General features: G+C 64.2%; 104 protein-coding genes, 1 tRNA gene and 4 pseudogenes (2 of these 109 running past the window's edge). 52 read left to right on the plus strand and 57 right to left on the minus strand.

What is annotated here, in order from left to right; all coding sequences use genetic code 11:
- Nucleotides 1–42, minus strand: the beginning of a protein-coding gene (locus I4484_RS05070; RefSeq protein WP_254799125.1) for a sigma-54 dependent transcriptional regulator. The gene continues 1,347 nt to the left of window position 1, outside the view; only the first 42 of its 1,389 coding nucleotides appear in the window; its start codon is at nucleotides 40–42; the stop codon falls past the left edge of the window.
- Nucleotides 1–1,495: the 5' portion of an ATP-binding protein gene (locus tag I4484_RS05075; RefSeq protein WP_197449912.1), read on the minus strand. The gene continues 11 nt to the left of window position 1, outside the view; 1,495 of the gene's 1,506 nt are visible here — the first part of the coding sequence; it begins with the start codon at nucleotides 1,493–1,495; the stop codon falls past the left edge of the window. The genes I4484_RS05070 and I4484_RS05075 overlap by 53 nt, the downstream gene beginning before the upstream one ends.
- A 68-nt stretch (nucleotides 1,496–1,563) precedes the next feature.
- Nucleotides 1,564–2,706 carry a PQQ-dependent sugar dehydrogenase gene (locus I4484_RS05080; RefSeq protein ID WP_197449913.1) on the minus strand — a complete coding sequence of 381 codons (1,143 nt, stop codon included), beginning with the start codon at nucleotides 2,704–2,706 and terminating at the stop codon, nucleotides 1,564–1,566.
- Between the two features lie 94 nt (nucleotides 2,707–2,800).
- Nucleotides 2,801–3,676, minus strand: coding sequence for an AEC family transporter (locus I4484_RS05085; RefSeq protein WP_197449914.1), 876 nt, complete (start codon nucleotides 3,674–3,676; stop codon nucleotides 2,801–2,803).
- Nucleotides 3,677–3,852: 176 nt separating this feature from the next.
- On the opposite strand from I4484_RS05085, the gene I4484_RS05090 reads away from it, so the two are divergent.
- Nucleotides 3,853–5,658: an ABC transporter ATP-binding protein gene (locus I4484_RS05090; protein WP_197449915.1), complete on the plus strand. Its 1,806-nt coding sequence runs from the start codon at nucleotides 3,853–3,855 to the stop codon at nucleotides 5,656–5,658.
- 51 nt (nucleotides 5,659–5,709) lie between these two features.
- Here the strand turns inward: I4484_RS05090 and I4484_RS05095 are convergent, their stop codons facing one another.
- The 3 genes from I4484_RS05095 to I4484_RS05105 form a co-directional block, all read right to left on the minus strand.
- Entirely contained in the window at nucleotides 5,710–7,293 is a 1,584-nt protein-coding gene (locus tag I4484_RS05095) for a sodium/solute symporter (protein ID WP_197449916.1), read from the minus strand.
- Nucleotides 7,294–7,449: 156 nt separating this feature from the next.
- Nucleotides 7,450–8,265, minus strand: a complete 816-nt coding sequence (locus I4484_RS05100) for a Crp/Fnr family transcriptional regulator (RefSeq protein ID WP_197449917.1) — start codon at nucleotides 8,263–8,265, stop codon at nucleotides 7,450–7,452.
- Nucleotides 8,266–8,534: 269 nt separating this feature from the next.
- Nucleotides 8,535–9,140, minus strand: a complete 606-nt coding sequence (locus I4484_RS05105) for a hypothetical protein (RefSeq protein ID WP_197449918.1) — start codon at nucleotides 9,138–9,140, stop codon at nucleotides 8,535–8,537.
- A gap of 145 nt (nucleotides 9,141–9,285) precedes the next feature.
- On the opposite strand from I4484_RS05105, the gene I4484_RS05110 reads away from it, so the two are divergent.
- The 6 genes and pseudogenes from I4484_RS05110 (at nucleotide 9,286) to I4484_RS21030 (ending at nucleotide 15,381) form a co-directional block, all read left to right on the plus strand.
- Nucleotides 9,286–9,362 (plus strand) — tRNA-Ile (locus I4484_RS05110).
- Between the two features lie 95 nt (nucleotides 9,363–9,457).
- Nucleotides 9,458–9,820: pseudogene (locus I4484_RS05115) on the plus strand (BREX system ATP-binding domain-containing protein); the annotation flags it as partial.
- Nucleotides 9,817–11,334 (plus strand): DEAD/DEAH box helicase, encoded by a 1,518-nt coding sequence (locus I4484_RS05120; RefSeq protein ID WP_197449920.1) that lies wholly within the window; start codon nucleotides 9,817–9,819, stop codon nucleotides 11,332–11,334. The pseudogene I4484_RS05115 and the gene I4484_RS05120, both read left to right, overlap by 4 nt.
- Nucleotides 11,335–11,527: 193 nt before the next feature.
- Complete coding sequence (locus I4484_RS05125; protein WP_197449921.1) at nucleotides 11,528–11,947, plus strand: hypothetical protein; 420 nt, start codon at nucleotides 11,528–11,530, stop codon at nucleotides 11,945–11,947.
- A gap of 54 nt (nucleotides 11,948–12,001) precedes the next feature.
- On the plus strand, nucleotides 12,002–14,833 hold the full coding sequence (locus tag I4484_RS05130; protein ID WP_197449922.1) for an SEC-C metal-binding domain-containing protein: 2,832 nt from the start codon (nucleotides 12,002–12,004) through the stop codon (nucleotides 14,831–14,833).
- A 458-nt stretch (nucleotides 14,834–15,291) separates the two neighbouring features.
- The gene (locus tag I4484_RS21030; RefSeq protein ID WP_368408048.1) at nucleotides 15,292–15,381 is read left to right on the plus strand and encodes a hypothetical protein; all 90 of its coding nucleotides are present in this window, start codon (nucleotides 15,292–15,294) and stop codon (nucleotides 15,379–15,381) included.
- A 404-nt stretch (nucleotides 15,382–15,785) separates the two neighbouring features.
- Here the strand turns inward: I4484_RS21030 and I4484_RS05140 are convergent, their stop codons facing one another.
- On the minus strand, nucleotides 15,786–16,538 hold the full coding sequence (locus I4484_RS05140; RefSeq protein WP_197449923.1) for an SDR family NAD(P)-dependent oxidoreductase: 753 nt from the start codon (nucleotides 16,536–16,538) through the stop codon (nucleotides 15,786–15,788).
- The gene (gene hisD, locus I4484_RS05145) at nucleotides 16,535–17,845 is read right to left on the minus strand and encodes a histidinol dehydrogenase (RefSeq protein ID WP_197449924.1); all 1,311 of its coding nucleotides are present in this window, start codon (nucleotides 17,843–17,845) and stop codon (nucleotides 16,535–16,537) included. Before hisD ends, I4484_RS05140 begins: the two co-directional genes overlap by 4 nt.
- A gap of 129 nt (nucleotides 17,846–17,974) precedes the next feature.
- Between hisD and I4484_RS05150 the strand changes: the two genes are divergently transcribed.
- The 7 genes from I4484_RS05150 to I4484_RS05180 all read left to right on the plus strand — a co-directional run bounded on the left by I4484_RS05150 (nucleotide 17,975) and on the right by I4484_RS05180 (nucleotide 25,382).
- A complete protein-coding gene (locus I4484_RS05150) occupies nucleotides 17,975–18,916 on the plus strand; it encodes a 3-hydroxyacyl-CoA dehydrogenase (protein WP_197449925.1) in 942 nt (313 codons plus the stop codon).
- Entirely contained in the window at nucleotides 18,913–19,920 is a 1,008-nt protein-coding gene (locus I4484_RS05155; protein ID WP_197449926.1) for a LacI family DNA-binding transcriptional regulator, read from the plus strand. The genes I4484_RS05150 and I4484_RS05155 overlap by 4 nt, the downstream gene beginning before the upstream one ends.
- 482 nt (nucleotides 19,921–20,402) lie before the next feature.
- Nucleotides 20,403–21,404, plus strand: a complete 1,002-nt coding sequence (locus tag I4484_RS05160; protein ID WP_197449927.1) for a tripartite tricarboxylate transporter substrate binding protein — start codon at nucleotides 20,403–20,405, stop codon at nucleotides 21,402–21,404.
- Nucleotides 21,405–21,473: 69 nt separating this feature from the next.
- The gene (locus I4484_RS05165; protein ID WP_197449928.1) at nucleotides 21,474–21,959 is read left to right on the plus strand and encodes a tripartite tricarboxylate transporter TctB family protein; all 486 of its coding nucleotides are present in this window, start codon (nucleotides 21,474–21,476) and stop codon (nucleotides 21,957–21,959) included.
- Between the two features lie 22 nt (nucleotides 21,960–21,981).
- Nucleotides 21,982–23,505 (plus strand): tripartite tricarboxylate transporter permease, encoded by a 1,524-nt coding sequence (locus I4484_RS05170; RefSeq protein ID WP_197449929.1) that lies wholly within the window; start codon nucleotides 21,982–21,984, stop codon nucleotides 23,503–23,505.
- Nucleotides 23,506–23,547: 42 nt separating this feature from the next.
- Nucleotides 23,548–24,222 (plus strand): GntR family transcriptional regulator, encoded by a 675-nt coding sequence (locus I4484_RS05175; protein ID WP_197449930.1) that lies wholly within the window; start codon nucleotides 23,548–23,550, stop codon nucleotides 24,220–24,222.
- A complete protein-coding gene (locus tag I4484_RS05180; protein WP_197449931.1) occupies nucleotides 24,222–25,382 on the plus strand; it encodes an iron-containing alcohol dehydrogenase in 1,161 nt (386 codons plus the stop codon). Before I4484_RS05175 ends, I4484_RS05180 begins: the two co-directional genes overlap by 1 nt.
- Before the next feature lie 40 nt (nucleotides 25,383–25,422).
- On the opposite strand, the gene I4484_RS05185 is transcribed toward I4484_RS05180, so the two are convergent.
- The 4 genes from I4484_RS05185 to leuC all read right to left on the minus strand — a co-directional run bounded on the left by I4484_RS05185 (nucleotide 25,423) and on the right by leuC (nucleotide 29,469).
- A complete protein-coding gene (locus I4484_RS05185; protein ID WP_197449932.1) occupies nucleotides 25,423–26,442 on the minus strand; it encodes an AbrB family transcriptional regulator in 1,020 nt (339 codons plus the stop codon).
- 110 nt (nucleotides 26,443–26,552) lie between these two features.
- Nucleotides 26,553–27,410: an oxaloacetate decarboxylase gene (locus I4484_RS05190; RefSeq protein WP_234283576.1), complete on the minus strand. Its 858-nt coding sequence runs from the start codon at nucleotides 27,408–27,410 to the stop codon at nucleotides 26,553–26,555.
- Between the two features lie 62 nt (nucleotides 27,411–27,472).
- Entirely contained in the window at nucleotides 27,473–28,081 is a 609-nt protein-coding gene (leuD, locus tag I4484_RS05195; RefSeq protein ID WP_197449933.1) for a 3-isopropylmalate dehydratase small subunit, read from the minus strand.
- A complete protein-coding gene (leuC, locus tag I4484_RS05200) occupies nucleotides 28,075–29,469 on the minus strand; it encodes a 3-isopropylmalate dehydratase large subunit (RefSeq protein WP_197449934.1) in 1,395 nt (464 codons plus the stop codon). The genes leuD and leuC overlap by 7 nt, the downstream gene beginning before the upstream one ends.
- Nucleotides 29,470–29,842: 373 nt before the next feature.
- Here leuC and I4484_RS05205 point away from each other — a divergent pair, with 373 nt between their 5' ends.
- The 10 genes and pseudogenes from I4484_RS05205 (at nucleotide 29,843) to I4484_RS05240 (ending at nucleotide 35,912) form a co-directional block, all read left to right on the plus strand.
- Nucleotides 29,843–31,018, plus strand: coding sequence for a TauD/TfdA family dioxygenase (locus I4484_RS05205; RefSeq protein ID WP_197449935.1), 1,176 nt, complete (start codon nucleotides 29,843–29,845; stop codon nucleotides 31,016–31,018).
- A gap of 34 nt (nucleotides 31,019–31,052) precedes the next feature.
- Complete coding sequence (locus I4484_RS05210) at nucleotides 31,053–31,553, plus strand: hypothetical protein (protein WP_197449936.1); 501 nt, start codon at nucleotides 31,053–31,055, stop codon at nucleotides 31,551–31,553.
- A gap of 9 nt (nucleotides 31,554–31,562) precedes the next feature.
- Nucleotides 31,563–32,030 carry a TRAP transporter substrate-binding protein gene (locus I4484_RS05215; RefSeq protein WP_302925577.1) on the plus strand — a complete coding sequence of 156 codons (468 nt, stop codon included), beginning with the start codon at nucleotides 31,563–31,565 and terminating at the stop codon, nucleotides 32,028–32,030.
- 282 nt (nucleotides 32,031–32,312) lie between these two features.
- Nucleotides 32,313–32,642: pseudogene (locus I4484_RS21035) on the plus strand (TRAP transporter small permease); the annotation flags it as partial.
- Nucleotides 32,639–32,881, plus strand: a complete 243-nt coding sequence (locus I4484_RS20855; protein ID WP_234283575.1) for a hypothetical protein — start codon at nucleotides 32,639–32,641, stop codon at nucleotides 32,879–32,881. The pseudogene I4484_RS21035 and the gene I4484_RS20855, both read left to right, overlap by 4 nt.
- A gap of 11 nt (nucleotides 32,882–32,892) precedes the next feature.
- Entirely contained in the window at nucleotides 32,893–33,195 is a 303-nt protein-coding gene (locus I4484_RS20860) for a hypothetical protein (protein ID WP_234283574.1), read from the plus strand.
- A gap of 12 nt (nucleotides 33,196–33,207) precedes the next feature.
- Nucleotides 33,208–33,666: a TRAP transporter large permease subunit gene (locus tag I4484_RS20865; protein ID WP_234283573.1), complete on the plus strand. Its 459-nt coding sequence runs from the start codon at nucleotides 33,208–33,210 to the stop codon at nucleotides 33,664–33,666.
- Nucleotides 33,667–33,696: 30 nt separating this feature from the next.
- Nucleotides 33,697–34,341, plus strand: coding sequence for an isochorismatase family protein (locus I4484_RS05230; RefSeq protein ID WP_197449939.1), 645 nt, complete (start codon nucleotides 33,697–33,699; stop codon nucleotides 34,339–34,341).
- A gap of 252 nt (nucleotides 34,342–34,593) precedes the next feature.
- Nucleotides 34,594–34,995, plus strand: a pseudogene (locus I4484_RS21040) (amidase family protein); the annotation flags it as partial.
- Entirely contained in the window at nucleotides 34,953–35,912 is a 960-nt protein-coding gene (locus I4484_RS05240; RefSeq protein ID WP_267956462.1) for an amidase, read from the plus strand. The pseudogene I4484_RS21040 and the gene I4484_RS05240, both read left to right, overlap by 43 nt.
- A 185-nt stretch (nucleotides 35,913–36,097) precedes the next feature.
- Here the strand turns inward: I4484_RS05240 and I4484_RS05245 are convergent, their stop codons facing one another.
- The 8 genes from I4484_RS05245 to I4484_RS05280 form a co-directional block, all read right to left on the minus strand.
- Nucleotides 36,098–37,363: an amidase gene (locus I4484_RS05245; protein ID WP_197449940.1), complete on the minus strand. Its 1,266-nt coding sequence runs from the start codon at nucleotides 37,361–37,363 to the stop codon at nucleotides 36,098–36,100.
- A 56-nt stretch (nucleotides 37,364–37,419) separates the two neighbouring features.
- Nucleotides 37,420–38,820: an amidase gene (locus I4484_RS05250; protein ID WP_197449941.1), complete on the minus strand. Its 1,401-nt coding sequence runs from the start codon at nucleotides 38,818–38,820 to the stop codon at nucleotides 37,420–37,422.
- Nucleotides 38,821–38,837: 17 nt separating this feature from the next.
- Nucleotides 38,838–39,308, minus strand: coding sequence for a RidA family protein (locus tag I4484_RS05255; protein ID WP_197449942.1), 471 nt, complete (start codon nucleotides 39,306–39,308; stop codon nucleotides 38,838–38,840).
- A gap of 1 nt (nucleotide 39,309) precedes the next feature.
- Complete coding sequence (locus I4484_RS05260; protein ID WP_197449943.1) at nucleotides 39,310–40,572, minus strand: M20 family metallo-hydrolase; 1,263 nt, start codon at nucleotides 40,570–40,572, stop codon at nucleotides 39,310–39,312.
- 12 nt (nucleotides 40,573–40,584) lie between these two features.
- A complete protein-coding gene (locus tag I4484_RS05265; protein ID WP_197449944.1) occupies nucleotides 40,585–41,859 on the minus strand; it encodes a TRAP transporter large permease in 1,275 nt (424 codons plus the stop codon).
- A gap of 29 nt (nucleotides 41,860–41,888) precedes the next feature.
- Entirely contained in the window at nucleotides 41,889–42,410 is a 522-nt protein-coding gene (locus tag I4484_RS05270; RefSeq protein WP_197449945.1) for a TRAP transporter small permease, read from the minus strand.
- Nucleotides 42,411–42,423: 13 nt separating this feature from the next.
- The gene (locus I4484_RS05275; RefSeq protein ID WP_197449946.1) at nucleotides 42,424–43,425 is read right to left on the minus strand and encodes a TRAP transporter substrate-binding protein; all 1,002 of its coding nucleotides are present in this window, start codon (nucleotides 43,423–43,425) and stop codon (nucleotides 42,424–42,426) included.
- A gap of 132 nt (nucleotides 43,426–43,557) precedes the next feature.
- Nucleotides 43,558–44,574, minus strand: coding sequence for an asparaginase (locus tag I4484_RS05280; protein WP_368408049.1), 1,017 nt, complete (start codon nucleotides 44,572–44,574; stop codon nucleotides 43,558–43,560).
- A gap of 210 nt (nucleotides 44,575–44,784) precedes the next feature.
- On the opposite strand from I4484_RS05280, the gene I4484_RS05285 reads away from it, so the two are divergent.
- The 3 genes and pseudogenes from I4484_RS05285 to I4484_RS05295 form a co-directional block, all read left to right on the plus strand.
- Nucleotides 44,785–45,522: a FadR/GntR family transcriptional regulator gene (locus I4484_RS05285; RefSeq protein WP_197449947.1), complete on the plus strand. Its 738-nt coding sequence runs from the start codon at nucleotides 44,785–44,787 to the stop codon at nucleotides 45,520–45,522.
- A gap of 143 nt (nucleotides 45,523–45,665) precedes the next feature.
- On the plus strand, nucleotides 45,666–45,917 hold the full coding sequence (locus I4484_RS21045) for an SOS response-associated peptidase family protein (protein ID WP_197449948.1): 252 nt from the start codon (nucleotides 45,666–45,668) through the stop codon (nucleotides 45,915–45,917).
- A gap of 607 nt (nucleotides 45,918–46,524) precedes the next feature.
- Nucleotides 46,525–46,679: pseudogene (locus tag I4484_RS05295) on the plus strand (transposase domain-containing protein); the annotation flags it as partial.
- Between the two features lie 43 nt (nucleotides 46,680–46,722).
- On the opposite strand, the gene gloA reads toward I4484_RS05295, so the two are convergent.
- The 3 genes from gloA to I4484_RS05310 form a co-directional block, all read right to left on the minus strand.
- The gene (gene gloA / locus I4484_RS05300) at nucleotides 46,723–47,262 is read right to left on the minus strand and encodes a lactoylglutathione lyase (protein ID WP_197449949.1); all 540 of its coding nucleotides are present in this window, start codon (nucleotides 47,260–47,262) and stop codon (nucleotides 46,723–46,725) included.
- A 73-nt stretch (nucleotides 47,263–47,335) separates the two neighbouring features.
- On the minus strand, nucleotides 47,336–48,919 hold the full coding sequence (locus I4484_RS05305) for a GMC family oxidoreductase (RefSeq protein WP_234283571.1): 1,584 nt from the start codon (nucleotides 48,917–48,919) through the stop codon (nucleotides 47,336–47,338).
- A gap of 47 nt (nucleotides 48,920–48,966) precedes the next feature.
- On the minus strand, nucleotides 48,967–49,533 hold the full coding sequence (locus I4484_RS05310; RefSeq protein WP_197449950.1) for a twin-arginine translocation signal domain-containing protein: 567 nt from the start codon (nucleotides 49,531–49,533) through the stop codon (nucleotides 48,967–48,969).
- A gap of 347 nt (nucleotides 49,534–49,880) precedes the next feature.
- Here I4484_RS05310 and I4484_RS05315 point away from each other — a divergent pair, with 347 nt between their 5' ends.
- Entirely contained in the window at nucleotides 49,881–50,165 is a 285-nt protein-coding gene (locus I4484_RS05315) for a ribbon-helix-helix domain-containing protein (protein ID WP_197449951.1), read from the plus strand.
- A 412-nt stretch (nucleotides 50,166–50,577) separates the two neighbouring features.
- On the opposite strand, the gene I4484_RS05320 is transcribed toward I4484_RS05315, so the two are convergent.
- On the minus strand, nucleotides 50,578–50,805 hold the full coding sequence (locus I4484_RS05320; protein ID WP_197449952.1) for an S-adenosylmethionine synthetase N-terminal domain-containing protein: 228 nt from the start codon (nucleotides 50,803–50,805) through the stop codon (nucleotides 50,578–50,580).
- Between the two features lie 82 nt (nucleotides 50,806–50,887).
- Nucleotides 50,888–51,106, minus strand: a complete 219-nt coding sequence (locus tag I4484_RS05325) for a hypothetical protein (protein WP_197449953.1) — start codon at nucleotides 51,104–51,106, stop codon at nucleotides 50,888–50,890.
- 952 nt (nucleotides 51,107–52,058) lie between these two features.
- Here I4484_RS05325 and I4484_RS05330 point away from each other — a divergent pair.
- The gene (locus I4484_RS05330; protein WP_234283570.1) at nucleotides 52,059–52,301 is read left to right on the plus strand and encodes a hypothetical protein; all 243 of its coding nucleotides are present in this window, start codon (nucleotides 52,059–52,061) and stop codon (nucleotides 52,299–52,301) included.
- Nucleotides 52,302–52,378: 77 nt separating this feature from the next.
- On the opposite strand, the gene I4484_RS05335 is transcribed toward I4484_RS05330, so the two are convergent.
- From I4484_RS05335 to I4484_RS05410, 16 genes are all read right to left on the minus strand, one after another.
- Entirely contained in the window at nucleotides 52,379–54,106 is a 1,728-nt protein-coding gene (locus I4484_RS05335; RefSeq protein ID WP_197449954.1) for an ExeM/NucH family extracellular endonuclease, read from the minus strand.
- Nucleotides 54,107–54,117: 11 nt separating this feature from the next.
- Entirely contained in the window at nucleotides 54,118–54,456 is a 339-nt protein-coding gene (locus I4484_RS05340; protein WP_197449955.1) for an AzlD domain-containing protein, read from the minus strand.
- Complete coding sequence (locus tag I4484_RS05345) at nucleotides 54,449–55,195, minus strand: AzlC family ABC transporter permease (protein ID WP_197449956.1); 747 nt, start codon at nucleotides 55,193–55,195, stop codon at nucleotides 54,449–54,451. Before I4484_RS05345 ends, I4484_RS05340 begins: the two co-directional genes overlap by 8 nt.
- Entirely contained in the window at nucleotides 55,192–55,719 is a 528-nt protein-coding gene (locus tag I4484_RS05350) for a helix-turn-helix domain-containing protein (protein WP_197449957.1), read from the minus strand. Before I4484_RS05350 ends, I4484_RS05345 begins: the two co-directional genes overlap by 4 nt.
- A 125-nt stretch (nucleotides 55,720–55,844) precedes the next feature.
- Nucleotides 55,845–56,090: a hypothetical protein gene (locus tag I4484_RS05355; RefSeq protein WP_197449958.1), complete on the minus strand. Its 246-nt coding sequence runs from the start codon at nucleotides 56,088–56,090 to the stop codon at nucleotides 55,845–55,847.
- A gap of 168 nt (nucleotides 56,091–56,258) precedes the next feature.
- Entirely contained in the window at nucleotides 56,259–58,358 is a 2,100-nt protein-coding gene (locus tag I4484_RS05360; RefSeq protein ID WP_197449959.1) for a TonB-dependent siderophore receptor, read from the minus strand.
- Between the two features lie 98 nt (nucleotides 58,359–58,456).
- Nucleotides 58,457–59,302: an ABC transporter ATP-binding protein gene (locus tag I4484_RS05365; protein ID WP_197449960.1), complete on the minus strand. Its 846-nt coding sequence runs from the start codon at nucleotides 59,300–59,302 to the stop codon at nucleotides 58,457–58,459.
- 3 nt (nucleotides 59,303–59,305) lie between these two features.
- Nucleotides 59,306–60,397: an iron ABC transporter permease gene (locus tag I4484_RS05370; RefSeq protein ID WP_197449961.1), complete on the minus strand. Its 1,092-nt coding sequence runs from the start codon at nucleotides 60,395–60,397 to the stop codon at nucleotides 59,306–59,308.
- Nucleotides 60,394–61,422, minus strand: coding sequence for an iron ABC transporter permease (locus I4484_RS05375; RefSeq protein WP_197449962.1), 1,029 nt, complete (start codon nucleotides 61,420–61,422; stop codon nucleotides 60,394–60,396). The genes I4484_RS05370 and I4484_RS05375 overlap by 4 nt, the downstream gene beginning before the upstream one ends.
- Nucleotides 61,419–62,465 carry an ABC transporter substrate-binding protein gene (locus I4484_RS05380; protein WP_234283569.1) on the minus strand — a complete coding sequence of 349 codons (1,047 nt, stop codon included), beginning with the start codon at nucleotides 62,463–62,465 and terminating at the stop codon, nucleotides 61,419–61,421. Before I4484_RS05380 ends, I4484_RS05375 begins: the two co-directional genes overlap by 4 nt.
- Nucleotides 62,466–62,617: 152 nt before the next feature.
- A complete protein-coding gene (locus I4484_RS05385; protein ID WP_197449963.1) occupies nucleotides 62,618–63,436 on the minus strand; it encodes an HpcH/HpaI aldolase/citrate lyase family protein in 819 nt (272 codons plus the stop codon).
- Nucleotides 63,436–64,653 (minus strand): type III PLP-dependent enzyme, encoded by a 1,218-nt coding sequence (locus I4484_RS05390; protein WP_197449964.1) that lies wholly within the window; start codon nucleotides 64,651–64,653, stop codon nucleotides 63,436–63,438. The genes I4484_RS05385 and I4484_RS05390 overlap by 1 nt, the downstream gene beginning before the upstream one ends.
- A gap of 29 nt (nucleotides 64,654–64,682) precedes the next feature.
- Entirely contained in the window at nucleotides 64,683–66,512 is a 1,830-nt protein-coding gene (locus tag I4484_RS05395; protein ID WP_197449965.1) for an IucA/IucC family siderophore biosynthesis protein, read from the minus strand.
- Entirely contained in the window at nucleotides 66,509–67,732 is a 1,224-nt protein-coding gene (locus I4484_RS05400; protein ID WP_197449966.1) for an MFS transporter, read from the minus strand. Before I4484_RS05400 ends, I4484_RS05395 begins: the two co-directional genes overlap by 4 nt.
- Nucleotides 67,729–69,600: an IucA/IucC family protein gene (locus I4484_RS05405; RefSeq protein WP_197449967.1), complete on the minus strand. Its 1,872-nt coding sequence runs from the start codon at nucleotides 69,598–69,600 to the stop codon at nucleotides 67,729–67,731. The genes I4484_RS05400 and I4484_RS05405 overlap by 4 nt, the downstream gene beginning before the upstream one ends.
- A complete protein-coding gene (locus I4484_RS05410) occupies nucleotides 69,597–70,808 on the minus strand; it encodes a hypothetical protein (protein WP_197449968.1) in 1,212 nt (403 codons plus the stop codon). The genes I4484_RS05405 and I4484_RS05410 overlap by 4 nt, the downstream gene beginning before the upstream one ends.
- Nucleotides 70,809–71,037: 229 nt before the next feature.
- Here I4484_RS05410 and I4484_RS05415 point away from each other — a divergent pair, with 229 nt between their 5' ends.
- Genes I4484_RS05415 through pncB form a run of 3 tightly spaced genes read left to right on the plus strand, consistent with a single transcriptional unit; the run spans nucleotide 71,038 to nucleotide 73,976 of the window.
- Complete coding sequence (locus tag I4484_RS05415) at nucleotides 71,038–71,232, plus strand: hypothetical protein (RefSeq protein WP_197449969.1); 195 nt, start codon at nucleotides 71,038–71,040, stop codon at nucleotides 71,230–71,232.
- A gap of 1 nt (nucleotide 71,233) precedes the next feature.
- Nucleotides 71,234–72,730: a sodium:solute symporter family protein gene (locus tag I4484_RS05420; protein ID WP_197449970.1), complete on the plus strand. Its 1,497-nt coding sequence runs from the start codon at nucleotides 71,234–71,236 to the stop codon at nucleotides 72,728–72,730.
- Between the two features lie 46 nt (nucleotides 72,731–72,776).
- Nucleotides 72,777–73,976, plus strand: a complete 1,200-nt coding sequence (pncB, locus tag I4484_RS05425) for a nicotinate phosphoribosyltransferase (protein ID WP_197449971.1) — start codon at nucleotides 72,777–72,779, stop codon at nucleotides 73,974–73,976.
- 80 nt (nucleotides 73,977–74,056) lie between these two features.
- On the opposite strand, the gene I4484_RS05430 is transcribed toward pncB, so the two are convergent.
- Entirely contained in the window at nucleotides 74,057–74,548 is a 492-nt protein-coding gene (locus I4484_RS05430) for a ferritin-like domain-containing protein (protein WP_197449972.1), read from the minus strand.
- A 261-nt stretch (nucleotides 74,549–74,809) separates the two neighbouring features.
- Between I4484_RS05430 and I4484_RS05435 the strand changes: the two genes are divergently transcribed.
- Nucleotides 74,810–76,300, plus strand: a complete 1,491-nt coding sequence (locus I4484_RS05435) for an FAD-dependent oxidoreductase (RefSeq protein ID WP_197449973.1) — start codon at nucleotides 74,810–74,812, stop codon at nucleotides 76,298–76,300.
- Here I4484_RS05435 and I4484_RS05440 read toward each other — a convergent pair.
- Entirely contained in the window at nucleotides 76,297–77,313 is a 1,017-nt protein-coding gene (locus tag I4484_RS05440) for a GlxA family transcriptional regulator (protein WP_197449974.1), read from the minus strand. The genes I4484_RS05435 and I4484_RS05440 overlap by 4 nt on opposite strands.
- An 84-nt stretch (nucleotides 77,314–77,397) precedes the next feature.
- Here I4484_RS05440 and I4484_RS05445 point away from each other — a divergent pair, with 84 nt between their 5' ends.
- Nucleotides 77,398–78,504: a DJ-1/PfpI family protein gene (locus I4484_RS05445; protein WP_197449975.1), complete on the plus strand. Its 1,107-nt coding sequence runs from the start codon at nucleotides 77,398–77,400 to the stop codon at nucleotides 78,502–78,504.
- On the opposite strand, the gene I4484_RS05450 is transcribed toward I4484_RS05445, so the two are convergent.
- From I4484_RS05450 to I4484_RS05460, 3 genes are all read right to left on the minus strand, one after another.
- Nucleotides 78,406–79,278, minus strand: coding sequence for a cytochrome c oxidase assembly protein (locus tag I4484_RS05450; protein ID WP_197449976.1), 873 nt, complete (start codon nucleotides 79,276–79,278; stop codon nucleotides 78,406–78,408). The genes I4484_RS05445 and I4484_RS05450 overlap by 99 nt on opposite strands.
- A gap of 3 nt (nucleotides 79,279–79,281) precedes the next feature.
- Nucleotides 79,282–79,752: a DUF2243 domain-containing protein gene (locus tag I4484_RS05455; protein WP_197449977.1), complete on the minus strand. Its 471-nt coding sequence runs from the start codon at nucleotides 79,750–79,752 to the stop codon at nucleotides 79,282–79,284.
- Between the two features lie 72 nt (nucleotides 79,753–79,824).
- Nucleotides 79,825–81,747 (minus strand): alkaline phosphatase family protein, encoded by a 1,923-nt coding sequence (locus I4484_RS05460; RefSeq protein WP_197449978.1) that lies wholly within the window; start codon nucleotides 81,745–81,747, stop codon nucleotides 79,825–79,827.
- A gap of 105 nt (nucleotides 81,748–81,852) precedes the next feature.
- Between I4484_RS05460 and I4484_RS05465 the strand changes: the two genes are divergently transcribed.
- The 6 genes from I4484_RS05465 (at nucleotide 81,853) to I4484_RS05490 (ending at nucleotide 87,879) form a co-directional block, all read left to right on the plus strand.
- On the plus strand, nucleotides 81,853–82,419 hold the full coding sequence (locus tag I4484_RS05465) for an NnrU family protein (RefSeq protein WP_197449979.1): 567 nt from the start codon (nucleotides 81,853–81,855) through the stop codon (nucleotides 82,417–82,419).
- A gap of 107 nt (nucleotides 82,420–82,526) precedes the next feature.
- Nucleotides 82,527–83,606, plus strand: coding sequence for an NAD(P)-dependent alcohol dehydrogenase (locus I4484_RS05470; RefSeq protein WP_197449980.1), 1,080 nt, complete (start codon nucleotides 82,527–82,529; stop codon nucleotides 83,604–83,606).
- A gap of 205 nt (nucleotides 83,607–83,811) precedes the next feature.
- Nucleotides 83,812–84,927: a substrate-binding domain-containing protein gene (locus I4484_RS05475; protein WP_197449981.1), complete on the plus strand. Its 1,116-nt coding sequence runs from the start codon at nucleotides 83,812–83,814 to the stop codon at nucleotides 84,925–84,927.
- A gap of 99 nt (nucleotides 84,928–85,026) precedes the next feature.
- The gene (locus I4484_RS05480; protein ID WP_197449982.1) at nucleotides 85,027–86,196 is read left to right on the plus strand and encodes an ABC transporter ATP-binding protein; all 1,170 of its coding nucleotides are present in this window, start codon (nucleotides 85,027–85,029) and stop codon (nucleotides 86,194–86,196) included.
- Nucleotides 86,189–87,076, plus strand: coding sequence for an ABC transporter permease (locus I4484_RS05485; protein ID WP_197449983.1), 888 nt, complete (start codon nucleotides 86,189–86,191; stop codon nucleotides 87,074–87,076). Before I4484_RS05480 ends, I4484_RS05485 begins: the two co-directional genes overlap by 8 nt.
- Entirely contained in the window at nucleotides 87,073–87,879 is an 807-nt protein-coding gene (locus I4484_RS05490; RefSeq protein WP_197449984.1) for an ABC transporter permease, read from the plus strand. Before I4484_RS05485 ends, I4484_RS05490 begins: the two co-directional genes overlap by 4 nt.
- Here the strand turns inward: I4484_RS05490 and I4484_RS05495 are convergent.
- Genes I4484_RS05495 through I4484_RS05505 form a run of 3 tightly spaced genes read right to left on the minus strand, consistent with a single transcriptional unit; the run spans nucleotide 87,876 to nucleotide 90,285 of the window.
- The gene (locus I4484_RS05495; RefSeq protein ID WP_197449985.1) at nucleotides 87,876–89,240 is read right to left on the minus strand and encodes a sensor histidine kinase; all 1,365 of its coding nucleotides are present in this window, start codon (nucleotides 89,238–89,240) and stop codon (nucleotides 87,876–87,878) included. The genes I4484_RS05490 and I4484_RS05495 overlap by 4 nt on opposite strands.
- Nucleotides 89,237–89,908, minus strand: coding sequence for a response regulator transcription factor (locus I4484_RS05500; RefSeq protein WP_197449986.1), 672 nt, complete (start codon nucleotides 89,906–89,908; stop codon nucleotides 89,237–89,239). Before I4484_RS05500 ends, I4484_RS05495 begins: the two co-directional genes overlap by 4 nt.
- The gene (locus I4484_RS05505) at nucleotides 89,905–90,285 is read right to left on the minus strand and encodes a PepSY domain-containing protein (protein WP_197449987.1); all 381 of its coding nucleotides are present in this window, start codon (nucleotides 90,283–90,285) and stop codon (nucleotides 89,905–89,907) included. Before I4484_RS05505 ends, I4484_RS05500 begins: the two co-directional genes overlap by 4 nt.
- Before the next feature lie 132 nt (nucleotides 90,286–90,417).
- On the opposite strand from I4484_RS05505, the gene I4484_RS05510 reads away from it, so the two are divergent.
- Nucleotides 90,418–90,891 carry a PepSY domain-containing protein gene (locus I4484_RS05510; RefSeq protein WP_197449988.1) on the plus strand — a complete coding sequence of 158 codons (474 nt, stop codon included), beginning with the start codon at nucleotides 90,418–90,420 and terminating at the stop codon, nucleotides 90,889–90,891.
- 102 nt (nucleotides 90,892–90,993) lie between these two features.
- Here the strand turns inward: I4484_RS05510 and I4484_RS05515 are convergent, their stop codons facing one another.
- The 6 genes from I4484_RS05515 to I4484_RS05540 form a co-directional block, all read right to left on the minus strand.
- Nucleotides 90,994–92,694 (minus strand): phosphoethanolamine transferase, encoded by a 1,701-nt coding sequence (locus I4484_RS05515; RefSeq protein WP_197449989.1) that lies wholly within the window; start codon nucleotides 92,692–92,694, stop codon nucleotides 90,994–90,996.
- A gap of 70 nt (nucleotides 92,695–92,764) precedes the next feature.
- A complete protein-coding gene (locus tag I4484_RS05520; protein WP_197449990.1) occupies nucleotides 92,765–94,141 on the minus strand; it encodes an ATP-binding protein in 1,377 nt (458 codons plus the stop codon).
- Nucleotides 94,138–94,809, minus strand: coding sequence for a response regulator transcription factor (locus tag I4484_RS05525; protein ID WP_197449991.1), 672 nt, complete (start codon nucleotides 94,807–94,809; stop codon nucleotides 94,138–94,140). Before I4484_RS05525 ends, I4484_RS05520 begins: the two co-directional genes overlap by 4 nt.
- Nucleotides 94,784–95,965: a glycosyltransferase family 9 protein gene (locus I4484_RS05530; RefSeq protein ID WP_197449992.1), complete on the minus strand. Its 1,182-nt coding sequence runs from the start codon at nucleotides 95,963–95,965 to the stop codon at nucleotides 94,784–94,786. The genes I4484_RS05525 and I4484_RS05530 overlap by 26 nt, the downstream gene beginning before the upstream one ends.
- Nucleotides 95,966–96,038: 73 nt before the next feature.
- Nucleotides 96,039–96,560, minus strand: coding sequence for a cytochrome b (locus tag I4484_RS05535; protein ID WP_197449993.1), 522 nt, complete (start codon nucleotides 96,558–96,560; stop codon nucleotides 96,039–96,041).
- 98 nt (nucleotides 96,561–96,658) lie between these two features.
- The gene (locus I4484_RS05540) at nucleotides 96,659–97,564 is read right to left on the minus strand and encodes a LysR family transcriptional regulator (protein ID WP_197449994.1); all 906 of its coding nucleotides are present in this window, start codon (nucleotides 97,562–97,564) and stop codon (nucleotides 96,659–96,661) included.
- Nucleotides 97,565–97,736: 172 nt separating this feature from the next.
- Between I4484_RS05540 and I4484_RS05545 the strand changes: the two genes are divergently transcribed.
- The 11 genes from I4484_RS05545 (at nucleotide 97,737) to I4484_RS05595 (ending at nucleotide 110,842) form a co-directional block, all read left to right on the plus strand.
- On the plus strand, nucleotides 97,737–99,248 hold the full coding sequence (locus I4484_RS05545) for a CoA-acylating methylmalonate-semialdehyde dehydrogenase (RefSeq protein WP_197449995.1): 1,512 nt from the start codon (nucleotides 97,737–97,739) through the stop codon (nucleotides 99,246–99,248).
- Nucleotides 99,249–99,267: 19 nt separating this feature from the next.
- Complete coding sequence (locus I4484_RS05550) at nucleotides 99,268–100,920, plus strand: GMC family oxidoreductase (RefSeq protein ID WP_197449996.1); 1,653 nt, start codon at nucleotides 99,268–99,270, stop codon at nucleotides 100,918–100,920.
- A 219-nt stretch (nucleotides 100,921–101,139) separates the two neighbouring features.
- Nucleotides 101,140–101,346, plus strand: a complete 207-nt coding sequence (locus I4484_RS05555; protein WP_010629501.1) for a cold-shock protein — start codon at nucleotides 101,140–101,142, stop codon at nucleotides 101,344–101,346.
- 187 nt (nucleotides 101,347–101,533) lie between these two features.
- Nucleotides 101,534–103,303, plus strand: a complete 1,770-nt coding sequence (locus I4484_RS05560; RefSeq protein WP_197449997.1) for an SLC13 family permease — start codon at nucleotides 101,534–101,536, stop codon at nucleotides 103,301–103,303.
- 76 nt (nucleotides 103,304–103,379) lie between these two features.
- Nucleotides 103,380–104,045, plus strand: coding sequence for an alpha/beta hydrolase (locus I4484_RS05565; RefSeq protein ID WP_197449998.1), 666 nt, complete (start codon nucleotides 103,380–103,382; stop codon nucleotides 104,043–104,045).
- Between the two features lie 5 nt (nucleotides 104,046–104,050).
- Complete coding sequence (locus I4484_RS05570) at nucleotides 104,051–104,983, plus strand: prenyltransferase (protein WP_197449999.1); 933 nt, start codon at nucleotides 104,051–104,053, stop codon at nucleotides 104,981–104,983.
- Nucleotides 104,984–105,176: 193 nt separating this feature from the next.
- Entirely contained in the window at nucleotides 105,177–105,401 is a 225-nt protein-coding gene (locus I4484_RS05575; protein ID WP_234283567.1) for a hypothetical protein, read from the plus strand.
- A 14-nt stretch (nucleotides 105,402–105,415) separates the two neighbouring features.
- Nucleotides 105,416–106,075, plus strand: coding sequence for a hypothetical protein (locus I4484_RS05580; protein WP_197450001.1), 660 nt, complete (start codon nucleotides 105,416–105,418; stop codon nucleotides 106,073–106,075).
- The gene (locus I4484_RS05585; RefSeq protein WP_197450002.1) at nucleotides 106,072–107,565 is read left to right on the plus strand and encodes a complex I subunit 5 family protein; all 1,494 of its coding nucleotides are present in this window, start codon (nucleotides 106,072–106,074) and stop codon (nucleotides 107,563–107,565) included. The genes I4484_RS05580 and I4484_RS05585 overlap by 4 nt, the downstream gene beginning before the upstream one ends.
- A complete protein-coding gene (locus I4484_RS05590; RefSeq protein ID WP_197450003.1) occupies nucleotides 107,562–109,055 on the plus strand; it encodes a proton-conducting transporter membrane subunit in 1,494 nt (497 codons plus the stop codon). The genes I4484_RS05585 and I4484_RS05590 overlap by 4 nt, the downstream gene beginning before the upstream one ends.
- Complete coding sequence (locus I4484_RS05595; RefSeq protein WP_197450004.1) at nucleotides 109,052–110,842, plus strand: complex I subunit 5 family protein; 1,791 nt, start codon at nucleotides 109,052–109,054, stop codon at nucleotides 110,840–110,842. The genes I4484_RS05590 and I4484_RS05595 overlap by 4 nt, the downstream gene beginning before the upstream one ends.
- A gap of 32 nt (nucleotides 110,843–110,874) precedes the next feature.
- Here the strand turns inward: I4484_RS05595 and I4484_RS05600 are convergent, their stop codons facing one another.
- Nucleotides 110,875–112,287, minus strand: coding sequence for a PhoH family protein (locus I4484_RS05600; protein ID WP_197450005.1), 1,413 nt, complete (start codon nucleotides 112,285–112,287; stop codon nucleotides 110,875–110,877).
- Nucleotides 112,288–112,623: the final 336 nt, after the last annotated feature.

Genomic DNA, 112,623 nt, shown 5'->3' on the forward strand with positions numbered 1-112,623 from the left:
GATCAGTATCGGAAGGTCGGTATGGCTGTGGCTCCCAGTCACGTGCTGTTCCTCCTTCATCGGTATCGTTCAGTGGCAGTCCGATCTCGAAGCCGGCTCCCCCCAGTTCGCTGTCGAACACCCCGACGGTACCGCCGTGGTCGTTGATGATTCGGTGCACCATGGAAAGCCCGAGGCCGCTACCCTGGCCTACGGGCTTAGTGGTGAAAAATGGATCGAAGACCTTCGATTTGTCCTTGTCGGCGATGCCGGCGCCATCGTCTTCCACCCACAGCGTCAGCCAGCCCTCCTTCTCCCGCGAGACGATGCGAACCCGGCTGACTTCCTTGGCCTGGGCGGCGTTGCGCAACAGGTTGGTCAAGACCTGGATCAGTTGCTGGCCGTTGGCCAGCAGCGGAGAAGAAGACGGGACAAGGTCGAGCTCGAGCCGAATGTCATTTCGCTCGAAGTCCTCCTCGACCAGCTCGCGCGCCGTCGCCAGGAGTTCGGTCAGGTCCAGCGGCTCCTTCTCGACGTTGTGACGGCGGCCGAGCTCCATCAGCTGGCGTACGATCTCGACGATGCGCTCCACCTCGCAGCGAATGCGCCCGAGCTTGGCCCGATCCGCCTCGTCGAGCGTGTCGCGTCGGGCCAGGCGCTGGGCCTGGCCATTGATCACCGTGAGCGGCGCGCCGATCTCGTGCGCCACCCCGGCCGCCAGCACGCCCAGCTCGGCGAGCTTCTTCGACTTGCGCAGGCGTTTCTCGAGCTCGATCTCCTTGCGGCGACGCGCCTCGATGTCGGCATCCTTTTCGGCCATGGCGTCCAGCATGCCGTTGAGCGCCACGGCGAGCCGCTCGTACTCCTGCGGGCCCTCGGCTTCGGCACGCTGGCCGCGGTCCCCGGCCTCGACGCGCTGCATCACCGCAAGCAGGCGCTCCAGCGGCCGCTCGATATGGCGGCGAAACCCCCACCAGATGCCCAGCACGATACCGGCCGCACCGATGACGAAGGCCAGCAGCGCCAGCTGGCTGAGGAACCCGGTGTAGTTCTCGATGCCGGTATTGAGCCGGTTGACCTGAAGCACGCCCTGCACCTCGCCGGTGGCGGACACCAGCGGCTTCAGCGCCGAGTAGTAGTGCCAGCCTTCGTGTTCGCGGTAGGCGGCCCGCATCTCACCCTCCTCGGCCACCTCGCGTATGGTCTCGGGGCTGAACAGCGCCTGGCCCAGCCCCAGGCCGTAGATCTCCCGGCCACTGGCGTCGAACACGTAGGCACCATAGATGCGGTGAAACGAAAAGGCGGAGTAGAGCGACTCCTCGAGCGGTTCGGTGGCGTTGCGCGTCAGCGCCTGGCTCAGGGTGGTGCCGATCACGTTGGTGATGACCTGAACCTCCCGTTCCAGGCGGTTGCGCACGTTGTCCTCGAGCGACTTGATGGCCACCAGGCTGAAGATCAGCAGGGCGAGAAAGAGCGGTGCGATGACGGTCAGGAGTATGAGATTGCGTAGGCGCATGGCGGCTCGCGAACGGTGGTCGGCGAATGCGGCAGTGCCGGTGCTCAAGCCCGGCGCCGCGCTTGAGTTCAATCCACCGGCCTCAGCCGGTAGAGACTGCCCTGTGGATCGTCGTCGATCAGGTAGATGGCGCCATCGTGCCCCTGGTGGACATCGCGGATGCGCCCGATCTGCCCGTCGAGTATCAACTCCGTGTGGCTGACCCGTTCGTTCTCCAGCACCAGGCGGTAGAGTTGCTCGCTGTGCAGCCCGCCGGCCAGCAGGTTGCCTCGCCATGCCTCGAACATCTCCGAGGTGACCTCGGCCAGGCCGGAGGGGGCGAAGCGATCGGCGAAGACGTGCACGGGATCGCGCATGCCGGGCAGGGAGTCCTCGCCGACGGGGCGTCGGGAGACGTAAGTCTTGCCCAGGCTCACCTCGGGCCAGCCGTAGTTCTCGCCGCCCTGCAGCAGGTTCAGTTCGTCGCCGCCCAGCGGGCCATGCTCGGTGGCCCAGGCCTCGCCCGACTGGGTGACCACGAGGCCCTGGGGGTTGCGATTGCCGAAAGTGAAGATCTCGTCGAGGGTCTCGTCGTCATCGACGAAGGGGTTGTCGTCGGGAACCCCACCGGTTTCGGTCAGGCGCAGCACGCTGCCGGCATGGTCGCTTCGATCCTGAGCCCGCGATGGGCTGCCGCGCTCGCCGACGGACATCAGCAGGGTGCCGTCGGACAGCCAGGCGAGCCGGGAGCCGTAGTGGCGGCCGGGGTCGGCAGGGCGGCCCTGTTCGAACAGCAGTTCGACGTCGCTCAGCGCGGTATCGTCGAGCCGGGCACGGCTCAGGGCGGTGACGGTGCCGTCGTCGCTGGGCTTGCTCCAGGTGAAGTAGAGCCAGTCGTGCTCGCCGTCGCCGTAGCGGGGGTGCAGCGCCAGGTCGAGCAGCCCGCCCTGGGTGCGGGCGCTGACCTCGGGCAGGCCATCCGGATGAGCAATGCTGCCGTCCTCCTCGACCCGTGCCAGGCGCCCCGGGCGCTCGCTGATCAAAAAGCGGCCATCGGGCAGCATTATCACCGCCCAGGGATGCTCGAACCCGGTGGCGATACGCTCGAGGCGCAGCTCGAGCTGCTCGGTCGCGATGCTGTCGGCGACGACCTCGACGGCCTGGGCCGAACCGCAGCCGGCGACGAGGCCGGCCAGCAGTGGAACCGCCAGCCGTCTGCTTGCTTCATGCATGATTCTCTCCCTTGCATTTCGCTACCGCCCCGATAGATAGAGACCCTGGGGCGGCCTGGGTGTTCCCATCACCCGCGTGGTGCCGTTGGCTGGCCTACATCAGGATCGCCAGCAGGATCGGCAGGTAGAGCAGGGCCAGCAGCGTCGAGCAGAACACCAGGCTGGCCACGTATTCCGGTTCACGCTTGGCACGCTGGGCGAACAGGTAGTTGAACACGGCCACCGGCATGCTCATCTGCAGCACCAGGATGCTGAGTGCCAGCGGCGACAGGCCCAGCAGCGTGCCGATGCCCCAGGCCAGCAGCGCCGCGACCGGGATGCGCAGCAGGCTGAAGCCGATCCCAGAGCGGAGGTTCTTGACCTTGATGCTGGCCAGCGACACGCCCAGCGTGATCAGCATCAGCGGCACGGTGAAGCCCGAGATCAGCCCCACGCTGTTGGCCAGCCAGCGCGGCAGCTCGGTGTCGCTCAGCAACAGGGCCAACGCTATCAGGATAGCGTAAACTGTGGGTGTCCTGACCAGGGTTCTCAGCGGGTTGCCGGTGCTGGCGATCACGGCCCCGATGGTGAACTGGAACAGCGAGACCGTGACCATCACCGTGATGCCGAAGGCAAAGCCGGCGCTGCCGAAAGCGTAGAGCACCACCGGCAGCCCCATGTTGCCCGTGTTGGGGTACATCATCGGTGCCAGCAGCACCCGCCAGTCGCGGCGCAGCAGGCGTGCCATGGCGAATGTGGCCAGGCCCATGCAGACCATTACCAGGGCGGTGGCGAGCATGGTGCGCCCGAAACTGCCGGCGTCGATCTCGGCGCCGGTGAGCGAGGCGATCACCAGCGCCGGGGTGCCGATGTTGAACACCAGGCGCGTGACGAAATCCACGGGGTAGGGCTGGCCCAGGCGAATCCAGGTGAAGCCCAGGCCGGCACCGGCCAGCACGGGAGCCATCACGGCAAAAAGGTCGGCGAGCATCGGGCATCCAGGGTAGTGAGCAAGCGAAACATTGTCGTGAAGAGTGGCGGGTCGTTGCAAGCGCCGCAGGGAGAGCGTGCTGCCCAGGCAAGGCTGGGGCACGCGAGCCGGTTTCACCTTGGTGTCGGTGGCCTTCTCCCGGTAAGCTGCGACTCTTGTTCGCAAGGAATTCTCAAATGCCAGCCAATGCTTCCGCCAACAGCTTCCAGGCCTTGGTGCGCCTGCTGCGCTATGCGCGCGGCTACCGGCGCCGCATCGTCGCCGCCACCATCTGTTCGGTCATCAACAAGATCTTCGACATCGCCCCCGAGATCCTCATCGGCGTAGCCATCGACGTGGTGGTCAACCAGGAGCGCAGCTTCGTCGCGCGGGTCGGCTTCGAGACGGCCCAGCAGCAGATCGTGGTGCTCGCCGTGCTCACCTTCTTCATCTGGGCCGGCGAATCGATCTTCGAGTACCTCTACAAGATCCTGTGGCGCAATCTGGCCCAGCGGCTTCAGGCCGACATGCGCCTGGACACCTACGAGCACGCCCAGCGCCTCGACATGGCCTACTTCGAGTCGAAGAGTTCGGGGCAACTGGTGGCGACCATGAACGACGACGTCAACCAGCTCGAGCGTTTCCTCGACGGCGGCGCCAATTCGCTGATCCAGGTCGGCGTCACCGTGGTGGCGGTAGGGGCGGTGTTCTTCGTCATCTCGCCGCTGATCGCGCTGCTCGCCTTCACGCCGATCCCGCTGATCATCTGGGGCGCCTTCTTCTTCCAGCGCAAGGCCGGCCCGCTCTACGCGGAGGTGCGCGAGAAGGTCGGCGACCTGGCCAGCCGGCTCTCCAACAACCTCTCCGGCATTGCCACCATCAAGAGCTTCACCAGCGAGGCGCGCGAGGCCGAGCGACTGCGCCAGGTCAGCGAGGCCTATGTCGAGGCCAACCGCCGCGCCATCCAGGTCAGCTCCGCCTTCATCCCGGTGATCCGCATGGCGATCCTGGCCGGTTTCCTCGCCACCTTCACCGTGGGCGGCATGATGGCACTGCGCGGCGATCTCAACGTCGGCGCCTACGGCGTGCTGGTGTTCCTCACCCAGCGCCTGCTGTGGCCGCTGACGGGGCTCGCCGAGGTGATCGACCTGTTCGAGCGCGCCATGGCCAGCACCCGGCGCATCCTCGACCTGCTGGCGGTGCCGATCACGGTGAAGGACAACGAAGGCCAGCCGCTGGCCGAGCCGGTGCGCGGCGAGGTGAGCTTCGAGGCGGTGAGCTTCCGCTACGACGCCAGCGGCGTGGGCGTGGACGGCGTCAGCCTGCACGTGCCTGCCGGCAACACCCTGGCGCTGGTGGGCGCCACCGGCTCCGGCAAGTCGACCCTGATGAAGCTGCTGCTGCGTTTCTACGATCCCGCCGCCGGCCGGGTCTGCATCGACGGCCAGCCGATCGGCGAGGTGAGCCTGGCCTCGCTGCGCCAGGCCATCGGCCTGGTCAGCCAGGACGTCTACCTGTTCGAGGGCTCGATTCGCGACAACATCGCCTATGGGCGACCGGAGGCCGACGAGGCAGCGATAGTGGAAGCCGCGAGGACGGCGGAAGCGTGGTCGTTTATCCAGGCCCTGCCCCAGGGGCTCGATACCGCCGTGGGCGAGCGCGGCGTGCGCCTCTCCGGAGGACAGCGCCAGCGGCTCTCGCTGGCGCGCGCCCTGCTCAAGGACCCGCCGATCCTCGTGCTCGACGAGGCCACCAGCGCGGTGGACAACGAGACCGAGGCGGCCATCCAGCGCTCGCTGGCCAAGATCGGACATGGCCGCACGGTGATCATGATCGCTCACCGCCTCTCGACCATCGTGCATGCCGACGAGATCGTGGTGATCGACGGTGGGCGGGTCGTGGAGCAGGGCACCCATGCCGGGCTGCTGGCACGGGACGGGCGCTACGCCGCCCAGTGGCGGGTGCAGACCGGCGCGCTGGAGGCGAGCGAGGCGCTCGGCTGAACCCCCTCGACCAGGCCGACGGTGGCGGCTTCGCCCGCCACCGTCATGTCGCTAGATGAACAGGGATACCCAGATCACCGTCACCACCACCAGCAGGCCCGCCAGCACGCGATAGTTCTGCCACCACGGCTTGCCGGCGAGGTCTCGGGACTCCTCGCGCCAGGCCGCCCGCGACCAGACGCAATCCTTGAGCTCCTCCTCCTTTGGTGCTTCGGTGCTCAGCGTGACGCCGACGAAGATCGACACGCAGAGCAGCAGCATGAGGCCGGTGCCGTAGAGGAACTGCAGCCGGTAGAGTTCGAAGATCTCGCCGGCCAGGAAACCGACCATGCCGATCGGCGCGCCGATGACCAGGGTCCAGAACCCCGCTGCCGCGGTGGCCCGCCGCCAGAACAGTCCGCCGAGAAAGATCACCACGGCCGGCATCGTGACGTAGCCCAGGAACGACTGGAAGTACTCGACGATGCCCTCGAAGGTGAGGATCACCGGCGCCCATAGCCCCGCAAGCACCATGAACACGCCGACCATGGCGCGGCTGATCAGCAGCAATTGCTTCGCGCTGCGCTCCTTCTTGCGCGTCCTGATGAAATCGTTCACCACCAGCGAAGACGCCCCGTTGAGCACCGAGTCGAGCGTCGACATGAGCGCCGCGACCAGCGCCGCCAGCACCAGGCCGCGTAGGCCGATAGGCAGGAGATCGAAGGCCAGCGTGGGCCAGATCAGGTCCGCCTCGGCCAGGTCCGGGTAGATGGCGCGGCCCATGGTGCCGGGCAGGATCAGCAGGAACAGCAACGGCAACTGGAGAAAACCCGCCAGCAGCGCCCCCCAGCGGCCGTGGTCGACACTCTTGGCGGAGAGCACCTTCTGCATCACGATGTGGTTGGTCGTCCAGTAGTAGAAGCCCAACCACAGCACCCCGGTGAAAATCCCCGGCCAAGGCAGGAAGTCGTCGTCGGCCGGCTTGATCACGCTGAAACCGTCCTCCGGCGCTGCGTCCTGCACGGCGCTCCAGGAGCCCAGCTCGCGAAAGACCATGAAGAAGATGACGCCACCCGCGACGTAGAGCAGCACGCACTGGATGGTGTCGGTGACGATGACCGCCCGCAACCCACCGAGAATCACATAGCCGCCGCCGAGCAGCGCCATGGCGCCAATCAGCACGCCCAGCGGCACGTCGGGGAACAGCAATTGCAGGGTGATGCCGCCGGCAAACAGCGCGCCGGCGCTGTCGATCAGGATGGCGGTGAAGATCGAGAACAGCGAAAAGGCGTAGCGCGAGCGCTGGTCGTAGCGGCGGGCTAGGAACTCCGGCATGGTGCTGACACGCGAGCGCAGGTAGAACGGCAGGATGAAGAGCACGAAGAACACCAGTACCAGGGTGGCCATCCACTCGTAGTTCCACACCGCGATGCCATCGTGATAGCCCGCGCCTGCCAGGCCGATGTAGGAGGTGCCAGAGAGGTTGGCGGAAACCAGGCTGAGCCCGACCAGGGGCCAGAGGGTGCCGCGGCCGGCAAGAAAGTAGCTCTCCGAATCCTGCTGCTTGCGTCCCGCCCAGAAACCGATGCCGAGGATCATGGCCACGTACAGGCCGACGATCAGCAGATCGATAGTCGCCAGTTCGAACTCGGGCACGGTTCCCTCCTCAGCCCTTGGGTCATCCATGAAGTGGCTGCGTAGGCTGCCTCAAGCCAAGGTAAATGCCTTCGCAGCCTGCCCCTCAAACCGTAGTCCAGCGGTCGCCGGGCAGCAACGAACGCTACACAGAGCGCTGCGCGAGAAGGGCGACCGCTAGCCCCGGAAGGCGTTGGCCCTGCAATCATCGATGACCGTCGTAGCCATTGAACCAGCAGCGGAGAAGAAGCCTGCTGCAGCGTTTTCTTCCAGGTGGAGGTAGTGAGGGTCGAACTCGCCGGCTTCCTTCAACCTCTCCAGATCAGGGACGGCGAGGTGCATTCTGCTGGTCTGGATCAGGCCATTTTCTCGAAGCGCCTTGAGAGCTCGGCTCATGTGGACCGCGCTGATGCCTGTTGCATCCGCCAAGTTGGCCTGCGTAATAGGAAAATGGAAGGTGCCGTTCTCGACCAGCCCCACTGCCTGCAGGCGCACCAGAAACTCGCAGAGGAGATGCGCAATCCGAGTGTAGGCGTCGCGGCGTCCGATATTGACGACCCACTCCCGCAAGATCGAGGCGTCCACCAGCGTTTCGCGCCAAAAGGCGGCGGAAATTCGCGGGAAGCGCTTGCATATATGGCGAAGGTCTTCGAGCTGAAAGAACCCGATCGTGCAAGGAGTTATCGAGACGATACTGCAGTCAATACGTTTCAGATAAAGGTTTTGCAAATCTGGTATGTCACCGGGAATATGCAAAGCCATGATTTGTCGATCGCCAACCGTAGTCAGCTTGTAACTGCTGGCGAAGCCCTTCAGAACCAGGAAGGAGTGAAGCGGGCAGTCACCGATACGCACTATGTCCTGGTTGGACTCAAACACCATGGTGTGTACTGGCAAGTCGCGTATCGCCTGCGTCTCTTCTTCGCTCAAGGAGAAAACGCTTTCCCATTTCCGGATCAGCAAAAGGCTGAGATAAGAAGGGCTTACATCCATGCTTGTGCTCCATACCTATGCAGGAATGAAGCAAGTCAATGCGACAGTGTCTCTGCTTGTTTTTTGATCCTAATTTTACCTTACCATACTCGCTTTCCAGGTACATGACAGGAAGTATTTCACTATTGCAGCCCAACACAGCCTAGCACCCTTGGCATTTGCCTTCCTTAACAAGGCGCTGTCGACGGAAAAGGGCAAAGGCTAGGGCGGAGGCAAGCCGCCGAGAGATCACATGGACTGCGGTATGCCCGAACCAGGAGACCAGGACATCATGAGTCGCCTGTCTTGACCAGCAGGGCATCCAGGCTGACCGGCACCTCGTCGCCGATCTGCTCGTAACCGAGCAGCAGCAGCACCGAGCGCAGGGTGGGGTCGGCCATCAGCGCCTGCCCGTCCAGCGCCACCCGCTCGGCGTTGGTGACCTGCACTTGGTCGCGTCCGGTCTTGGTGAAACGTACCGGCAGCGACTCCTCGCGCACGGCATTGCCCGAACGTACCGTCATCGTCAGTTCCTCCACCAGGGAATCGCCCACCTCCAACCGATCCAGCCGTCCGGGCGGGAACTGCGTGGTCAGCGTGGCCATGGGGCGCTCGGTGATGCCGGCAAGCCACGGCGGCAACGGGCCGAGACGCTCCACCACGTCGCTCTGGTTGAGCCGCAGCGGCAGCTGCAGGGTGCCATCGGTATCCGCGCTGCCGGAGAGTCGGCGCACCTCGTGTTGGCGCGGCACGGGGCCATCGGGGCCGATCTGCATCACCGTGGCGGAGACCCTCGAGCGCTCGGGATCCAGCTCCCAGGCCGCCAGCGGCAGGGCGAACAGCAGGGCGGAGGCGCCCAGGGCCATCAGTGAGAAGGAGGAAAAAAGGCGTTTCATCAGCGGTGCGTCTCCTGGAGCGGAAGGCTCCCCCAGAAGACACGCCAAACGCCGAGAAGTGCCCGAAGCGCCGGTATGGAAAAAGCCCTCCCCGGGGCTCTGGCCTCGCCCAGCCGCATTCGCTATCATACGGCGGCGCAATGCAGGGCCTATAGCTCAGTTGGTTAGAGCAGGGGACTCATAATCCCTTGGTCGCTGGTTCGAGTCCAGCTGGGCCCACCAATGAAGTCAATCGGTTACGCCGTCAAAGGTCAATTTTCTTCAGTGTGTGGTTGCTGAATGGTTGCTGATCCGCGGCAGCTTCGCCCAATAATCCGCGTGCCGTGCAGATCCGGCTGAAGGGCTTCGATACCGACCTGCTCCAGGAGGTGGGTTGCAAGGTTCGCGACCTCTATGCCGCCAACAGTGAGGTGCCCGAGCGGATTCGATCCCGAGCCGACGATACCTACGTCGAAAGCCTGGCGATGGCCGTGACCGGTGACCTTGGCGGCAAGATAGGTATCGCCCCGCGGATCTTCCTCAAGAAGCTGGTAGGGGAGGTGCTCGACCGCATCGACCAGTTCGAAGACTTCGACCCGCGTCAGCACTATGCCCTGACGATCTCGGACACCGAGCTATCGCCTGTCGAGCGAGCGGCTCGTCGAGCCGACTCGACGGATGATATTGAGCTCGATCTATGAGTGGATTCGACCGGCTGCACCCTGCGCTACAGCACCATATCGTCAATAGCCTGGGGTGGCCGCGCCTTCGACCCTTGCAGGAAGCGACCATCGAACCGGTGCTGCGGGGAGAGCATGCCATCCTCCTGGCCCCCACGGCGGGTGGCAAGACCGAAGCGGCGTGCTTTCCGGTCTTGTCGCGCATGCTCTCGGAGAACTGGGACGGTATCAGCGTCCTGTACCTTTGCCCGATCAAGGCCCTGCTCAACAATTTGCTGCCCAGGTTCGAATACTACGCTGGCTTGCTTGGCCGCCGGGTAGCCCTCTGGCACGGCGATGTCAGCGCCTCCCGTGAGGCGAAGATCGTTGCGGAACCTCCCGATATCCTGCTGACCACTCCGGAGTCGCTGGAGGCGATGTTGGTCTCGTCCCGTATTGATCACCGTTGGCTGCTCGGCCAGGTTCGTAGCGTCATCGTGGATGAAGTGCATGCCTTCGCCGGCGATGACCGCGGTTGGCACCTGCTGTCTCTAGTCGAGCGTATTCAGGGTTTGACGGGCCAGGAAATCCAGCGGCTCGGATTGTCTGCAACGGTCGGCAACCCCGAAGCGCTATGTGACTGGTTGGCTGGGAGCTGCCAGGCTAGGCGCAGCGTCATCAATCCGCTAGCTGAGGGAGCCAAGCCGTCCGACGTGCAGCTCGACTGGGTCGGCTCACTCAAGAGCGCTGCCATCGTCATCTCTCGCCTGCACCGAGGCGAGAAGCGGCTGGTGTTCGTGGATAGCCGCTCCCGGGTGGAACTTCTGGCCATGGAGCTGCGCGGCCTGGGCGTCAACACCTTCGTTTCGCACAGCAGCCTTAGCCTGGAGGAGCGCAAGGCCGCGGAGACGGCATTTGCCGAGGGGAGCGATTGCGTCATCGTAGCGACCAGCACCCTGGAGCTGGGTATCGATGTCGGCGACTTGGACCGGGTGATTCAGGTCGACGCGCCTTTCAGCGTTAGCTCCTTTCTGCAGCGCATCGGTCGCACCAGGCGCAGAGCCGATGTGGCTAGGAACTGCCTGTTCCTGGCGACAACTGAGGAGGCCTTCCTCAGAAGCATCGGGCTGCTCGCACTCTGGCGTGCGGGCTTTGTGGAGCCGATCGAGCCTCCCGCGCTTCCTTTGCATATCTATGCCCAGCAGATCATGGCGCTTTGCCTGCAGGAGCGGGGCATCATCCAGGCGGATATCGACCGCTGGATCGGAAAGATGCCCGGCTTCGAGCGTATTGAGCCGGAGCAATGTAGCGCCGTGCTTCGGTACATGCTGGAGACTGGCATCCTGCACAGTGACGGTGGCCTGCTGGGTATCGGCGACCGAGGCGAGCGGACCTTCGGCTATCAGCATTTCATGGAGCTGGTCTCCGTCTTCACAACTCCACCGATGGTGAAGGTTTTCCATGGCAGGCAGGAGCTAGGTGAGGTCCATGAATTGACGTTCGCGGTGGGTGATACGGACAGCCCAGCTCTGCTCACGCTAGGGGGAAGGAACTGATGCACCACCTATGTCGACTGGCCAAGAAGGCGTGCCTTCGTGGAGCCTACTGAGCTGAGGGGACGCTCACAGTGGCTTGGCTCGGGGCAGCCGATGCACTTCGAGCTTTGCCAAGCCATCGAATCCGAACTGCTCTCGACAGACATACCTAAGGGGTATTCGAAACGTTCGGTGACGCTGCTTGAGGGCCTGTGTGGAGTTCGATTGGATAGAAGAGGGACAGACCACGGTTTTGGTCGATAGCGACCGCAACGCCACCTGGTGGACCTACGCAGGTGCCGTCTTCAATGCCGCCATGGCCGATGCTCTAGGCGACCTGGCGGACAAGGTCAGCTCCGATAACCTAGCGATATCGCTCAGCAAGGTGGTCGACACGCCGCGGCTGAAGAAGCGAATCCGGCAGTTGTTGGATTCAGAGGGAGGGGCTGTGGTGAAGATGCCGCTGGATGCTGGGTTCATTCAGGAACTGAAATTTGCCGAGTGCTTGCCTCAGGGGCTGGCAGATGCAGAGCTATCCACGCGGTACTCCTGCTTGAATCAAAGGATACTGCTGGCCAGGCGACGGCTTGTCTTAATAAACTCCTATGCTAATGCTAGGAGCACTTCATCATGACCCAAATAACCTTTGGCCATGCATGTAGAGTGGGAGTTCAACGTGGGGCAATGTATGGACACTGAACGACCATCGGTCATAGATCCTGCACAGCTCAGCCGAATCGAGGCAACTCACAGAGGCTTTCTTTATCAGCATCTATATGTGACCCGAACCCTTCTTCTAAGTGTTGGAACCGATGTATCGGCGGTCGTAGTAGAGGGCGACGAGGATCTCGAAATACTCCGTCCTGCCAAGCGCGTTTATATTCAGGTAAAGCATCGTGCCGGAGTATTGGCGTGGTCCGACATCAAGGGCGCAGTCAGCCGCTTTGAAGATTATCGAGCTTCCCATGCTGCCGGTAAACGGAGTGGCGGCGCGGAATTCGTGATCGCTAGCAGCGCCCCGCCAAGTCCGTCTCTACTTGAGCGCCTGCAAAGCAGGGGGTGGCCGAAGGACGTTCGCATCGAGTGGCCGGGACGAGCGGACATGTTTGACCCTGCCACACCCATGCCGAAAACCAATGTGCAGGAGATGGCGGACACGTGCCGCGAGATCGCCGGCAGGCTCCCATTTGCGGTCTTGACACCCGATACTTTAGTCTGGAAGCTCGCTGGTCAGGTGACCCTGGCCGCCGCGGGTCAGGAACCCCGCACGGACCACGCCTTCCGGGCCGATGAACTGCCGGACTTGTTCGAGCAGCTCATGGTTCAGTTACAGGCTTTCCCCGCTCCCCTGCCAGATTATCGGGCGCAGGAGGACGAGCCCAATCTCCTAGATGATTCCCCGATACGTCTAATTACAGGCTATTCCGGTGCCGGCAAAACATCTTGGGCGGCTCAGGCTGCGGTCCACGCTGCCGGGGAAGTTGCCTATTTCGATGTCCGAGATGTGCCTGGTGGCGGCCTCTCAGCCGGACTAGCCCGCGAACTGGCCGCTCGACGTCGAAAAGAAGGGGGCGGCCTGGGCCACGTATTGTTGCCTGGTGCCTCGGGGATTGAAATCCTCCAATACCTGAGCCGGGACTCGATTGAGTCAAGCCAGCCTCTCACCGTGGTGCTCGATAACATACATGAGCCGCCGCCCGCTGACGTAGAGGCCCTTGTGCGGGCAGCGTCCGGATTTCGCTTCGTTATGCTGGGTCAGCCGGGACCGAACAGTCAGGAACTAATGGCTCGGCTACGGATTCAGGGCGAAGCTCTAAACGGCTGGTCATCAGACTCTGTTGCGGCCGAGGCCGCCACCCATGGTTGCCGAGCTGACGCGGCGACGTGTCAGTCGCTGCTGGAGCAGACCGGTGGCCTGCCGCTCTATGTTCAGAATGCTGTAACGATCGCAGTTTCCGAGCATGGCGGTTCGCTAGCTGACCTCTGCCGCGACCTCGAGGCTCAGGCTCATTCTGTTGAAACCGCTCAGGAACTGATCCTTGCCCGTGTTATCGACGCGCTGCCCGTGACTACGGCCGAGGTTGTAGCCGTGCTCAGCCTCAGCGACATCCCCCTTGGCCGCAAAGAGGTGGCGGCGTTCATCAGGGAAGCTCTGAAGCTAGAGGAGTCTAAGCTCGCTGCGCACCTTAGAGGCATGAGAACCACAGGCGTGATTGAGATATTCGGGGGCGACAAGACGAAGGTCCACGATGCGATTAGGTTGATCGGGCGTGCTCGACTGGTCGAGATGGGTGAGCAGGCCGCTAGTGCCGCGCGTCATGCTTTGAAGGCAATGCTCTCCCAGTCATTGAAGACAGGCTGGGAATATAAAAAGCTCGTGCTGTACATCCGGATGCTAGCCGAGATCGGTGATACCAAGACCTTAGTTGAGCTTGGTAGGGATGAAGTGTTCCATGAGATGGGCATTTGGCCGGTCATCGAGCCTTACCTTTTCAGGGCGTCAACCTCGAATGAACTTAATCCGGATGAACGATTTTGGGCGCTCGATGGCATTGTTTTTAACAACATGCGAATAGGAAAAGAAGAGGGCACAGCGGACAGTATTGCCTTGATGAATCAACTTGTGGAAGAGCATGGTCTCGGAGACGAAGCGCAGCTAGCCGTTGGTATGAAAGAAATGACTGTCCTGGCGCTCGCAGGAGATGTTGCCGGCGCTAAGAGGTTAATGAAGACCGTTGCGGATAGGCTGGAAAACACCCCGGCTCATAAGCGGATTTTCCGGTACAACGCGGCAGCCTCCATGTTCTTTTTGGGTGAATATAATTACGCCGAGCGTGAAGCCTACGCTCTAATTGAAGAATACTATGACTTGCTCGGCCTCACTCCGCAAATTGTGATGGGGCGTAACCCGCCTGAGCTGCATCCGCTGCTTAAGAAGAGTCATGACCTCGACGACAACCTAAAGCACCTCGCCGATACATTGGAACTTTATGCCAAGGTAAGGGCCGCTCAAAAAAAAGTGTCTGGCCTCGCCCGCATTCATGCCATGAAGTTTTACAGCATGTCCAATTCGCTGGAATCAGTTTTCCGCGTTGGTCAGGATCTCGTCGACGATTTCGTAGCACATAATGATTACATCGGGGCTCGGGAGATATTCGAGACCAACCTTTTGCCTAATCTCCAGGTGCTGAAGCTTGCCAGCTACATTATACCCATCCGATCCCAATATGCCGTCGTCCTTGCTTACTGCGGTGATATCCAAAGTGCTGAGGCTGAAATGACGCGCCTCTCGCCCTACGAGGCAGGTCTTGATCCGGTTGGCCAAGAGGAACTTCGGCGGCAGCGACAGCTAATTGGTGAGATCAAGCGATATGGCCCCCCTCCCCAACGGCAGTTGCCGTCGAATCAACCGAAGAGTGTAGAAGAATTTCGTCAGAATATGGTTGTTAAGAAAGTCGGACGAAACGAGCGGTGCCCATGTGGCTCAGGCGTGAAATATAAAAAATGCCATGGTTTTTAGATATCAGAGAGATTCTAAAGCTGAAGTTTCTGAGTCCGGGGTTATCAAATACTGGATTCCGAATACCAATATGACAGGATGCACTGTCGTGGCTCCAATGGTTCGTGGTACGGCGGTCTCAAGCACCAAGCGCAACACCATTGAAGGGTGCTCGGTCCGACAGCAGATCCCTTGAGCACCTCGGGAAATACCAACGATCAAGCACTCTGCCTACGCAGCGAACGCTTGTCCGCAGCAGTGGATGCCGTTATGTGGTCGCAGTTTGGTCGCAGATCGTAGCGAATCCATGTGTCGTGTGTAACTAATGTAAAATTTCAAGCTGTTGATTTATCGACAAAAATCTGTAGCAAGCACGGCCTGGTGTTGTCGAAAAACGGATTCAAAACCCTCTACGTAGTGACCAACCTGCACGGCAATCGCAGTGGCTCTATTACCATCGCTACTGCCCGCGCGGCGACATGAGAAACCGCATCAAGGAGCAACAGTGGTTTTTCGCCGACGGCACCAGCTGCCATGACTGGTGGCCTAACCAGTACCGGCTGCTGTAGGCCGGCGTGGCCTACCTGCTGCTGGAGCGGTTACGCCGGGTGTATCTGAAGCGCACCGAGTATGCTACGGCTTAGGTCATCACCCTGCGCTTGAAGCTACTGAAGATCGGAGGCGTGGTGATTCGCAATGCCCGCGCGTTCGGCTGATGCTGAGCAGTTACTATCCGACCAAGACCTCTTCCCAGAAGCTCGCCCGCAAGCTGGTGTCGGGATGAGCAACACGGTGCTGTCCCGGGCACGAGATAAACAATGGAGGAAAGGGGCAGTGCGCCTTGACGCTGTATAATCGATCGAGAAGTGAATAATCCTCGCTAAACCCAGCGTGAAGAGCTGGGCTGCTCACCCAGCAGGCCGACTGCGCGGCGCTGATGAAATACTCGGTCTATATCGCCAGATCGTTGGTCTCAATGAGCCGTCCAGCCGCCGTCGACCATCAGGGCGCTACCGGTGATTAGGCTGGCGGCGGGCGAAGCAAGAAACACCACGGGCCCCATCACATCTTCAATGCGGCCGAGCCTATCCAGGGGTATTTGAGCGAGCACTGCCTCCCGGAAGCCGGGTTCCCGAAAGAAGGGCTGTGTCATCGGAGTTTCGATGAATGTCGGGCAAAGGCTATTTACGCGAATGCCGCGAGGCCCCAGTTCGACCGCCATGGCGCGGGTCATGCCTTCCACTGCGGCTTTCGAGGCGCAGTAGAGGCTGCGGTTCTTGGCACCCACGTGCCCCATTTGCGAGGAGACGTTGATCACGCTGCCGCCAGCAGGCATCTCTTCGATCACCGTTTGGGTCAGGAAGTAGGTGGCCCGGACATTGAGTTCCATGACTGCGGCGTAGTCCTCTTCTGTGACTTGGTCAATCGGTTTGGGGCGGTTGGTGCCGGCGTTGTTGACCAGTATGTCGAAGCGCCGGCCCGCCAGGGCGCGACGGGTGGCGGCCTGGTCTTGGACGTCCAGCGCCAGACCTTCGGCTTCGTGGCCGGCGGCGCGCAGGGCCGCTACCACTTCTTCCAGCCGCTCGGGGTTGCGTGCCACCAGGGTTACCCGGGCGTCGGCTTGAGCCAGGGCGCAGGCGCAGGCCAGCCCGATGCCCTGGCTGGCGCCGGTGACGAGAGCGCTGCGCCTATCCAGGCGCAGGCTCGGGGTTTGGGGCAGCTTCATTCCGGCACCGCTGAGGCATAGGGTACGTCACGCTTGCCATAGCGGCGTACGCGCTCGTTGGCCTGCTCTCCGTGTCCGGCAAAGCCTTCCAGCGCACACAGGCGCGAGCAGTAGCTCCCTATTTCGGCGGAAGCCTCATCGGTGAGCACCTTCTGATAGGTACAGGTTTTGAGGAACTTGCCGACCCACAGCCCGCCGGTATAACGCGCGGCTTTCTTGGTCGGCAGGGTATGGTTGGTGCCGATCACCTTGTCACCATAGGCCACGTTGGTGCGCGGGCCGAGGAACAGCGCGCCGTAGTTCGTCAGCCTGTCGAGATACAGATTGGGGGCTTCGGTCATCACTTGTACGTGCTCGTAGGCCATCTCATCGGCCACCTGAAGCATCTCTTCGTGCGTGTTGCAAACGATGACCTCGCCGTAATCATTCCATGCCTGACGGGCAATCTCGGCGGTGGGTAGCTTGGCCAGCAGTTTATCGATGGCGGTGAGAGTCGCTTTGGCCAAAGCCTCGGAGTTGGTGAGGAGCGCCGCGGGCGAGGTGGGGCCGTGCTCGGCTTGACCCAGCAGATCGGTGGCGCAGAGCAGGCCGTCGACGGTTTCGTCGGCGATGACCAGGGTTTCGGTGGGGCCGGCGAACAGGTCGATGCCCACCCGGCCGAAGAGCTGCCGTTTGGCTTCGGCGACGAAGGCATTGCCTGGGCCGACCAGCATGTCAACCGGTTCGATGGACTCGGTGCCGATGGCCATGGCGCCAACAGCCTGAACGCCACCCAGCACCAAGATTTCATCGGCGCCGGCCAGGTGCATTGCTGCCACGATGGCCGGATGCGGCTTGCCCTGATAGGGCGGCGCGGCTGCGATGACGCGTTTGACACCGGCTACCTTGGCGGTCAGTACGCTCATGTGCGCGGAGGCAACCATGGGATAGGCGCCGCCGGGTACGTAGCAGCCCACGGCATTGACCGGAATGTGTTTATGGCCGAGCACCACGCCGGGACGCGTTTCCACTTCGACATTTTGCATGCTGGCCAACTGGGCCTCGGCGAAGCGGCGTATCTGCGCCTGGGCGAAGCGGATGTCGTCGAGTTCTTGCGCCGTAAGTTCCGATATTGCCCGTTCGATCTCGGCTTGGCTTAGCCGGAAGGTGGCAGGCGACCAGCGGTCGAATTTCTCCGAAAGCTCGCGCACGGCCTCATCGCCTCGAGCCTCGATGGCTTGAAGTGTCTGTTCGACGGTCTCACGAACCTTGCGGTCGGCTTCGGCGCGAGCTTCGCTGGAGGCGCCCGTTTTCAGTCGTCGGATCATGGCGGTTTCCTGCTGGGATTTGTAGGAGTATTCGAGTTACCTCGACAGATAGATAATCGCAAGGCTAGTATCGTTTGCATACGAATGCAATTTCCTTGTTTCAAGTTATGCGAGCCGAAAGGAGGCAGTATGTCGGAGCCTATCGCGGTAGTGGGCGCAGGACTGATTGGGCGGGCGTGGTCGATAGTATTTGCACGGGCGGGGCGCTCGGTGAGGCTGTATGACGCCCAGGAAGAAGCCCTGGCCGGGGCCACGGATGCGATTAGCCAGTCACTGCATGATCTGCAACGTGCCGACCTGGTCGATGACCTCGAAGCGATTCTCGCGCGTATTCAGGTCGAGCCCGACCTTGAGCTGGCTGTGGCGGAGGCCGGCTACGTACAGGAGTGCGGCCCCGAGAACCTCGAGGTGAAGCAGACGATATACAGCCGCCTGGAGGCGGCAACGGCACCGGACACTATTCTGGCCAGCTCCACTTCAGGGATTGCGGCGTCGCTATTCACCGGACATCTGGCGCATCCGGAGCGCTGTCTGGTAGCGCACCCGGTTAATCCACCTTATCTGGTGCCTGTCGTCGAGGTGGTGCCAGCGCCGAACACCAATCAGGATGCGGTCGAAAGAACGCAGGACTTGATGATTGAGGTGGGCCAGGTGCCGGTGCTGGTCAAGCGTGAGCTGCCGGGCTTCATTCTTAATCGGTTGCAGGGGGCGCTGCTCAACGAGGCGCTGCGCCTGTTCCGTGACGGCTATGTCTCGGCCGAGGATCTGGACAAGACCGTCAAGCACGGCCTGGGGCTGCGCTGGTCGTTCATGGGACCGTTCGAGACGATCGATCTCAATGCCCCGGCGGGGGTGACCGATTACGCTCGCCGTTATGGCCCGCTCTATGCCGATGTGGATGCCCAGCGCGATGAGGCCTCTCCCTGGCAGGCGGAAACCCTTGCGGCCTTGGACGCGGAACGGCGCTCGACGCTGCCTCTCGAAGGTCTGTCCGAACGCCAGGCCTGGCGTGACCGCCAACTGATGGCGCTTGGTGCCTACAGCAAGTTGCAAGACGAGCGCGACGCATGAAGCGGAGGTCCGTGACCTCTCGCGATGTGGCGCGTCTGGCCGGGGTCTCGCAATCTGCCGTTAGCCGCTGCTTTTCTCCCCAGGCAAGCATTTCTGCCAAGACCCGCGAGAAGGTCTTGGCGGCGGCGCGGCAGCTGGGCTATCGCCCCAACACCATTGCCCGTTCGCTGATCACACGTTCTTCACGCACCGTCGCGGTGGTGGTATCGCAGCTCGACAATCCCTTCTATGCCCTTACCCTAGCGCGCGCTTCGCGTGCCTTTCAGTCAGAGGGCTATCACTTGCTGCTGTTCTTGGTGAGCGACGATGGCGATACGACTGGAGTGATGTCGGAGATTCTGCAAAGTCAGGCCGAAGGCATCCTGATGCTGGCGGCTTCGATGACGACGCCCTTTGCTCAGGAGTGCGTCGCGCGCAGCATTCCCGTGGTGATGTTCAATCGCACCGTGGACTTTACGGGAGTCAGCCAGGTCTCCAGCGACAATTACAATGGTGGGTACTGGGTGGGCAGCTACCTGGCCGGCCAGGGGCACCGCCGCATGGCCTTTCTCAATGGCCTAGCTTCTTCCTCTACGGGGGCCCACCGCAGGCGGGGATTTCTCGATGCGCTTGCGGCCCGGGGCCTTGAGTGCTGGGCGGAAGAGAATGGTGAGTACCGTTTTGACAAGGCGTGTGAGGCAACAAGGCGTCTATTTGCCCAGCCGCCGTATCCCGATGCGGTATTCGCCGCCAACGACCATATGGCAGTTGCCGTCATCGAGACGCTGAGAGCGGAGTTGGGGCTGCGCGTACCGGAAGATGTCTCGATCATCGGTTTTGACGATACCCCGGTCGCGGCCTGGCCCAGCTACCGCCTCACCACGCTACGCCAGCCGGTAGAGGACATGGTGACGGCAGCGGCCGAGCTGCTGCTCGAGCAAATGCGCGAGGAGCGTCTTTCTCCGGTGCAACGTATTCTGCCGGTGGTGCCGGTTCTGAGGGGAAGCGTATGCCAAAAGGGCTGAGCCTTGGCCTGGCGGCCCGCCACCGACGCCTGTCGCCGTTGTGATCAAGCCGATATGACCTGACATTTTCGTATCCAATTTTTACCATCGAAGCTAGGAGGCTGCCTGTAAGGGCTGGCTGAAGCGCCTGCTTAGGGTACGATTCACCATGCCAGATTGCTTGCTTTAGACGCCGGCTTTCTGAAAAAACCGATATAATACAATAAGTTCAAGATGGGAGTCGATTGAGTGGCGAAGCGATTTAAGGCCAAGGCCCCGCCTGGAATGGGCCGGAGAAGATTAGACAATGGTTGGTCCATAGGCTTTCTTGACTGATCGTATCCAATAAACTAGTTTGGGATACAAGAAGGAGCAGCTTCGGTCATGGAGAGACTCGCCAGAAACACTCATATTGCCAAGAACAATCCCGATGCACATGGAATGGCGCACCTGAAGTCATCGCGAAAAGCGATATCGCAAAAATAATAGAGAGAGGAGCAAGTATGACCGTCCAGCCGAAGATGAAAACGACCGCCAAGGCGCTCTTTGCCGGTGCTGTCCTCGTGGCCGCAGCGCCGGGCATGGCCCTTTCTGCCAATGCTGCCGAATGGCCGACGGAAAACGTTCGCCTCATTCTTCCTTTCAGTGCGGGCGGTTCCATCGATCGCTTCGCTCGCGGGTTGACCCAGCACTGGGAGGAATATCACGACTACGCCATGATCGTGGACAATCGCGGTGGAGCCTCAGGCTTGCTGGGCTCGAGGACCTTTCTCGGCTCGCCGGCCAACGGGCACTATCTGTTCGCTGGTATCCAGCCGACCCTGAGCATGAACATCGTGGCGCAAGGGGCCGACTTCGATCTGGAAGACTTCACCTTCATCAACATCGAGCAGCGCGACTATACCTCGATCGTCGTTCGGGCCGACTCCCCCTACGAAACCATTGAAGACCTGGTCGAGAGCATTCGTGAGAATCCAAGCGACGTTACCATGTCGATGGCGACTGGTTCCGGGACGCACCTCTTTGGCCTGGCATTCCTCGATACGCTCGAGCTGAACCCCAATATCGTGACGTTCGACGGCGGTGGCGAGCAGCGCACGGATTTGCTGGGTGGCCACTCTGACGCAGCGTTCTCTTCGGCATACGGTGATATGACACTTGGCGACCAGGTGCGTGTGCTGGCCGTCTCTTCACATGAGACCTTTCCCGGTTGGCCTGATGCCCCGCCGGTGAACGAAGCCTTTCCGGAGGCCGACCTCCCCGCTATCGGCGATAACCGGTTTCTTGCAGTACACACCAGTTTTGCCGAAGAGAATCCTGAAGTTTTCGATGCCATCGTCGCCACTTACCGAGAGGTATTTCACAGCGACGCTTACCAGGCACATATCGAGAATCTCGGCTCGGATCTGATTTCCGGTTACTATGGTCCTGAAGAATCGAAGGAAATCATTTATGAAATCCATGAGGTCGTAGAAAGATACGGCGACATGCTGTCAGGAAACTGAACCATGGGGAGGGGCGCTGCCGTGCCTCTCCTTTTTCTTGGCGGGTGGAATCGCTTGAGGTGAGAGCTTATGGGTTTTCTCAGGGAGCTGGGCAAGAAGGGCGGTGAGTTCATCGTGCCTTCTATGATGTTGGCTTACGCCACCTATTATTATCTGGAAGTAAGTGCTTTGCCGAGACGTGAGGTGAACTTACTTCTGATCCAGCCCATATATTTTGTCATACTCGCGGCGTTCCTGGCTTTGGTGGCTGCTTATGTGTGCCGATCCCTGGCTGGAAAGCATGGTCAAGTCTCCAATGGTGAGGTGAGTGAAAGAAAAATCACCAACAAGGTGGCGACGCTGTCTTTTGCAGTACTGACAGTGGCTTACGTTTATGGATTGGAGTGGTTGGGGTTTGTAGTGTCTTCATGGTTGTACATGACTCTGCTGCTCATGCTCTTCTCCGTCAAATCCTGGTTGATCATCGCCGCATTCCCCGCAGGTACCGCCTTGTTCATTTATTTGACTTTCGATATGTGGTTGAGCATCCCCCTTCCGAAAGGAATTCTGTTTTAACCACATGGCCGGAGAATGATTCATGTTCGATGTTGCTCCTATCTTGGAGGGTCTTGCTCTTCTAGCTGACTGGAAGGTCATGGCCATCCTTCTGCTTGGTGTGTTCTTCGGTATCATCACTGGTGCAATACCCGGGTTCAGCACCCCTCTGGCCATCAGTATCATGCTTCCGCTGACTTACCCGATGAGCCCTGTACTGGGGATAGCTTTTCTTACCGCCATCTACGCGGGCGGTAATTTCGGCAGTTCCATATCCTCGATCCTGCTCAACATCCCTGGCTCACCCCAGGCGATCGTGACAGGCTTCGACGGCAACCCCATGACGAAGCAGGGAAGAGCCAGCGAGGCATTGGGCATGGCAGTCGCTTCATCCGCCATAGGCAACCTGCTTGGTGCTATCTTTCTGATTCTTGTCATGCCCCTTATCGTCACGGTTGCGCTGATGTTCGGCCCACCCGAACTGTTTTTGGTCGGCGTGCTTGGGCTGACGGTCATCGCTGCCTTGCATAACAGCTTTCTCAAAGCCATTATCGCAGGTGGTTTCGGGGTGCTGTTGGGAACCGTGGGTATGACATCGACCGGGGCGATTCGCGGTACCCACGGCTACTTCGAGTTGATGGACGGCATTCCCGTCATTCCCGCTTTGATAGGACTGATCGGCTTTTCTGAACTCTTTTATATGCTGCAGCAGCGCTATGTTGCAGGAGGCAGTGGGAGCAAAGGCGATAGTCAGAAAAATCTGCATCGGCTGTTGTATGGCTTCGGTCGTGTGTTGAAACATCCCGTGACCGTTCTCAAGTCGAGCACGATCGGGGTCATTATCGGTGCGCTGCCCGGTGCCGGTGCCACGGTGGCAAGCGTGGTAAGCTACAATGAAGCCAAACGCAGTTCAAGAAAGCCAGAGGAGTTTGGTACAGGAGCGGAAGAGGGTTTGATCAGCGCTGAATCGGCAAACAATGCTTCTGAAGGCGGCGCGTTGGCCACCATGTTGTCCCTGGGCATACCGGGTGGGCTGGCAACCGCGGTCATGGTCGGTGCCTTCATGCTGCAAGGCCTCATCCCCGGGCCGCGGTTGTTCATCGACCATCAGGGACTCGTCTACGGTATCATGTTCGCGCAAATCGTGGCTTCTTTCTTCCTGTTCATGGCGGGCCTGCTGGTCTCCCTGTACGCGGCCAAGGTGATCAACATCCCAACTATCGTATTGATTCCCTTGATAGCCGTATTTTCAGTGGCAGGTACTTATGCCATCAGTCTGCAAATGTTTGACGTGAAGATCATGCTCGTTTTTGCCGCACTTGGCATATTGATGAGAAAATACGATTATCCTTTGATCGCGGTCATTCTCGGAATCATTCTTGGGCCAATTCTGGACCGCCAGTTGATGAGAACCTTTCAGGGGGCTGGAGAGCTTTCTCTTGGAATTTTCCTGAACAGACCCGTCAGCCTCATTCTGCTTTGCTTGATTCTGTTCTGTTTGGCGCCTATCGCGATTAAAATATATCGTAATGCCAGAGAAAGCTTGGGGTATGTCAAGCATACATGAGGCGAATCGTGATTTGTCAGAAAAATGGCGCAAGGTGAGAATATGGAAGTTTTAGATACAGAGAGTCCAAAATTCGCTAACCTGCCTGCACCTGAAAGGGCTTACATCATCATACGTGAGGCGATTCTTGCCGGTGAGTATCAGCCCAATGACAGGTTGCGCGAGGATGAGTTGGCTAACCGGGTGGGAACCAGTAGAACACCCGTTCGTACGGCGCTGCATCGCCTTGCCCAGGACGGGTTCGTGGTTTTTCATCCCAATTCCGGTGCCGCTGTAAGAGGTTGGACAAGGAAGGATGCCATCGAGATCTTCCAGGTTAGGGCGTGCCTGGAAAGCTGTGCTGCGGGACTTGCCGCACGCAATGCCACACCCAGGGATATTCGGGATCTCGAACTCATCTGCGAGGAAATGGAAAGCTATCGGCTGGCGCCGGAAACGGTCGAGTCCCTATCGGTATTGAATCGCAAGTTTCATACCAAGATTCTGAAATTGGCAGACAACTCCAAGCTCGAAGAAACAGCGCTGTCGCTGATGGATATAGGGTTTTTGATCAGGTCCTATCGCTTCTTCTCAGCCAAGGACGAGCAGCGCAGCTTGATACACCATCGCGATCTCGTAGCCGCTATCGCGGCCGGAGATGGTGACTGGTCCTCATCGATAATGAAATCTCACATCATGGCGGCGTGCGACCTTGTGAGAACGAGCGAGGAGGAATGATGCTCAGTTACGAATTCAATACCACGCGAAAGCTGGTGGTCGAGCAGGGAGCGGCTGCATGCCTGCATGAGGTGGTGAGCCAATTCTCGGCCAAGCGGATCTTTTTGATCACCGATCCCGGTATTTCCGATTTGGGGTTGCATGAGCCCTCGGTGTCAGGCCTGACAGAGCATGGAGCTTCGGTAGAGGTCTTCGACGGTGTGGTGGCAGACCCGCCCGAAACGGTGGTGCTCGAGGCAATCGAGCAAGCCAGGCAGATGCGTGCCGAGTTGATCATCGGTTTTGGCGGCGGTAGCTCCATGGACGTAGCAAAGCTGGTGGCGTACTTTGCTCATCCGCACTGCCGCCAGCCGCTGCAGGAGGCCTACGGCATCGGCAAGATACAAGCCGATAGGCTGCCGCTGGTGCAGGTACCCACGACGGCGGGCACGGGATCCGAGGTGACGCCGATCTCCATCGTAACGACAGGCGAAACGACGAAGTCGGGCATTGTCTCGCCGGTGTTGCTTCCGGACGTTGCCGTGCTGGATGCCGGCCTGACGGTGGGGTTGCCGCGCCATGTAACGGCGGCCACGGGTATCGATGCCATGGTGCATGCGATAGAGGCCTACACGAGCAAGATTCGCAAGAATCCGATGTCCGATATGCTGGCCAAGGAAGCCTTGCGCCTTCTCGTCGGCCATATCGACCGGGTGCTGCAGGACGGCAACGATCTCGATGCACGGCAAAGCATGCTGCTGGGTTCCTGTCTTGCCGGCCAGGCGTTCGCCAATGCGCCGGTAGCGGCAGTGCATGCCTTGGCTTACCCCCTGGGCGGCCATTACCACGTGCCCCACGGTTTATCCAATGCCCTGGTGCTGCCGGCGGTGCTTCGCTTCAATGCGGTGGCGGCAGCCGAACACTATGCAGAGTTGGCACCAATTCTGACTCGAGAGCCGCGCTCTTCCTCGGTTGCTGACGATTGCGAACGCTTCATCGTGGGCATCGAGACCCTGTTGAAGGGAAGCGGTCTGCCCTTGAGGCTACGTGATGTCGGGGTTCACGAGACCGCTCTCGGGGCATTGGCTGCGGACGCGATGCAGCAACAGCGTTTGCTGATCAATAACCCCCGGGATGTGACAGAGCAGGATGCGCTCGAGATCTACCAGACCGTCTATTGATGACGGTCGGACCGCGAGGTCAGACCGCGACAGAGGAACCTCACTCGTCGGTGACCATGAGTCTGAGCAGCAGAGGGAAGCTGATCGCCATGAACATCAGCCTTGCCAGGTGATGTATGCCTACGAAGCCGGCGTCGTGACCGACAGCGAGTGCGATCAGCGCCATGACTTCTGCCCCGCCGGGCGCATAGGCCAATAGCAACTGCGTGAAGGGTAAGTCGATTGCCATGCTGATGGGCAAGGCGATTGCGCTGGTGGCGAATAACGTCAGGGCAACGGAAAAGCACGACACGGGAAGCAGTTTGGCCATGCTCCCCAGGCTGCTGCCGCTGAAGCGCGTTCCGACCATCGCGCCGGTCAGGATGAAAATCGACGTCTGCAAGCCCGTTGGCAGCCTGCCTGCCTCGAAGCCGCTGATGGAAACCAGAGCCGCTCCCAGGATCGATCCCAGAAGAACGGCAGCGGGAAGCCGATAGCGCTTGCATATGGCGGCTCCCAGAACGGCAGCGAGTATCATCATGGCCAGCGTCGTGTAGTGAGTTTCCTGTGCTGCCAATACCCTATCGCCACCGGCTCCCTGGGCAAGCAACGGAAAAAGCACGACGAGAAAGAGTAGCCGTATGCTCTGAATCATCGTGACTTGCGGTACGTTGCATGGATACTGCGACGCCGTTTGCAGTATCAGCACCATGTGCCCGGGATAGGCCGAGAGAAAGCTGGTGTTTCCGGATAGCTTGGTGAGCCTGGAGAGTGCGTGGGAGACGGTGAAGGTGATCGTTAGCATGGCGACCATCAAGCCCGCCAGACTCGGCAGCCAGGAAGCCGCTTCAGAAACGAACCGTGGGCTAAAGGAGCTGCCGATACTGATGCCGACAAGCAGCAGGACCAGAGCCTGCAGTTCGCTGGGATAATGCAACCTAAGGCCGGCGAGGCTGCCTGCGAGGGTTGCAGCGATGGCGCCGAGTAGCCAGCCCGCTGGCAGGCCGACGATGTTGCCGATCAGCCCGCCCAGGACGGCCAACGCCAGGGTTCGGGTCGTACTCGAAATTTGTCTGTGCAAACCTTGAGTCCTGAGTGGCTATGTCGAGAGAAGCTCACCGGGGCATTCTCCCGGTGAGCGTTCGCCAGCGCTCAGGTTGTGACAAAGCGCAGACACTTTTCTGGCGAAGCCTAGCCCATGTAGCGCTTTTCAAATTCCCAAACTTCGGGAAAGCCGATCAGCTCATTGAACTCGCTGAAACTATACAGTAGGGAAGAGTCGGTCACGCCGCCGTTCTCTTTCAGGTCGGTGTAACTCTTTTCCAGGGCTGCGGCAGTGGCCAGGAAGCCCGCGGCCGGGTGAATGGCCAGTGCAAAGCCCAGCGACTGGAGTTTGTCGGCCGAGAGCAGCGGCGTGCGACCCCCCGGCACCATGTTGGCAATCAGCGGCTTGTCGATGCGCTTGCCTATGGTTTCCATCTCCTGCTCCGATTCGGGCGATTCGATGAAGATGGCATCGGCACCTGCGTCGCTGTAGGCCTGTGCGCGTTTCAATGCTTCGTCGAGCCCCAAGGCCGTTCGTGAATCCGTTCGAGCGATGATCACGAGATCGTCGCTACGCCGTGCATCGCAGGCGACTTTGATCTTTTGCACCATGTCTTCCAGAGGAATGACTCGGCGATCGGGCGTATGGCCGCATTTCTTCGGAAATTCCTGATCTTCGAGTTGAATGGCGGAAGCCCCAGCTTCTTCATAACCCTGCACGGTATGATGAACGTTGAGCAGTCCGCCGTAACCGGTATCGGCATCAGCGACGATGGGAGTATTGGTCATTTTCGTCATGGTGGCGATTCTGCCGACCATGTCGCTGTAGGTGGCAATGCCTGCGTCGGGTAAGCCCAGGTGAGAGGCAACCGTGCCATAGCCGGTCACGTAAAGCGCGTTGAAACCCATGCGGTCGGCGATCAAGGCGGAAATCATGTCATAGATACCGGGTGCAACGACGATCTCGCCGGAGTTCAGCTGTTCTTTGAGTGTCTTGGCTGTCATTGTTCATCTCCTTTGCATTCATTTTAAAGCAGTAATCGTATGCTGGACGCGCCAGGTAGTAGTCAGGGTGCTTCTATCCAGGGATTTTCTGTGATATGTCGTGCTTCGAATTCCTTGATTTCATCAAGTAGCCGGAAAGTCATCTGAACTTCTGATTCGCCCTTCAGAAGAGCTTCTTTTCGATAGGAATCGATTTCAAATTCGAGGCTCATGCCATCTCGATTGGTGATGCTCTGGTGAGACAGATCTACGGTCAAAATCGTGGAGTCGCCTTCGCCTTGCATGAGCGATTCGATGCTTTTCTCATCCAGGCGAATCGCCAATAGGCCGTTCTTGAGGCTGTTGTTGAAGAATATGTCTCCAAAATCCGGTGCGATCACGACGCGAAAGCCATAATCCAGCAATGCCCATACGGCATGCTCACGCGATGAGCCGCATCCGAAATTTCTGCCTGCCACAAGAATGCTCGAATCGGCCTTGGTTGGGTCATTCAGGGGGAAGCCCACTCTGAGGCTGCCATCGGGGGTGAAACGAAGATCGTGAAAGAGTTGTTCCCCATACCCGGCATCACGCGGGCGGTGCAAGTAGCGTGCGGGTATGATCTGATCGGTATCGATGTTTTCCCAGGGCAAACGAAGGACCTGGCCGCGGTGTTCGGTAAAAGCTAGCATTTGGTACCCTCCAGCTCCCTGACGTCGGTAAGGTGGCCGGTAATGGCAGCGGCAGCGGCCATGGCGGGGCTCATGAGGTGCGTTCTGCTGCCCGGGCCCTGGCGACCGGCGAAGTTGCGATTTGAAGTGGATGCACAGCGCGCACCGTCAGGTACGGAGTCTCCGTTCATGGCGACGCACATGGAGCAGCCCGGCGCTCGCCACTCGAACCCCGCCTGAAGAAAGATCTCGTGCAGTCCCTCCTGTTCGGCCTGTCGGCGAACCTGTTGTGAACCGGGCACGACGACGGTGGGAACCTTGGCTTTACCGAGCTTTGCAATCTTTGCAGCTTCGCGCAGGTCTTCCAGGCGGCTATTTGTGCAGGATCCGATGAATACACGGTCGACTATGAGGGAGGTGAGCTTTTCGCCCGGTTCGAGCCCCATGTACTCGATGGTGGCATTGTACTGTTCCCGCTTGTTGCCCTCGATCTCTTCGAGGGTGGGGATGTGATCGGTGATAGGCAGGGCGGTTTCCGGTGAATTTCCCCATGTTACCGTTGGGGCTATGGCGCGGGCCTCTATCGTGACCTCCTTGTCATGCTGCGCATCGGCATCGCTCTTGAGGCCTCGCCACGCCGATACGGCACGCTCGAAGAGTTTCCCTTGCGGCGCAAAGGGCTTGCCTTTCAAATAGGAGAAGGTCGTTTCATCGGGTGCAATCATGCCGGCCCGTGCACCGGCTTCGATCGACATGTTGCACAGTGTCAGTCGGGACTCGATGGACAGTTCGTCTATGACCTTGCCGGAGTATTCTATGACATGGCCTGCACCACCGTTGGCGCCAATCGTGCTGATGATCGTCAGAATTAGGTCTTTTGCCGTGACGTAAGGGCCGAGCTCGCCGTCGATGCGAATGTGCATCGACCTAGGTCGCTTTTGCCAGAGCGTCTGGGTGGCGAGCACATGAGCGACCTCAGAGGCACCGATACCAAAGGCTAGCGCACCAAGGGCTCCGTGAGTGGAGGTATGGCTATCGCCACACACCAGCAGGGTGCCCGGCAGGGTGAGTCCCAGCTCGGGGCCTGCTACGTGGACGATACCTTGGCGCTCGTCACCTGCGCCGAAAGACATGATGTTCTGATCGCGGGCATTTTCCGCCAGCGTCGTCACCATGTGGTCATGTATGGGATCGCGATCGGGATCGTGATGAGTGGCGATGTAGTGGTCGGCCATGCCGAACGTCAGGTCGGGCCTTCTTACCTTTTTTCCCTCGACCTTGAGTTGATCGAATGCCTGTGCCGTAGCGTCGTGCACCAGGTGGCGGTCTATGAAGAGAAGTGCAGTGCCATCATCCCGTTCGGTGATGACATGCGACTCCCATATCTTGTCGAAAAGCGTTCTTCCCATCGCTGCCTGCCTCGCTGTCGTTGGCCTCGCTGTCATTGTTAGCCGTGGCTGAGCGTGTGATGCCAGTAGAGTATACATATATCACATATCGTATCCAATCAAGCGTAGATAGCATAATTCGTGCATGTAGAGCTTGTGACGTGCTGCCAGTTGCCATGCCGTGTGTGATCTTGAGTGCGTCAGGAAGCCACATAGCAAATAACTGAAATAAAAGATAAAAACCCTTTTGATTCGAGTTCATAAAGGCGGGGCAAGCTGGGCGGTGCCTTTTTCGTTCAGCTTCACTTCAAGCAGTATTTGACAAACCGTATCCAATGAACAAGGCTGTGATTCACCAGTATACAGACAATAAACGACACACTGGAGATGAGGCATGGCACAGCACGGTTCAGGTTTTGAAAGCAGAAAAAAGATCTTTTTAGACAACGAATTGTCACATTCCGGTCAGCCTGCTGCCTCGGCGGGCAGCTCCGTCGGCGCAATGCCGAAAGCTTGGAGAAGCAAGGAGCTGACTGACGATCATGCCTGGGTTAGAGAGCTCTCGACCGAAGAGCGGAAAGGTCTGATCGTGGGCCTGGCGGCCTTCGAGAACAGCGGCAAGCCACTTTTGCAAAGCAGCGCTCAGGATTTCCCGTTCGACAACCTCGTACAGCTGTTAGCCGACGTCAGGCAGGCGGTGTCGAGCGAGTTGGGCTTCGTGGTTCTGCGTGGGCTGCCTATCGAGTCGCTGACTGTCGAACGTATCCGTGCGCTCTACTGGGGGTTGTGCAACCACCTGGGGGTGCTGCGGCCGCAGGGGGTCAAGAGCGAACTGATTGGCGACGTACGGGATGCCGGCGGCAATTATCGTTCTGCCAGCGGTCGTGGTTACAACACGAATGCCAGGCTCGATTACCACACCGATATGGCGGACCTGGTCAGTCTGCTGTGTATCAACGCGGCAAAAGCCGGCGGTGAGAGTCGCATTGCATGCTCCATATCATTGAAGGATGAGATTGCCTCTAAGGCTCCTGAGCTTTTCGAGGCACTGTGCAGAAATATTCATTATTCCCGTAAAGGCGAGGAAAGCCCTGAGGAAGCGCCATACTATGCGGCTCCCATCTTCTCGGAGCGCAATGGCTTTTTCTGTTGCCGATACGTTCGCAACCATATTCGCTACGCACACGAGTTCGATGGGGTTCCTCATCCCGATGACTATCAGGTCGAAGCCATGGATATACTGGATCGTCTCGTGGCATCCGATGAATTTACTTTCGAGATGACTCTCCAGCCGGGGGATATGCAAATTCTCAACAACCACGTCATTTTGCATTCACGTACTGATTTTGACGATTTCGAGGAGGAGAGCAAGAAACGTCATCTATTGAGGGCGTGGATTTCAACGCCATACAGCCAGCCGCTTTCTCCAGCGCTGGAGGCAGCCTATCACGACGTTGGCGCCGGTGCCGTGCGCGGGGGGATACTTGGCCAGCAATTCGATGAGGCGAAAAGAGGATATACCAAAAAAGCTGCTCAATTTCATGGTATGCCTTATCGCATACCTGCCTGAAGCCAATGAATTGACAATACTCCGGGAGATAACAATGAAAAAACTACCTGTACTTTCCGCGCTCGCTGTTGCTGTTGGCTTGAGCGGTATATCAACGGTGCAAGCCAACAACTACCAGATGCTCGTGCCGTTTCCCACCAATCACGCTCTGAACGATATAGCCCATTTGTTCGTCGAGATGGTCGATGAGCGGTTCGACGGCCGTTGTCAGATCAGCCTGGTGGGTGAGGATGCGATTCCAGGGTTCGAGCAATTCGACCCGGTGAGCTCCGGTGTTTTTCCCATGGCTCTCTCCACGGGCCCTTACCACACTGGTGTCACTGGCGTGGGGCTGGCTGCCGACGCCATTGATGCCGACCCGGAAGCGCGCCGTGATTTCGGCGTATGGGAGGCTTATCAGGATTACTACCTGACTCACAATGTGCGCATGATCTCGTTTCCCTCCGCTAACCCCGGCTATCATTTCATGCTGACAGACCCCATCGGAGATGACGGTGGGTTCGAAGGGCGCATTATCCGTGGCACTCTGACTTAACATGGCCCCATTCGTGCATTCGGTGGCTCTCCCAGCGTGATGCCCGTCTCGGAAATTTACACCGCGGCAGAGCGGGGTGTCATCGAAGGTGCGGGCCACAATATTTTCGGCAACTATCAGATCGGCCTGCACGAGGCGCTGCCCTATCTGGTTCGTCCTGGATTCAGGGTGACCAGTTTGATGGTAGTCTTCAACGAAGATTACTGGGCAGACATTCCCGAAGAGGACCAGGCGACTTTTTTTGAAATTGGACGTGAGCTGGAAGATGCCTCCCTGGCTAATTACGACCGTCTCATTGTGGAAGAAACGGAGCTGATGGAAGAGGTGAGTGCGGAACTCACATATCTGGGTGAAGAGCAGCAGCAGGTTCTCGATCAGGCATTTGCAGATGGCCTGTGGGAAGAGTCCATCCGTATTTCGGGGAGCCCTGCCGAGCAGATGCGCGAGCTCGCCCGCGAGGCCGGCCTCACGCCTTGAGACTGTTTCCTTGAGGGGTATTCATCGTCACTGGCCGTGCGCGGCCAGTGACGATTTGGGTTTGGCGTTATATTTCTCTATGCACTTGGGGCTGAGAAAAATGAACAAGTTATGCTCCGGCCTTGGCAAGACACATGATACGTTGACGGATATAGGCTACTGGATAGGCGTATTGGCCCTGTTCGCCATCTTGTTCATGTTTTGCTACGAAATAACGGCGCGCTATTTTTTTCGCAGTCCTGCTCAGTGGATCAATGATTTTACGGGTTACTTTCTCCTTTTTCTACCTTCCTTCTAGCTCCAAGATTGACCCGGGAGCGAGCCCATATCGAAATAAGTTTCGTCAAAGATGCCTTGCCCGAAATACCCAGGGGCTACTTCAGTTCCATGCTTTTCCTGCTTGCCACCGTGGCTTGTGTCTGGGCGGGGTGGTACGCCTTCGAGGAGGCCATGCGCCAATACAGACGAGGTGTCAGTACCATGGCCGTTGTATCGGTGCCCAGGTGGTGGATGAGTGCTGTGATTTCTTATGGGTTGGTTAACTCGGGTATATATTTCTTGCGGGCAAGCATCATGGAGTTTCAGAGCTCTCTGACGAGACAGGGTCGTTGAGGCCTCATAAAAAACCCGATTTGGGTGATAAATATGGAATGGCTTCAAATCTTGCTTGCGCGGCTGGCGATTCTTCTGTTCTTTTTGTCATTGGCGTGCCGGTGTTTGTGGCATTTCTCTTCACAAACCTGGTCGGTGCCATGTATTTCTTTGGTGGCCGCGGGTTCAGTATTTTTACCAACAGTATTTACGATACGCTTGCCTCTTCTTCGCTTGCCACCATCGCGTTATTCATTTGATGGGGGAGATCTTGTTTCGTTCGGGAGCAACCGATGCCGTCTTTCGCTCGACCGATACGTTGATCGTTCGCGTCAAGGGGCGTGACTTCGTGCTTTCGGCTGCGTTGGGAACGATATTTGGAGCGCTTTCAGGCGCTGCAATGGGGGTCGTCGCCATGCTGGGGCGTTCCCTTCTCCCGCAGGGTGTGATGGGGTTCATTCTGCTGGGAATCGCCACTCCTTCCGAGTCGGCCGCTTCCGGTGTGGTGGGGGCGCTCCTGGCGGCGGCTTATTACAGAAAGCTTTCCTTCAGAATGATTCTGGAGTCCGTTTAGTCGGCGGCGGCAGTGTCGGCTGTCATACTGATCATCATGGCCAGTTCGAAGCTGTTCAGTCAGCTGCTTTCCCTGAGTGGGGCGACCTCGGCCATCGCTCAGCTTTCGGTTGCGACATCTCTGGACCCTCTGGTCATGCTATTCATCATGATGCTGATTCCGTTCCTTTTTTGCATGTTCATGGATCAGATAGCGATCAGCATCGTGATCATTCCTATATATACCCCCATTATAGCGGCGCCGGGTTTCGATCCTTTTTGGTTGTGGGCTCTTTTCCTTATCAACGTGACTATAGGAGGTTTTTCGCCACCGTTTGGATATGTCCTGTTTGCTTTCAAGGCGGCGGCGCCGGAGCTCAAGGTAAGTGATCTTTATGCTGCTGCCTGGCCTTTCGTAGGCGTCTTCATTCTGGCCATGGTGATCATTGCCATGTTTCCCGCCTTGGTGACCTGGCTGCCCGGTATGTTGTGATATGAACTCTGAGATGGAGAGGGAAAATAGATGGCTAGCGAAGATCTTCAGAACAATTATCGCAATACCTTCAATGATTCGACTGGGTTCGGCAAGTCCACGGCCGTTCTGGCGATAGTCTTCATGAAGGCTTATACGCTTCCTGACAGCGGTCTCTATGCGGAAGGCGTCGTCGAGGCGGTCAAGCAGGCGGCGACGGTATACGATTGTGCGCGTCGTTGCGATGTGCCTGTCATTCATACCCGGGTCGTCTATTCGGTGGATGGAGCTGATGGTGGGGTTTTTATTGAGAAATTGCCTGTTCTCCGTCAGATGACGGAATCCAGCATTTATTCGCAATTCAATGACAACGTGCTGCCTGCCGAAGGCGAGTCTGTCATACGCAAGCAGTACCCAAGCGCCTTTTTCTCTACGCCGCTCGTCTCGATGCTCGTCGCCAAGGGGGTCGATACGGTTGTCTTGACCGGCTGTTCTACGAGTGGGTGCGTTCGTGCCTCGGTGGTCGATGCCATTTCTTACGGATTTCGTGTCGTCGTGCCCCGTGAGTGCGTAGGAGACCGCCATCAAAATCCACATGAATCGAATCTGTTCGACATTCATACCAAGTATGGCGATGTGATTAGTATGAGCGAGGTGATTAAGCATTTTGAGGTGCGCAAAGAGCATGGATCATAGCGATTATGTCGAGTGCAATTTCTTTCTTTTGTCTGGCGTCCAGCCTCGAGAGTGCGATGTAGAACGGACGGCGGAAGTGCTTTCTCGAGTGCTTGGCGATATCGATTACTCTTTTGGCTCTGTGGTTAATGACGATCTCGAGGAGTGTGATTTCGAAAAGTTGATCTCAAAACACAAGTGAGGGTGGCCGCGATGGGTGATCCGATGGCCTGAACGCTGAAGGAGGCTGCTTCAGCCGTACGCAAAAGGAAAATCGGCTGCGTAGAGCTCGTTTCGGCGAGCCTGGATGCGGCCCGGCGAATCAATCGAGTATCGAATTGCTTCATCCGTATGGATGAGGCGTTCGCTCTGGATTCGGCAAGTGTCGTCGACCGCCTGGCTGGCGGTAAGCAGATGCCCATGGCAGGGATCCCTATGGCTCACAAGGACATGTTCCACCGCAAGGACATGCCTTGCTCCTACGGGTCGTCACCTGAGCTGGTCCAAGTGCCGAAAACGACTTCCCGCTTGCTTAGCGCCCTGGACCGCTCAGGAGCCGTTCAGCTTGGCAGTCTGAACATGTCTGAGTTTGCTTTCGGCGCAACGGGTCATAACGATCACTTCGGCGCTTGTTGCAACCCCTGGAACCCGGCCTATATCGCTGGCGGGTCGTCCAGTGGCTCGGGTGCTGCCGTTGCGTCGGGTGCGGTATTTGCGGCGCTGGGCTCGGATACGGGGGCTCGGTGCGCATACCGGCAGCAGCTTGTGGGGTCGTTGGCCTGAAACCGACACATGGGCTGTTACCCGGCCATGGTGTCATGCCCATGTCACGCTCGCTCGATTGTTTCGGGCCGATTGGCCGGACTGCGGAAGACGTCGCGTTGATGATGTACTATCTGACATCGGCTGGCAGCGGTGTGGACGCCCGGTATTCCCGGTGCTTGGAAGATGATGTCAGGGGGCTGCGCATCGGGATTCCAGAGAATTACTACTATGAGGATATCGACCCCACGATCGAGTCTTTGATGGAAAAGAGTCTGCTGCGGCTTGAGCAACTAGGCTGCAAGCTGGTCAAGGTCAAGGTGCCCGGTCACAAAGAGCTGACCAGCTTATCCTATATCGTTCTCGGCTCTGAATCCGCAGCCTACCATGCTGCGCGGTTCGCCTGGCACGAGGCCAGTTACGGTCACCAGACGCGGGCCCTCTTCATACCCGCCGCGGCCTACGTTCAGGCCAGGCAGCTTAGAAGCCTCCATTTCAAACGATTCATGAATGATGTCATGAAGCAGTGCGACGTCTTGCATGCCCCTGTCTTTCGACGGGCTACGCCGACGCTTGTGGAAACTGATCTGAGAGACACATTAGCGTCGACCAAAATGATTACGGATCTGAGTCATTGCACCCGGCTGACGAACTACCTGGGGCTTCCGGCACTGTCTTTACCGTGCGGTTTTTGCCCCAGCGGCCTACCGGTAGGCTTTCAGTTGATTGGCAAACCTTTCACTGAGCCTACACTGCTTTGCCTGGCTTACGGTCATGAAAAAGTGTCTGGCATTCGAAATCTGATTGCCGGAGCTGCCAACATTTTTTAGCGTTCCAGTAACGCAGTGTGGGATAGTCTCCCGCGAGCTATGGGCATTCTGATGTACGGGAAGAAGTAGCAAGGGTTGCGTATCCAAAGGTCAGGCTGTTTTAAGTTCGACCAAGTAGCCGTATGGGCCCTGTTCAATTTGAGACGCACTGCGTCTCAAATTGAAAAGAGAGCTCTTGAAAAGAATCAAGGCACCAAAGCACTGGCGATACTCAGCAATTCCTGATCTTGGTACCGATCTGAAATCAGTTGCACGCCGACGGGTAGCCCTTGGGGTGTCCAGTGCAGGGGCAGGTTTAAACAGGGAACTCCTAACAGCGTCCAGGCCCGCGAAAAGATCGGGTCGCCGGTACTTTCGAGACTCTCAGGGGCTACGCCCGGAGCGCTAGGGGCGAGGAGCACATCGCAGCTCTGTCCAAAGCGCTGCGAAAGTGCAAGCCTGGCCTGCTCTGCGGCCTGACGAGCCTGCCAGTAACTTGTCAGTGTCAGGGTCTGTCCCTCGTCTAGGAGTGCGATCAGGGCGCGACTCATCGACGGCTCGAAGCGCTCGCGTTCGCTGGCCAGTGCGCGCGTCGCCTCATAGGCCAGGATGACCTGTTGGTGAGCCAGGAGTTCATCAAAAGCCGGGCCCAGATCGACAAGGCTGAGTTGGGCGCCGAGTGAAACCATCTTGGCAGCAGTATCGTCCAGCGCGGCGGAGACCTCTTGCGGCGGCGATGCCGTGCTAGGTACCTGGCAGAGGCCCACCCGTACGCCGTCGAGCCGAACCCGGCCGGCAAAAGACGCACCGCCGGTTAGCGCAGCAAACATGGTGCCTGTGTCTTCCAGATTGCGCGTGAACCAGCCTAGGGTATCCAACGACGGTGCGAGTGCCTTCACGCCGGCAACGCTCAGCGTACCGTGGGTGGGCTTGAAGCCCACCACACCACAATAGCTGGCTGGGCGAATAATGCTGCCCACTGTCTGGGTGCCTAAGGCCACAGGCACCATGCCGGCGGCAACGGCTGCTGCCGATCCACTCGATGAGCCACCTGGGGTCCGCATCGGATCGTGAGGGTTGCGCGTCTTGCTGGGTTGGAAGTAGGCGTACTCGGTCGATACAGTCTTGCCCAAGAGCAGGGCACCGAGGCGAGTGAGCTGGGTGACGATCGCCGCATCCATATAGGAACGATCTACGACATGATAGCCTTGGGTGCCCCAAGTGGTGGGCAACCGGACCGTGTCGATGATGTCCTTGATGCCCACCGGCACCCCGAATAGGGGTTGAGCGCAGTTCCCCCCATTGTGCTGCGCCAGAGTCGGCTCGGGAGTCAGATATTCCCAAGCCTGAAGGGATGGATCGAGAGCTTCGATGCGCTCCCGGCATGCCTTCCACCAGTCGAGCGGCGAGAGTTCCCCATTGGCCAGCCGGCGCTGAAAACCCGCCAGGGTCATTTGATCCCAATCGATCATGAGCATTGATCTCCTCTCAACCCGAGTCATTCGACTGGTGGCAGCCGAGCTATCGATCAGTTCGTCGGCGGATCCCCGAGCAGCGCGAGGCCGGTGCCCAACTGCTCCTCGATAGCCCGGCCGATCGCGAGTAGGCGAGCCTCCTGCCAGGGGCCGGCCAGCACCTGCAGCCCGACCGGCATGTTGGCACTGTCCTTGCCCACGGGGAGAGTCAGCCCACATAGGCCCATGAAATTCGCCATCACGGTATTACGCAGCGCATGCATGTTGGCCTTGGCATAGGCGCCGTCGGGTCGCAGGCTCTCAAGGGTAGGTGGAGTTATCGCGACAGTCGGGGTAAGTATGGCATCCACGCCCGCCAAACATGTCTCGGCTGCAGCACAGAGCCTGTCAATGACTGAGCGTCGACGTACGTATTCCCACGCCGGCATGTCGTCGGCGGCCTCAACTCGGGCGGCGACATTGGGATCCAGCGCCGCGATAATCTCTGGGAGCTCGGTTTTGAGAAATGCCGCCAGTTCGGCTGCAGCCAGCCCCCCTTGTTGGAACAGCGCATAGGCCTCGTCGGTATGAGGAAGGTCCAAGGTAACCATGCGCGCCCCGGCGGCTTCGAGCCGGCGGATGGCCGTCTCTACCGCTTCGGCAATGCCGGGGCTGCAATCGTCCCAGAAGAATGCGCTGGGTACGCCAAAGGTGAGATCGGCCAACGCCGGTGAAGTGGGGACACGGTCGGCACGGCTCGTCAGCGAGGAATCGAGAGCATCGAAGGCGAAGGCCAGGTCATCCACACGGTGGGCCAGAAGCCCCGGTGTGTCCAGGGTGGTGGAAAGCGGCACGATTTGATTCGTGGGCCAGCGGCCAGCCGTAGTCTTGAGGCCCGCCACTCCCGTCATGGAGGCGGGAATGCGTACTGAGCCGGCAGTGTCGGTGCCTAGGGCCAGGCTGGCGGTGCCGCTTACCAGCGACACCCCCGCGCCGGCGCTGGAGCCGCCGGGCGTGCGGTGAGCCTGGCGATCCCAAGGATTGCGAGGTGCACCCCAGTGGGCATTGGTCCCTAGTCCACCAAACGCAAATTCTACTGTATGGGTTTTTCCCATCATGCTGGGCAATTGGGCAAGCAAAGCGGTAACCAACGGGCCGGGCTTTTCCCATTGCTGAGGAAGCCGCTGCGACGAGCCGGCATAAGTCGGCAGGCCCGGCACCGCATAGATATCCTTGATCGAGACAGGAATTCCCATTAAAGCCCCGGCATCACCACCCTGACGGATCACAGCATCGGTGGCCTGGGCGAAGGCCAGGGCGTCCTCACCGTTCCAGGTCAGGTAGGCATGGTCATGCTGGCCGCGGGTACGGTAGGCCTCAAGGGCGGCTTCAGCCAGGGCGGTGGCGCTTAGCGTGCCACTGCGCAACCCGTTGTACTGATCGCGGAGACGCCACTGGAGGGGGGAGTCGGTCATGGTGTGTTTCCTTGTGGTCAATCACGGATCTCGAAAATCGATTCAACTTCGACGGCGGCATTGCCAGGCAGGGTGGCAACCCCGATAGCCGTGCGGGCATGTCGTCCACTCTCCCCGAACAGGGCAATGAACAGTTCCGAAGCGCCGTTGATGACCAGCGGAACGTCATGGAACCCGGGGCCCACGTTGACGAAACCGTTCATACGCACGCAGCGTACGATCCGATTCATGTCTCCCCCCACCGCATCATTAAGCGAGGCCAGCAAATTGAGCGCGCAGGCTTGTGCGGCCAGTTTGCCGGTTTCTAAGTCAAATTCGGCCCCAATTTTGCCGGGGTAAAGCACCTCACCGTCGCGCTCACAAATTTGGCCGGCCAGGAACAGCTGATTCCCCAATCGCGACCAAGGGAGGAATTCGCCACGGGGGCGAGGAATCCGGGGCAGGGTGAGGCCCAGCGATACTACGGTAGCTTCAATAGTCTGGGGCATTTCAATCCTTCCTCTTGATGAGCAGTTTTTCGACGGCGTGGGTCAGGGCGCGGACCGCGACCTCGGCATCCTTGCGTTCGATGTGTTCATCGGGGTGGTGGCTGATGCCCGCTCTGCAGGGAGTGAACAGCATCGCCGTGGGGCAGATATGAGCTAGATGGATGGCGTCATGGAAGGCTCCGGATACCAGCTTTGGCGCTTGCGGGCAGTAGGCTTCAACGGCCTCATCAAGAATATGGACCAGTTGTTCATCGAAGGTCACCGGGGGGACTCGCGAGGTTGCTTCCAGACAGGCCGTGCAACCGAACCATTCCTGTTCCGCTAGCTGTCGAAAGGTGACATCCAAGGCCTCCAGTACTGCAGGGTCGGGATGGCGCAGATCGATGGTGAAGCGTGCTTGCTGGGGGATGGTGTTTACCGAGCTGGGCGACAGTGCGAACTTGCCTATGGTGAAACGTACTTGATCGTCGTGGGTTGCCACCGCATCCTTCAGGGCGCTTACCAAGGCGTGGGCGCCCATGAAGGCATCACGACGAGATGCTGCCGGTGTTGTGCCGGCATGGTTGGCCTGACCATTGATCTCAATTTCATACCAGTTAACCCCCTGAATGCCCTTGACGACACACACCGGGACGCCTTGCGCCTCCAATATGGGGCCCTGCTCGATATGCAGTTCGAGGAAGGCATGTGGCAACACTGGTTCGGGCCGAAACTCGGCGCCGTGGGCTTCCATTAACACCAGGCAATCAGCTAGCGCCTCCTTGAAGGTGATTCCTTCATTATCCCGGGCGGCGAAAATCGTCTCGGTGTCGCGTCCAGCGAACCACGAGGATCCAGAAGCCCCAGGCGCGAAGCGAGCCCCTTCCTCGTTGGTCCAGGAGACCACCTCAACCGGTCGTTGATGGGCAATCTGCTGTACCGAAAGCGTCCGCAGCACGGCGAGGCCAGCAACCACACCAAGGGTGCCATCGTAGCTACCGGCATAGGGTTGGCTGTCGAGGTGGCTACCGAGCAGCAGGGGAGGCAGTGACGGGTCCAACCCCTCCCGGCGCAGGAAAACGTTACCCATGGCATCGTAGTGGGTGCTACAGCCGAGCGCCTCGCCTTGCTCCATCAGCCACAGCCGAGCTCGATTGTCTTCGGTGCTCAAGGTCAGGCGGCGCAATCCGCCGCCCTCCAGTGCACCGATGCGGGACTGCTCTATCAGATCGGACCAGAAGCGCTCGCCATCAAGCTGCTCACCCAGTGTTGTCTGCAAGGACATGTGGCTTACTCCTCAATAAATCAGCGACGGCAACCAGGTGCTGATCCAGGGCACGTAGGTGATGATCATTAGGGCCAGTAGCATCAGACCGATCAGGGGCAGGCAGGCCTTGAATACCTCTTGGAGCGACATCTTGGAGATGGCCATGGCGACGAACAGGTTGAGGCCCACTGGCGGCGTGATCATGCCCACCGAGAAATTGACTAGGGTAATGACTCCGAAGTGAACCGGATCGACCCCAACCTGGGCGGCGATCGGCTGCAGTAGCGGTGACAGCACAATGATGGCCGAGGCGCTGTCGAGGAAAAAGCCGGCGATGATCATCACCACATTGAACAGCGCCATGACCTGAAAAGGGTCGTCGGTCAGCGACAAAACTTGGCTGGCCAGTTGCGTAGGGGTGCCAGTGACTGCCAACAACCACGAAAAGGCCGAGGCACCGGCGGTGATCAGCAGCAGAGTGGCCGAGGTCAATCCGGAACTGCGCAGCGTGCCGATCAGCTCGGGGATCTGGATGGTGCGGTAGACAACGGCCCCAACGAACAACCCATAGACGCAAGCGACGGCAGCAGACTCTGTCGGTGTGAAAACGCCACTATAGATGCCACCTAGTAAGATGAAAGGCAGCCCCAGACCCCAGGCTGCCTGTTTGAACGCGCTTCCAATCTCGGCGAGGGTCGGAAAGGGGGCCCGTTCATAGCCCTTGAAGGAGGCATAGATGATGCAGTAAGCGATTAGGAGAGAAGCTATCAGAACGGCAGGTAACAATCCGGCCGCAAATAATCGACCGACCGAGGTACCAGTCACCGAACCGTAAATAATCAGGGCGATGCTGGGGGGAACGATCGGACCCAGCGTACCGGCGGTAGCGATCAGACCAATAGCGAAGCGCTTGCTATAACCGGCAGCTACCAGAGCCGGGAACATGATCGTGCCGATGGCTACCACCGTGGCCGGGCTCGACCCCGAGATGGAGCCGAAGAAGAGGCAGGAAAGCACCGTAGCGGCGGCCAGACCTCCCGGCACCCAGCCTACTAGTGCCTTGGCCAGGTTGATCAGCCGGTCCGACAGCCCGCCGATGCGCATCAGCTCCGCAGCCAGAATGAAGAAAGGGATCGCCATCAGCGAGAAGTTATTCATGCCGGTGAACATGCGCATCGGCACGATGACGGGGCTAGTGGTGCCGAAGAACTCGATGGCGATGAACACCGAGAACGCCAAGGCGGCAAATATCGGCAGACCCAGCAGCAGCACAGCGAAGAAGACAGGCAAGAGTGCCGTTATCATGGGGATCTCCGGTTATTGTACGAAAAGGATCATGCGAGCTTGTCAGCCTCGGCGGCCAACTCTTCTGCATGATTCACCGGGGGTTCCACCCATGCCAGGTAGATGACCCGGATATATCTGAGAATCAGCAAGATGCCGGAGAGGCCGATCGGCAGGTAGAACCAAGCCATCGGCAAGCGCAGTGCAGCCGTCAGCTGACCCCGTCCCAGAGTGTTGAAGAACAGAAAGAAGCCGTAGTAGACCAGAAAGCCGGCGAAGGCGATGCCCAGCAGGGCAGCAATGATATGTAGCCAGCGGTTGATCGCGGGCGGAGCGATCGCGTTCAGCACATCCACTGAGATATGTGAGCCGTAGCGAACGCCCATACTGGCGCCGACGAAGCTCATGCAGATGATCGAGTAGATGACCACCTCTTCGGCCCAGAAGAGTGAGCTGTTGAAACCGTATCGATAAACTACCTGGACGGAAGTGATAATGGTCGCGATCGACATGAACGCGACCATTGCCACACTCTCCAGGCGATCAAGGAAGGTATTGAGCGCCTTGAACATGGTGTATCAGTCCTCAGTATTCGATGCCAACCTCGTCGTAGACCTTGTGCAACAGATCTGTGGTGACGATCTCTTCGTACTCCTCATGCACTGGCAGACTGGCTTCAATGAAGGCCTCCCGAGCCTCGGGGGTGATCTCGTTGATGGCGATCTCGTCCTCGATCTCCTCAAGAATCCTGCCCTCGTCTTCCAGGGTCAATTGACGAGATGTATCGCGACCGTTATCGAAGGCCTCCAGCATGACTTCTTGAAGGTCTTCGGGTAAGGAGTCCCAGGAGTCCTGATTGATGACGGCGGCATAAGCGTGATAGGCGTGGTTGGTCAAGGACAGGTAGTCCTGCACTTCGTGGAAGCGCATGGTGTATATGTTGGCTAACGGATTCTCCTGACCCTCCACTACACCCTGCTGCAGGCCGTTATAGACCTCCGTAAAGGCCATGGCCGTGGCGTTGGCATCAAGATTCTCATAAGTGGAGATGATGATCGGTGCCTGCATCGTGCGCATGCGGATCGCCTCCAGGTCCTCGGGACCATGTATTGGGCGAACATTGTTGGTCATGTGGCGGAAGCCAGCCCCCCAGAAATTGACAGCAAACATATTGTCGTCATTCAGGGTGTCCAGAATCTCACGACCCACCTCGCCGTCTAGCACCTTGACCATGGTGTCGTAGTCGGCGATCAGGAATGGCAGGTCAAGGATCTGCAATCGTGGTTCGAAATTGCCGAGTGTGGCCGTAGGCGGAATGCCGATATCGACCAGGCCCATCTGGATCTGTTCGATGATTTCCACATCCCCGCCAACCTGTGCCGCAGGCAGGACGTCGATCTGGATTCGTCCGTCGGATTTTTCTTCCACCTCCTCCTTGAAGCGAAGTGCTGCCTGTCCGTTGGGGGTATCCTCTATCAGGACATGGGCGAAGCTGAAGGTGTACTCGGCGGCCTGGGCCTGGGTCATACCGAAGGAAGCGGCCGCAATTGCCACGGCCAGTGACACCTTGTTCAGATTGCTCTTCATAGTCAGCACCTGTTGAGTTATTGATATTGGTCTTTCGTGATGTCCAGCACCGGTGTCACCCGGTGTTCACCCGTACTCTGTACGGGCCCTTTCAGCCTGATGCTGCCAGGCGGAGCATGTTGCCGGCCATGCTCAGGCCGTCAGGGTTCGCAGTCTTTCAGCGATCTCGCTTTGCCTGGACGAGGCGAGAAGAGCTGAAAGCAAGAGGCGAGCCTTGCGTGCGCTTAGGTCCTGCACCGCGATGACGCCGATCGCTTCGAGACTTGCCAAACTGCCCGTAAATTCATAGCTCGGATGGACCGGCCCGGTAGGGCAGCTGCTAACAATCGCCACGGGAATGCCCCGTTGGGTGATACTTGGAATGATGTTCAGCCAGCTCGGTGGTACATGGCCCCGTCCCAGGCCGTCAATTACCAGGCCGGCCGCCCCGGCCTCGACGGCGGATTCGAGCAGGTCCGGTGAAGCATCCAAGTATGCTGGAAGGATATCGACCCTCGGCAGCGTGGCGTCGATGGGGATGTTCAGCCCTTCGGGTCGAGCGGGGCGCATTGCGACGCTCACCCGAGTTCCGTCGATATAACCGATCGGCCCCGTCTCAGGTGAAGCGAAGCCGTTTACCTGGAAGCTGCTGGTCTTTCGTACCTGCCTGGCTGAGAAGATCGACTGGTTGAATACCACGAGAGTCCCGAGGCCGCGGGCCTGGTCGCTGACAGCAACGAGAACAGCATCGGCGAGGTTCCGAAAGGCATCCGTACCGGGTTCGTGGGGAGCACGCTGCGAGCCGGTCAGCACGAGGGTGAGAGAGGTCGGCAACATGATGTCGAGAAAATAGGCTGTTTCTTCGAGGGTATCGGTGCCATGGGTGATGACGATGCCTTTGACCTCGCTGGACTCGGCCAGGACCAGACACTCCTGACGCAAGTACAGTAGATCATCGAGAGTGATCGCATTACTGGGTTTCTGAAGGACGGAACGGACTTCGAGATCGACCTCTGCCTCTGGAGGAAGTGTGACGTGGTGCATCAGTTCTTCACCCTGAAGTGCACCTGAGCGATTCCGGCCGGAGGGATCCCGACGACTGGCAATGGTCCCGCCCGTGGTCATAACCACGATTCTAGCTCTTGTCATTGTTATCACCGTTTCGGGCATGCGGTTAGGATTCGCGTCATGCCGTGTCAGTGTTCAGACATCAGATGTCTGCTGTATGAGGTCATGCTAGACTCAGTTTCGAGCTGTCTGCAAGCTCGAAAGGATTGGTATGACAAGAATTGGCATCGAGAAGCTGGCTGTCGGCGATTTAACCAATTGGCAGAACAAGGCTTTTCAGATGCGGAACGTCACTTCATCAGAGACGACAATATGAGTCTGAAACGCCAGCCCGCACAGCCACTCTCTCCTATTGAGAGCTTTGGCAGCTCGATTGATCGCAGCTCCGTAGCCCTGCAATTGCTGGAACGTATCAAGGGGGCCCTAATTCGCGGTGAGCTACAGCCAGGCGACTACCTACCATCTGAATCCGAGTTGACCCATAGCTTGGGGATTGGGAAATCGAGCGTCCGCGAGGCGATCAAAATGCTCCAGGCCATCGGCATTGTTGAGGTCAGGCGGGGACAGGGTACCCTAATTCGCCGGGAGCCAGGCGATCCCTTGGTGGATCCGATGGCGTTTGGCATGATTCTGGCTCGAGGAATGACTCGGGACGTGCTCGAGTTTCGCAAAATGTTTGAACCCGCCTACACCCTACAGGCCATGAGCAATGCCTGGCCGGAAGATCACGTCCGTATCCAGCAGACCATCGATGCCATGGAATCTGCGATAGCCAACGGTGAGCAGACGGCACGACACGACGTCGCTTTTCACCGGGCGATCTTGCGTGCTACCCACAACCCGATGACCATTCGGGTTGGTGAAACATTGATTCAATTGATCGAGGCAGCCCTGGAAACCTCCATGCAGACACAGCCGGAGGTTGCCCTTAAGGATCATAAAGCGATCTATGCTGCTTTTCAGGCGGGCGATGAAGAAGGGGTGAAAGCCGCCATCGAGACCAGCAGTGTGAGTTGGGAGACTAACCTGACCTATCCTGATGGTTCCTGAAGAGGAATTGCTTGGATGCAGCTTCGTTTGGAGCAGACTCGAATGCTGCAACAGTGCTGATATGCGGGCTATCAATACCAAAGGATCAATTGCAAAGGTAGCGATGCTAAATTAAGTCTGTCATCAGCTTGGAGAACGCTCGTATGTGCGGCCGCTTCGCATCCAAGAACGCCTACCCGCGGCTCGCCAAGCGGCTACGAGTCGTTATGAAAGAAAGTCCGCCGCCGCGGTACAACATCGCGCCCGGCACATGGATCTCTGGTTTCCGTCAAACTTTTCATGATCGTTCGCCTGAGCAGCTCAACTTCTTGTGGGGGTACCGCCCCAAGTGGGCCTCCCTTCTGGTAGAGATAACCCTTGCGATGACGCGCTATAGCGCGTGGCCGGCGGCATAGAGAATCTCGCGGCTGTCGTCGGTGGGGTGGGATAGCTCGACGGCCACACTAGGCGAATATTAGGTAGATTTTCAAAAGAGGTTCGTCTCGAGGATTGTGGGCACGGCGCGAGCGAGGCTGCCCTGATTGCGTAGCTTCTCGCCACCACGCTGGGCCGGGCTGTCGCATCGCCTCACAAATCTCGCTGAAGCTGTCGGTCAGCTTTCCGAACGATCGGCTGGTCATGATGCGCTGCGCGGCTCATGAAAGACGTTTATTTCGATGCAGGGGATGCCCCTGAGCTCCAGGGCGGTGGCTCTAGCGTGACGCTAAACTGACGGCGGATCCGCTTGGGGGCGAGGTACCAGCCTGTGCGGATACCCAGCACGGCGAGCCGCTTCACCAGCCGCCGGCCGATGCCCCACTAATCGACCAGCTCTGCAGCAGTGCACGGGTTTCCGCGCTATCGGCCCTGAGCACACATACCCCGCGATAGTCGAGGATCTCATGCGAGGCCTGTTTGGCGAACTTGTCCACGTACAAGTCGGGGCAACGCCGACGCAATCCGGAATACCGGCGTTTCGACGTACTTGATCATGCTCCTGCCGGAATGCGTTGGTCGGAGGTACTGCGCAGTGGCCAGCGCGCCGCCAACTTCATGAGCCTGATCCAGTGCGCCAAGCTCAATGGGGCCACCATCCCTACGCCTACCTCCGAAATGTGCTGGAACGGCTGCCGACGCAAAAGTCCAGCCAGCCCGACGAACTCGTGCCGCAGAACTGACAGAAACCCGGCTGATCATGCGCCGGGGGTGACGTCCGTTCGCTTACACCCGGTCGCCCAGCGCCGAAAGGCGATCCGCCTGCACAACTTCGATCCAGTAGCCGTCGACGTCCTTCACGAAGATCACGTTCTGCAGCTTGCCCTGGTCCGAACGCTTAACGAATTCGACATCGTTGGCGTCGAACCAGGCCTGAGTGGCGTCGAGGTCGGGCACAGAGAAACAGATATGGCCGAAGCCCTGCGGCTCGGCGTTACCATCATGATAGAGGCGCCCCGCTTTCTCCTCGCTGCCCCAGTTGTGGGTCAGCTCCAGCACACCACGCTGGCTGAAGGTCCAGACAGTGCGCTCGCCAGCGTCCTCGGGCATCGTTTCCCCGGTCTCCGGGCGACCCAGGAAGTACAGCGAGAACTGCATCTCCTCGAAGTCCAGCCGGCGTAGCACCCGCATGCCGAACACACGCGTGTAGAAGGCCAGCGAAGCCTCCGGATTCTTGATGCGCAGCATGGTGTGGTTGAGGCGAAAGCCTTCGGTTTCGGTGGGTGGCGTCTCGACGCCCGGGTGCTGTTCCCCCTGAAAGCTCATAGCGTTTTCCTTGGTTGATGATATGGAATCTAGTGAAAAGAGCAGCATGCCCGGCCATTGGCCGGGTACGGGCTCAGACCTTGCCCTGCTTCATCAGTTGGCCGATATGTTCGGCCTGACGAATGGCTAGAGACACGATGGTCAGGGTCGGGTTCTCCGCCGCCGATGTGGTGAACTGGCTGCCATCCGAGATGAACAGGTTGGGGATCTCGTGGGTACGGCCATAGCTGTTGCACACCCCATCCTCGGGTCGCTCGCTCATTCGACAGGTACCCAGGTTATGGGTCGAGGGGTATGGCGGCACTTCGTAGATATCCTTCGCCCCCACCGAACGATACAGCTCGGCGCCCTTGCGGTACCCATGGTCACGCATGGCGATATCGTTGAGGTGGTCATCGTAGTGCACGTTGGCCACCGGCAGCCCGTAACGATCGGTTACGTCGGGGTTGAGGGTGACGCGATTGGTTGTCTGGGGCAAATCTTCGCCGACCAGCCACATCCCGGCCATATGGTCGTACTGATCCATGGCACCGGCGAAGCGCGGGCCCCAGGCGCCGGGATCGAGAAAGGCCGCCATGAAGGGCAGACCTAACGACAGGGTTTCCATTTCGTATCCACCGACGAACCCCCGCGATGGATCATGTTTCGCCTCGTCCGAGATGATGCCAGCCATTGTGGTGCCCCGGTACATGTGCACGGGCTCGTCGAAGGTGGCATAAATCGACCCGGTCATATGACGCATGTAGTTGCGCCCCACCTGCCCCGAGCCATTGGCGAGACCGGCGGGAAAGGCAGAGCTCGCCGAGTTGAGTAGCAGGCGCGGTGTTTCCAAGGAGTTGCCGGCCACGGCTACCAGGCGTGCCTTCTGGCGTCGTTCTTGGCCGTCGGCATCGAAATAGACCACCGCAGTCACCTTGCCGCTAGCGTCGTGCTCGATTTTCGCCACGTGCGACTCGGGGCGCAGTTCCAGATGACCGGTAGCAATGCCTTCCGGCAACTCGGTATAGAGCGTCGACCACTTGGCTCCCATCTTGCAGCCTTGGAAACAGAAACCTCGCTGTTGGCAAGCCGCACGACCATCGCGCGGCTCGCTGTTGATGGCCATATGGCCTGTATTGCACGAGTAGCCGAGGTTCTTGGCGCCGTTATACATCACCTTGAAGTTATTGTTGCCCGGCAGGCCCTTGTTGCCATTGGTGCGGGTCACGCCCATGCGCTGCTCGGCGCGGTCGTAATAGGGAGCCAAGTCGTCATAGGTGAGCGGCCAATCGAGCAGGTTGGCACCCTCGATCTCCCCGTAATTAGTCAGTGCCGCGAACTCATGAGGCTGGATGCGTAGGCTGGCCCCGGCCCAGTGCACGGTCGTGCCGCCGACGGCCTTGACGATCCACGCCGGCAAGGTGGGGAAATCGCGGGCCAGTCGGAAGCTTCCCGAGGTGGTGCGGGGATCCAGCCAGGCGAGCTGCGAGAAGGACGCCCACTCATCGGCAAGAAAGTCGGCGGTGGTGTGCAGGGCGCCAGCCTCGAGCACCACGACATCGACTCCCTGCTGGGCCAGCTCGTTGGCCAGGGTGCCGCCCCCGGCGCCGGAGCCGATCACTACCGCCACGTTGTCGTCGTCATGCCTGAACGTGGCCTGCTTGTCGGTCATTGCCATTTGGCGTCTCCGAATACGTTTGTTGTTATCTCGTTGGAGTCGTCGACTCAGCCGACGCTCTCGCTGGGCAGATACCCGCCCTCGGGCTGGGGAGGGTCGGGCAGCCAGGTGAGATCATTGAACCCCTTGGTCAGATAACCGCCGTCGCCTTCGGCCCCCTGGTAGCCGAAGTGGGCATAGGCCAGCGGGTTGTCATAGAGCGAGACCACGGCATCGGCACGGATCGTCTGGAAGAAGTCACTTCGCGCCATCGGCGCCAGAAAATCGAGCTTCTCGTCCTCCTCTACGGCCAGCCAGTCGCCGCCGGCGGCCTTGTCCAGCTCAGCGATACCGTCATGCAACAGCTCATGCATAGCAGCATCGTCCGCCTTGCGGTCCAGGCTCTTGACCACATGGGCGTAAACGGCGTCTTCAAGGTCGGGATGGGGAAACATCTGCCGGGTGATCGCCAGCAGCGTCTCGCCCTGGCGCGAACTCAGCGTGTCCAGGGGCATGGCCCAGCTGCGCGTCGGCGCCAGCATGGCTACCGGCCCGCTGGCGAACGCCAGGGTGCCGGCCAGAACGCCGCCGCTTCCCTTGAGGAAGACACGACGGGAAATCGGGGTTGTACTCATTGCTACCCTCTCCGGAAGAAGCACGGTACCGCTCTCGGTGGCTCGTGCCATGGCACTTGGTGTTGCGAAATCTCGCTTGCATTGTTGTTGTAGTGGCGGCCCGATGAGGCCGTGAGTCGTGGTAGAAGCACCGATCAATGTTCGGTGCCTGAATCGAGACTAGGCGCAAAACGCACGGGTCGGGTAATAACCCATTACTACATCGACGAAGGTCTAATGCTCAATCGTCGCTCGAGGAGGCACTGTCGAGACACACCAACGCAGGCAAGACCGACCCTCGCCGGTCACCTCGCCGTTGCCCTTTTCATCGTCGTAGGAAATGGCGCGCTGCCTCAGGAGACCACGCCATGTGTCATGTTTACGCTTCCACCGATCCCACACGCTATGAGTGCACCACCCGCTCACTACGCCTGCAGGGCAGCGTGACAAGCGTGCGGCTGGAAAACGAGTTCTGGGAAATCCTCGATGACTTGGCCCGCAGTCAACAACTCTCGACCGGTCAATTCATAAGTGAGCTATACGGGGAAGTCATGCAGACCAAGGGCACCGTGCCCAACCTTGCCTCGATGTTGCGGGTCGCCTGCGCCGTGCATCTGCATATCAGTGCCGAGCCCGCCGTACGCAGCGCCTGACGTACGCAAGCCCGTTTGCTGAACAGGGCAATCTTTGCGGTAAAAGATAGGATAATGCCAACCGTCCCCAGGGCTCGGTCAGCCAGCCGCGGTCATTTCACTTCGACCTTGCCGCGATGGTCTTCCTGAAGCTTCGGCAGGGCGAGTTTGACCTTCCCCTTGGTTTAGGTCCGTAGTGAATGTGAGGATTCGTCTCATCACTATTATTACTGGCTGGCCAAAAAGTGAAAGCACTCAAGTCCGCCGGATGCCAGGGCCGCAGCGGACGCTCGTCCGCTGTAGTGGCTGGCGCAATTTGGTCGCAGATCGTACCGAACTCATGTGTTGTGTGTAACCAGGGTAAACTTATAAGGGTATGATTTAGCGAAAAAAGCCCGTAGCAAGCGCGGCCTGTAATTGTCGAAATACGGATTCAAAATTCGCTGTGGATGATCTCTTGTCCGAGAAGCTGAAGGGCTTGCAGGTGTCGAAGCGGGTCAACCTCGCAGAGGAGGGGAGCGACCAGAGTCTTGATGGCGACCCGTGCCATCGGCTCGATCTCCAGGTAGCGATCCAGGATGGCGTCAGTTAACCGGTCGGCGAGCTTGTCGGGATGGCCATCGGAAGCCGACTCGGAAGTGAACAGGTAGCCGCGGCTCACGAGCGGGCTTCACTTGCGCTGAGTGGCCAACGCCTCGAGTTCGGCAGTGCCACCTATGACGTAGCAGTAGCCGCAGCCAAACTCATTGGCGCTGTTGCTGACCATCAAGCGGTGGGAATTTTCCAGGACAGTCGGCATACCAGGCGGACGGTGACGGACCGGCAAACCCGGGCCTTAGGCCGAAGCGGCGAGCCAGCACGATGATCTCCGCCTCGGCTTGGGACTCGGCTTCCCGGATATGGCGGTCGATCTCAGTCTTCAGCTCGCCGAGGATGCGCTGATGGGTGGAGCTGGTGATCATCGAGATCCTGCTCAACAACGCCCACGGTCATTGGGGTGACGTCTTTTACCCGGTGCGGTGAGATTCGGTGGTACGCCTGCAAGGATAGCGATATGGGCCTCGCCATGATCTCAAGTCCCAGTCGTCGCCCCGGTGCCCCGGTGCACCACGCCCAAGATGAGAGAGCTGGGAAAAAGCGGGGCATCCTGCCCGGTTGCGTTTTGGTTGCTGAGTGGGTGAAATCGGTGTGAGCCATGTAATGTTTGGAAAGCCATAACCTTTTGAAATTCCTAAGACATGCGTTGCAGGCGCGATCCTTGATGCGGCTTGGTTGCACTCATAATCCCTTGGTCGCTGGTTCGAGTCCAGCTGGGCCCACCATCTTTAGTTACCTTCCGCTCTTCTCTGCTGCTGAGTTCACTGCTCCTGGTCGGTCAGCGCCTGAAATATGGTCTCGCTGGAAATTGACTGAGGGCTATTCGCCATCCGCATGTCGGTAGGCACGGTGTCGCAGCCTGACACTTCGGCCTTAAGCGTTGGTGAGTCGACGGTGGCCTCAGCCAGGCGCTCGCAGCCCGTCTGGCCAGCATTCAGCACCGTCCAATTGCGGGTTCGTCCGTCGTCCAATTGCGGGTTGACGGCTCGCCCGAGCCGTTTCGCCACCATCCTCCCAGCTCGCCACCGGATGCGATCAGCTGTCGTCATTTTGATACTCAAGTGCCTGAAATTCTCAAAGAGTGTGGATCGTTACCCGGTCCATGAACCCTCTTCCTCTCGAGGCTGTATAAGGGATACAGCGCATCGGCAACCAGTGGCCCCCATGACATGCGATTGATGCTGCGCTGCGCGGTTTCGCCGACTTGCGGTTCGCCAAGGCATCGAGTGGATACCGAAGCCGGGCGCGATTGCCTGGTTGCCAACGAAATCAAACTGGATGATTGGTCGTAATTGACCCTGCAAGGAGGGAGATGACATGCGAATGCTATCTATCGGGCTATTGACCGGTGTGCTGGCCCTGGGACTCACTGGCTGCGGTACCACCACCGGCGAGCGAGCGCTGAGTGGCGCCGGCCTGGGGGCAGCTGCCGGTGCCGGCACCGCGGTCATGACAGGCGGCAGTGTGACCAGGGGGGCGGTGATTGGTGGCGGCCTGGGCGCTGCCGTCGGCGCGGCCACCAACCGCGACGACATCGACCTGGAACGCTGGCGTCGCTGATTGACGAGTAGGAGCGCTTCCCCGGAACCGAAAGCCTCATTCCATAATTGCCGGATGCGTCAGCTGCCTTGCTTCTGCTAACGCCACTCCAGGTCCACCGCGATGGGATCATGGTCCGAGGAGCGGAAGGAGTCGGGACGGAAGTGGGGCGCTGCGTTGTCCGGCCCGTCATAGCCGAGGAATGCGGGCTCGTCGGCATTGATGGGCCAGGGTCTCACCTCTGCCACGGCCGCGGCCAGTTCGGGGCTGGCCAGGGCATGATCCAGATAGCCCGACTCGCCGCGGAACACATAGCTGTAGCGGCGCTCCGGCGGCAGTTCGCGGGCGATCAGGTCGACTAGGCCCGCGTGGACCAGGGTGCGGACCGGGTCTTCGGCGCCGTAGGCGTTGAGGTCGCCGGTGAGCAGTAGGCGTTCGTGCCCCTCGGCTTCCGCCAGGCGGGCGAGGAAGGCACTCATGGCCTCGGATTGTTCCACCCTGCGCTGGTTCCAGCAGCCCTGGCCGCGGTCGATATCGCCGCTGGGCGGGCAGCCGGTCTTGGATTTGAAGTGGGCGGTAACGACGCCGAAGGCCGGGCCGCCGGCCAGGCTACGGAAGAAGGCCGCCAGCGGCGGGCGGTGATGGGCGGGGTCGTTGTCGGCATAGAGCTCGCTCATGGCCTCTACCCGGTCCGGCCGGTAGAGCAGGGCGAGCTTGATGGCATCGCTGCCGCGGTCGGCGTTACCGTCCACCGCACGATAGCGGATGCCGGTCCGTTCGCCGAGCTGCTCGACCAGGTCGGCCAGGGCGCGCGGGTCGTTCTCGACCTCCACCAGGGCCAGGATGTCGGCCTGCAGGCCCTCGACCGCAGCGGCGAGCTTGGCCCGCTGGCGCTCCAGCTCGGTAGCGTTGGCAGCACCGCGCTGGCCCAGGCTGATGAAATAGTTCTCGACGTTGAAGGTCGCCACCCGTAGCCGCGCTCCCGGCGCCGGCAGCGGCCCCGGGCGCGGGTTGGCGTCCTCGAAGCGCGGCTCTAGGGTCGGGTGCAGGCGGTAGGCGTCGAAGGCGTGAGTCAGTATCCCGGTCAGCCCCTCAACGGTGCTGCCGACACGGCGGGTGCCATTGGCATCCAAGTAAGGAATGGGGCTCGCAAAGGCGCGGTAGCTGCCATCGTCCAGCGCGAGGGTATCCCGCTGCTGGGTCTCGCCGGGTGTGTTCGTGGGGCGGAACAGGCGGTTGGCGGCCAGCCACAGGGAGCCGTAACGGGCCAGCTCGTCGTTGCCGGTGACGGTCAGCGCCTGCGGAAACGTCAGAAGCAGTCCCTCCTTGCGTGACAGCTGCTCCTCGCTGAGCGGCCAGTCGACCGCAAGCGGCTCGGGCAGTTGATCGCGGGCACAGGTCTCTATCCGCTCGACCCGCTGCAGTTGGATCTGGCCGCGGTACTCGCCGGTGCGGGCGTGGAGTTGCAGGTGTGTGCCGGGAGCGATGAGCGCCCCGTCGCTCGGCGTGGCGCCAGGCATATAGACGAACAGGCCAACGGGGCCATGCTCCGTTGCCTGCTGCAAGTAGAAACCGTTCAGCCGTTCGCGGCCGAGAAACTCGCCGGTCACCACGCCGTCGACGATCACCTCACGGTCGGCGGGCAGGGCCGTGCGTTCACCAATACCCTTGATGGCGGCGAGGTCGGTGCTGGAGGGATCGGGGCAACTGGCTGCCGCCGGTGCGGCCAGCAGCAGCGCCAGCAGCAGGGTCAGTGGGCCTGCCTGGCGGGTCACGCCAGGGTGTCGGCGCGTGCCGGGAGTGCACGGCGGGGCGGCGAAGGTCATGCGTTCATTCCTCACCCGAGCAGCATCAGCACCACGCCATAGGCGGCCACGCCCGCGGCCACCGGCCAGCCCAGGGTGCGCTTGTACCACCACACGGCCAGGGTCGCCAGTACGCCGATGGCGGTGGCCAGCCAGGAGGTGGCGCCGGGCGTCACCGGCATCAGCGACACACCGAAGAGGGCGGCGATCATCAGTGGGCCGAGCAGGCTCAGCCATTGGGGCATGGCCTCGAGGCCGTCGTCGCCGCCCTGGCGCTCGAGACGGCGCTGCATCCACAGCAGTGGCAGCAGGCGTATCAACAGGGTACCCAGCGCCGAGGCCAGGACGGCGATCCACAGGGCGCTATTCATGGCGCTCTCCTTGCGCGTGTTCTGTTTTTTCGCCGTGGCCGAACTTGACGAGCTGGAAGCACAGCGCGCCGCAGACGGCGGCGAGGGGGACCGCCACGTTGGTCAGGCCCAGCAGCGTCAGCAGCAGGGCGCTGAGGATGGTCAGGCTCAGGGCCAGGCTCCAGCGCCGTGAGGTGAAGCGCGGCGCTACCAGGACCAGGAAGAGCGCGGGCAGGGCGAAGGGCAGGATCTCACCCATCAGGGCCCAGCGGGCGACCAGTTCACCGCCTGCCAGGGCGCCTAGCGCCGTGCCGCCGATCCAGCTCATCCAGGCCAGCAGGGCGGCGCCGGTGTACCAACCGAGGCGCTGGGCGGCGGGCAGTTGCGGCAGGCGGGCATGGGCCAGGGCGAAGATCTGGTCGGTGAGGCCGTGCATCAGCCAGGGCCACAGGCGGCTGGGCGTCAGCCAGGGGGCCAGGTTGGGGGCGTAGACCACATGACGCAGGTTGATCAGCAGCGTCATGGCCACCACCAGCCATAGCGGCGCGCCGGCGGCCACCATGCCGACGAACAGGAACTGCGAGGCACCGGCATAGATCAGCGTCGAAATCGCCACGGCTTCCCAGGCGCTGAAGCCGGCCTGGGTCGCGATCAGCCCGAAGGAGATGGCCACCGGCACATAGCCGCCGAGCAGCGGGATGGCCTCGCTCACGCCGGTCAGCCAGGGGCGGGTGGGCGAGGAGGCGGCTTGCAGGCTCATGACGTGGGTTCCTCGTGGTAGACGACGCTGAGCAGCAGCGTGGCCCAGGTGTCACCGGTGCGGTATAGGTGGGGGCGGTCCGCGGCGAAGGTGAAAGTCTCGCCGGCCGACAGGGTGCGGGTCTCGCCTTCCGGGCCGGCCTCCAGCGTGCCGCTGATCAGGGTCAGCGACTCCCGGGCACCGGGGGTGTGGGGCTCGGCAAGACGCAGGGTATGCGGCGCGCAGCGCATCCAGTAGGCATCGACCTGAGGGCGATCCTTGCCCTGGTCGAGCAGGCGGACCTCCACGCCATCCTCGCCCAGGGGCACGGCGATGGGCGCCACGAGGGTGCCGAAGGGCACCTTCAACTGCACCGCCAGGCGCCAGATGGTATCCAGGGTGGGGTTGCCGTTGCCCTGCTCGAGGCGGCACAGGTTCGACTTGGCGATGCCGGCGGCGGCGGCCAGCTGCGACAGCGACAAGCCCTGCGCCTGGCGCAGGTCCTGGAGATGGCGGCCCAGGGTGCCGAGCGAGAGCTTGTCCAAGGGAGGTGGTCTCCAGCTGTTCCTTTTAATGAACGTTCTATAAAAGGAACGACTGGCTGTCAACCCTCACGCTCGGCTCTTGTCGCTTAGCTCATGTCGCTCGGCTCTGGTGTCGTGCGGAACCGTCAGACGAACTCCGAATCGTCGGTTCTCACGGTCACGCCACCCTCCTCGCCGGGCACCATGATCATGAACTCGCCGTTGCCGAGGTAGGTAGCGTCGTGGCCGTCATGGGTACGAAAGGCGGACGCGCCACCGGTGGCGCCGGCATGCTGCATTTCGCTGAGCTCGCGGGCGCTGGTGAAGATGTCGATCATGTACTCGCGGCCCTGGTCGTCGAAGGCCATCACGGTCCTCTCGCGCTGGGTCATGGCGTTATCCTCCCGGAAAGCTGCCTCCCTTACCCATAGCAACACGGCGCCGGCTTGGCGAGCGCCGCGTCACTGGCAGCAGCAGAGTGCTAGCGTGCCTTCCGGTCGGCCAGAAACGACACGGCGGCCCGCAGGCCGCCGTGTCGAGGGGTTGGCGGTCCTGCCGGATCAGAACTCGAGGCGGGCCTCCAGCATGTAGGCGCGCCCCGGCATCGGGACACGGCCCACCGGACTGACGTCGGTGCCGCGGAAGTAGGCGTCGTCATCGAGCAGGTTGGTGGCCGCGAGGCCCAGGTTCAGGGTGGTGTCGGCATCCAGGCGGAAATCGCGACCGATGCGGGCGTTGACCAGGGTGTAGGCGGGCAGCTCGCCGGCATCGCCGTTGACGGTTTCGTCCCGGGTATTGAGGGCGTCGCTGTAGCTCTCGCTGACCCGGTTGACGCTCACGCTCGCCAGCCACTGCTCCATCTCGTAGCGGGCATTGGCGCTGACGTGGTGCCTCGGCGCGTTGGGCAGATCGTTGCCGGCGTTGTCCCCGGTGAGCTGCTCGGTCGCGAGGTAGGTGTAGCCAAGGCCCAGCGACAGGCGGTCGGTGGCCTGCCAGTCGGTACCCAGCTCGATCCCCTGGTGGCGTGTCTCACCCAGGTTGACGAAGCGATCGCCGGCCTTGTTGAACTGGATCTGGTCTTCGTAATCGATGCGGAACAGGGTCGCCGAGGTGGTCAGGCGCGGCGTCACGTCGACGCGTGCACCCAGCTCGTAGTTCCAGGCGGTCTCGTTGGCCACGTCGCCCTCCAGCGTGGCCTGGGCGATCTGCACCGGCACCAGCGATTTCTGGGCGTTGGCGAACAGGAAGAGCTCGTCGGTGGCGGCGAAGCCCACCGTCAGGCCCGGCAGGATCTCGTCGGTATCGTTGGTCGAGGCGGTATCGTTCACTTCGTCCCGGAAGTCCATGCGCACGTCTTCGTAGCGTACCCCGGGGGTGATCTCCAGCCGGCCATCCATCAGGCTCAGGGTATCGCTGGCGTAGAGCGCCACGGCGTCGGTTTCCAGGTCCCAGCGGCGCACCTCGGTGTAGCTGTCGTCGCTCAGGTTGCGGCGATTGACGTCGAAATCGACGTCCTCGTTCACGTAGCGGGCGCCCAGGGTTACGGTGTGGATGCCCTCGCGCACGGTCAGGCGCGGCTCGGTGCCCCAGACGCGGAAGATCCGCGGTGAATCGGCCACGTGGCTCGATTCGGCCTCGGGGTCGGACCAGGCGCCGCCGCTGACCAGGTCCTGACCGAAGAAGAAGGTGCGATCCGCGCGGTGGGCGAAGTTGCGCCAGGTGAACTCGACGTCGTCGCTGGGGTTGAACGTCCACGCCAGCGTGCCGCGCAGCATGTCCGCTTCATAGGCATCGTAGGGGCGCTGGGAGTCGGTGCGGTCGCGTTCATAGGCCCGCGGGCTGAGCGCGCCGGGCAGGTCGGCGTCCACCTCGTAGTACTGCAGGCTCGCGTCCAGCGTGTGGCGGTCGTCGATGTAGTACTCGGCGTCGAGCTGGAAGTTCTGGACGTCGGTATCGGCGTGCTCGCGGAAGCCTTCGCCACCCTGGAGGTTGGCCTGGAACTGCAGCGCCAGGTCGTCGCTGACGAAGCCGCCGACGCGGTAATAGGTGTCGTGGAAGACGTTGCCGGTCTCCTCGGCAATGGTCACCCGCTCCGACAGGGTCTGCGTGACTTCCCCTGGGATCGGCTTGGTCAGGAAGTTGACCACCCCGCCGACGTTGTTGGGGCCGTAGTGGACCGCCGCCCCGCCCCGCACCACGTCGATGGTGTCGATGCTCCGCAGCGTCACCGGGAACAGCGAGACCCCCACGTTGCTGTAGGGGCCGATGGCGATCGGGTAGCCGTCCACCATCATCTTGAGACGCTCGCTGCGCAGCGGATTGAGGCCGCGCAGGCCGATGTTGGGCAGCACGCCGGTGCCGGTCTCGTCGAGTACCTGAACGCCAGGCACCGAGCGCATCGCGTCCTCGAGGTTCAGGGCGCCGCTGTCGTGAAGTTGTTCCGGTTCGATGACGGTGCGGGCGCCTGGGTAGACGCGCACTGCGTCTTCGGTGGGGTTGCCGAGCCAGTCGCCCTGGACGACCAGCGTGTCGAGCTCGGCGGCATCCTGGGCCAGGGCGCCGGCGCCGACCAGGGCGGAGGCAAGGCCAACGGCGGCGGCAAGGGGAGTCCTGCGGGAAAAGCCTGCGCGGGAGGAGCTGACGAAGCGAGAGTCTGTCATGTCGAGTCCGTTTTTTTAGAAATCTAAATGAAAAAGCGTCTCAATACTATATGAAGCAAAGCATGTTGTACAGACTCGCGTGGGCGTCTCGGCCTTCGCTACAGCGTCGGCGGGGCGAGTGAGGAGAGCGCCACGAAGTAGGGCGCGGAGGATGCCGCCGCATTGCCCAGGGTCGCTGAGGCGTCATCGACGATACGCGCCCGGATGCGGAAGACATCGAGCAGCAGGCGTTCGGTCAGCACCTCGGCGGGCGGCCCCGCCTGAACCAGCTGGCCCGAGCGCATGGCGACCAGGCGGTGGCCCACCTGGGCCGCCTGATTGAGGTCATGCAGCGACATGATCACCGTGAGCCCCTGCTCGCGGTTGAGTGCCTGCAACAGCTCGAGGATCTCCAACTGGTGGCCCAGGTCCAGGTAGGTGGTGGGTTCGTCCAGGATCAGCAGGTCGGACTGCTGGGCCAGGCACAGGGCAATCCAGGCGCGCTGGCGCTCGCCGCCGGACAGGGCCGACAGCGGGCGAGCCTCGTAACCGGCCAGGCCCGTGACCCGTATCGCCCAGCGTACCTGGGCGTGGTCATGCTCGGTGAGCGGGGCAAGCAGGCGCTGGTGGGGAAAGCGGCCGTAGCGAACCAACTGTTCGACGCTGAGCCCCTCCGGGGCCTGGGGATGCTGGGGCAGCATGGCCAGGCGCCGGGCCAGGTGGCGGCGTGGCCAGGCCGTGACCGGGCGACCGTCGAGCAGCACCTCACCGGCCTGGGGGCGCATCAGCCCGGCGAGCGCACGCAGCAGGGTACTCTTGCCACAGCCGTTGGGGCCGATCAGGCAGTGAATGCGCGCCGGTTCGAAATCCAGCGTCATGTCCGGCACGATGACCTTGTCGGCGTAGCCCAGGCGCATGTTGCGCGTCGCGAGCCGCGGGGCCTCGGCGTCGGTACGGAGCGTCATCGTCTAGGGCCTCCTGGCCAGCAGAGCGAGGAAGAAGGGCACGCCGAGCAGCGAGGTGACCACGCCGATGGGCAGTTCGGCGGGCACCAGCACGACGCGTCCGATCAGGTCGGAGGCGAGCACCAGCAGGGCACCGCACAAGGGGCTGACGATCAGCTGGCGCCCGAGCGAGGGGCCGACCAGCAGCCGCGCCACGTGCGCGACGATCAGGCCGACGAAGCCCACGGGGCCGGCGATGCCGACGGCGCTGGCGGCGAACAGCACCGCCACCAGCAGCAGCGCGAAGCGCGAACGCTCGACGCCGAGCCCGCGGGTGGCGGCGACGTCGTCGCCGAGCTGTAGCAGGTTGCCGCCCCGCACCAGCGGCGGTAGCAGAATGAGGCTGACCGCCGTCCACGGCAGCAGCGCGGCGAGATGCTCCCAGTCGCGGCCATACAGGCTGCCCGAGAGCCAGGCCAGTACCGTCTCGGTGGTGGCCTGGGCCCAGCCGGCCAGGACCCCGGTGGTCAGGGCGTTCAGCAGGCCCGCCACGGCGATGCCGCACAGGACCAGCCGCACCGGGGTCGAGCCGCGGTTCCAGCTCAGGCGGTAGACCGCCGCCGCCGCCGCCAGCCCGCCGCCGCAAGCGATCAGCGGCAGCCAGTCGAGGCTCAGGGCCGCCCGCAGATAGGGATTGCCGTCGCCGGCGAGGCGCTCCGCGGCGGCGAAGGCCAGCACCGCCGCGAGGCTCGCGCCGGCATTGATGCCCATCACTCCCGAATCGGCCAGGGGATTGCGCATGACGGCCTGGAGCAGTGACCCGGCAATGGCGAAGTGCACCCCGACCAGTGCCCCCAGCAACAGGCGCGGTAGGCGCAGGTTCCAGATGATGTCCTGGGCCACCGGGTCGCCGGCCGCCGGGTCGCTGGCGCCGATCAGCGCCAGCCACACGCGGCCGGGCGACAGGGTGACGGCGCCGAACAGCAGGTTGGCGAGTGCCCCCAGGATCACCAGGCCCATCAGCACGACGACCAGGAGCCCCAGGCGGTCCCGCGCGGGAGAGTCGGCGGTGTGGTAGGGCTGCGGAGGTGTCCCGGCACGAGCGGAGAGGGTCATGGCGTTCTCGAGCGAATCAGGGCGATGAACAGGGGGCCACCGATCAGCGCGGTGAACAGTCCCAGCGGCAGTTCCTGTGGCGCCGCCAGGGTGCGGGCGAGCAGATCGCTCAGGGTGACCAGCAAGGCGCCGGTTAAGGCCACCAGGGGCAGCGTCTGGCGCTGGTCGACTCCAGCCACCAGGCGCACCAGGTGGGGGGCGATCAGGCCGATGAATCCCACCGGGCCGGCGACCGCCACCGAGGCCGCGGTCAGCGCCACGGCGAGCGTCACGAAGCCCAGGCGCAGCAGGGTGACGGCGCCGCCCAGGGAGCGCGCCACGCTATCTTCCAGGTGCATCAGGTTGAGCCAGCGGCCGGTGGCGAGCGACAACACGAGGCCGCCAGCGGCCCAGGGCAGGATCTGGCCGACATGGGCCCAGCCGCGCCCCTGCAGGCCACCGGCCAGCCAGCCGTAGAGCTGCTGTGCCTGGGCACCGGAGAACAACAGGAAGGCCGTGACCAGGGCCGACGCCAGGGCGGTGACCGCCATGCCGGCCAGGGCCAGCATCAGCGGCGAGAAGCCGCTGCGTGCCGCCAGCAGGAAGGTCAGGGCGGCGGCGCCCGCGCCGCCGAGCATGCCGATGGCGGGGAGCCAGGTGGCGTCCACCCGCCAGCCGACTTGTGCCATGACCACCGCCATCGAGGCCCCGGCAACGACGCCGGTGATACCGGGTGACGCCAGGGGATTGCGAGTCACCGTCTGCATCAGCTGGCCGGCGAGACCCAGGCTCGCGCCTACCAGCAGGCCGGCGACGAAGCGGGGCAGGCGCAGCTCCATGACCAGGACCGCGGCCATGCCATCGACCCGGCCGGCCAGCACCTCGAGCAGTTCGTGGGGCGACAGCGGCACGCCGCCGACCGACAAGGCCAGCGCCCCGGTAGCGGCGATGGCCACGCCGAGCAGGGTGCAGCAAAGGGCGAGGCTCGGGCGGCTTGGCCCCCGGGCCAAGCCCGTACTGGGCGAGGGCAGTGGGGCGGTGCTCATGGATAGGGGCGACTGGCAATGGAGGGAGGTAGCTCGGGGCGCTCGAAGGCCTCGGGATAGAGCCGCCAGGCCATCTCGTCGAGAATCAGGCGGCGAGCGATGGGACCGCCGCCCTCCTTCCAGTGAGGGCCGACCTCGTAGACCCGATCGTTCTTCACCGCCTCGAGATAGGGCCACACCGGATTGTTGGCGAAGGCCCGCTCGCTGCCGGTGTTGAACAGGAAGATGACGTCGGGATCCAGGGCCAGCAGCTGCTCCAGGTTGATCGCATAGCCGAAGGGGATGGTCTGGCCCGGCGTCGGCGACGGGCCGGCGGCGTTGGTCGCCTTCAGGCGTTCGAGCAGCGCGGCGCTCAGGAAGTGATCGTAGTAGGCGAAGGGTGACTCGCCGGCGCCGGCCAGCAGGATGGCACTGACGCCCCCGGGGGCCTGCTCGCCGAGCTCGGCGAGGCGCGCGTCGAAGGCCTGGTTCAGCGCATCGCCCTCGGCTCGCATGCCGAGTACCGCGGCGATGCCCGCCACCGCTCGCCGGCTGTCCTCCAGGCCGACCACGTCGAAGGCGTAGAATGGGGCGATGGCCTCGAGCTGGCGGGCGTGGGGCTCGGTGTAGCGGTGAATGCCGACGATCAGGTCGGGGTCGAGCTCGGCGAGCAGCTCCAGGTTGGTGCTGGCGCGCTGGCCGAGGCTTCGAGTGCCGGCCAGCGGGTTGTCAGGAGTGCCGGCCAGCGGATCCTCTGAAGCGCCGTCCAGCGGGGCGCCAAGATAGCTGGGCAGCGGTTCGCTGCCGAAGGTCGAGGCGCCGACCGGCGAGATGCCGAGCGCCACCAGGGTATCGGCGGCGAACGTCGAGATGGCCGCCACCCGCTCGACCGACATGGTGTCGATCGGGGTGCCCCGGTCGTCGTGCAGGGCATCGGAAGCAGCGGGCGCCGGCTGTTCCTCGGCCAGGGCCGCTTGACCCGTGCCGATGGCCACGGCGAGCCCCAGGGCGATGACGACCCCGAGCCGCACGCGACACAGGCGGGAGAGAAACTCGCAGGGCATGCGTCGTCTTCCTTCCAACAGGCATGGAGCATGGAGCGCAATATGGCGGGGAATTGTAATTCAAACATGAATGGTTTGCATTGGTATTTGTAAAATCCCCGGCCGCATGCCTGCGACCCGGGACAGAGCGTGACGAATGAGACTGGCTGCCGTCAGGGCTTGTCGTCCATCGGCGGGCTCCCGATAGCCGCGGCCGGCGCCGCTGGGTCGGGGTCGAAGGAGCGGCGCAGGTCGCGTAGGCGCCGGAACAGGATGCCGCGGTCCTCGCCGACCAGGAAGCTCGCCACTCCCCGTTCCCGCCAGTAGCGGTGCTGGCCCTCGGCCCGGGGAATCGCACAGAACCGGCGCCCCGCGCGAGCGCAGGCCCGGGCCACCCTGTCCAGTGCCTGGCGCACACTGTCGTGCCCCGCATCCGGGGCCACCCCCAGATCGTGGGCCAGGTCCATGGCCCCCTCGAGCACCCAGTCCACCCCGGCTACCTCGACGATGGCGTCGATGTTCTCCACTCCGGGGGTCGATTCGATCATCACCACCACCAGGATCTCGTCGTTGGCACGCTTCAGGTAGTCGCCGAGCGGCAGCCGCCCGAAGCCGGTGGTTCTGCCCCCGGTGACGCCGCGACGGCCGAGGGGCTGAAAGCGGGCCGCCGCGACCGCCTCGCGGGCCTGGTCGGCGCTCTCGACCCGCGGCACCACCACCCCCATGGCGCCGGCGTCCAGGGCGCGCTGGATCGCTCCCGCGTCGACCCCGGGCACCCGCACCAGCGGCGTGATGCCGGCACACTCGGCGGCACGGATCATATGCTCCACGGACTCCGGATTGACGCTCAGGTGCTCCATGTCGAGCACCACGAAGTCATAGCCCGCGTAGCCCAGCATCTCGACGAGCCAGGGCGTCGGCACCGAGTTGAGCATGCCGTAGACGCAATTCCCTTGCTCGAGACGACACTTGAGCGGATTGGCGCCGAGCATCACGCGCCCTCCTCGTCGTCGATCGACTCATCATCGATAAAGCGCATGATCGGTGCCGGATGGCACAGGAAGTGCTGGTGGGAGATGTTCCAGGCGTAGGCGCCGGCCAGGGTGAACAGCAGCATGTCGCCAATGGCCAGGCGCTCGACCTCGACCTGGCGCGCCAGCACGTCCTTGGGCGTGCACAGCTGGCCGACGACGCTGACTTTGGCGTTGGTCAGCCCCTCCGCGCCGTCGAGTCCGGGCAGGCGCACGAAGGGGTGGTCGTGGTTCTGTGCCGCCGGGGTGCGGAAATGATGGGTGCCGCCACGGCACACCGCGAACCACTGGCCGTGGTTGCGCTTCAGGTCCATCACCTCCATCAGGTAGTAGCCGCAGGGGGCGGTCAGGTAGCGGCCACATTCGAAGCGGATGCGATAGCGCTGCAGGCGCGGCTCGGCGAGACGCCGCGCGAGCCCGCGGCAGAAGCCCTCCCAGTCGAATTGCCGGCCGGGCTCGCGGTAGTTGATGCCGATGCCGCCGCCGACGTTGATCTGGTCGATGTCCAGGCGGTGCTGCTCGCGCCAGTGCTCGACCTGGCGAAACAGGTCGCCGAGGAGCCTGAGCTGGGCGTCGGCATCGAGCTGGTGGGAGATCAGATGGAAATGGAAGCCGCGCAGTTCGATCCTGGGATGGCGGGCGAGGAAGGCGAGACAGGTCTCCAGGTCCTCGGGATCGATGCCGAAGGGGGTGGGCACGCCACCCATGGTCAGGGGCGTGGAGGGCAGGTTGTCGGTCGCCAGGTTCATGCGCAGCAGCACCCCCTGGCGTCGCTCGCTCCGTTCCAGCAGGTGGGCCAGGCGCTCGAGCTCGGTCAAGCTCTCCACGTGGATGAGTTCGACGCCGAGCTCGAGGGCGAGAGAGAGTTCCGAGACCAGCTTGCCCGGGCCGCCGAACAGCAGGGGGGCCTCGGGGAAGCGCTCGCGGATCAGCGCCAGCTCACCGCCGGAAGCGGCTTCGAAGCCGGCCACCCGGCCCGCCAGGGCGTCCAGGATCGGTGCCTCGGCATTGGCCTTGACGGCGTAGAACATCTCGCAGCGCTCGGGCAGTGCCGCCACCACACGCTCGACGTGGCGACGCAAGGCCGGAAGGTCGTACAGATAGGCGCACAGGGGATCGACGCTCGCCGCCTGCAGGCGAGCCGCTTCCCGGGCCATGGAGTCGAGTCGGAGTTGCATTGCTTGCTCCTGAAGCAGGGAGTCCCGGGTCACTGGGTGTCGCGTGGTTGAGCGAAAGGGCTGGCCAGCGGCACGTACTCGGAAGCGCGGTCGGCGCGCTTGAGCACCCGGTTGAGCAGGTTGGTCTTGTTGGGCCAGGGCTCGCCCTGGAGCCATCGCTCGATTAGCCGTGCAGAGAGGGCGTTGCCGTGACGCTGCTGGTAGCGCACCAGGCTCGACTCGAGGCAGCGCCATAGCCGCGGCTCGAGGCCGGCATCGTCGCGCGCCAGGAAGAACACCGCCTGGGCGAGGTTGTTGATCAGCAGGCAGTAGCCGATGCGCTTGATCCCCAGCTCCTCGGGGTAGCGTACCGAGGCCCTGGCGCGCTCGGTGAGGCTGGTCAGACGCTCGTCGGGCCACGGCTCGGGCAGCAGCTTGGTGCCTTCCAGGTCGCGGATATAGATGTGACTGGGCAAGCCGTGGCGCAGCCCCACCACGACGTTCTGCAGATGCGGCTCGAACACCACGCCGAGCCGGCACAGGGCGAACAGCATGGGGTGGACTAGGTGCTCGACGTAGGCCTCGAACCAGTGCAGTGCCGCCTCTTCCCGCGACAGGCCGCGATGACGGGCCAGACGCATGACCTCGCGCTCCAGCGGTGAACCTCCCGAGGCGGTATCGGCGAACAGCGCCGCCGCCAGCAGCGGTGTCTCGCCCTCCCCCCAGGCCGGGGTCTGGCGCAGGATCAGGCCGAAGGCCTCCTGCAAGGCGATGCGCGCCTCCCGCGGCTGGTCGCGGAAGTCGGCGGTGACGAAACCGGGCTCGGTCATCAACGTCAGCGCCGGGAAGGTCTCGCCCAGGGCGCCGGCCTCGGCATCGAGCAGGCGGCTCAAGCCGACGGCGCTCTCGAGTTCGTACCAGGCATTCTTGCGCACGCAGTTGGTCAGGCGTACGTGCAGCGAGCACTTCAGGAAGCGATCGCGGCCGGGCTGGAGCAGGGTGCGCACCGAGGCGGTGGGATACCAGGGCTCGCCGGCCGGCCCCAGGTCGAGCAGGCGGCCGCTGTCGAGCGCCTGGCGCACCACGTCCAGGCTGCGAATATGCTCCACCTGCCAGGGGTGCACCGGCAGCGCCCGATAACCGGGCGGCAAGGGAAGGTCGGGGAGCTGGCGCTCCAGCTGCGCATAGGCGTCTTCAGCGAGATGGGAGGCCTGGGCGAGATCGCTTGCCGCCACGGCGAAGTAGTGCAGCGGGAAGGCTGCGCCGAGCTCGGGCGAGTAGCGCCGGATGGCGTCGAGCGCGACCCCCTCGCGGCTCTTGGGGGTGGGGTGAAAGGCGTGGCCGAAGGTCAGCGACTGCTCCGAACGCAGGTATGCCACCTCGCCCTGGCCCCAGTCGTCGTCACTGGCGGCGGCGATGAACTCCCCCATCAGCTCGACGCTGTTGCCGATCTGGGCCAGCAGCTCCTCGTTGAACGGCTGATCGAAGCGCAGGGCCAGCTCGCAGAGCAGCATCCGTGCCAGGTGCTGCCAGTCCAGTGCCTGCCAGGGCTTGCCGAAGCAGGCGCCGAAGGGCTCGGAGCGGTAGGCATGGTTGAGGGTGATCGAGGGGCGCTCGACCGCGATCAGCAGCAGCTGGCCGCTGAGCGGCAGCGAGACCTGCAGCACATGGCCGCCCCTGAGGCGCCGGTGTTGCTGGATCACCTGCGGCCAGGCGCGGGCACCGAAGGGGCTGTCCCAGGTGAGCTCGCCGGCCGGCGCGGCGACCTCGCGGCAGTAGGCGTTGAGCAGCGCCCAGATCGAGCGGGTGCTGGCCTGGTCGTGCCTGTCCTGGAGCTTGAAGGCCCGGTGCAGGGCGATGGCGGAAGAACCAAGGGTCATGTTCGCGTCCTTTGCGAGGAAGTGGAGAGAGAGTGGGTGAGGCCCGGCGCCAGGCTCAGGCCGAGTGCGGCCAGCACCCAGGCCGAGGCCAGCAGCGGGCTGGCCAGGCCGAAGCGCGAGGCCAGGACGCCGGCGCCGAGGCCGGCCGCGACGCCGGCCCACTTGGCGGCGGCGTCGAGGCGCCCGAACAGGCGGCCGGCCCGCTGCCGGCTCGCGCCGCTCATCAGCCGATGGAGCGCGACGAAGGCGGCGGTCATGGCGAGCCCCATCGCCAGCCGTGCCAGCCACATGCCGGCCTGGGCCTGCCAGCCGCTGCCCGCGAGGCCGTACTGCGCCCAGCAGGCGAGCGCCATGACGGCGAAGGCGAGCGTCAGGGTGCGCCGCGGGCAGTGGCCGGCCAGCGCCTTGCCCAGCGGCGCGGAGAACGCGAGATACACCAGGTGAGGCAGGCTGAACAGGGTGGCCAGCGTAACCGTGGAGAGCCCGGCGAAGCGGCCCTGGAGGTCGGCGATGAAGTAGGGGTAGGTGACCACGCAGGCGAAGGAGAAGCCGAATTGCAGCCACAACAGGAGCCCGGGATGCACCGCTTCGCTGGCGCTCGGCGGCTCGTGGTGCCTGTCGCCGCTCGCCGAATCCGCGGCCTGCACCGCCTCACGGGGCGAGCCGGAGGCCGGGACGGTGGCCACCAGGGCCGCCGCCGCCAGCGGCAGCAGGGTGAGCCAGGCGTACAGGGTCAGCGGGGAAATCCCGCCGATCAGGTAGCCGAACAGGATCGGGGCGACGACCAGGGCGGCCCGTGCCGAGGCCTGCATGGCGGTGAGCGCCCGGGCCAGGCGCTCCCCCTGGAGTTCGCCGGCGAGCCAGGTATTGGAGGCGGCAAAGGTGCCGCCGAGCAGCCCCTGCACGGTCAGGGCCAGGGCAAAGCCGCCCACCGAGGTGGCCTGGCTCGCCAGCAGGAAGCCCAGGGCCAGGCCGACCTGGGCGCGCAGCAGGGAGCGTCGGGCGCCGTAGCGGTCGGCGAAGCGCCCCCACCAGGGCGCCGCCAGGGCGGAAAACACCGTCGGCAGCACATACAGCCAGCCGACCAGATGAAGCTGCGTGGAGGCGAACTCCTCGCTCAACAGGATGGCGAAGAAGGGCGGCATGCCCAGTGCCGCCAGGGACGCCACGAAGTGGCACAGCATGACGCCCCGCACCCGCCGTCTTTCGTCCCGACTCATGGCGTCGCCTCGAGCCGGGCAACCGACGATGCCTGCTCGAACTCGGTGCCGAGGCTCACCTGTTTCAGGAAGTTCGGCGCCGTCCTGCCGTAGAACTTGTTGATGTCCGAGGCTCCGGTGCTCGCCTTGCTGGCCAGGGTGCCGGCGGTCAGCAGGTACTTGGCGTCGAGGAAATCGCGTTCCACCAACTGCATCACGGGCGATCCGTCTTCTTCCGGCATGGCGGCCAGGCTCTGGGCCATGGCTCGGCGCACCTCGCCATACAGCTCGGCTCGTTCGCCGTGGCCGCGCGCGGCCAGGTGCTCGATCAGCGGCGCGACGTTGAGCTGCAGGGTGATGGTGACGAACATCTGCTCGAGCGCCTGGGGCGACTCGCACCAGATGCGCGGGTCCTCGAGCGTCTCCACCAGGCGATACAGCGCCGGCCAGCGGGTTTCGAGCCTGGCGCGGTCCAGGCGCGGCGCGTCGTTATCCTTGAGCAACAGGCGCATCTCGCCGCCCTGGCGCAGCAGCAGCATCGAGTTCTGCTGATTGGACTCCAGTGCCACGCCATAGCGCAGCCACAGGGGCAGATGGATGTCGAAGGTGAGCCGCAGGTAGGCCCACAGGAAGGCGCGGACATCGGCATCGAAGAAACGCTCGGCCAGCTCCTCGTAGACCACGGCACCGCTGGGGCAGGCCGCGACGAGCCCCGCCACCGAGACCAGGGTGGCGTCCTCGACCGCCGGCGGGTAGCGGCGCAGGATGAAGCCGAGGAAGGGGCGACCCGCGACATGGCCGCCCTGGTGCTCATCGGTGAGCAGCAGGCGCCCGGCGAGCCGCTCATCCTGCTCGGCGATGGCGCCGAGTAGACGCTGGACGCGGTGGCCGTCGCCGATGGTGCTGGGCTTGATGGTGCGGATGTTGCGGCTGCCCAGGGTGCGGATGGTCAGCGGCAGCTTGATATGGGTAGCGGGCCGCGCGGTGAGCATCAGGCTGCGCACCGAGAGGGTGGGTTGGACCTCGACGGCTGCCAAGGGGGCCTTGATCACGGTCTCGGCCAGGCCCGCCTCCTCGAGCATGGCGTCGAGCCCCGATGCCCACAGGAAGGGGTGCACGGGCAACAGCCGATAGTCATGGGCCAGGCGAGTGTCGAGCCCCACCCGCTCGACGCTCGGCCACCAGTCGGGCAGCGCCGTATCGCTCAGGTGGAAGAGTGCCTTCGGCACCGCCAGCCAGCGCAGCGCGAAGCGCGGCTGGAATTCGGGAGCGAAGCGCCGGAGCGCCGCCACATCGAAGCCCAGCTTGGCCCTGGCGGTGGGGTAGTAGGGGTGATCCTGGAACGATGCCAGGCGGTCGTAGTGGGCGAAGCGGGCCGACCACTCGGCGGGGTGGCTGCCGTTCGCATCCTGGGCCGCGCAGCGGGCAAAGTAGTCACCCTGGGCCTCGCGGCAGGCGAGCCGGTGGATCTCGGCCTGGCGGCATTCGTCGGCGAAGGCGAAGTAGTAGTCGCGCGCCTCCGGCGCCAGGCCCTCGCCGAGCCAGGTGACAAGACTCGCCGCATCCGTCAGCTCCCTCGCCGCCCCAGCCTCGGACATCGCGCTGGCCGCCACCACCGGCCCCGGGCGATAGCGCCACGGCTGCATGAAGCGTTCCGGCGCCACCGGCAACCACAGGGTGCCCGAGGCCAGCGTCGTGACTTCGAGCCAGGGCCCCGGCGTGAGGGGGCCGATATCCAGGCGGGACAGCGCCGGAGGCACCCCGTCCAGCACCCGTGCCTGTCGCGTGATGCCTTGAACGTCCTCGCGCAGCAGGGCGTCGATGACACGGGCCAGGAGGTAGCCGCGCGCCTCGTCGGTCTCGGTCGCCGGGCTCGCTTCGCGGGTCATGGCTGAACCTCCCAGCTCAGCGAGGCCAGCGTCGCCGCCACGCGCTCCTTGAGCTGAATGGCGCTGTCACCGGCGGCGCGCAGCACGCCGAGATAGTCCTTGTTGGAGTGGCTCAGGGTCAGCCGCTCGCCGGCCTGGCGCAGGGGGTGGAAGTCGACGAAGCCGTCCTCCCAGCGGCGGCGAAACGCTTCGGGGACCTGCACCAGTTGACCGGAGCGGGTGGCCCTGACGTACTCGATGTGCAACCCCTTGCTGGCGATATCGAGCCGGGGCAGGGCCTCACCCAGGTGGAGGCGCAGGATGGTGCGGAACAGCTCGATGCCAAGCGCTTCATCGAGGAGGAATTCGCGGCCATCGCCGATGGTGCGGTAGTTGATCTCGATCAGCCGCGGGCCCGCCGGGGTCAGCACGAACTCGGTATGGCAGGAGCCGAAGCCGATGCCGAAGCGACGAATCTGATCGGTGACGTCGTCGATCACCGAGGGGGCGAGGTCGGGCCCCCAGTGGGCGGCCAGCTCGATGAAATGCGGCGGTGGCGACAGCTCGACACGAAAGCCGCCGAGGACCTCGAGGCGCTCGCCGTCGCCCAGGGTTTCCAGGGTATAGAGTTCGCCCTCCAGGTACTCCTCGACCAGCAGTGCCTGGCCGGGCTGGCGCTGCCACAGGCCTTCGCAGCAGGCGATCAGCGCCTCGCGGGTGTCGGCCCGGCTGACGTCCAGGCTTGCCACGCCCTCGCGCGGCTTGACCACGCAGGGTAGGGGGCAGCTCGGAAGGATCTCGCCGAGCTCCTCCGGCGTGGTCACCAGGCGGTGCCAGCAGGAGGACAGCGCCAGTTCATCGAGACGCTGGCGCATCGCCGCCTTGTTCTTGGCCGCGAAGCAGACTCGCCAATCCTTGCCCGGCAAGCCGAAGTAGTCCGCCACCAGGGCCGTGGCGGCCTGCAGGTGATCGCTGTGGGAGAACACCGCCAGCGGCGCGATGCCGGCCTCCTGCAGCGCTTCGAGAATGGCGATGGGGCTGAACACGTCACAGCCGAGCACCGCTTCGGGGTAAGCGGCGCGGTTTTCCTGGGCGAAGTGGCGACGGTGGTCGCTGGGCAGGTCGGTGACGATCACCGGGTCGAGCCCCAGTTCCCGTGCCGCAGGCAGGAAGCCCTCGTTGAGGACCTCCGTGACCACGTGGGCCACGAAGACGATGGGTTGTGGCATGGCGTCGGTTCCTTGTAACGCGAGGGTCGATAGCGCAGCGCCTGGCCCTGTCGGGAGCAGAGCGTCCTCATGGGCCGGCGGTGGACATGCTAGAGCAAATAGTAAAACAGAATCAATATCATTTTCATTAATAATAGTTGGCAGTGCTCATGAGCGCCCGCCCAACGCCACCGGGCCGCATCATCTAGGCTGTAGGCGTGTCGGGTCATTTCGAAGTCAAGGGAGGCATATGCGGAAGGACAAGCGTGGGCAGGGAAAGGGGATCTGGCTGCTCTGGGTGGTGGTCGCGCTGTGCTATGCAGTGCCCTACACGCTGCTCGCCGGCGTGACGCGGTGGTACGGCAGCTTCCTGTTCTGGGCGTTGGCAGGGCTCGCCGTGATCGCGCTGAACGTCTTTCTCACCCGCGACTTCAAGGACCGCTGAGATGACCGTTTCCCTCGTGTGGTGGGCGATTGCGGGCTACCTGGCGATCGCCATCGCCATCGCCATCCTGTCGCGCCAGGGCAGGACGCAGGACATGTCGGGCTACTTTCTCGGCAACCGCCAGATGAGCGGCTTCGTCTCCGCGCTCAGCTACAGCGCCACCACCTACAGCGCCTTCATGATGGTGGGGCTGGCGGGGCTGACCTACGCCGGCGGCGTCGGCGCGCTGGGGTTCGAGATCGTCTATTTCGCCGGGGTCTCGCTGGTGGCGGTGTTCGGGCCGCGCTTCTGGGCCGTGGGCAAGGCGTTCGGCGTCGTCACGCCGAGCGAGATGCTGGGCCGGCGCTACGACAGCCGGGCCGTGGCGATCGTGGTGGCGCTCTCCAACTGCCTGTTCCTCATTCCCTATGCGGCGGTGCAGCTCGCCGGCATCGGCTACCTGCTGCAGGGCACCACCGACGGCGCGGTGCCGTTCACCGCCGGGGTGGTGCTGGCCACGGCGCTGGCGCTGTTCTTCTCCTACGTCGCCGGCATCCGCTCGGTCATGTGGACCGACTCGCTGCAGGCGATCATGATGATCGTCGCTGCCACCCTGGTGACCTACCTGGTCATCCAGGGGCTGGGCGGCTTTCGGGTGCTGTTCGATACGCTGGCCACGGAGCGTCCCGAGATGCTGGTGGTGCCGGGCGAGGGGCTGTTCACCTTCACCACCTTCCTCGGCCTGACCATTCCCTGGTTCTTCTTCAGTCTCTCCAACCCCCAGGTCAGCCAGCGCCTGTTCATGCCGGCCTCGCTCGCGGCGATGCGCCGGATGCTGCTCGGCTTCCTGGTCTTCGGCTTCGTCTACACCCTAGTCTCGGTGCTGTGGGGGCTCTCCGCCGTGGTCGCCTTCCCGGGGCTGGACAACGCCGACCTGGCCACGCCTGCGCTGCTCACCTCCGGCCACGTGCCGCCGCTGCTGGGGGCGATGGTGATGATCGGCATCCTGGCAGCGGCCGTCTCGACCATCGATTCGATCATGCTGACGCTCTCCTCGATGGTGGCCCGCGACGTCTACGGCAACCTCAGGCCGGGCAGCAGCGAGGCGCGCCAGCTCGCGGTCGGCAAGTGGGTCATTCCGGTCATCGCGCTGCTGGCACTGGGCTTTGCCGAGCTGCAGCTGAGCCTGATCGCGGTGCTTTCGGTGGCGGCGTCGGCGGGGCTGGTCGCCGTGGTGCCGGCCATCGTCGGCGCCTTCTACTGGCGCCGGGGCACGGCGGCCGGCGTGCTGGCCAGCGTCATCGTCGCCAGTGCCTTCGTGCTGTTCGTCTATGCCGGCGGCAACCGCTTCCTGGGGCTGCCGGCGGGGGTGTGGGGAATCGTCGTGGCCAGCCTGGTCTTCCTCGGCGTCAGCCTGGCGAGCCGGCCGCCTCATGCGGCGACGGAGGCCTTCCTGGCAGCGGCCTCCGGCGAGCGGGAAGAGCCGGGGCGGGTGGTCGCGGGCCGCCGCGAGCGCTAGCCTGACAGGAGACGCAAGCACATCGACCAAGCAAACGGAAGGCGACATGGGCGAGACCTACCGCGACGGGCCGATCATCCGCTCGCTGCTGGATACCGACTGGTACAAGCTGACCATGATGCAGGGGGTGCATCACCAGTACCCGAACGCCAGCGTCACCTGGGAGTTCCGCTGTCGGGACGCCGAGCCCCTGGAGCGCTACATCCCCGAGATCCGCGAGCAGATCGACCGCCTGGCCACGTTGCAGCTGTCCCGTGAGGAGTCGGCCTACCTGGCGAGCTTCCCTTACATGTCGCCCGACTTCATCCGCTTCCTGGAGCTGTTCCGCTTCCGCCCGGAGTACGTGAAGGTCGGCATGCAGGGCAGCGAGCTGTGCATCGTCATCGACGGGCCCTGGTCGCACAGCATCCTGTTCGAGATCGTGATCCTCGCCATCATCAGCGAGGTGCGCAATCGAACCCTCTATCCCGAGGTCGAGATCGATCAGGCCGTGGCGCAGCTACGCCACAAGCTCGCGGCGCTGCGCGAGGCCTATACGCCCGAACAGCTGGCCGGCTTCAACCTGGCCGACTTCGGTACGCGACGGCGGCTCTCCCAACCGGTGCAGGAGGCGATCGTCGAAGTCATGGAGGCGGAGTTCCCGGGCCACTTCGTCGGCACCAGCAACGTCGACATCGCGCGTCGCCACGATATCAGCCCGATGGGCACCATGGCCCACGAGTGGGTGATGGCGCATCAGCAGTTGGGGAGCCGCCTGGTGGACAGCCAGCGTGCCGCGCTGGAGGCCTGGGTGCAGGAGTATCGCGGTTATCTCGGCATCGCGCTGACCGATACCGTCACCCTCGATGCCTTCCTGCGCGATTTCGACCTCTACTTCGCCAAGCTCTTCGATGGGCTACGCCACGACAGCGGCGACCCGCTGTGGTTCGCCGAGAAGTGCATTCGCCACTATGAGTCGTTGGGCATCGATCCGATGACCAAGACGCTGATCTTCAGCGACAGCCTGACCTTCGACAAGGCCATGCACATCAAGACGGCGCTGGAGGGGCGGATCCGCACCAGCTTCGGCATCGGCACCCACCTGACCTGCGACGTGCCGGGAGTGAAGCCGATGAATATCGTGATCAAGATGGTCTCGTGCAACGGCCAGCCGGTGGCCAAGATCTCGGATTCGCCGGGCAAGACCATGTCGCGCGACGAGAGCTACGTGAGCTATCTCAAGCACGTCTTCGGCGTGAAGGGGTAACGACGCCTCGGGGCCGGGGCGAAGCGCGTCAGAGGGAAGGGAGGCAGGCCGCAGACCGACCTGCCCGAGCGGAACGGAAGTCAGCCGGCCCGCTTGTTGACGTCCTGCTTGGCCAGCTTGCTCAGCTTGTCGTCGGTGGATTTCTCCTCCTTCAGCGTCTCGGCGAGGATCTCCTTGGCCTTGGTGTGGCCCAGTTGCTCGGCCAGTTCGCAGAGGGTGCCGTAGGCGGCGATCTCGAAATGCTCTACCTTCTGGGCCGCGGCGATCAGGCCGGCATCGCGAACCGGGCCCTTCTCCGTGGCGTCGATCAGTTCCTCGCCCTCCTGGATCAGGCTCTCCATCGCATGGCTCTTGATGCGCTTGACGCGAATGTCGGGGATGGAGTCAGCGGCCTGCTCGATGCGCTCCAACTGGCCCTGTGTCTCTTCGAGGTGATGCTGGAAGGCCTCGACCAGCTTCTCGTTGTCGGCGGCGCGAGCCATCTTGGGCAGCGCGCGGGTGATCTGCTTCTCGGCGCTGTTGGTTTCGGAAAGCAGGCGCACGAACAGTTCCTGGGCGTTCTTGATGACCATGATGAGGTTCCTCCTCCTAGCTGGGTTCCAGATCCATCTACCTTCACGGCTTCTCTAACGTAGCAGTCACCCGCCCGTCCGTTCTTTGCAGGATGGCGACGATATGTGTAGGAGTGAAAGCGAGCGCTCCTGTTGGCATGCGCCCCGCCGCTCGAATCCGGCCGGTATCGCGTTGCGTGGCCGTCATGAGCGATAGCGCAGCTTCCTCCTGGCTTCTATAACTGTGGCAAGACGGATGATTTGGTGGCGAAAGGAGTCGTTATGGAAGCGATCTGGACACTGGGTAGCCGCGGCGTGGCCGAGCATCCTTCCCTGGCAGAGGATGCCGAGGTGGATGTTGCCATCGTCGGGGCGGGCATCACCGGGCTCACCGCGGCGCTGCCGCTGGCCGAGGCCGGTCTCAGGGTCATGGTGCTCGAGGCGGGGAGGGTGGGGGGCGGCGCCACGGGCGGCTCCACCGGCAATCTCTACGCCACGCTGGCCTCGGGGCAGGCGCCGTTGCGCCATAAATGGGGCGATGACGTGGCCGCCGACGTGGTGCGGGCCAGGGCCGAGGCGGTCGACCACGTCGAGGCGCTGGTGCAGCGCTTCGCCATCGACTGCCAGTTCCGGCGCCAGCCGGCCTATCGCCTGGTAAGCGACGAGCGCCAGCATGCCGATCACGACCTGAACGAAGAGCTCGATGCGCTGATCAGCGCCGGGCTCGACGTCGAGATGGTGGACAGCGCCGGCCTGCCCTTCGACAGTTGGGGCATCCGTATCGCCCAGCAGGCCCAGTTCAACCCGCTGCACTATGTCCAGGGGCTGGCCTGCGCGCTGCTCGGCGAAGGCGTGGTGATTCATCAACATGCCCCCGTGCGCGAGATCGACCCTGGCAGGGGGGTGGTGCGAACCGATGAGGCCAGCGTCACCGCTAAGCACATCGTGCAGGCGACCCATACGCCCAAGGGTATCAGCCTGGTCCAGGCGGGCATGCCGGTATCGCGTGAATACGCGGTCAGCGCGCGACTGAGAAGCGGCGAGTACCCCGAGGGCATCCACTGGGTGCTCGACCCCTTCCACTCGCTGCGCAGCTACCGTCACGGCGACGATCGCTACCTGATGGTCATTGGCGAGAAGCACCCGACCGGCGAGCACCGCGGCGACCATTACCAGTTATTGCGCGAATACCTGGCGGCACGCTTCGACGTGGCGGCTTTCACCCACCACTGGTCGGCCCAGCAGTACACCTCTCCGGACGGATTGCCTTACATCGGCCGCATGCATGGCCACGGCAACCTCTACATGGCCACCGGCTTCGCCGCCGACGGCCTGGTGTGGGGCACCGTGGCCGGCACGCTCATCGCCGACCAGATTCTCGACCGCGACAACCCTTGGCAGGCACGCTTCGGCGCGCGGCGCATCACCCCGGGAAAATCGGCGCTGCAGTATGCCAAGGAAAATGCCACCGTCACCAAGCACATGGTCAAGGACTACCTGGGCACCGAGAAACTCGATGGCTTCGACGCCATCGCGCCGGGGCACGGCCGGGTTGCCACCGTGGAAGGCGAGAAGCTCGCCATCCATCGTACCGAGGCCGGCGAACTCAAGGTGCTCTCCGCGGTGTGTCCGCACATGAAGTGCATCGTGCACTGGAACGCCAGCGAATCGACCTGGGACTGCCCCTGCCACGGTAGCCGATTCGACACCGAAGGCGAGGTGATCGAAGGTCCTTCCCTCCATCCATTGGCACGGCCGAAGGGACAGGCTTAACTCTCTTCTTCGGGCATCAGGTCGGGCGTGTTGCCGAAATAGCTGCGATAGGCAGAGGGTGTGACGCCTACCAACTTGAGGAAGGCGCGGTGCAGGCTATCCAGGCTGGCGAAGCCCGAGTGTTCGGCAATGCGTGCCAGAGGCCAGCGGGAAGTTTCCAGCAGGGTCTTGGCGCGGTCGACCCGCGCCTGCTTGACGAATTGGGCGGGCGTTTCGCCGATCTCCGCGCGGAAGCGGCGTACGAAGGTGCGTTCGCTCATGTTGGTGCGGGCCGCCAACGCCGGCACGCTCAGGTCGCCGGTCGGGTCGGCGATGATCGTATCGACCAGAGGGGAAAGGCGAGAGCCGGCGGCGGCTTGCGCCTGCAAGGCGGCACTGAACTGGGCCTGCGAGCCCGGTCGGCGCATGAACAGGACCAGGTCGCGAGCCGCGCCGAGGGCCACCCGAGAGCCGCAGTCGGCTTCGACCAGCGACAGGCAGAGGTCGAGGCCGGTGGTGACGCCAGCGGACGTGTAGAAAGGAGGTTCGGCGGTATAGATCGCACCGTGGTCGACGCTGATGTCGGGCCACATTTCCTGCAGCCTGTCGCACGCCGACCAGTGTGTGGCGGCCCTGCGACCTCGCAGCAGCCCCGCCGCGGCGAGTACGAAGGCGCCGGTACAGACGCTGGCCACCCGGCGTGTGCTGTGCACACGCCGCTGCAGCCAGGCCAGCAGGTCGGTTTGCTCCGCTGCCCGGCGCAACCCCTCCTCGCTGCCACCGGCGACGATCAAGGTGTCGAGTGACGCGGGCAGTGCCGCCAAGGACAGGGTCCCGGCGATGCGTAGCCCGGCATTGGAGACGATATCCCCACCGTCCGGCGAGGCGAGCAGAACGCGATAGGCGGGTGCTTGCTCGGGACAGTGAGTATTGGCCTTGCTGAACACTTCCATGGGGCCGACCAAGTCGAGCGCCTGGAGGCCATCGAAGCCGATCAGGGCCACGGTGCGGGGTGGCGAAGCAGGTGTACGCATTGGCGTATTTTGCGATAGTTTTGTCATTTACGCCATGGCCGGGCGTAACGCAGCATGAGCGGGATGCTTTCGGAGATACCACTGATGCCCACACGTTACGTTTCGCGGCTGGCTGGCCTGGCCGTGTTGATACTTTCCATGATCGCGGTGGTGAGTTGGCGCCACGGCAATCCGGGAACGGTGCGCCTGCTCGAGCACCCATCCTTGGAATTACCGGCACCCAAGGGCGGGCGAGACCGCCCTCTGGTGGCCGTCCTGGCCGCCAACGATGGCACCGAGACGACGGATTTCATGGTTCCCTACGGTGTACTGAGGGAGTCGGGGAAAATGGAAGTGGTGTCGGTCTCCACACGATCAGGCCCCGTGCAACTGCACCCCGTATTGACGATTCGGGCGGAGCAGACCACCGAGGAATTCGACGTTCTGCAGCCGGACGGCGCCGATATCGTCATCGTGCCGGCGTTGCATCGCCCCGATGACCCGGAAGCCATCCGTTGGCTGCAACGACAGGCCGAGTCCGGTGCCGTCATCGTCGGGGTCTGCGACGGCGTGCTGACGCTGGCCCACGCCGGGTTGCTGCAAGGCAAGTCGGCGACAGGCCATTGGTTCTCGCTGGGCAAACTCACCCGCCGCTACCGGGAGACGACCTGGATACGAGACCGTCGCTACGTGGTCGATGACCGGGTAGTGACGACTACCGGCGTGTCGGCTTCCATTCCCGTCTCGCTGGCGCTGGTCGAAGCGGTGGCGGGAGCGGCCCAGGCCGATCGCCTGGCACTGGACCTCGGCATAGCGGACTTCGACGCTCAGCACGATTCGGATGTCTTCGGCCTGTCGCTCGAGCTGCTGCTGACCCTCGCGCGCAACAAGCTCGCCTTCTGGAACCATGAACGCTTCGAAGTGCCGATCGAGGATGGCATCGATGAGATCGCGCTGGCGCTGAGCGCTGATGCTTGGTCCCGCACGTATCGCTCCAGCGCCATGACAACACACCCCTCCGAGCGATGGATTCGCTCGCGGCGAGGTCTCGTCATCGAGGCGGAGACGCAGGTGGCGAACGCTGCAGTAACGCTGCGGCCAGCGATAGAGCCGTCAGCCGCGGCGCTGGACGATGCGCTCATGAAGATCAGCGAGCGGTACGGAATGCCCACCGCCGACCTGGTCGCCATGCAGCTCGAATACGCCTGGTGAGGTACGGGACCGGCGCCGCACGAGCGCTATCAATGCCACCGCCAGCAGCAGCTCGGCCAGGTCGCCGCCGTAGTACATGAGCTGGGCGGCGGCTTGGATCTCTTCCGCGGGGTGGCCGGCACCGCGCGGCCACAGGTAGCCGTACATGAGCTTGCCCAGCAAGGCGTGGGCGGCCATGGAAACGAACAGCACGCCCAGGCGCAAGCGCAGGCCGAGCCGGTGCGGCGAGGCGTCCGGGCCCGCCAGTACGGCCCAGCAGAACAGGTAGCCCGCCGCCAGGAAGTGCAGATGGACCCAGCCATGCAGCAGGCCGCTGTGCCGCGAGGCGGCATACAGCGGGGTGAAGTAGAGCAGGGCCATGCCGCCGACGTTGAGCAGCAAGGCGGCAATCGGGTGCGACACGATCCGCAGCGGCAGGCTCCGGAGAGCGCCAACGAGCCGGCGCGCCGCGGCGGTCGGCAGGCTCCTGAGGGTCAGCGTCACCGGGGCGGCCAGTGCCCAGGCCAGCGGCGCCAGCATGCCGATCAGCAGGTGCTGGGCCATGTGGCCGCGCAGGTCGTGATGCGCCCAGGCCGTGACCGGCGGGGCCACGGCCACGGCGAGCAGCAGGCTGCCCAGAGCGAAGAGGGCGCAGCGCCAGCCGCTCCAGCCGTTGCCGCGACGCTGCTGGCGTCCGGCCGCGCCAAGATAGCCCAGGGTCGCCAGGCCGAGCAGGCCAAGCGGGAACCATGCCAACAGCGCCGAGGCGCCGCCAGCGGCAACGCTGCCGTGCATGGCTCAGCCCCGCTCTAGCCGCCTGGCTCGGCGGTAGAGGGCCAGGCCCACCAGCAGCAGCGCCAGGGCGGAGAGGTTCCAGCTCAGGTCATAGGCGAGCAGGTCGACGCCGTAGCGGATCTGGTGGATGCCCAGCAGCTTGTGGCTGACGATGCCGTCGAACAGCTGGAAGCCGCCCATGCCGAGGAAGGCGCCGGCCCAGGCCCAGCGCGCCACCAGCCGGCGGCGCTGGGCCTGCTCGATCAGCAGGAAGGCGCCGATCGCGATGGCGAGCAGCTCGGCCGCGTGCAGCAGGCCGTCCGACAGAATGCCGACGGCCGGCGTCGCACGGTCGAAGAAGTGATGCCACTGCAGCAACTGATGGAAGACGATCTCGTCGACGGCGGCCATCACGCCGGCGCCGGACATCGCGGCAAGCCAGAGTGTTCGGCGTGAATCCTGTGCGGCGGCCGGGGCGGGGCGGGGTGAGGTCATGGCATCCGTGCTCTAGTGGGTCTGCCCTCAAGCTAGGCCCGCACTGGCATAAAGACAAACCGCCCGCCGACTTCACTCCCTGGCGGGCGGGAAGCCGACCTCGAATCCGCGCGCATCGAGGTAGCGAATGTCGCGGGGTCGCCCCGCCTCGTCGAAGTCGACCAGGCCGAGGCCGCAGCCGTTCCACAGCCGCTCGCCGGCCCGGGCGCGATCGGGGTCGCGGGGGTGAATCGCCAGGCGGCGGCGCTTGGTGAACCAGTTGAGCGGCGAGTGCGGGGCGTAGAGCCAGCGGTTGAGCCGGTCGAACCAGTCCAGCAGGGTGACGGGAAAGGCGTTCTTGATGCCGCTGGCGGTGATCTGCCACAGCCGTGGGCCTTGCTCGCGGTGCCGCAGGTGGATGTCGTAGGCGAACGAGTAGTGCACGTCGCCGGAGAGAATCACGTAGTTGCCCGGCGTGCGCGAGTGGCGAAAGATGTTGAGCATGACGCTGGCGGCGCCGCGATGGGCCATCCAGTTCTCGGCATCCACCAGCAGGGGCTTGCCCGCCAGGGCGAAGAGACGCTGCACCGCCTCGATGAGCTTGACGCCGAACATGGGGGCCGGCGAGACGATGATGGCCGCGGGCGCGTCGAGCATGGCCTCCTGCAGTTCGATCAGCGCCTCCCAGTCCATCAGGCCCGAGGGGCGGGTCGGGTGGCGCTCGCTGCGCCAGCGCCGCGTGCGGGTATCCAGCACGATCAGGGGAGGCGGCCCGGGGATGCGGTACTCCCAGCCCTGGAAGCGCTGCAGCCGCTGCAGCAGGGCGTCGTGCGCCTGCCTTGGCAGCTGGCCCTCCTGCCGCTGCGCCTCGGTCATCAGTTCCGCCGCCTGTGCGCACAGGCCATCCAGGCGCTCGGGATCGTTGCCCCAGCCTTGGCAGAGCAGGTAGGCCAGCAGGGCATTGCCGATGATGCGTCGCGAGAAGGGGTGGCCGTAGGCGACCTGCTCCCAGTCGGCGGTCAGGTTCCAGTCGTCGGTCACGTCGTGATCGTCGAAGATCATCAGGCTGGGCAGGTGGGCCAGCAGGCGGGAGCAGGCGGGCAAGCCTTCGACGAAGCGCTCGAGGATGGCCTGTTCGGCCAGGAAGCGCTGGTGCCATTCGGCGTCCAGCGCAGGAGGGGAGATTTCGATCAGCCGCCACGGCACCGGCGACCAGACCAGCAGGTACATGGCCATCACCTCGGCGAAGGTGATCAGGTGATTGTGTGCATTGGCCGTGGTGAACACCGGCTTGCGTACGCCGCCGAAGAAGCGTTCGCGCAGGGCGCTGCCGCTCTCGGTGTCCGGCAGCAGCGCCTCGCGCCGGTAATAGGTGGCCGCGTCGCGATAGAGTGCCTGGCTGTCGGGCACTGTGGCGCCCTCCAGCGCCTCGTCGAACAGGCCCAGCCGTGCGATCAGGGCGTGGATCGCCACCAGCGTGGGGCCGGCCACGTCGTCGGCGTAGACCTGGTCGCCGGTCATCAGCAGCCAGGCCGGCCACTCCTGTGGCGCCCGGCGCCGCTCGGCGAGCCAGGCATCGGCGCCCACCAGGCCGTCGGGGCCGTCATGGTGGGGCTTGCGGCAGGAGCCGTGCAGCAGGCGGTGGTGGCGTTCGGCCAGCACGAAGCTCGGGTAGTGCGAGCCCGCGTGGAGCAGGTGCGGTGCCCAGTCGGCGATGCCGCGCTCCTCGGCTTCGCTGCGCACCTTCAGGTCATAGTCGACGAGCGTGCCGGTGGGCAGCGGCGTGGCGAGGGGAACGTCGATCAGGTGCAGCCAGGCATGCTGACCGACCGGGATGCGCTCGAGCCGCTCGTCGCCCAGCCGCAGGCGACGCGGCGGGTGGCCCTCGGGGTGCAGCATGAGCGTGAGTTCGAGCGGCCGCGTGGCCACCAGCCACAGCACCAGGCGCTCGGCCGACAGGCGTCGCAGCAAGGGGCCGGCCAGGACGTCGGGCAGGGGCGGGGCGTCGTCGGTCATCGGGCTCTCCTGTCTGGCGGCGCTCGCGCCATCGCTGGCGCATGACACTCCAAGTGAGTAGGCTGGGCTGCGATTCGTTCAATTCCTGCTGATGGAGACGGCAACATGCTCGTCATGATTCTGGGGCTTGTGCTCTTCCTGGGCACCCACTCCGTACGCATCTTCGCCGACGACTGGCGCAGCAAGCAGATCCAGCGCCTGGGCGAGATGCGCTGGAAGGGCTTGTTCTCGCTCGTCTCCATCGTGGGGCTGGCACTGGCCATCTGGGGCTTCGGGCGCATGCGCCTCGATCCCACCTGGGTCTGGTTCCCGCCGGTGGGAATGCGCCACGCGGTGGCGCTGCTGATGCTCCCCGCCTTCCTCCTGCTGGTGGCGGCCTACGTTCCCCATAACCACATCAAGGCCAAACTGGGCCATCCCATGGTACTGGCGGTCAAGGTGTGGGCGTTTGCCCACCTGCTGGCCAACGGGCGCCTCGGCGACATCGTCTTCTTCGGTGCCTTCCTGCTCTGGGCCGTGCTCGACTTCCGTTCTGCCCGGCGGCGCCAGCCCGCCCCGGCCGTGAGCCCGCGCGCCTCCGGCACCCTCATCACGCTGGGCGTCGGGCTGGTCGCGTACTACCTGTTCGCCTTCCATCTGCATGTGTGGGTCACCGGTGTACCGGTGATGTAGCGGCTGGCGCCCGGCGGCATTGACATGGGTCAAGGCGCTGCCGGCGATATTGATCGACCCTGATGGGACGTTGCCGGCCACCGGCATCACGACCATGAGGAAACCCCATGCCTGCCATGATGAAAGCCGCGATCTTCGTCGAGCCGGGGCGCATCGAGATCGACGACAAGCCCATCCCGGACATCGGCCCCAACGACGCCCTGATCCGTGTCACCACCACCACCATCTGCGGCACCGACGTGCACATCCTCAAGGGCGAGTACCCGGTCGAGAAGGGGCTCACCATCGGCCACGAGCCGGTCGGCGTGATCGAGAAGCTGGGCGCCAACGTACAGGGCTACCGCGAGGGCCAGCGGGTCATCGCCGGCGCCATCTGCCCGAGCTTCACCTCCTACGCCTGCCAGGACGGCTGCAGCGCCCAGGACGGCGGCCACCACGCCCACGGCTACAAGCCGATGGGCGGCTGGCGCTTCGGCAACACCATCGACGGCGCCCAGGCCGAGTACCTGAGGGTGCCCGACGCCCAGGCCAACCTGGCGCCGGTGCCCGACGGCCTGACCGACGAGCAGGTGCTGATGTGTCCCGACATCATGTCGACCGGCTTCGCCGGCGCCGAGTCCGCCGGCATCAAGATCGGCGACAGCGTGGCGGTGTTCGCCCAGGGGCCGATCGGTCTGTGCGCCACGGCCGGGGCCCGGCTGCGCGGTGCTGGGTTGATCATCGCCGTGGACGGCGTCGATGAGCGCCTGGCCATGGCGCGGCAGATGGGCGCGGACGTCACCCTCGACTTCCGCAAGGTCGACGTGGTCGAGGAGATCCTGCGCCTGACCGGCGGGCGCGGCGTGGACGCCTCCATCGAGGCGCTGGGGTTGCAGTCTACCTTCGAGGCGGCGCTGCGGGTGATCAAGCCGGGCGGCACCCTGTCGAGCCTGGGGGTCTACTCCGGCGACCTGACGATCCCGCTCGGGGCGTTCTGCGCCGGCCTCGGCGATCACAAGATCGTCACCTCGCTGTGCCCCGGCGGCAAGGAGCGTATGCGCCGGCTGATGCAGGTGATCGAGACCGGGCGGCTGGACCTCGGCCCCATGGTCACGCATCGCTACGCGCTGGAGAACATCGTCGAGGCGTACGACCTCTTCTCGCACCAGCGCGACGGCGTGCTGAAGGTGGCGATCCAGGCGAGCTGAGGGCGCATCGCGCCGCGCCAGCAGGGGCGAAACAGCGTTGAAACGCCGTGCGGATTTTTCCTGACAGGCTGCTACTCTTTGTTACACAGGGATTGAACGGTCATTCAATGTTCATCCCTTCGTCATGGAGTCGCGCGATAAGGGTCGGGGGCCAGGTCCCGCTGGCCCCTGTCACCTTGTGCAGGACCCTCATGGAGAACCCCTCATGTCGTTCACACGTCGCCGTTTCCTCAAGGGCACCCTGGCTGCCGGCGCCGCCGCCAGCGTGCCGTCGTTCTACATCAACAAGGTACTGGCCCAGGAGCAGACCCTGCGCATCTATGCGTGGGCGGGCTATTTCACCGACGAGATGCTGGCCGACTTCACCGAGAAGACCGGCATCCGCGCGACCTTTACCCCCTACGGCACCAACGACGAGCTGATGAACTCGCTGCGGGCCACCGACGGCACCGGCTTCGACGTGATCATGCCTACCGTGGACCGGGTGCCGGGCTACCTGGACTACGACCTGGTGCAGCCGCTCGACGAGTCGCGCATCAACTGGTCCGGCGCGCTCGACAGCGCCATCGAGGGCTCCGAGGTGGGCGGCGTGGTCGACGGCAAGCGCTACTTTGCCCCCAGCGACTGGGGCACCGAGGCGATCACCTGGCACCGTCGCGACGCCAAGGTCGACCGCGCCAACCTCAGCTACGCCGACCTGTGGAACCCCGAGCACGGCCAGGGCGTGACGGTGCGCGGGCACTCGGCGCTGGTGGGTATCGGCCTGTGGCTCGAGCGCGAGGGCCGGCTGCCGCATCCGCTGCTCGACTCCTACAAGAGCGAGGAGGCCATGCGCGCCAACTTCGACGTCATCCTCGAGGAGGCGATCAAGCACAAGCACATGCTGGTGCAGTTCTGGGACACCGAGAACGACGCCCAGGCGGCCTTCCGCACCAACGGCGCCATCATCGGCCAGACCTGGGATTCCACCGCCTTCCGCCTGCAGCAGGAGGGCGAGGACATCGCCTACGGCGCACCCAAGGAGGGCGCCCTGGCGTGGATGGAGGGCTTCGTGATCCCCAAGAACGCTCAGAACCCGGACGCCGTCTACGAGCTGATCAACTGGTACTACACGCCGGAGGCGGGTGCCCTGTTCGTCAAGGCGACCGGCTACAACTCCACCTCCAAGGGCGCTACCGAACTGCTGCCCGACGAGACGCGCCAGTTCTTCACCGACTCCTACACCGAGGAAGACCTGGCTAACCTGTGGTGGTGGCCGATCCAGGAGCCGTGGTACGTGGCGCTGCGCAATGAATACCAGGATCGCTACCTATCGGCATAAAGCGACGGATAAAGAGAATAAGAGGGAAGAGGGGCGCGCAGCGCCGCTCTTCCCGCTTCGTTTTAGCCGTGTAGCGGCGATCTTGCGTATGAGGTTTTGATGGACGGTAGCGTCAGACTGGACGAGGTGGTGATGCGCTTCGGCGACTTCACCGCCATCGAGAAGACCTCGCTTGCGATAGGCTCGGGCGAATTCTTCAGCTTTCTCGGCCCCTCGGGCTGCGGCAAGACCACCCTGCTCAACCTCATCAGTGGCTTCCTCGTGCCCAGCGAGGGGCAGGTGTTCATCGGCGGCGAGCCCATGGCGGGCGTGCCGGTCAACCGCAGGCCCACGGCGATGATCTTCCAGAACCTGGCGCTGTTTCCCTTGATGACGGTATTCGAGAACATCGAGTTCGGCCTCGAAGTGCGCGGCGTCGACAAGCGCAAGCGCCGCGAGGTGTCCGAACGGCTGCTGGCGCTAGTGGCGCTGGAGGGCAGCGGCCCGAAGAGGGTGACCGAGCTCTCGGGCGGGCAGAAGCAGCGCGTGGCCATCGCCCGGGCGCTGGCGGTGGAGCCGCGGGTGCTACTGCTCGACGAGCCGCTTTCGGCACTCGACCTCAAGCTGCGCCAGCACATGCGCGCCGAGCTCAAGGCGATCCAGCGCAAGACCGGTATTACTTTTATCTATATCACCCACGACCAGGGCGAGGCGCTGACCATGTCCGACCGGGTCGCGGTGATGTCGGCGGGGCGTATTCAGCAGGTCGCCGACCCCATGACGCTCTACCGCGAGCCGGCCACCGGCTTCGTTGCCGCCTTCGTCGGCGAGAACAACCGCCTCGAGGCGCGGGTGATCGACCGCGAGAACGAGCGGGTTCGCCTCGATGGCGGTGCCCTGGGCGAGCTGGCCGGCCGGGCCGGGCCCGGTGTGCGCCTGGCCAACGGCGAGGCCGCGGCGCTCTACGTGCGCCCCGAGCACCTGCGCCCGGTAGCGGCAGGGGCCGCGGGCCCCCGTTTCGACACCGAGATCGAGGCGGTGCACTTCGAGGGCGCCTGGGTGATGCTCGAGACTCGGCTGATGGCCTCGGGCGAGAAGCTGCGCGTGCAGCTCGGCCACGAGGTCTCGCGCGGCCAGGGCGAGGCGCTCGCCGCGGGCCAGCGCATGGCCTTTGCCTACGACCCCGGCGACGCCGTGGTACTGCCCGACGACGGCAGCCCGGTGGTGGACGAGGAGACCGGCGAGGTGGTGGAGGGCGATCGCGCGCAGGCGGGAGGCGCCCATGTTTAGGCAGCTGCAGGCGCGCTTCGGCGGGCCGCTGGCGATGGCCATCGTCACCCTGCTGGGGATCTGGCTGATCGTGATGGTCACCCTGCCGCAGCTGCAGATGATCGAGTATTCGCTCAAGCCCAACCTGCTGCCGGCCCAGGTCGGCGGGCCCGACGACCGGCTGACCCTGGCCAACTATGCCACCCTGTTCAACAACGACATCCACCGTGGAATCTTCTTCAAGACCATCTGGTCGAGCGTGCTGGTCACGCTGCTCACGCTCGCGGTGAGCTACCCGCTGGCCTGGTACCTGGCCAAGGTCGCCACCCCGCGCCAGGCGGCGCTGTGCATCCTGTTGCTGATCGTACCGTTCTGGATCAACGAGATCCTGCGCACCTACTCCTGGTTCATCATCCTGGCGTTTCGCGGCCCGCTCAATGAAGTGCTGATGATGCTGGGGCTGATCGAGCGGCCGATTCGCTTCCTCAGCGGCAACGGCGGGGTGATGGTCGGCATGGTCTATGCCTACATCCTGTTCATGGTGTTCCCGGTCTACAACGCCATCGAGAGCCTCGACGATAATCAGGTGCGCGCGGCCCGGGATCTCGGCGCCGGCACCCTGCGCACCCATCGGCGCATCGTCATTCCCCACGCCAAGCCGGGCATCGCCACCGGCTGCATCATGACCTTCATGCTCGCCGCGGGCAGCTACGCGGTGCCGGCGCTGCTCGGCTCGCCGGGCAGCCGCTGGTTCACCCAGATCATCTACAACTGGTTCTTCGAGGGCGGCAACTGGAACCAGGGCGCGGCCTACGCCTTCCTGCTGCTGGTGCTGTGCATCGGCTTCATGTCGCTGGTCATGAAAATCTTCAAGGTGGGCCTGGGGGACATCGGGCGATGAACTCGCAACGCTTCCTGGCCCTCGGCCTGCGCTTCTATGTGGTGGTCTTCTTCGCCTACCTGTTCCTGCCGCTGCTCGTCATGGCGGCCGCCACCTTCAACGACAGCCGCTTTCCCACGGTGACGCCGTGGGACGGCACCACGCTGCGTTGGTTCGGCGAGCTGGCGGCGGACGGCGGGATGTGGCAGGCGCTCGGCAACAGCCTGGTCGTGGCGGCCGGCGTGCTGGTCGTCGCCGTGCCCATCGGCATCGCCACCGCGCTGTTCCTCAACACCGTGTCGAGCCGCGCCAAGCCGTTCCTCTATGCGCTGATCCTGTCGCCGCTGCTCACCCCCGGGGTGATCATCGGTATCTCGACGCTGATCTTCTGGCGCCAGTTCGGCGTCAGCGGCGGCATCTTCCTCACCGTGCTGGGGCAGGCGACCTTCATCGCCGCCTACGTCATGCTGATGGTCACCGCACGGCTGCAGCGCTTCGATCGCACCCTGGAGCGCGCGGCGCTGGACCTCGGCGCCAGCCCCTGGCAGGCATTCCGCCGCATTCTGCTGCCCTACCTCAAGCCGGCGCTCTACTCGGCGGCGGTGATCGCCTTCCTGCAGTCCTTCGAGAACTACAACACCACCCTGTTCGTGGTCGGCTACGACACCACGCTGACGGTCTACATCGCCTCCAAGGTGCGCACCGGGCTCACCCCGGCGGTGAACGCCCTGGGGCTGGTCCTGATTCTCGTCACGGTGGCGTTCGCCGTGGTCTACGAGCTCAAGCGGCGGCGGGAGGCGGCGCGGGTGGTGAAAGGCGTCTAGTCCTGGCCTGACGGCACTCCGGCAAGCGGTCGCGCCGGCAGCCAGACCCGGGCGCACAGGCCGCCGAGGGTAGAGGCTTCCAGCGCCAGCCGGCCGCCGTGCAAGGCCACCAGGTCGGCGACGATGGCCAGCCCCAGCCCGTTGCCGGAGCGCTGCTCGTCCAGGCGGGCGCCGCGCGCCATGGCGGTCTCGCGCTGGGCTGCGTTCATGCCGGGTCCGTCGTCCTCCACGCAGAGCCAGGCCCCGTCGTCCCCGCTGTGTCCGTGCAGGCGGACTCGGCCATTCGCCCAGCGCAGGGCGTTGTCCAGCAGGTTGCCGACGAGTTCCTGCAGGTCCTGGGGCGCCATGCGCACGTGCAGGCCGGCCTCCAGCTCATGCTCCAGGGCCACGCCGCGGCGCCCGGCGAGCCGCCCCAGGCCCTCGAGGATGGGCGCGAGGGCCTCGGCGGCGTCGATCCGGGGAGCCAGGCCGGCGTCGCCCGCCGCGGTGGCCCGGGCCAGGTGGTGACGCACGGCGGTGTCGATGCGGGCGAGCTCGTCGCGAATCCGGCTGCGGCGCGGCTCCTCGACGCCATCGGCCAGGGTGGTCAGCACGCTCACCGGGGTCTTCAGCGCGTGTGCCAGGTTGCCGGCGGCGTGGCGGGCGTGCTCCATCAGCCGCCGGTCGCGGGCCAGCACGGCGTTCATGGCTTCGGCCAGGCGTGCCAGCTCGGCGGGCAGGCGGGCATCGAGGCGTTCGGCGTCGCCGTTCTCGACCTGCGCCAGGTCGCCCTGCAATCGCCGCAGCGGCGCCAGGCCCCAGCGCACCTGCAGCGCCAGCATGACCAACACCAGCAGGCCCAGGCCGGCGAGCGACAGCGCCACCAGCCGGGTGAAGCGGTCCAGCTCGAGCTCCAGCGTCTCCCGCGGTGCCGCCACGCTGACGTGCAGCGGCGACTCCAGCGGGGCCAGGTGGATGTCCCGCTCGACGACCCGCAGCGGGGTGTCGCGAGGTCCCGCCAGGTCACGCCGGGTCACCTCGGGCCTCTCCTGTACGGGCAGGCGCTGGTCCCACAGCGAGCGTGAGGTGAGCACCCGCTCGCCGCCGTCGCTGACCTGCCAGTACCAGCCGGAGAAGACCCGTTCGAAGCGCGGGTCGCCGAGGTCGCGCTCCTGTACCAGCTGCTGCGCCACGTCGTCCCAGGCGACACCGGCGATCACCACGTTGAGCAGCGCCTCCAACTGGCGGTCGAAGGCGCCGGTGGCGGTGGCGCGAAAGTGCTGGGCGAGGCCGAGGCCGGCCAGCGGCAGGGTAAGCGCCAGCATCAGCAGGGTGGCCAGTATCAGCCGGCTGGCCAGCGACAGCCGCTGCAGTCGTTTCATGAGGCCTCGGTGCTGCCGATGAGGCGGTAACCCTGGCCGCGGCGGGTTTCGATGCGCTCGGCGCCCAGCTTGCGCCTCAGGCGGCTGATCTGGACGTCGATGACGTTGGAGTCGGGTTCGTGGTCGCGATCGTAGACATGCTCGGCCAGCTCGCTACGGCTGACCACCCGCGGGGCGGCGTGGGCCAAGTAGGCGAGCAGGCGCGACTCCTGGGCGGTGAGGCTCACCGGGCGACCGGCCAGGGTGACGCTGCCGGTATGGGTATCGAAGGCCAGCTCGCCGATGCGCAGCACCGGATGGGCGTGGCCGTGGCTGCGGCGCACCAGGGCGCGCAGGCGGAACAGCACCTCGGCGGTCTCGAACGGCTTGGTGACGTAGTCGTCGGCGCCGGCAGAGAAGCCGGTGGCCTTGTCGGCCCAGCGGGTACGCGCGGTCAGCACCAGCACCGGCAATTCGATGGCGTCCTTGCGCCACTCGGCGAGCCAACGGCTGCCGTCGCCGTCGGGCAGCCCGAGGTCGAGGATCACGGCGTCGTACACCTCCGTGCGCACCAGGAAATCGGCCTCGCCGCCGCAGCCGGTCCGCTCGACCAGCACCCCGGCCTCGTGCAGTGCCTCCGCCAGCGCCGTGGCCAGCGCGTCGTCATCTTCCACCAGCAGCACCTTCATCGCGCCTCCTCCTTGCGCCGCATGCCGTCGATGTTGACGCCCTCCATGCCGATCAGCTCGCCGCTCGCGGCATCGAACTCGAACTCCACTACCTGACCCTGGGGGCCGAGCATCTCCACCTCGTAGATTGTCCGGCCATCATCGCGCTCCAGCTCGACTTCGAGCACCTGGCCCTCGTAGCGCGCCTCGAGCCAGTCGAGGATCTGCGGCAGCGCGACCAGCCGGCCGCTGCGTACGGCCTCGTGCAGGTCGTGCCAGTGCCTGTCGGCGAACGCCGGGGCGGCGGCCAGCAGCGACAGCCACAGGGCCGCCAGGGCGCGGCGGACGAAGGCGCGGCGCGACAGGTATTTGCGTGGAGACGGGAGTGAAGGCTTCATGAAGCAAGAGTGCCGGGCCCGACATGAATACAGCATGAACGGGGCTGTCAGCATGGGGCAAGGTGGCCGGTGCTAAAACCTGATCTGTGTCCAGAAACGTGACACTTGCCACAAGCCACAGAGGAAAGACCCATGAAACGCAACATACTCGCAGCCGGTTCGCTGGCTACCCTGATGCTCGCCTTCACCTCGGCACAGGCTTCCGACGGTCGCCTGGCGACGGATCGCCTCGACGAGGTGCTGGAGCAGGTCACGGCCTTCGGCTTTCAGCACATCCAGGAGATCGAGGCCAAGGGGCGCGACAGCGTCGAGGTCGAAGGCTGGCTCGACGACGAATGGCAGGCCGAGGTGCGCCTGTCGCTGGAGAACGGCGAATCCCTCGAAGAGGAGCGCAAGCGCCGCGACGGCGGGGCCTGGGGCATGAGCGAAGAGGACATCCGCCTGGCCATGGAAGCCGCCGTGGCCGAGGGACTGGCCGAGTTCGAGGAGATCCAGGTCGACCGCGACGGACGCATCGAGATCGAGGGCCGCGACGCCGACGGCCGCGAGATCGAGGTGCGGACTCGCCAGGGAGAGAGCGGGGCGACCGACGTGGAACGCGACTGAGCAGCCAGCGAATTCACCTCAAGCCCTTCGCCTGTCCGCCCATTGTAAGGCCCGCCGCGCCCTGCGCGGCGGGCCTTACGCTTGACCAGCGCACGGTAAGGCTCAACGATCGCCGTCGTGGGCATCGAGCTGGGCCATGAGGCTCGGCTCGAGGCGTCGGCAGTGCTGGGTGATGTCCAGGCGAACGTCGATCACGGAGCTCTCCACCCCCAGTACGCCGAGCAGGGTATGAAACAGATGATCATGGCTCACGGTACGCTCGGACTGGTGCGCCAGGCAGTCGCTGTCGAGCCCGGCGCCGCGGTCGAAGCTTGGTGACGACCACCAGATCATGGGGACGCGAGTCTGCTCGTCCGGTGCGATGGCGTACGGCAGGCCATGCAGAAAGATCCCACCCTCACCGAGCGACTCGCCGTGATCCGAAACGTAGAGCAGCGCCGCGTCCAGTGAGGGCCGGCGCTCGAGCGCCTCGATCATGGCATCCAGTACGTTGTCCGTGTAGCGCACGGCATTGTCGTAGCTGTTCACGATGGATTCTCGCGTGCATCTCGCCAGGTCGGCCTCCTCGCAGGTCGGTGTGAAGACGCGTTGCGCCTCAGGGTAGCGTTGGGAGTAGCTCGGACCATGGTTGCCGAGCATGTGTAGCACGACCACCGTGTCCTCCTCGATGCTGGCCGCCTGGCGCTCGAGTTCATCGACGAGAACCTCGTCCAGGCAGGTACCGTCGCGACATTTCTCGGGATAATCCTTGGGAGAGAGCGTGCGGCGTTCCACGCCGTCACAGACCCCCTTGCACCCCGACTGGTTGTCGATCCACAACACGCGGAAGCCGGCATGGCGCAGCACGTCCAGCAGCGACTCGTGGCTGAGAATATCGCGCTCGTCGTAATCGCGCCGGCCGCGTCGGGCGAACATGCAGGGCAGCGATACCGCCGTGCTGGTGCCGCAGCTCGAAACCCGCGGGAAGTTGACCAGCTCGCGCTCTGCCAGCTTCGGGGTGGTCTGGCGAGCATAGCCGGAGAGCCCCCAGTTGGCCGCACGCACGGTCTCGCCTACCACTAGCACCATCAGACGCGGCGCCCCGGTCGCGCTTGGCTGGCGGCGGGCGTCCTCGCCGATGGGAAGACGCTCGCTGGGCAGCGGGTCGTCGGCTGCGAGAACCTGCCCGGTTGAGACGATGGCGTTGCCCGGCGTAACCAGGAAGCGCAGCTCATGATGGTTGCGCATCAACGGAGACAAGCTCTGGAACGAGAGCAGCAGTGCCACGACCAAGACGACGACGGCACCGGCCAGCCACAGCAGCGACATGCCCAGGCCGCGTCGCCAGGAGCGGTGGCGCAATGGCCAGAGCCACAGCAGCGCAAGCGGCAGCGCCGCGTAGAGGACCAGGTATCTGGCAAGACCCGGGGTCAGCAGTTCGGTGGCCTCGCGGGTATCGGTCTGGACGACATTGTCGATCATGTGGGTGTCGAAGTAGACCCCGTAGTGACCGGTGAAATAGCTGACGCCGGCGGCCAGCAGCAGCAGCGCCGAGAGCAAAGGCTTGGCGGTGACGCGGTTGATGAACGGCAGAAAGACCACGCAGTGCAGCAGGGTCAGGATCACGCCGTAGCCGATCATATGGCCCCACTCAACCAGACTGCCGGGTGGCTCGGCGGCGAGCGTCTCCGCCCAGAACCGCTGGTTGTAGAAGAAGGTGAAGGCCAGGCAGACCATCAAGGTAAGCGCCTGGGGCGACAGGGCAGGGAGCCGCCAAGGTCGGCATCGGCGCTCGGTGTGGACGAGTGGGGGGCGTTCTGGCATGGATGAATCGTCACGGGAAGTCGATTCACCCAGCCTTGCTTGGCAACCTTAACGCTCGCTTATGGCGCCATCACTTGGTGCGTGGCAGTGTAGCCAGGGCACGCAGCCCCCCTCCGGGCGCCTCCTGCAGCTGCAGCCGCCCGCCGTGACGGGCCAGCAGGCGCTCGACGATGGAAAGGCCCAGGCCAGCGCCGGCGCCCGGGCCGGCGCGATGGAAGCGCTCGGTAACGCGCTGGCGCTCGGCGGCGGGAATGCCAGGCCCTTGGTCGTCAACGCGCAGTGTCATTCGGTCATCGTCCGCGTCCAGCGCGACGGTGATGACACTGCCGTCAGGGGAGTGGCGCAGTGCATTGCCGACCAGGTTCTGTAGCAGCGTCGCGATGGCTCCGGGTTCGGTTCGCAGCGTCCAATCGGTAGCCTCGTCGGCCTCGAGGTCCAGCCTCTGGCGTCGCTCGGCGGCGAGCGGCGTCAGCTCGGCCAACGCCTCACGCACTTCGAGGAGCAGGTCGATCTCGTGCCGCTTGGGTTCTGCCTCCTCCGGGTCCAGGCGGGCGAGCGTCAGCAGCTGCGCCACCAGGCGGGTGGCCCGTGCCACGCCGGTGCGCAGCTCCTCGAGCGCTTCGCGACGATCTTCGGGGCTCTCCGCGGCGAGGGCATTCTGGGCATGCAGATCGAGCACTGCCAGCGGGGTGCGCAGCTCGTGGGCGGCGTCAGCGATGAAGCGCTTCTCGCGCACCCGGAGCTCGCGGATCCGCTCGAGCAGGCGGTTCAGCGCGCCGACGATGGTCGCCAGCTCACGCGGCAGCGGCTGCAGCGCCAGCGGCTGCAGGGTGTGCGGGTCGCGGTGACGGATCGCCTCGGCCAGGCGCGACAGCGGGCGCAGCCCCCGGCCGGTAGCCCACCACAGCAGCAGCGCCAACAGCGGCAGACCGAACAGGTCCGGCAGCAGGGTGCGCAGGGCGACGGCGCGGGTCAGCTCGCCGCGCACGTCGCTGCGCTCGGCGACCATCACCCGGCGCGGCGAATCGGTCACGTCAAGCACGTAAATGCGCCAGTCATGCCCGGCCATGCGGTTGTCGGTGTAGCCCGGTGGGCGGTCGGTGAACGGCTGCTCCGGGGCGCTGGCGGAGCGCAGCAGCAGGCGCTCCCCCTCCCACAGCTGGAAGGCCAGCTTGCTCTCGTAGCGGTGCCCGGCGAGGCGCTTGTCCGACTGCTCGGCACGCAGCAGTGCGCTCTCGAGGCTTTCGAGCAGAGCTTCACGCTCTCCGCTCGGCAGCGGTGACTGGGCCAGGCCCTCCAGCAGGCGGGCATTCTGCGCCAGGCTGGCGTCGTAGAGCTCCTCGATCTCGTGGGCGGCGTAGCGATAGCTGACCAGCCCGATAGCCAGCATGCTGGTGGAGAACACCAGCAAAACCAGAACCAGGGTGCGGCGGCGGATCGAGGTCATGGGGCGTCGGCCTCATCCAGCACGTAGCCGATCCCCCGCACCGTGCGGATCAGGTCCGGGAACAGCTTACGGCGCAGGTGGTGGACATGAACCTCGATGGCATTGCTCTCGACGTCCGCTTCCCAGCCGTAGACCAGCCGGGTCAGGGTATCGCGGGTGAAGACGCGCCCCGGGTGGCTCATGAACTCGTGCAGCAGGGTGAACTCGCGACGCGACAGCACCACCGGCCGGCCGCGGTAGCTGACACCGAGGGTGGCCGGATCGAGGCGGATGTCGCGACACTCCAGCATGGGGCTCGCCTGGCCCTGGCTGCGGCGCAGCAGCGCGCGCAGGCGCGCCTTGAGCTCGGCTACCTCGAAGGGCTTGATCAGATAATCGTCAGCGCCGGCGTCCAGGCCGGCGATGCGGTCGTCGACGGCATCCCGGGCGGTGAGCACCAGCACTGGCACCCGGTTGCCCCGTCGGCGAGTGCTCTCCAGTACCCGCATACCGTCCAGCCCGGGCAGGCCCAGGTCGAGAATCACGGCATCGAACGGTTCGTCGCCGTGCAGCGCGTTCAGGGCCGCGGTACCGTCGGCCAGATGATCGACGGTGTAGTGCTCGGGCTTGAGAGCCAGGCGGATGCCCGAGGCCAGGCTCGGGTCATCCTCCACCAGCAGGATGCGCATGCAGGCGATCTCGTCTTCGGTCGTCGTGACCCGGGTGTGCCGGGGCTGCATGTCCATGCGCTTCGCGGCTCGGCTGCGGCGCGGGTCGCGCGGCTTCCTGGCGATGCGACACACGCTCGGCCACCGTCTCCGGGTCTGGTTGGAAAAGTACCAGATCCGCGGGGCCCTCGGGAGCGAATCTGCGTGACCCAGGCACGTTGAGCAGTGCCACCACGGGCACCGCCAGGGCGGCTGCCATGTGCATGGGGCCCGTATCCGGCGTGACGAGCCGTGGGAGCTGAGAGAGCACGGCCGCGAACTCGCGCAGTGGCAGTGGCGGCAGGAGGCGGCCGTGAACGCCGCAGGCAGATGCCAGGGCGGGAAGGTGGCGTGCCTCCTCTGGCCCCAGCAGGACCAGATAGGGCTGGCAGCGTGCCTCGAGCGCCCGCAACAGGGCCTGCCAGAAGGGGAGAGGCAGGCGCTTGTCGAGGTGGCCGCCAACGAAGATGCCGATGGCGCTGGGCGGCAGCGACTGCCTCGCCAGCAGCGCCAGTGCGGCGTCATGCTCCTGCGGGGACAGCACCAGCCAGGGGCGCGGCTCGCAGGCCAGGCCCAGGGGCGCCGCCAGGCTGTTGGCCAGTGCATGGGCGCGGGCCGGGGCAGGCCCCGCCACCCAGTCATAGGTGGCTTGCAGCCGACCGCATTGCCCCATCTTCTGCCGTGCGCCGCAAAGCTGGACGAATAGCCAACTGGTGAGGGAGCCCTCGCCGACCTGAACGGCCAGGTCGTACTCACGCCGCCGCAGTTCGATCAGCAGCCGCCACAGACGCCAGGGGCGCAGTACCATGCTGCGGCTCAGGGAGTAGTAATGCGCCAGCGGCATACCGACGAACAACGTCTGGGTCGCGTCCGTCCCCAGGTAGTCGAGCTCGATCTCAGACCGCTGCTGTGTCAACGCCTGGATCAGGCGAGCACCGATGACGGCATTGCCGATCCGAAAGTTGGGACGCACCAGCAGGATTCGCCGTGCTCCCAGCAGGGTTTCGGGTGTGGCGGGCCGTCCGGCTCGGGCATGTTTCGTCAATGCTCGGTAGAGCCAGGCCTTGGCGCCACGCTCCAGGCGCTTTCCCAGCTTGCGCATGGCCGGGTGGCGGCGGATCGAAGTCAGCAGGAACATGCAGGCGCTCCTTGATGGGGTGACGCCTGCACTTTCCCCGCTCGGTCTTATCGCAGCCTTAAGCGATCGCCACTCAGGCCATGCGCTTGAGGCTTCGCTCGCCTAGCCACCACTGATGGGCGAGGGCGGCGATCACATGCCCGCCGATCAGCAGCCACATCAAGTTGGCGAGTACTTCATGAGTTTCCTCGAAGGCCTCTTCGATCCACTCGATCTCTGGGCCAGCCGGAATCAGCGGCAGGCCGAAGAAGGCCACGCCGTGGCCGCTGCCCCAGGCGGTGAGCACGCCGCTCACCGGAATCGCCAGCAGGAGCAGATAGAGCGCCAGGTGGCCGAGGCGGGCGGCACGGCGCCAGTGCGCCGGTGGCGCCACCCGGCCGTGGTTATGCCAGCGCCAGGCCAGGCGGAAGACGAGCAGCACGAGCAGCGCTATGCCGAGGCTCTTGTGCAGGCCCATCAGGTTGGCCTTGCCGAGTTCCTCAAGCGCTTCCATCCACCAGTCGCTGGCAAGCAGGAACAGCACCAGCACGGCCATGGACCAGTGCAGGACGCGGGAGACGAGACCATAGCGGTTTTCGGTATCGAGCCAGTTCATCGGGTCACTCCTTGGAGGGGTACGTGACCGTTTTACCCGGCGCTACCTTGCGGGAGCCTTAAGGCTTCGTTCATGTCGCGTTCATCCGGCGCCAGCGCTCAGCGCTGACCGCCCCAGACACTCTCCAGCACCTCGAGTGCGGCGGCGATGGCCGGTTCCTCGCTGCGCTCGCGTCGCCACACGAAGCACAGCGCACAGGGCAGGCGCAGCCCCTCGACCACCACCAGGCCGCGTTCCTGGCGCTCGGCCATGGCCAAGGCGTCGCGGGCCAGGCTCAGGCCCACGCCGGCGCGCACCAGGTCGAGCATGCACGCCTCCTGGTCCACCTGGGCCACGCCGTTGGGCGTGACGCCGAGCGGGTCGAGCACGCCATGCAGCAGCCGGTAATGGGCCGAAAGCGTCGGTGTGACGATCCACGGCAGGGCGGCCAGGCTCGCCCAGTTGCTGGCGGCCACTCGGCTGCCCCAGCCGGGCGGTGCCACCACGTGATAATCGAAGTGGGTCAGCTCACGATAATCGATCTCCGGCGCCTCCGGGCCGGGGCCTTCACCGGGCGGCGCGAGGAAGAAGCCCACATCGAGTTCCTCGCGGCGAATCCACTCCAGCACGCTGCCGCTCATGCCGTGCTGCAGCTCGGTCTCGAGCTGTGGGGCGCGCTCCACCAGGCGATGCAGGAAGGCACCCAGACGAATGAACTCAGGATCGACGATGGTGCCGATGCGCAGCCTGCCGTGAAGGGTGCTGTGCAGGGCGCGGGCGCTCTGCTCGAAGGCGGCCATGGCCGCCAGTGCCCGCTCCGCCGCGGGCAGCAGGGCGTGGCCGTCGGCGGTCAGCGCCAGGCCCTGGGGGCGGCGACGAAACAGCGTCAGCCCCAGCGCCTCCTGCAGGTGCTTGAGCTTGAGACTGACGGCGGGCTGGGTCAGGTGCAGGCGCTCGGCGGCGCGGGAGACGCTGCCTTCTCGGGCCACGGTGACGAAGGCGCGCAGGGTGGGAAGATCGTGCATGGCGGCTGCCGCTGAGAATATAAGTAGAGCTTATATCTGGCTTTTGGATTTCTCAATTGATTGTGGCGCACGACACGGTAGGCTTGATGATCAAAGTACCGCCTGTGCTGAATGAAAGCCGCGCACGACGCGACAGCCAGCGACATCAGCCAACGACAAGACGAGAACCCTCATGACGCAGCACACGATCACGCATTATATCAACGGGCAAATGACGGCCGGCGAAGCGGGTCGCCATCAGGACGTCTACAACCCGGCCACCGGCCAGGTCTCGGGTCGGGTGGCGCTGGCCTCCCGCGGCGATGTGGCGACCGCCGTGGCCGCGGCCAAGGCCGCCTTCCCGGCCTGGGCCGACACGCCGCCGATCCGCCGCGCGCGGGTACTGTTCAAGTTCCTCGAGCTGCTCAACGCCCACAAGGACGAGCTGGCCCGCGCCATCACGCTGGAGCACGGCAAGGTCTTCACCGATGCCCAGGGCGAGGTGGCCCGCGGCATCGACATCGTCGAGTTCGCCTGCGGCATCCCGCAGCTGCTCAAGGGCGACTACACCGAGCAGGTGAGCGGCGGCATCGACAACTGGACCGTGCGCCAGCCGCTGGGCGTGGTGGCCGGCATCACGCCGTTCAACTTCCCGGCCATGGTGCCGATGTGGATGTTCCCGGTGGCCATCGCCGCGGGCAACACCTTCATCCTCAAACCCAGCCCCACCGACCCCAGCGCCTCGCTGCTGATCGCCGATCTGCTCAAGCAGGCCGGCCTGCCCGACGGCGTGTTCAACGTGGTGCAGGGCGACAAGGAGTCGGTCGAGGCGCTGATCGAGCACCCCGACGTGCAGGCACTCTCCTTCGTCGGCTCCACGCCCATCGCCAACCTGATCTACGAGAACGGCGCGCGCCACGGCAAGCGCGTGCAGGCCCTGGGCGGGGCCAAGAACCATATGGTCGTCATGCCCGACGCCGACCTGGACAAGGCCGTCGATGCCCTGATCGGCGCCGCCTACGGCAGTGCCGGCGAGCGCTGCATGGCGATCAGCGTGGCGGTGCTGGTGGGCGACGTGGCCGACAAGATCGTCCCACGCCTGGCCGAGCGTGCCAGGGCGCTGAAGGTCAAGAACGGCCTCGAACTCGACGCCGAGATGGGCCCCATCGTCACCGCCCAGGCCCACCAGCGCATCACCGGCTACATCGAGAAGGGCGTGGCCGAAGGCGCCGAGCTGGTGATCGACGGCCGCGAGTTCGACGCCACCACGACAGGCGACGGCTGCAGCGAAGGCTTCTGGATGGGCGGTTCGCTGTTCGACCACGTCACCCCGGAGATGACGATCTACAAGGAGGAGATCTTCGGCCCGGTGCTGGCCTGCGTGCGGGTACCCGACATCGCCACCGCCATCCAACTGATCAACGATCACGAATTCGGCAATGGCGTGAGCTGCTTCACCGAGAGCGGCAGCGTGGCGCACGAGTTCGGCCGCCGCATCCAGGTCGGCATGGTCGGCATCAACGTACCGATCCCGGTGCCCATGGCGTGGCACGGCTTCGGCGGCTGGAAGCGCTCGCTGTTCGGCGACACCCACGCCTATGGAGAGGAGGGCGTGCGCTTCTATACCAAGCAGAAATCGATCATGCAGCGCTGGTCCGACTCGATCAACGCCGGCGCCGAGTTCGCCATGCCGACCCATAAGTGAGCCGGTCGGGAGAATCCTCATGGCAGAGCAGGAATTCGACTACATCGTGGTGGGCGCCGGCACTGCCGGCTGCCTGCTGGCCAACCGCCTCAGCGCCGACCCGGCCAACCGGGTGCTGCTGATCGAGGCGGGCGGGCGCGACAACTACCACTGGGTGCACATCCCGGTGGGCTACCTCTACTGCATCAACAACCCGCGCATCGACTGGTGCTTCAAGACCGAGCCCGACGAGGGGCTCAACGGGCGCTCGCTGATCTACCCGCGCGGCAAGACCCTGGGCGGCTGCTCCAGCATCAACGGCATGCTTTACATGCGCGGCCAGGCCCGCGACTACGACGGCTGGGCCGAGCAGGTGGGCGACGACGACTGGCGCTGGGAGAACTGCCTGCCCGACTTCATGAAGCACGAGGACCACTACCGCCTGGACGAGGGCGGCGACGCCGATGCCGCCCACCGCGACTTTCACGGCCACGGCGGCGAATGGCGCATCGAGAAGCAGCGTCTCAAGTGGGAAGTGCTCGACGACTTCGCCGAAGCCGCGGTGCAGGCGGGCATCCCGCGTACGCGAGACTTCAACCGCGGCGACAACGAGGGCGTCGACTATTTCGAGGTCAACCAGCGCTCGGGCTGGCGCTGGAACGCGGCCAAGGCCTTCTTGCGCCCGGTGTGCGAGAAGCGCAGCAACTTCACGCTATGGCACTCCGCCCAGGTGCATCGACTGCTGTTCGAGGAAGGCAGCGGCGGCAAGCCCCGCGCCAGCGGGGTCGAGCTCGAACGTGACGGTGCCGTTACCCAGGTCAAGGCCAGGCGCGAGGTGATCCTGGCCGCCGGCGCCATCGGCTCGCCTCAGCTGCTGCAGCTCTCCGGCATCGGCCCGGCGGGGCTGCTCGCCGAGCACGACATCCCGCTGGTGCACGAGCTTCCCGGCGTCGGCGAGAACCTGCAGGATCACCTGCAGATCCGCTCGGTCTACAGGGTCACCGGCGCCAAGACCCTCAACACCCTGGCCGCCTCGTGGCTGGGCAAGGCGGCCATCGGCGTCGAATACCTGCTGCGCCGCACCGGGCCCATGAGCATGGCGCCTTCGCAGTTGTGCATCTTCACCCGCAGCAGCGACGAGTACACACACCCCAACATCGAGTACCACGTCCAGCCGTTGAGCCTGGAGGCCTTCGGCCAGCCGCTGCACGACTACCCGGCGATCACCGCCAGCGTGTGCAACCTCAACCCCACCAGCCGCGGCAGCGTGCGCATCAAGAGCCGCGACCCGCGCCAGGCCCCGGCCATCGCGCCCAACTACCTCAGTACCGAAGAGGATCGCAAGGTGGCGGCAGACTCGCTGCGGGTCACCCGGCGCATCGCCGAGCAGCCGGCCTTTGCCAAGTACCGCCCCGAGGAGGTCAAGCCCGGCGTGCAGTACCAGAGCGACGACGAGCTGGCACGGCTGGCCGGCGACATCGGCACCACCATCTTTCATCCGGTGGGCACGGCCAGGATGGGGCGCGACGACGACCCCATGGCGGTGGTGGACTCGCACCTGCGCGTGCGCGGCATCGAGGGGCTGCGGGTGGTGGATGCCAGCATCATGCCCACCATCACCAGCGGCAACACCAACTCGCCGACACTGATGATTGCCGAGAAGGCAGCGGGCTGGATTCTCACGGGCGGGTGAGGAAGGGGAGTAGGTAAAAATTACGTCATCGACGCAAAATAGTATTTGACGTGGGTGCCTGAACAGAGCAAGATGCGTGCAGTTGGTTAGCAAGTCGAACATCGCAGGTGGTCATCGAAACGCTCATGGCGTCTTGATTTCCCGGTGAAAAGTTTCTTGTTTTACCCACTGCAACTCGGGTATTTCCCGGAAAATCAATGCTATTAGAGGAATTCGATAATGGCTACCGGTACTGTCAAGTGGTTCAACGACACCAAGGGCTTCGGCTTCATCTCTCCGGACGACAACGGCGACGACCTGTTCGCTCACTTCTCCGAGATCCAGGCTGACGGCTTCAAGACTCTGCAGGACGGTCAGAAGGTCTCCTTCGACGTCACTCAGGGCAAGAAAGGCCTCCAGGCTTCCAACATCAAGGTCATCGGCTAAGCTTCAGCTTGCCCTGATCTGATGTGCCACCTCGGTGGCGAAAAGGCCCGCGCAAGCGGGCCTTTTGCATTTCTGCACGCCTGGGTCATATTCAATTTGGATCTTAATGGATTTCTAAAAATAACTTTTTAGAATATGAGGCTGCCGTCACAATGGACTCAGCTCCCTGTGAACGGAACCCTCGACCATGCCGCTGGATGCCTGGATCTCCCTCGCCGTCGTCCTTGTCGTTTTCCCCCTGATGGCCTTCTCCCGCCTCGGCCCCGACATCGTCCTGCTGGGGGCGGTCATCCTGCTGCTGACCCTCGGCGTGATCGATCCGGCCCAGGCCTTGGGCGGCTTCTCCAGCACCGGCCTGTTCACCGTGGCCTTCATGTACGTGCTGGTGGCCAGTATCCGCGAGACCGGCGGCATCGACCTGATCATTCGTCACGTGCTCGGCCGGCCCCGTAGCGAGGGTCGCGCCATGGCGCGGCTGCTGCTGCCAGTGGCGAGCCTGAGCGGTTTCCTCAACAACACGCCCGTGGTCGCCACCTTCATCCCCGCGGTGCTGAGCTGGAGCCGACGCCTGCAGCTGTCTGCCCATCGCCTGCTGATGCCGCTCAGCTTCGCTTCCATTCTAGGTGGCACCATTACCCTGTTCGGTACCAGCACCAACCTGGTGGTGCATGGGTTACTGGTCGAACGCCGCCCCGACCTGGACATGGGGCTGTTCGACATCGCCTGGGTCGGGGTGCCGGTGGCGGTGGCCGGGTTGCTCTACCTGCTGCTGATGGCGCCGCGCCTGCTACCGGCACGACGCGACGTGGCCAGCCCCTTCGCCAACCCGCGCGAGTACACCATCGAGATGGAGGTCGATCCCGCCGGGCCGCTGGTCAACCGCAGCGTGGAGGAGGCCGGGCTGCGCCACCTGCAGGAACTGTTCCTGGTAGAGATCGAGCGCGACGGCAACGTGGTCAGCGTGGTGGGCCCCGGGGAGCGACTCAAGGGTGGCGACCGGCTGGTGTTCGCCGGGACCAGCGAAGGAGCGGTGGAGCTGCAGCAGATGCGTGGCCTGGTGCCGTCGCGGCATGGCGAGTCGAGCCTGGAGAAGGAGTTCAAGGAGCGCCGCCTGGTGGAGGCGGTGGTGTCGGATCAATGCCAGTTTGTCGGCCAGCGCATTCGCGACGGCCACTTCCGCACCCTCTACGGCGCTGCCGTGCTGGCGGTATGTCGCGGCGGCGAGCGGGTCGCCGGCAACTTGGGGCAAGTGCGCCTGCAGCCCGCCGACGTGTTGCTGCTGGAGGTGCGCCCCCCGTTCATCGAGCGCCATCGGCAGTCTCGCGATTTCCTGCTGATCAGCCAGGTCAACGGCCAGGCGCGTCCCAACCACGAGAAGGCCTGGCTCGCCTGGAGCATTCTCGCCGCAGTGGTCGCGCTCGCCACCCTCGGCGTGATGAGCATGATGAACGCCGCCATGCTGGGCGCGGCAGCGGCGCTCATCACCGGCTGCTGCTCGGTGGGTGCGGCCAAGCGGGGACTCGATACCCAGGTATTGCTGACCATCGCCGCCTCCTTCGGCCTGGGTGCCGCGCTGGAGCACTCCGGCGCGGCGCAGGCCCTGGCCAGCGGCGTGTTGGGGCTGGCGGGCAGTTCCCCCTGGGCGCTGCTGGTGGCGGTCTACGTGCTGGTGAGCCTGCTCACCTCGGTCATTACCAATAATGCCGCGGCGGTCATCACCTTCCCGGTGGTCATGGCCGGCGCCGAGGCGCTCGGCGTCAATCCGATGCCCTACGTGGTGGCGGTGATGTTTGCCGCCTCGGCCAGCTTCCTCACGCCGATCGGCTACCAGACCAACCTGATGGTGCTCGGCCCCGGCGGCTACCGCTTCGGCGACTTCCTGCGCGTGGGAGGGCTGCTCAACCTGACCACCGCGGCGGTGGCGCTGGTGCTGATTCCCCTGGTGTGGCCTTTCTGAGGCGCGTCGCTCTCGCCGTCGTCATGGCTTTGCGGTAGGGTGTCGGCTTTGCAGACTGCGACGAAGGAAGCCAGCCATGAGCCACCCCGGCGAACTGATCATCGAGCCGAAGAGCGGTCGCGCGGCCGATGCCTGTGTCTTCATCCTGCACGGCCTGGGCGCCGATGGGCATGACTTCGAGCCCCTGGTGCCGGCGCTGCCGCTGAAAGCGGGACTCGACGTTCGCTTCATCCTGCCCCATGCGCCGCGGCTGCCGGTGACGATCAACGGCGGCATGGTGATGCCGGCATGGTACGACATCCACGAGATGAGCCTCGACCGGCGCGTCGACACGGCGCAGCTGGTGGCCTCCGCCGAGCGCATCCAGGCGCTGATGCAGGAGCAGATCGGCCACGGCATCGACAGCCGGCGTATCATCCTCGCCGGTTTCTCCCAGGGTGGGGCGGTGGCCTATCAGGCCGCGCTTTCGTTCGACGCCCCGCTGGGCGGGCTGCTGGCCATGTCCACCTACTTCGCCACCGCCGAGACCGTCGCGCTGGCCGAGGCCAACCGCGAACTGCCGATCGAGATTCACCACGGCACCTTCGACCCGGTGGTACCCGAGTCGCTGGGCAAGGCGGCCTACCAGCGCCTGCAGGCGTTGGGTTACGCGGTGCACTACCAGACCTATCCCATGGCCCACGCGGTGTGCCCGCAGCAGGTGGGTGACATCGCCGACTGGCTGAACGCACGGCTGGGCTGAATGCGGTGAGCGACGCCACGGCCGAGGCCTCCCTGATACGGACCTGCCTGCGCAGCAGCCGGCCGAACTTCCTGGTCCTGGCGCCGCTGTGCGCGGGCCTGGCGATGACCGCGGCCTGGGCAGAAGGCCTGGCGTTCGCCCCGCTCGATGCGCTGCTGGTACTGTTCGGCGCGCTGCTGGCCCATGCCGCGGTGAACCTGTTCAATGAGCACCACGACTTTCACTCCGGCCTCGATGCGCTGACCGAGCGCACACCGTTCTCCGGCGGCAGCGGCGCGCTGCCCGAGCGGCCCGAGGCCGCCCGTGCCGTGCGGGTGGCGGCCTGGGCCTGCCTGGCGGGGGTGATGCTGATCGGTGCCTGGTTCCTGTGGCGGGCGGGGCCGGTGATGCTGCTGTATGGCCTGGCGGGGCTCGGCCTGGTGCTGGCCTACACCGGTTGGCTGACGCGCCGGCCCTGGCTCTGCCTGCTCGCCCCGGGGGCGGGTTTCGGCCTGCTGATGGTACCGGGCGCCCATCAGGCGCTGACCGGCACGCTGTCGGCCACGGTGGTGGCGGCAGCGCTGGTGCCCACGCTGATGGTCAGCGCACTGTTGCTGATCAACCAGGTGCCCGACATCGACGCCGACCGCCGGGTGGGGCGCGATCATCTGGCGATCCGCCTGGGGCCGCTGCGGGCCGCCCGGCTGGTGGCGCTGCTGCTGGCGGCCGCCTTCGCGGTGGTGCCCCTGGCCTGGTGGGCCGGGGCGTTGCCCACCACGGCCTGGCTGATGTGGCTGGCGCTGCCGGTCCTGGCGTGGCTGCTGCGTGGCCTGTGGCGCTTGCCGGCGGGCGTGGCGCAGGGCGAGCTGGCGCCGCTGCTGCCCTTGATGGGACTCAACGTCGTGCTGCTGCTGGCGAGCCTGGCGCTGCTCAACGTCGGGCTATGGCTGGCGGGTTGAGGTGCGCCGAAGCCCGGTGACGCGCCATCCTGCGCGGCGGGGAGGGATTCCAAGTGGCAGACGAGCTCGGACTCTGACAGGCTTGGGGTAGCAGGGTCCTGCTCCCCGGGCGTAGCCCGGGGTTGAGTCGAGCGGGATCGATCCCAAGGTGTACAGGTGGTACCTGGCCAGTCAGCACAAGGAGACCGTGATGATGCCCGATATTTCCGAGGAGCTGCGTCTGCCGGTGGCCTGCCCGAACTGCGGCAGCCACCTCTATCGTGTCTCGAAGGTTCATAACCCCGACGACAAGGTGTTCTGTGCCTCCTGCAAGCGTTTCCTGTGTCTCTACCATGAAGCGCAGGGCATGCTGGACAAGGGGCCGGGCGATGAGCTCGAGGCCATGATCGAAGAGGTCGTCAACCGAAACCACCACTAAGGCGCGCGTCGCGTATGCCGCCATTCGGTGAGTCGCTGCTGGCCGTGGCCTTGCTGCTGCTGGCGGTGGTGACGCTGCTCGAACGTCGCCTGGTGCGAGCCTGCATAGGGTTCGTGCTCTTTGCGCTGACGGTGGCGCTGGCCTGGGCCCGGCTTGGGCTGGTGTGGCTGGCGCTGCTCGAGCTGGTGCTGGGAGCCGTGCTGACCGGAGCCTTCCTGTTCCATGCCCTGGAGGTGTCGCTGCAGGCCAGGCCCCGCGGGGGCCGCCGGTATGACCCCGAACCGCTGGCCTGTCGGCCTGCCCTGGCATGCCTGCTGCCGGCCGCGGCGGTTCCCACCCTGATCGGCGTGGCCCTCGTTGCCCAGGAGGTGAGCCTCCTGGACGCGCTGCGTCCCGCCGGGCTTGGCCTGCTCGGGGCTGGGCTGTGGGCCTTCTCGCTGCATCGCCACTTGCTGCGGCGCCTGCTGGCCTTCAACGTCATCGGCACGGGAATTTTCCTGCTCCTCATGTCCCTGGCCGGGGACGGGGCCAGAGCGGCTGCCCATGGGCTGGTCATCTCCGGCCTGTTGGTGGCGCTGCTGGGCACGGCCCTAGGGGCGCTGCTGATCCGCCGTCTCGAGGACCTGGAGCCACCCGGCGCGGCGGCATCGGCGCACGGCGACGGGGCGCCATGATCGAGCGCCTGGGCTTGGCCACCGACCTGTCTGGGCAGGCCGACGCTCCGCTGATGCTCTACGCCGTGCTCGGCCTGCCGCTGCTGCTCGGGCTGCTGGGCGGCGTGCTGCGGCCCGCACGTGGTTGGCCCGTCGCCCTGGTGGGGCTGCTGCCGCTGTCGGCCCTGGGCTGGCTGACAGCCGCATCGGCCGGCGGGCCGGGGCAGTCGGGAACGTTCGAGGTCGGCTCGCTGATGCTGCATTGGCGCCTCAACGGCCTTACGCTCGTCCTGCTGCTGCTCACCCAGGCGATCGTCCTGGCCAGTGCGCTCTATGCGCCGTCCTACCTGCGCGAGATGGCCCAGGCCAGCCGTCGCGGCCAGGCCGGGTTCTGGCCGCTGCTGGGTGTCCTGGCCGCCAGCCTCTCATTGATCTGGGTGGCGGCAGACCTGCTGTTGCTGTACATCGGCCTGGAAGTGATGGGGCTGGCCGTGGTGGGGCTGCTGCTGCTGCCGGGCAAGGCCGACGCCCTGGTGGCGGGGCTGCGCTACCTGCTGCTGGCGTTGGTGGGGTCGCTGGCTTACCTGCTGGGCAGTGCGCTGCTGCTGGGCGCCTGGGGGCGGCTGGACCTGGCGGGCCTGGCCGAGGCGGCCGAACCCGGCGCCTTGCCGTGGGTGGCCGTGGCCCTGCTCAGTGCGGGCTTGCTGCTCAAGGCCGCCGTGTTTCCCCTGCACGCCTGGTTGGTGCCAGTGCATGGTGCGGCCTGGATCCCCATCAGTGCGCTGCACGCGGGCCTGGTGGTCAAGGCTTCCTTCTTCATCGCACTGCAGCTGTGGCTGGTGCTGGTGCCGGCAGCGGCGTCGGCGGCTGCGCTGATAGGCGTGATGGCGGCCGGGGCGGTGACCTGGGGCGGTGTGATGGCCTGGCGCGCGGCGACGCTCAAGGAGGTGGTGGCCTGGTCGACCGTGTCGCAGCTGGGTTACCTGCTGCTGGCGTTTCCGCTGCTGGTCGGCAGCGGAAAGGCCGTCGCCGCGCTGGCCTGGGACGGCACCTGGCTGCAGCTGGCCGCCCATGGCCTGGCCAAGGCGGCCATGTTCCTGGCCGCGGGCAACCTGATTCTCGCCACCGGCGAAGCCCGGGTGGAGGGGCTGGCCGGTGCCAGCCGCCGCTTCCCGCTCTCCCTGCTCAGCTTCGGCATGGCGGCGATCAGCCTGGTCGGGCTGCCGCCGAGCATGGGCTTCACCGCCAAATGGCTGCTGCTGCATGCCGCGTTGGCGGGCGGCCATTGGGCCTGGATGGCGGTGCTCGCCATCGGCACGCTGCTCAGCGCCGCCTATGTCTTCCGTATCTTTCGTTACTCCTTCATCGAGGACGCCCCGGAATCCGAGTATCGCCGGGTGCCCTGGGGCATGGAGCTCATCGCCCTGCTGCTGGCGCTGGCGGCGCTGCTGCTGGGATTGGCGGCCGACTGGCCGCTGTCGCTGCTGCGCGGCGCGGGAGGCGAGCCATGAGCCAGGGCTGGCTGCCGGTCTTCACCCTGGCCACCTCGCTGCTGGTGGCACCGCTGATCTTCGCCCTGCCAGAGCGGGCCTGGCGGGCGCGCGCGGCAGTCAACCTGGCGGCCGCCATGCTCAAGCTGCTGCTGGTCGCGCTGCTGGTGCTGGGGTTCTATCAGGGGCGTGACTACAGTTTCGGCTTCACGGTGGTGGAGGGCGCCAGCTTCCTGCTCCAGGTCGATGCCCTGGGGCTGATGTTCGCCGGCCTCTCGTCGTTGCTGTGGCTGGCCACCACGGTCTACGCCATCGGCTATCTCGAGGATTCGCCCAACCGCAAGCGCTTCTTCGGCTTCTTCAGCCTCTGCGTGGCCAGTACCGTCGGCATCGCCCTGGCCGGCAACCTGTTCACCTTTCTGCTGTTCTACGAGCTGCTCACGCTCTCCACCTATCCGCTGGTGGTGCACCGCGGCCACGCCAAGGCGCTGGCCGCGGGCAAGGTCTATCTTCGCTACACCCTGACCGGCGGGCTGGTGTTGCTGCTCGGCGTGGTGGCGCTGCACGCCCTGGTGGGCGATGTCGCCTTCGGGCAACGCGAGAGGCTCGCCGACCTGGGGCCCGAGGCCCATCCCATGCTGACCGTCCTGTTCCTGGTGCTGCTCGTCGGCCTCGGGGTCAAGGCGGCGCTGGTACCGCTGCACGGCTGGCTGCCGCGGGCCATGGTGGCGCCTGCGCCGGTCAGCGCGCTGCTGCATGCGGTGGCGGTGGTCAAGGCCGGGGCGTTCGGCATCGTGCGGCTGGTGTACGACGTCTTCGGCATTTCGCTGGTCCACGAACTCGGCCTGCTGATGCTGCTCGGCGTGATTGCCTGCGTCACCATCCTCTACGGTTCGGTGCGCGCCCTGTCGCAGCAGGAGCTCAAGCCGCGGCTGGCCTACTCCACGGTCAGCCAGGTCTCCTATATCGTGCTCGGCATCAGCCTGTTCGGCCCCTTCGGCACCATCGCCGGGCTCGTCCACCTGATGCACCAGGGGCTGATGAAGGTCACCCTGTTCTACTGTGCCGGCAACTACGCCGAGGAACTCGGCGTTCATCGTATCGACGAACTCGACGGCGCCGGGCGGCGCATGCCGCTCACCAGCTTGGCCTTCACCGTGGGGGCGCTGGGTATGATCGGCCTGCCGCCGGTCGCTGGCTTCATCACCAAATGGTACCTGGGGCTGGGGGCGGTCCAGGCCGGCATGCCCTGGGTGATCGGCGTGATCGTCACTAGCAGCCTGCTGAACGCCGCCTACTTCCTGCCCATCCTTTACCGGCTGTGGTTCCGGCAGGGGCTCGGTCGCTGGCCGGAAGAGCGCCGCCTGGGGCGCTACGAGACCAGCGCCTGGCTGCTGCTGCCGACTGCCGCCACGGCGCTGTTCAGCATCCTGGTGGGGCTGCTGGCGGGGGTTTCCTTCAGCCCGCTGGACCTGGCGACCTTCATGGCGACGCAGGAGTACCTGCCATGAGCCTGCTGCTTGCTGTGGTGCCGCTCTGGCCGCTGCTGGTGATGCTTTATGCCGGGCTGCGGCTGGCCCTGGCCCGGCTTGGCTCGCGCCGCGGCCGGCCGCGGCTGGAACTTTTCGATGCGGTGTGGCTGTCGGCACCGCTGCCAGCCCTGCTGCTGGCGCTGTGGCCCGGCGAGCTGGCACTGTCTATGCAGAGCTGGATGCTGGGTGGTCTATGGCAGCTCGACGGGGCGCGCCGGCCGTGGCTGCTGTTCGGCGCCCTGCTGTGGCTGCTGGCCGGCTGGTATGCGCGTGGCTACCTGGCCCACGAGCGGCGCCAGGCCGGGGAGGGCGACGCGGATGCCGTTGGCCGCCTGCTGGGCTTCACGCTGCTGTGGCCGCTGACGCTGGCCGGCAACCTGCTGCTGATCCTGGCCGAGGACATCCCCAGCTTCTATCTGGGCTTCGTCACCATGACCCTGGCCGCCTACGGCCTGGTGGTGCACGCCCGCGACCGCGACGCCAGGCTCGGTGGTCTGGCCTACATCGTCATGGCGCTCGTCGGCGAGGGGCTCATCCTGGCCGGCCTGCTGTGGTCGGCGGGCAGTGCGGAGGCGCTGACCCTGAGCGAGCTGCGGGCGGCCATCGTCGAGGCCGAACAGGGGCCGTGGATGGCCACCCTGCTGTGGCTGGGGTTCGGCGTCAAGGCCGGCGTGATCGGGCTCCACGTCTGGCTGCCGTTGGCGCACCCGGTGGCGCCAACGCCGGCCAGCGCCGTGCTCAGCGGGGTGATGGTCAAGGCCGGCGTGCTGGGCTGGCTGAGCACGCTGCCGCTGGGCGTCCCCGAGGCGGGGCTGGTCCGGCTCGGCGAGGCGATCGTCCTGGCCGGGCTGGCGGGGGCCTTCGTCGCCGCCCTGCTGGGTGTGACCCAACGCCAACCCAAGGCGGTGCTGGCCTACTCCAGCGTCAGCCAACTGGGCATGCTGGCCAGCCTGGTGGGCGTGGGGCTGGCGGCGCCAGCGCTGTGGCCGGCGCTGCTGGCGCCGGTCACGCTCTTCGCCGCTCACCACGGCATGACCAAGGGTGCCCTGTTCCTCGGCGTGGGCATCAGCGAGCATCCGCCGCGGCTGCCGGCCTGGCTGATCGTGACGCTGCTGTCGGTGCCGGCGCTCTCCCTGGGCGGTGCGCTGACCTCGGGGCTGGTCGCCAAGGGGTTCATCAAGGAGGCGCTCTACGGGAGCGAGTACGCGGCGCTGACGAGCTGGCTCAGCCTGGCGGCGGTGGGCAGCACCCTGCTCATGGCACGTGCGCTGTGGCGCCAATGGCGGGGACGGGGCGAGCCTTCCCTTCCCTGGCGTGCGCCCATGTCGCTGGCCTGGCTGGGCGCCGTGCTGGCGGCGGTCTCGGTGCCGCTATGGCTTCCCATCGACGGCGCCAAGTGGCCACCGCTGAAGGATCTGCCCGGGCTGCTGTGGCCGGTGGCCCTGGGGCTTGGCCTGGCGGGCCTGGTGCTGCTGGCGGCCAGGGCCAGGTCGGGCGAGTGGGGTGTCGCGGCTCGCCTGCCCGCGGGCGACCTGTGGTGGGGCTACACGGCCCTGGCGCGGCGAGTGGTGGCGGGGCTGACGCGAGCAGGCGCCGGGCTTGTGGCCAGCGGGCAGCGGTTACGCGCGCGCCTGGTGGAGCGGGAGCATCGCGCCATCGACTGGCTCGACGGCCTGACCCACGCCGAGCGGGTCTTCACCCGCCTGGCCGTGCCGCTGATGGTGGGGGTGGCGGTGCTGCTGCTACTGGGGTTCTGGCTGGGCTAGGCCCGGCGGCTGCCGGGCCTGGCCGCCTCGAGCTACAGCAGTTCTTCGCCGGCCAGCGCCAGTCGCGAGCGCTCGACACTGCGCAGCGTCACGTGGCCGGCATGCGGCCAGTTGCTGAAGCGCTGCACCACCGCCGCCATGCCGCAGGTGTTGGCGGTGAGGTAGGGCGTGTCGATCTGGCCGACGTTGCCCAGGCAGACGATCTTGGTGTTGCGCCCGGCCCGGGTGAGCAGGGTCTTGAGCTGCTTGGGCGTGAAGTTCTGCGCCTCGTCGATGATCAGGAAGGTATCGTTCAGGGTGCGCCCGCGCATGAAGCCGGGGGCGCGGATCTGCACGCGTGAGCCGATCAGGGTGCGCGTGGCGTCCTGGCTCCAACTGGTGCTGCCGTCGTGCTCGTCGCGCAGCAGGTTGTCCATATTGTCGTGGAAGGCACCCATCCACGGCGACATCTTCTCCTCCTCGGTGCCGGGCAAAAAGCCGATGTCCTCGCTCATCGAGATTGGCGCCCGGGTGAAGACGATGCGCTCGAAGCGCTTGGCGTCGAGCGTCTGCTGAAAGGCCGCCGCCAGCGTCATGAAGGTCTTGCCGGTGCCGGCGCTGCCGGCAATGGTGACGAGGTCGATATCGTCATCCATCAGCAGGTTGAGGGCGAAGTTCTGGCGGCTGTCGTGGGCGTGGACACCCCAGACGCCGTCCCTGTGGCGGTAGTTGGTCAACAGCTGGAGCCGCGCCTGGTTGGGCCCCAGTTCGCGCACGATAGCTTCGAAGCTGGCTCCGTTCTCGCTGTCGGACACCAGCATGCCCAGGTGCCAGCCGCCGGGTATCTCGCCCTGCAGCCGGTAGAAGGTGTGGTGGTCGACTCGCTCCACCTCGACATTGACATCCATCTGATCCCAGGGGCCGCTGCCGCCCTCCGCTTCGGGATAGATGCGTACCCCCTCCAGCATGACGTCGCTGTCGCTGAAGGCGCGGTCGGTCAGGTAGTCCTCCACCGGCACGTGCAGGGCGGCGGCCTTCACCCGCAGGTTGATGTCCTTGGTGACCAGGATCACCGAGGCATCGGGGCGCTCGTCGCGTAGCCGGCAGGTCTCGGCCAGCAGTACGTTGTCGGGGCTCTCCGCCAGATGCTCGAGCGGTTCGAGTTCGGGGTAGCAGAGGAAACGTAGCTTGCCGAGGGTGGTGCCATCGGCTCGGGGTATCGGTATGCCTTGCTGAATTTCGTCGAAGGTGACCTGGTTGGTGAGGTCGGAGAGGGTACGGCTGACCTGGCGGGCGGTGCGAGCGATCTCGCGCAGGCCATTCTTGTGCTTGTCGAGTTCCTCGAGCACGGTCATGGGAATGACCACCTCGTGTTCCTCGAACTGATACAGCGCAGCGGGGTCGTGGAGCAGGACGTTGGTATCCAGCACGTACAGCCGCTTGGCTTTCTTGTCGAGTCGTACCATCGGGGCAGCGCTCCTGAGTTGACGGCACCTACAACACTGGCCTTCACATCGTTCCGTGGTATGACAGTCCCGGCTCACTGGCGGCCAGTGTCACTTCGCGGGCGTGGCTCCTCTGTGGCTTCGTTTCCTAGAGCATGGAGTTTTCCACCCGCGGTTGCCATCGAAATTCTTCAACGCAAGCCGCTGGAACGCCTGCTACGGCACATTGCGCTCTGCCGGCGATACCGCTCCATCGCCGCCGTGGGGGAGCCCATGGCGGGCCGAACGAGGGGAGGGGCGAGTTAACGTTGATTGCGCATATAGCGATACGAAACGCAACGGCGTAAGGTAGAGCCA

Source organism: Halomonas sp. SS10-MC5 (assembly GCF_015992245.1).
GTDB lineage: Bacteria > Pseudomonadota > Gammaproteobacteria > Pseudomonadales > Halomonadaceae > Halomonas > Halomonas sulfidoxydans.

Bases quoted from the DNA above. Each gene is read 5' to 3' on its own strand.
- I4484_RS05080 (WP_197449913.1), bottom strand. From the start codon at position 2,706: ATGCATGAAGCAAGCAGACGGCTGGCGGTTCCACTGCTGGCCGGCCTC.
- I4484_RS05085 (WP_197449914.1), bottom strand. From the start codon at position 3,676: ATGCTCGCCGACCTTTTTGCCGTGATGGCTCCCGTGCTGGCCGGTGCC.
- I4484_RS05090 (WP_197449915.1), top strand. From the start codon at position 3,853: ATGCCAGCCAATGCTTCCGCCAACAGCTTCCAGGCCTTGGTGCGCCTG.
- I4484_RS05100 (WP_197449917.1), bottom strand. From the start codon at position 8,265: ATGGATGTAAGCCCTTCTTATCTCAGCCTTTTGCTGATCCGGAAATGG.
- I4484_RS05105 (WP_197449918.1), bottom strand. From the start codon at position 9,140: ATGAAACGCCTTTTTTCCTCCTTCTCACTGATGGCCCTGGGCGCCTCC.
- I4484_RS05120 (WP_197449920.1), top strand. From the start codon at position 9,817: ATGAGTGGATTCGACCGGCTGCACCCTGCGCTACAGCACCATATCGTC.
- I4484_RS05130 (WP_197449922.1), top strand. From the start codon at position 12,002: ATGGACACTGAACGACCATCGGTCATAGATCCTGCACAGCTCAGCCGA.
- I4484_RS21030 (WP_368408048.1), top strand. From the start codon at position 15,292: ATGAGAAACCGCATCAAGGAGCAACAGTGGTTTTTCGCCGACGGCACC.
- I4484_RS05140 (WP_197449923.1), bottom strand. From the start codon at position 16,538: ATGAAGCTGCCCCAAACCCCGAGCCTGCGCCTGGATAGGCGCAGCGCT.
- hisD (WP_197449924.1), bottom strand. From the start codon at position 17,845: ATGATCCGACGACTGAAAACGGGCGCCTCCAGCGAAGCTCGCGCCGAA.
- I4484_RS05150 (WP_197449925.1), top strand. From the start codon at position 17,975: ATGTCGGAGCCTATCGCGGTAGTGGGCGCAGGACTGATTGGGCGGGCG.
- I4484_RS05155 (WP_197449926.1), top strand. From the start codon at position 18,913: ATGAAGCGGAGGTCCGTGACCTCTCGCGATGTGGCGCGTCTGGCCGGG.
- I4484_RS05160 (WP_197449927.1), top strand. From the start codon at position 20,403: ATGACCGTCCAGCCGAAGATGAAAACGACCGCCAAGGCGCTCTTTGCC.
- I4484_RS05165 (WP_197449928.1), top strand. From the start codon at position 21,474: ATGGGTTTTCTCAGGGAGCTGGGCAAGAAGGGCGGTGAGTTCATCGTG.
- I4484_RS05170 (WP_197449929.1), top strand. From the start codon at position 21,982: ATGTTCGATGTTGCTCCTATCTTGGAGGGTCTTGCTCTTCTAGCTGAC.
- I4484_RS05175 (WP_197449930.1), top strand. From the start codon at position 23,548: ATGGAAGTTTTAGATACAGAGAGTCCAAAATTCGCTAACCTGCCTGCA.
- I4484_RS05180 (WP_197449931.1), top strand. From the start codon at position 24,222: ATGCTCAGTTACGAATTCAATACCACGCGAAAGCTGGTGGTCGAGCAG.
- I4484_RS05190 (WP_234283576.1), bottom strand. From the start codon at position 27,410: ATGACAGCCAAGACACTCAAAGAACAGCTGAACTCCGGCGAGATCGTC.
- leuD (WP_197449933.1), bottom strand. From the start codon at position 28,081: ATGCTAGCTTTTACCGAACACCGCGGCCAGGTCCTTCGTTTGCCCTGG.
- leuC (WP_197449934.1), bottom strand. From the start codon at position 29,469: ATGGGAAGAACGCTTTTCGACAAGATATGGGAGTCGCATGTCATCACC.
- I4484_RS05205 (WP_197449935.1), top strand. From the start codon at position 29,843: ATGGCACAGCACGGTTCAGGTTTTGAAAGCAGAAAAAAGATCTTTTTA.
- I4484_RS05210 (WP_197449936.1), top strand. From the start codon at position 31,053: ATGAAAAAACTACCTGTACTTTCCGCGCTCGCTGTTGCTGTTGGCTTG.
- I4484_RS05230 (WP_197449939.1), top strand. From the start codon at position 33,697: ATGGCTAGCGAAGATCTTCAGAACAATTATCGCAATACCTTCAATGAT.
- I4484_RS05245 (WP_197449940.1), bottom strand. From the start codon at position 37,363: ATGATCGATTGGGATCAAATGACCCTGGCGGGTTTTCAGCGCCGGCTG.
- I4484_RS05250 (WP_197449941.1), bottom strand. From the start codon at position 38,820: ATGACCGACTCCCCCCTCCAGTGGCGTCTCCGCGATCAGTACAACGGG.
- I4484_RS05255 (WP_197449942.1), bottom strand. From the start codon at position 39,308: ATGCCCCAGACTATTGAAGCTACCGTAGTATCGCTGGGCCTCACCCTG.
- I4484_RS05260 (WP_197449943.1), bottom strand. From the start codon at position 40,572: ATGTCCTTGCAGACAACACTGGGTGAGCAGCTTGATGGCGAGCGCTTC.
- I4484_RS05265 (WP_197449944.1), bottom strand. From the start codon at position 41,859: ATGATAACGGCACTCTTGCCTGTCTTCTTCGCTGTGCTGCTGCTGGGT.
- I4484_RS05270 (WP_197449945.1), bottom strand. From the start codon at position 42,410: ATGTTCAAGGCGCTCAATACCTTCCTTGATCGCCTGGAGAGTGTGGCA.
- I4484_RS05275 (WP_197449946.1), bottom strand. From the start codon at position 43,425: ATGAAGAGCAATCTGAACAAGGTGTCACTGGCCGTGGCAATTGCGGCC.
- I4484_RS05280 (WP_368408049.1), bottom strand. From the start codon at position 44,574: ATGCCCGAAACGGTGATAACAATGACAAGAGCTAGAATCGTGGTTATG.
- I4484_RS05285 (WP_197449947.1), top strand. From the start codon at position 44,785: ATGAGTCTGAAACGCCAGCCCGCACAGCCACTCTCTCCTATTGAGAGC.
- I4484_RS21045 (WP_197449948.1), top strand. From the start codon at position 45,666: ATGTGCGGCCGCTTCGCATCCAAGAACGCCTACCCGCGGCTCGCCAAG.
- gloA (WP_197449949.1), bottom strand. From the start codon at position 47,262: ATGAGCTTTCAGGGGGAACAGCACCCGGGCGTCGAGACGCCACCCACC.
- I4484_RS05305 (WP_234283571.1), bottom strand. From the start codon at position 48,919: ATGGCAATGACCGACAAGCAGGCCACGTTCAGGCATGACGACGACAAC.
- I4484_RS05310 (WP_197449950.1), bottom strand. From the start codon at position 49,533: ATGAGTACAACCCCGATTTCCCGTCGTGTCTTCCTCAAGGGAAGCGGC.
- I4484_RS05315 (WP_197449951.1), top strand. From the start codon at position 49,881: ATGTGTCATGTTTACGCTTCCACCGATCCCACACGCTATGAGTGCACC.
- I4484_RS05325 (WP_197449953.1), bottom strand. From the start codon at position 51,106: ATGATCACCAGCTCCACCCATCAGCGCATCCTCGGCGAGCTGAAGACT.
- I4484_RS05330 (WP_234283570.1), top strand. From the start codon at position 52,059: ATGCGAATGCTATCTATCGGGCTATTGACCGGTGTGCTGGCCCTGGGA.
- I4484_RS05335 (WP_197449954.1), bottom strand. From the start codon at position 54,106: ATGACCTTCGCCGCCCCGCCGTGCACTCCCGGCACGCGCCGACACCCT.
- I4484_RS05340 (WP_197449955.1), bottom strand. From the start codon at position 54,456: ATGAATAGCGCCCTGTGGATCGCCGTCCTGGCCTCGGCGCTGGGTACC.
- I4484_RS05345 (WP_197449956.1), bottom strand. From the start codon at position 55,195: ATGAGCCTGCAAGCCGCCTCCTCGCCCACCCGCCCCTGGCTGACCGGC.
- I4484_RS05355 (WP_197449958.1), bottom strand. From the start codon at position 56,090: ATGACCCAGCGCGAGAGGACCGTGATGGCCTTCGACGACCAGGGCCGC.
- I4484_RS05360 (WP_197449959.1), bottom strand. From the start codon at position 58,358: ATGACAGACTCTCGCTTCGTCAGCTCCTCCCGCGCAGGCTTTTCCCGC.
- I4484_RS05365 (WP_197449960.1), bottom strand. From the start codon at position 59,302: ATGACGCTCCGTACCGACGCCGAGGCCCCGCGGCTCGCGACGCGCAAC.
- I4484_RS05370 (WP_197449961.1), bottom strand. From the start codon at position 60,397: ATGACCCTCTCCGCTCGTGCCGGGACACCTCCGCAGCCCTACCACACC.
- I4484_RS05375 (WP_197449962.1), bottom strand. From the start codon at position 61,422: ATGAGCACCGCCCCACTGCCCTCGCCCAGTACGGGCTTGGCCCGGGGG.
- I4484_RS05380 (WP_234283569.1), bottom strand. From the start codon at position 62,465: ATGCCCTGCGAGTTTCTCTCCCGCCTGTGTCGCGTGCGGCTCGGGGTC.
- I4484_RS05385 (WP_197449963.1), bottom strand. From the start codon at position 63,436: ATGCTCGGCGCCAATCCGCTCAAGTGTCGTCTCGAGCAAGGGAATTGC.
- I4484_RS05390 (WP_197449964.1), bottom strand. From the start codon at position 64,653: ATGCAACTCCGACTCGACTCCATGGCCCGGGAAGCGGCTCGCCTGCAG.
- I4484_RS05395 (WP_197449965.1), bottom strand. From the start codon at position 66,512: ATGACCCTTGGTTCTTCCGCCATCGCCCTGCACCGGGCCTTCAAGCTC.
- I4484_RS05400 (WP_197449966.1), bottom strand. From the start codon at position 67,732: ATGAGTCGGGACGAAAGACGGCGGGTGCGGGGCGTCATGCTGTGCCAC.
- I4484_RS05405 (WP_197449967.1), bottom strand. From the start codon at position 69,600: ATGACCCGCGAAGCGAGCCCGGCGACCGAGACCGACGAGGCGCGCGGC.
- I4484_RS05410 (WP_197449968.1), bottom strand. From the start codon at position 70,808: ATGCCACAACCCATCGTCTTCGTGGCCCACGTGGTCACGGAGGTCCTC.
- I4484_RS05415 (WP_197449969.1), top strand. From the start codon at position 71,038: ATGCGGAAGGACAAGCGTGGGCAGGGAAAGGGGATCTGGCTGCTCTGG.
- I4484_RS05420 (WP_197449970.1), top strand. From the start codon at position 71,234: ATGACCGTTTCCCTCGTGTGGTGGGCGATTGCGGGCTACCTGGCGATC.
- pncB (WP_197449971.1), top strand. From the start codon at position 72,777: ATGGGCGAGACCTACCGCGACGGGCCGATCATCCGCTCGCTGCTGGAT.
- I4484_RS05430 (WP_197449972.1), bottom strand. From the start codon at position 74,548: ATGGTCATCAAGAACGCCCAGGAACTGTTCGTGCGCCTGCTTTCCGAA.
- I4484_RS05435 (WP_197449973.1), top strand. From the start codon at position 74,810: ATGGAAGCGATCTGGACACTGGGTAGCCGCGGCGTGGCCGAGCATCCT.
- I4484_RS05440 (WP_197449974.1), bottom strand. From the start codon at position 77,313: ATGCGTACACCTGCTTCGCCACCCCGCACCGTGGCCCTGATCGGCTTC.
- I4484_RS05445 (WP_197449975.1), top strand. From the start codon at position 77,398: ATGCCCACACGTTACGTTTCGCGGCTGGCTGGCCTGGCCGTGTTGATA.
- I4484_RS05450 (WP_197449976.1), bottom strand. From the start codon at position 79,278: ATGCACGGCAGCGTTGCCGCTGGCGGCGCCTCGGCGCTGTTGGCATGG.
- I4484_RS05455 (WP_197449977.1), bottom strand. From the start codon at position 79,752: ATGACCTCACCCCGCCCCGCCCCGGCCGCCGCACAGGATTCACGCCGA.
- I4484_RS05460 (WP_197449978.1), bottom strand. From the start codon at position 81,747: ATGACCGACGACGCCCCGCCCCTGCCCGACGTCCTGGCCGGCCCCTTG.
- I4484_RS05465 (WP_197449979.1), top strand. From the start codon at position 81,853: ATGCTCGTCATGATTCTGGGGCTTGTGCTCTTCCTGGGCACCCACTCC.
- I4484_RS05470 (WP_197449980.1), top strand. From the start codon at position 82,527: ATGCCTGCCATGATGAAAGCCGCGATCTTCGTCGAGCCGGGGCGCATC.
- I4484_RS05475 (WP_197449981.1), top strand. From the start codon at position 83,812: ATGTCGTTCACACGTCGCCGTTTCCTCAAGGGCACCCTGGCTGCCGGC.
- I4484_RS05480 (WP_197449982.1), top strand. From the start codon at position 85,027: ATGGACGGTAGCGTCAGACTGGACGAGGTGGTGATGCGCTTCGGCGAC.
- I4484_RS05485 (WP_197449983.1), top strand. From the start codon at position 86,189: ATGTTTAGGCAGCTGCAGGCGCGCTTCGGCGGGCCGCTGGCGATGGCC.
- I4484_RS05490 (WP_197449984.1), top strand. From the start codon at position 87,073: ATGAACTCGCAACGCTTCCTGGCCCTCGGCCTGCGCTTCTATGTGGTG.
- I4484_RS05495 (WP_197449985.1), bottom strand. From the start codon at position 89,240: ATGAAACGACTGCAGCGGCTGTCGCTGGCCAGCCGGCTGATACTGGCC.
- I4484_RS05500 (WP_197449986.1), bottom strand. From the start codon at position 89,908: ATGAAGGTGCTGCTGGTGGAAGATGACGACGCGCTGGCCACGGCGCTG.
- I4484_RS05505 (WP_197449987.1), bottom strand. From the start codon at position 90,285: ATGAAGCCTTCACTCCCGTCTCCACGCAAATACCTGTCGCGCCGCGCC.
- I4484_RS05510 (WP_197449988.1), top strand. From the start codon at position 90,418: ATGAAACGCAACATACTCGCAGCCGGTTCGCTGGCTACCCTGATGCTC.
- I4484_RS05515 (WP_197449989.1), bottom strand. From the start codon at position 92,694: ATGCCAGAACGCCCCCCACTCGTCCACACCGAGCGCCGATGCCGACCT.
- I4484_RS05520 (WP_197449990.1), bottom strand. From the start codon at position 94,141: ATGACCTCGATCCGCCGCCGCACCCTGGTTCTGGTTTTGCTGGTGTTC.
- I4484_RS05525 (WP_197449991.1), bottom strand. From the start codon at position 94,809: ATGCGCATCCTGCTGGTGGAGGATGACCCGAGCCTGGCCTCGGGCATC.
- I4484_RS05530 (WP_197449992.1), bottom strand. From the start codon at position 95,965: ATGTTCCTGCTGACTTCGATCCGCCGCCACCCGGCCATGCGCAAGCTG.
- I4484_RS05535 (WP_197449993.1), bottom strand. From the start codon at position 96,560: ATGAACTGGCTCGATACCGAAAACCGCTATGGTCTCGTCTCCCGCGTC.
- I4484_RS05540 (WP_197449994.1), bottom strand. From the start codon at position 97,564: ATGCACGATCTTCCCACCCTGCGCGCCTTCGTCACCGTGGCCCGAGAA.
- I4484_RS05545 (WP_197449995.1), top strand. From the start codon at position 97,737: ATGACGCAGCACACGATCACGCATTATATCAACGGGCAAATGACGGCC.
- I4484_RS05550 (WP_197449996.1), top strand. From the start codon at position 99,268: ATGGCAGAGCAGGAATTCGACTACATCGTGGTGGGCGCCGGCACTGCC.
- I4484_RS05555 (WP_010629501.1), top strand. From the start codon at position 101,140: ATGGCTACCGGTACTGTCAAGTGGTTCAACGACACCAAGGGCTTCGGC.
- I4484_RS05560 (WP_197449997.1), top strand. From the start codon at position 101,534: ATGCCGCTGGATGCCTGGATCTCCCTCGCCGTCGTCCTTGTCGTTTTC.
- I4484_RS05565 (WP_197449998.1), top strand. From the start codon at position 103,380: ATGAGCCACCCCGGCGAACTGATCATCGAGCCGAAGAGCGGTCGCGCG.
- I4484_RS05575 (WP_234283567.1), top strand. From the start codon at position 105,177: ATGCCCGATATTTCCGAGGAGCTGCGTCTGCCGGTGGCCTGCCCGAAC.
- I4484_RS05580 (WP_197450001.1), top strand. From the start codon at position 105,416: ATGCCGCCATTCGGTGAGTCGCTGCTGGCCGTGGCCTTGCTGCTGCTG.
- I4484_RS05585 (WP_197450002.1), top strand. From the start codon at position 106,072: ATGATCGAGCGCCTGGGCTTGGCCACCGACCTGTCTGGGCAGGCCGAC.
- I4484_RS05590 (WP_197450003.1), top strand. From the start codon at position 107,562: ATGAGCCAGGGCTGGCTGCCGGTCTTCACCCTGGCCACCTCGCTGCTG.
- I4484_RS05595 (WP_197450004.1), top strand. From the start codon at position 109,052: ATGAGCCTGCTGCTTGCTGTGGTGCCGCTCTGGCCGCTGCTGGTGATG.
- I4484_RS05600 (WP_197450005.1), bottom strand. From the start codon at position 112,287: ATGGTACGACTCGACAAGAAAGCCAAGCGGCTGTACGTGCTGGATACC.